Consider the following 109,272-nt stretch of genomic DNA (forward strand, 5'->3'; position numbering starts at 1 on the left):
GGCGAGCGGCTCGGTGCCCGGCGGCTGTTCGGCGATCAGCAGCCCTTCGCGGGCGACGCGCTCCTGGAGTTCCCCATTCTCGGGCGGGAAGACGATGTCGATCCCGCTGGCGATCACGCCCACCGTTCCGGCCTGGAGCGACCCGACATGCGCGGCGGTATCGATTCCGCGGGCTAGGCCCGAGACGATGGTCGCACCCGCCTCGCCCAGCCCGATTGCGAGCTGGCGCGCGAAACGGCAGGCTGCGGCCGAAGCGTTGCGGGCGCCGACCATGGCGACGCAGGTGCGATCGAGCAGGTCGAGTCTGCCGCGCAGGATCAGCGCGGGCGGCGCGCTCTCCAGCTCGGCGAGCAGTGCCGGATAGCCGGGATCGTCGAGGAACAGGTATCGCGCGCCGAGCTTCTCGACCGCGGCGACTTCGCGTCGGATCCATGCGAGGTCGGCGATCACCGGAGCCCTCCCGCCGCCGCGCGCGGCGAGCATCGGCAGCGCTTCGAGCGCCATCTCGGCGGTGCCGAAGCGCGCGATGAGCTGACGATAGGTAATGGGGCCGATATTCGCCGAGCGCAGCAGCCGCAGCCGCGCTTCTCGGCTGTCAGTCACGCTTCTTGCCGATGCGTGGCTCGGTGCCGCTCAGCAGCCGGTCGATATTGTCGCGATGCTTCCACAGCACGACCAGCGCCAGCGCGAGGAACAGCAAGACCAGATCGATGCGCGCCCAGAAGGCGGCGCTGACCGGTGCGCTGATCGCGGCGGTGATGCCCGCCAGCGAGGAGATGCGGAGCGCCGCGAGCAGTCCGAGCCATATTGCGGCATAGACGAGGCCGGAAGGCCAGTGGAGCGCGACGACGATTCCCATCAAGGTCGCGACCCCTTTGCCGCCCTTGAAGCGCAGCCAGATCGGATAGCAATGGCCAAAAAAGGCACCCAGCCCAGCGAGCACGCCGGTTCCGGGGAACAGCCGTTCGGCGAGCAAAACCGCCGCCGCGCCCTTGGCGAGATCGAGCAGCAAGGTCGCCGCCGCGAGGCCCTTGCGGCCGGTGCGCAGGACGTTTGTGGCGCCGATATTGCCCGAGCCGATCTGGCGCAGGTCACCGGCGCCAGCCAGGCGGGTGAGCAGCACGCCGAAGGGGGTTGAGCCAAGCAGATAGCCGAGCAGGAGCGCGGCAGCGGGAGGCATCCAGATTATTTCGGTCGGCAATGGCTTCCCCCTGATAAGGTCAACATAATCGCTGCCCGGCGTGGCGCAACCGCGGCGTGGTTGACGCGCGCCGGGTGGCGAGCCATTCGCGCTGCATGGCCGATCGCCGCCCCATTCTGTTCTTCGATTCCGGCATGGGCGGGCTTTCGGTGCTGGCGCCGACCGCGAAGCTGCTGCCCCGCGCGCCGTTGGTCTATGTCGCCGATTCGGCCGGATTTCCTTATGGCACCCGCAGCGAGGCGGAGATTGCCGCGCGCGTGCCGGCGCTGCTGGGGCGGCTGGCGGAGCGTTACGATCCGCGGCTGATCGTGATCGCGTGCAACACCGCCTCGACGATCGCGCTCCAGCATGTCCGCGCCGCGCTCGACGTGCCGATCGTGGGCACCGTTCCCGCGATCAAGCCGGCCGCCGAAATGAGCCGCACCCGCGTCATCGGGGTGCTCGGCACCGAGGCGACGGTGCGCCAGCCTTATGTCGACGATCTCGCCGCGCGCTTCGCGGCCGATTGTACCGTGCTTCGCCACGGCTCTGCCGACCTGGTCGAAATGGCTGAGGCGGCATTGGGCGGAGAGCGACCTTCGCCGGCTTCGGTGCGCGCCGCGCTCGATGGCCTGTTGGCGCAGGATCGCGGCGATGCGATCGATGTGATCGTCAACGCCTGCACCCATTTTCCGCTGCTGGAGGACGAACTCGTGTCCGCCACCGAAGGGAAGATCCGTTTCATCGACGGCGGGCCGGGGATCGCCCGGCGTGTCGCCTATCTGACCGCAGACCAGCAATGGCCGCAAGCGCCGGTTCCGGGCCGCATCGTATTCACTGCGAGGAATGCGCGTACCGAGAAGCTTGCGCCCGCGCTGGCCCATTTCGGGCTGACGGAAGTCGAGGGACTCTAGGCCTGTACCGCGCTCAGGATCGCCGGGCTTTGCAACAGGGTCGAATAGCGCTCCGCCAGCTCCAGATGGACCCGCCGCGCGGTCGTATCTTCGGCACGCGCAGCGCGCTCGCGCTCCTGTCGTTCGCGCCGCTGGTAATATTCAAGGTCCCGGCTGCTCATATTGCCGCTCCATTGTACAAGCGGGAGCACGAACCGTCTCTCAGCCGCGGGCCTGCTTGAAGCCCCGAGTCGCCCGCGATGTCGAGTTGATATCATTTCGCGGCAGGCAACATCCTGATCCGGATCAGGATTCGAGCGATGACTGATAATTTTTAAAACTTTTCTATCGCTTTAGGCTCGAATGCGACATTCCGACTGCGCATATGTCATGCGACATTCGCTTGCGCCGGGTGGCTGGAAATGTACGGATTTTGGGGGTAGGGAGCAGGCCCATGCACACGAAGGACAGCCCTGCGCCCGCCATCGACTATTCGCGGGTCTTCAACCAGGCGATCGATCGCCTGCATGCAGAGGGCCGCTACCGCGTGTTCATCGATGTCCTGCGCAACAAGGGCGCCTATCCCAATGCGCGCTGCTTCGCGGGGCATAACGGCCCCAAGCCGATCGTCGTGTGGTGCTCGAACGATTATCTGGCGATGGGCCAGCACCCCAAGGTGATCGCGGCGATGGAGGAAGCCCTCCACGATGTCGGCGCCGGATCGGGCGGCACGCGCAACATCGGCGGCAATACGCATTACCATATCGAGCTCGAGCATGAGCTGGCCGACCTGCACGGCAAGGAAGGCGCCTTGCTCTTCACGTCGGGCTATGTCTCGAACGAAGCGACGCTGTCGACGCTCGCCAGGCTGATGCCGGGCTGCATCGTCTATTCGGACGAGCTCAACCACGCATCGATGATCGCCGGCATCCGCAATTCGGGCTGCGAGAAGCGCGTGTTCCGCCACAACGATCTCGCGCATCTCGAGGAGCTGCTCGCCGCCGACGATCCCGGCGCGCCCAAGCTCATCGCATTCGAGAGCGTCTATTCGATGGACGCCGATATCGCGCCGATCGCCGAGATCTGCGACCTTGCCGACAAGTATAACGCGCTGACCTATCTCGACGAAGTCCATGCCGTGGGCATGTACGGCGCGCGCGGCGGCGGCATCTCCGAGCGCGACGGCGTGGCGGAGCGAATCACGATCATCGAAGGCACGCTGGGCAAGGCATTCGGCGTGATGGGGGGATATATCGCCGCCGATCAGGTGATCGTCGATGTGATCCGCTCTTACGCGCCGGGCTTCATCTTCACTACGTCGCTATCGCCGGTCCTCGTCGCGGGGGCGCTGGCGAGCGTGAAGCACCTCAAGGCATCCACCGTCGAGCGCGAAGGGCAGCAGGAATCGGCCGCGAAGCTCAAGGCGCTGATGACCGACGCCGGGCTGCCGGTGCTTCCCTCGACCACGCACATCGTGCCGCTGATGGTCGGCGATCCGGTCAAGGCGAAGAAGATCAGCGACGTGCTGCTCGCCGAATATGGCGTCTACGTCCAGCCGATCAATTACCCCACGGTGCCGCGCGGCACCGAGCGGTTGCGCTTCACCCCCGGCCCCGCGCATGACGAGGCGATGATGCGCGAGCTCGTGGCTGCGCTGGTCGAGATATGGGGCCGGCTGGAGCTGCGGCTGGCGGCCTGAAGCCTTGGCTGTGCATTCGCCCGGCCCCGAACTCACTCACGACCTCTACCTCCATATTCGCGTGATCATCAGCATCGTGCTGGGGATCGCGATCACGCGTGTGCTCTCCGGGCTGGCGAAGTTCGTGCAGCACCCCGGCAAGCTCAAGGTCTATCCGGTCCACCTGCTATGGGCGCTGATCGTCCTGATCGCGTCGATCCATTTCTGGTGGTGGGAGTTCGGGCTGACCGCGATCGCCAGCTGGCGGTTCGAATTGTTCCTGTTCGTGCTGTTCTACGCATTCCTGTTCGCGCTGATGGCGAACATCCTCTTCCCCGACGAACTCGAGGAATATGAAGGCTATCAGGATTATTTCCAGTCGCGACGGGGCTGGTTCTTCGGGCTGCTGATCGTGTCGATGCTCACCGACTGGTTCGACACCGCGATCAAGGGGCATGACTATCTGGCGAGCTTCGGCGCCGAATATCCGGCGCGGATCGTCGTCACCATCGCGCTCGCACTGGTGGCGATGCGCACGCGCAACGCGCGCTTTCACTTCATCTTTGCGCTGCTCTATCTCGCTTATTACGTCTCGTGGATCATCCGCGTGTACGATCCGGGGCGCGGCTAGGGCCGGCCGAGCACTGCGCTCCAGGTGTAGCCGCGATAGAGCGGGGTGAATTCGAGGCTGAGACCCTGCTCCTCTGCCACCCGCTTGAGCACCGCGGGCAATTCGCGGCGCGGGAAGACGTGGAAGTCGTTGAGCGACTTGAAGTGGAGCCGCTTCAGGAAACCGGGCAGCCGCTCATACTGGCCGAAATCGACGATGTGCAGGCTGCCGCCCGGGGCCAGGCTCGCCGCGCCGCGCTCGATCGCTTCCTGCCAAGGCGGGATCATCGACAGCGTGTAGCTCATGAAGATCCGGTCGACCTTTTCCAGCCCGAATAGCGCGCGCGTGTCGAAATTGCCTGCGTCGCCCTGTGCGAGGCTGATCTTCCCGGCCAGCCCCTGCCTCGCGACCGACTTGCGCGCGGTCTCGAGCATCGCCTCGCTGATGTCGAAGCCGTGAAAGCGCGCTTCGGGCCACATCTTCGCCGCCACGATCAGATTGCGCGCGGTGCCGCAGCCCACTTCCAGCACCGTCCCTCCCGGCGGCGGGGCGAGGTTCCGGACCAGCCGGTCGCGACCGAACAGATAGAACCGCCGGGTGAAGTCGTAGAAATGGCGATGGAACGCATAGACACCGTCCATCAGCGCCTTCTGGTCGTGCGCGGCCACGGTCATGCGTGCGGCTTCAGCGTCCAGAGATGCGTCGCGCCATAGACTGCGGACCGATCACGCCGCGTCCAGTCGTCGCGCTTCGCCGCATCGGCATATTCCCACTGGTCGAGGAGCGTCGCGGGAATATGGCCGGCGACCACGTCGGGCGCCGCGGCGGTGCGATAGAGTATGCGCGCTCCGGGCTTGGCGGTGCGGGTGATCTCGCTCCAGATCCGGGTGAGCTGCGCGTCGGTCATCCAGTCCTGCGCGTCGAGCAATATGTAGCGATCGAGCGACTGCGCCGGCATGCCCTCTAGATAATCGGCATAATTGGTGTGGCGGATCTCGACGCGATCGGCGCGCCGCCGGACCTGGTCGTAATTCGCCTTTTGCAGATAGGGCGGCAGCGGCGCGGCGTCATGCTTGCCATAGCCGCGGCCGAACGCCTGCCATGCGTAGAAATTGTCCTTGATGTCGAAATCGCACGCCAGCTTGCGCAGCCGGCTCTTGAGCGCGCCGGTGATACCCTGCGCGTCGTCGGCCTTGAGCAGATCATATTGTGCCGGCGGAATGCCGAAGCCGAACAGGGCGGCGGGCTGGTCGACCAGCCAGCGCAGGAACTTCTTCTCGAAGAAGGGGGCATAGCGCGTCTCGAAGATCGCGCGCTGCTCCTCGATGCTCCGCGCCTTCAGGATTTCGCGCGGATCGATCCGATAGAGTCGTCCGAGGAAATGGACGAAGCCGATCAGATTGCCGAGCAGCCCGCGGCGATAGAAGCCCGTCGCGAAACCCGAGATCCGGCGGCGGCCGCTAATGTCGCGGCCCTCCCAATAGCTCCGCGTCGCCGCGTCGAGATGCGGGCGCAGATGGCGCTCGTACGAAGCGATATTCTCGGCGCGGTCGGCATCGGCGAAGAAGGCGCGGAAGCTGGCATAGTCGGGCAGGTGCAGCGCCGCCGCCTGCTTGAGCCGGTTGAGCGCGATATGTGCGGGATTGAGGTCCACCGCAGTGATCCGCTTTGGATCGGCGATGAGGTAGGAGAAGACGTTGCAGCCACCCGAAGCGATCGTCACGACGTGGCAATCGGGCGTGATCTCCAGCGCCTCCATGTCGACCACCGGATCTTCCCAGATCTGGGCATAGACCAGCCCGCGAAAGGCGAAGGTGAAGGCGCGTTCGAGCAGGCCCTCCTTGCTCAGATGTTCGTGACGATGCACCGCACCGCGAACGGCGCCGTTCTTCGGCGCCTTGACGAGAGTTCCCATGGCCGGACTCCAGATGCGCGCCGCCCGGACTGCCGGGCGGTGTCGCGCCCTGCTAGCCCGGGCATGTGACAGCTGCCGGTCAGTCAGGTCACTGTTTCGTGACGCTGCCGGCCCCCGGCCAGTCGCTGTCGCCGACGCGGGTGAGCGTCATCGTGAAGAAGCGCCGGGGCGGCTGGCCGGGCGCGATATAGTCGCCCACTTCGGTCCAGCTGCCATTGGTCACGGTGGCGGTGTAGCGGATCGTCATCGCCCCGGCCGGAATCTCCCAGACATAGCCGGTGTCGGTCACCTGCATCGGAAACTTGCCGCCGCGGCCCAGCGCCCAGCTGGTCAGCCACCAGGATTTAGCCTGCGCGTCGTACGAGACCACGCCGAGCGCATTGAAGCCGACGCTGCCGTCCGAATTGTAGCTCTTGCCTTCCATCACCGTGAGCGTGCCGCCCAGAAATCCGCCGATCCGCTCGGTCTGAATCACACGGTGCTCGCCCTGGGGCGACTGGCTGACGGCGGGGCCGCGCCAGACGCCGTGCATCCAGTCGAGCTTCTTCATCGCCTCGCGCTGCGCGGCGATCGCTGCGGTGTCCGTCGGTTGCGCCTGCGCCGATGGCGCGAGCAATGCGGCGAACAATGCCGTCAGTCCGAAGAGCATCAACTTCCGCATCTGGAATCTCCAATTGTCGTGTCGTCCGGCGCATGGCAGCCTGTGCATATGGCTGTAGCGCGGACCGCACATCGAAGCCGCCGCGACACGGCGACCGGCAAGCCGCGTTTCGCGAACCGCGTTCGCGGCTTCGCGAAACGTGCATGGCGCGATTTCCCGCCCGGCTTTCCGATATTGTGGATCGCGTGTTTCGGCGCGGCCGCGCTGATGGTGGTGACCGGCGGCTTCGGCACCGGAAACCTGCCGCTGGGGTCGCGCATCGGCTTCTGGCTGCTGCTGATGGGCTGGAGCGCGCTCAAATGGCAGCTGTGGTTCGCCTGGCGCGTCCGCAAGCCGGCCGACTGGCCGCGCGCATCGCTGATCGGGGCGCCGCTGCTGAACTTGCCGCTTCCACTCGAGATTGCACTGTGCGCCAGTGCGGTTGGCGCGCCGTTCGTGCTCAATCCGTTCGAGACCTGGGTGAGCGCGCTGGCGATCTCCGCGCTGATCATCGTCGTCGCGTCGCTGGTCGCCTGGGTGGTGCTGAGCCGGAAGGCCGAGCCCGCGGTTCCGGCCGATGGCCTGCTCGGCCGCGCGCGGGTGGCGCCCGAGGCGCTCGCCGCTGTGGAGGCCGAGGATCATTATTGCCGGGTCCGGCGCCGCGACGGGCAGAGCGCGCTCATCCACTACCGCTTCGGCGACGCGCTCGCCGAGCTGGAGGGAGTCGATGGCGCGCAGGTGCATCGCGGCGCCTGGGTCGCGGCCGATGCAGTCGAAGGCGCCGAGCGCGACGGCCGGCGCTGGCGGCTGCGGCTCGCCGGCGGAACGGCGATACCGGTCAGCGCCACCTACGCGGCGGAAGCGCGGCGGCGGCAATGGCTCCGCCCGCCGCCGCGCGCGGGAGGCTAATGAGTCGTATTGTCGATCGCGTTGCCGGTGTCGCGAGTGCCCTGTGCGACCGTGTCGCCGACATCGTCCGCGGTGTTCTCGATGGCCCGCCCGGCGCGGTCGGCACCGTTCTCGATCATGTCGCCGGTCTTGTCGGCGGCGTTCTCCAGGCTGTCGCCGGTCTGATCGACGGCGCTGGTCAGATTGTCCTGCGCGCTTTCGGAGCAGGCGCCCAAGGCCAGGCCAAAAGCGAGCGCGGGCGCCAAAGCCAGAATTGATTTACGCATTTCGGTCTCCAAGGGTTGTCTCGGTCTAGCCAGCACAGGCCCGAGGGCGTAGGGAGCGCCGCATGCCGCGCCGTATCGCCATCGCCTCGGATCATGCCGCCTTCGTCATGAAATCGGAACTCGCCGAATGGTTGCGTGGCGAGGGCCACGAACTGCTCGATCTCGGCCCCGCCAATGCCGACAGCGTCGATTATCCCGATTATGGCTATGCGCTCGCCCGTGCGATCGAGCAGGGCGAAGCCGAGGTCGGGGTGGCGCTGTGCGGGTCGGGGATCGGCATCTCGATCGCAGTCAATCGCAATCCCGCCGCGCGTTGCGCCTTGGTCTCCGAGCCGCTCTCGGCGAGCCTTGCGCGCCAGCATAACGATGCCAATGTCGTGGCCCTGGGCGCCCGGCTGATCGGCCTTGAAATGGCCAAGGCCTGCGTCACTGCCTTCCTCGAAACCGAATTCCTCGGCGATCGCCACCAGCGCCGCGTCGACAAACTCAGCCATCCTGAAAGGAGCCCCGCATGAGCACCAACCCCCAGATGGCAGGGCTCCAGCCCGACGGTTTCTTCACCAAGAGCCTGTCCGAGGTCGATCCCGCGGTGTTCGCCGGCGTCCGCCACGAGCTCGACCGCGAGCAGCACCAGATCGAGCTGATCGCATCCGAGAACATCGTCTCCAAGGCGGTGCTCGAGGCGCAGGGATCGGTGTTCACCAACAAGTACGCCGAGGGTTATCCCGGCAAGCGTTACTATCAGGGCTGCCACCCTTCGGACGAAGTCGAGCAGCTTGCGATCGATCGGGCGAAGCAATTGTTCGGCTGCGATTTCGCCAACGTCCAGCCGCATTCGGGCGCGCAGGCGAACGGCGCGGTGATGCTGGCGCTGACCAAGCCGGGCGATACGATCATGGGCCTCAGCCTCGATTCGGGCGGGCACCTGACCCACGGCGCGCGCGCGGCGATGAGCGGCAAGTGGTTCAATGCGATCCAGTACGGCGTCGATCCGACCACGCATCTGATCGACTTCGACGAAGTCGAGGCGAAGGCCAAGGAGCACAAGCCCAGGCTGATCATCGCGGGCGGCTCGGCCTATCCGCGGATCATCGATTTCGCCAAATTCCGCGCGATTGCGGACGAAGTCGGCGCGATCTTCATGGTCGATATGGCGCACTTCGCGGGCCTGGTGGCAGGCGGCGTGCACCCGACGCCGTTCGGCCATGCGCATGTCGTGACCACAACCACGCACAAGACGCTGCGCGGTCCCCGCGGTGGCGCGGTGTTCACCAATGACGAGGCGATCGCCAAGAAGATCAACTCGGCAGTGTTCCCCGGCCTCCAGGGCGGCCCGCTGATGCACGTGATCGCCGCCAAGGCCGTTGCGTTCGGCGAGGCGCTGCGCCCCGATTTCAAGAGCTATGCCGCGGCGATCGTCGAGAACGCCAAGGTGCTCGCGGCAACGCTCAACGAACGCGGCGCCAACCTCGTCTCGGGCGGCACGGACACGCATCTCGCATTGGTCGACCTCACGCCGCTGGGCGTCACCGGCAAGGACGCCGACGAGGCGCTCGAGCGCGCCGGGATCACCTGCAACAAGAACGGCATCCCCAACGATCCGCTGCCGCCGGTCAAGACCAGCGGCATCCGCGTCGGATCGCCCGCCGGCACCACGCGCGGCTTCGGCCCGGCCGAGTTCCGCGAGATCGGCAACATGGTCGCCGATGTGCTCGAAGGGCTGCGCAAGAATGGCGAACAGGGCGACGCGCAGATCGAAGCGAATGTCCGCGAGCGCGTCCGCGCACTGTGCGAACGCTTCCCCATCTATCCGGAGCTGTAATTGCGCTGCCCGTTCTGCGGAAATGAAGATAGCCAGGTGAAGGACAGCCGCCCCACCGAAGACGGGGCGGCGATCCGGCGGCGGCGGCAGTGCGAGGCATGTGCCGCGCGCTTCACCACGTTCGAGCGGATCCAGCTGCGCGACCTCACGGTGGTGAAGAACCAGGACCGTCGCGAGCCGTTCGAGCGCGACAAATTGATCCGCTCGGTGACGCTCGCCGCGCGCAAGCGTCCGGTCACCTCAGCGCAGATCGAGCGGCTGGTGTCGGGCATCCAGCGCCAGCTCGAGACGCTGGGCGACAGCGAAATCCCCTCGCAGCGGATCGGCGAGATGGTGATGGACGGGCTGAAGGGCCTGGATTCGGTCGCCTATATCCGCTTTGCCAGCGTCTATAAGGACTTCCGCGAGGCGAAGGATTTCGAGGAATTCGCCGGCAATGTCAGCGAGGTGGGGAAGGGGTGAATCCCGTCATCGTTCTCGTGCGCCCGCAATTGGGCGAGAATATCGGCAAGGCGGCACGCGCGATGCTCAATTTCGGGCTGACCGAGATGCGCCTCGTTGCCCCGCGCGATGGCTGGCCCAACCCATCCGCTGGGCCGGCCGCCAGCGGTGCCGATGTGGTGCTGGAAAAGGCGCAGGTGTTCGACGGCGTTGCCGATGCGGTAGCCGATTGCGGACAGGTCTATGCCACCACGGTGCGCAAGCGCGGCGTCACCAAGCCGGTGGTCACGCCCGAAGTCGCGGCGAGCGAGATCCGTTCCGCTCCCGAGCGTTCGGCGATCCTGTTCGGACCCGAGCGCTCCGGCCTCGAAACCGACGATGTCGCGCTCGCCCGGACGATCATCACCGTGCCGATCAATCCCGAATTCGGTTCATTGAATCTCGCTCAGGCGGTGATCCTCGTCGCTTACGAATGGTCGAAGGGGGCAAATCTCGCCAGCCCACCAGCCACCGATCTCGATCCACCGGCGCCGCAGGACGAACTGGAAGGGATGATCAGCCAGCTCGAGGCCATGCTCGAGGGCTCGGGCTATTATTTCCCGCCCGCGCGCACGCCCACCACGCGACGGACGCTTCGCACGCTGCTGACCAAGCCGGGCTGGACCTCGCAGGAAGTTCGCACGATGCGCGGCGTGCTGTCGGCGCTCGCCGGGCGCAAGCTGTATCGCGACCGATGAGCCCTGCGGCTTTGCAGAATCGCGCCGGCGCCCCCTAGAAGTGGCGCATGCGCCGATTCTGAGGTGCTTCCGGAGAGTTATTGAATGTTCACGAGCTTTTTCGCGCTGACGCTCGCCGCCGCGCTTCAGAATGCCCCTGCGCCAGAAGCCGCCAAGCCGGCCGAAGAGAGGAAGATCTGCGTCGTCGAGCAATCCTCTTACTCGCGCCTCGCCCGCAAGCGCATCTGCCGCACCGAGCGCGAGATGAAAGAGCGGCAGGAACAGGTCGAGCGGGATTCGCGCCTCCGCTGAGCTGGCGTTTTGCCAGCTTCAGCGGCGGTCGAACGCCTCGAACTCATAAGCGATCGAGGCTTCGACCAGCCGTTCCCATAGTTCGCCGATCGGCGCTTCGGGAATGCCTGCCTCGCGTGCATGCGCGCGGACATTGGTGATGACCTGTGCCTTGCGCGCCTCGTCGCGGACCTGGCCGCGTTCGGGCTTGATGCGGGCGGCGGCGTCCATATAGCCGAAGCGGCGCGCGAGCAGGGCGACCAAGGCGCGATCGACCGCATCGACGCCGGCCCGGACCTCGGCCATCGTCGTGCAGGCTTCGGGATCGAGAATGTCTTGCATGGCAGCCCCTTGGCGGGTGCCCGCGCGCCTGTCCAGCTTGACTCGCCGGCACATGGCGGCTAACCGCGCGCCTTCGCAATGGCCCCGCACCCCGGTGAAGCGGTGGCCCTGCCCTCCCCACAAGGAACCAGCAGGCGGATACCGGGACCAACCCCGCGTTCCCGAAAGGGAGAGCGGATTACGTTGTTCTGTGATTGCAAAGGATTAGATATGTCGAAGCGCTCCAGCGCCAAGCACAAGCTCGACCGCCGGATGGGCGAGAACATCTGGGGTCGCCCGAAGAGCCCGGTCAACAAGCGTGAGTACGGCCCCGGCCAGCACGGCCAGCGCCGCAAGGGCAAGATGTCGGACTTCGGCATCCAGCTGCGCGCCAAGCAGAAGCTCAAGGGCTATTACGGCGACATCACCGAGAAGCAGTTCAAGAAGTCGTACGAGGACGCGTCGCGCATGAAGGGCGACACCGGTCAGAACCTGATCGGCCTGCTAGAGATGCGCCTTGACATGATCGTCTATCGCGCCAAGTTCGCGCCGACGATCTTCGCCGCGCGCCAGCTCGTCAACCACGGCCATGTCCGTGTCGACGGCGAGAAGTGCAACATCGGTTCGCGCCGCATCAAGCCGGGCCAGGTCGTGTCGCTTTCGTCCAAGGCGCAGGAAATGGCGCTGGTGATGGAGGCGCAGAGCCTCTCCGAGCGCGACATCCCCGATTACGTCGTTCCGGAAGGCGCCTCGAAGATCACCTTCACGCGCGTGCCCACGCTCGACGAAGTGCCCTATCCAGTGCGCATGGAGCCGAACCTGGTCGTCGAGTTCTACTCGCGCTGATCCGGCTTCCCGCTCGGGAACGAACAAGGGCGGTCCTTCGGGGCCGCCCTTTTCTTTTGAGATGCCGGCAGGTCCGGCGGCGGCTCCAGCTCAGGCTTGCAGCCGGGGGATCGCACTGTCAAACTCGGCTTTGGTCACGTTCGTCAGGATGCCGCATGCGCTTCGCTTCGACTGCAGCTATTTCGTCTGTCGGGGAAACCGCATGAGCGGTCCCCGGCTCTCCGACTTCGTGGCCGGTGCCGTTTATGAAGTGCGTGCGGCCGATGCGACGTATCCGTTCACGCTGGACAAGGGCCAGGGACTGTCGGATTCGGGACGCGAGGGTGGGTCATTCCGGCTCGAATTCCTCGGGCCTGCCGATCCGATCCTGCCACAGGCGACCTATCGCTTCGCCGGCGAGGGGGCGGATCACGACATCTTTATCGTGCCGATTGCCAAGGACGCTGGCGGCGTGCGCTACGAAGCGATCTTCTATTAGATTCAGACCGTCGCGCGCCATTCCCAGAGATCATAGGCGCCGCGGTCGTCGTCGAGGATCGTGAAGCCCAGACGCGCATAGAGCGTGCGCGCGGGATTGTTCTTCTCGACATGGATGGTGACCTTCCTGCCGCTCGGTGCTGCATCCGCGAGCACGTCGCGCAGCAACGCCGCGCCGATTCCCTGACGCCGGGCCCCGGGCATCAGCGATATGTCGACGATCCGGATCTCTGCCGGCATTTCATAGAGATAGAGCCGTCCTATCGCCGCGCCGCCACGCTCGATGATCATCGAGCGCATGCCCTGATAATGCTGCCGGTAATGGGCATGCTGCGCGGCATGCTGCTGCGCGAGGAATGCCTGTTTGACCTCGGTGGGCCAGGGCACCGGCGCCAGCTCTTCTGCACGCGTCGAGGCATAGAGTGCGGCGGTGAAGGCCAAGTCCGCGTCCGACATCGGGCGCAGCACGACCTCGAGCGCGGCGGCCTCGTGCAACGGCAACGGCACGCTCGGCATCAGGGGCGCGGCGGGAACACGCCCTGGAGTGCGATGCAGAAATAAAGGGTCAGATACGGCATCATGTTGTTGTGCGGCAGGCCGCCGCCAGCGAGCGCGAGCGCCTCGGGCGCCATCGGCGTGACGGTGGTGTTGTTCGAATAAATGTTCGATTTGGCCCGCGAGAGGGCATTGTTGGTCGGTATATTCGTCTCCGCCTCGTCGCTCGTCGATACCTGGAGGGCGTGCGTGTGCGACGGAATCTCGGATTGGAGCAAGGTCACGGTTTCCGAGCCGCCCACCTGACCGAGATCGTAGAGCGGGAGGCCGGGCCCCTGTCCCGGATGCATCGGTACCGAGCCCTGCAGATCGGGAAGCGCGAAATTACTCTTGCCATCGCCGCCATAGACTGTGCCCAGCAGCGAGAAGAGTGCGGTGTTCTGCGACAGCGGCAATAGCTGGCCGTCGCACCACGCCCATCCCTTGGGCGCGAAGTTGAACGGGAAGACCCGGATTTCGGCGACGAACGGATCGGCCACTGGAGGGGCTCCTCAGGTTGGGCTCGGGAAAATCCCGAACAGCGAGATGATGAAGTCGATGCAGAGATAGGGCTGCATGTTTTCGTGCGGCTGGCTCCCCCCGACCGAGGTTACCGAAAGCGAGTTCAGCGGGTCAGTCGGCTGCGCGTTGATGAACGCGTCGATCGAGCCGGACTTGCCGATCACCGTATTGGTCGGCGTGGCCGAGCTCGTCACGTTGAGGGACGCCATCAACGTGTGACTGTGTGCGGGAATCTGGTTGACGGTAAGCGTGATTTCCGGGGCTCCCCCGGTTTCAGCGAGGATGAAGCCGTTCCCCTGGTGCAGCGGAAGGCGGCCGCGCAGGTCGGGCAGCGCGAAGGTGGACTGGCCGTCCCCGCCATAAGTGGTGCCGATCAGCTGGAAGAGCGTCTCGTTCTCGGAGATGGCCAGGAGCGCTCCTTCACAGAACATCCAGCCGGCGGGCGGGAAATTGCCCGCGAACATCCGGATCTCACCGACATAAGGTTGTGCCATCGGCTCGTTTCCTCAGTTCTGCGAGGGGAAGATGCCCTGGAGCGCGATGCACCAGGACAAGGTCAGAAACGGCTGCATGTTGAGATGCGCCTGGCTCCCACCGACACTGGCGACCGAGCCCGGAGCGGTGGGGGTCAGCGCCGCCGGTCCGGTGTAAAAGTCGTTCGGAGCGGAAGAACCCAGAAGCATCGTATTGTTGGGGATGTTGGTGCTCGCCACCGTCGTGGTCGCCTGCAATACGTGCGTATGGGTGGGCAACTCGTTGAGCGTGAGCGTGTGCGCCTGCTCGCCGCCGTGCTCGCCGAGCGTGTGCCCGCTGCCGACATGCATCGGCACGCGGCCACGCATATCGGGCAGCGCGAAATTGGTTTGGCCGTTGCCGCCATAAGTGGTGCCCAGCAGCGCGAACAGCGGCTGGTTCTGATTGATCGGCAGCAGCTGCCCATTGCATAGCGCCCAGCCTTTTGGCGCGAAGACAAAGGAAAAAAGCCTCAGCTCCGATAAAAACGGCTCAGACATGCCTGCATCTCCCCCGATGAGCAATAATGTACTCACGAAACGGACTTGGGCAAGTCTTATTATTCTAGGCCCCGGAACCAGCGCGACGGGGATGCTGCAAGTCAATGTTCTTGCCCGAAAAGATGCTTCGATGCGAAGTCGATGAAGACTGGCCAATTGTCGCGATTGTTGTGTCCGTCATGATGTTGTCGAAAACCGACCCTACCTTCGATAACCGCCGTCAATACTGGCCGGAAATCGGGAGTCGACAGCCCGCGCCACCCCAGCAACGACCCGGCCGGCGAGGGCGCGGCGGCCGCGAGAAAGCTGCCTTTCAGATTGACCCATCTGTTCCCGTATCGATCGTGTCTGCGCCGACGAAGATCGGGCGTGGTGCAGCGAATGCGATCAGCATGTGCGAGTCGATCGGCAGTTCATGCTCGGTCAGCGGACCGGCATGTTTGAGCGCCCGCGCCGGCCGCAATGCTTGCCGGTGCCCCAGCGCGCTGCCACACTCGCGACAATCCCATCGCCAGGAGTTCTCCATGCGCCTTGCACTCTCCGCCATGCTCTTGCTCGCAGGCACGTCCGCGGCCGCGCAGACTGCGCCGCAGATCTCGATCGACACGCTCAGGCAAGTGACCGAACGGCTTTCGTCCGACGAATTCGAGGGCCGCGCCCCGGCCACCGCTGGCGAGGAAAAGACGCTCGCCTATCTCGTCGAGCGCTTCGAGAAAGCGGGGCTCAAGCCCGGCAACAAGGGCAGCTGGTTCCAGGACGTGCCGCTGGTCGAGATCACAGGGCAGAACGTCTCCGCGCTCAGCTTCACCGGGGGCAAGACGCCGGTCAGCCTCGAGTATCGCAAGGACATGGTGATCGCGACCTATCAGGTCACGCCGAAGACCGCGGTCAAGGATAGCGAGGCCGTCTTCGTCGGCTATGGCATCAACGCCCCCGAGCGCGGCTGGAACGACTATGCCGGCGTCGATGTGAAGGGGAAGACCGTGATCATCCTCGTCAACGACCCCGACTGGCAGACGCAGGGGCTGCAGGGCGAGTTCGGCGGCCGGGCGATGACCTATTATGGCCGCTGGACCTACAAGTTCGAGGAAGCTGCGCGGCAGGGCGCGGCCGCTGCGATCATCATCCACGATACCGAGCCCGCGGCCTATGGCTGGGGCGTGGTGCAATCCTCCTGGACCGGACCGCAGCTCGAGCAGGACACGCCGGGCGACCATATGGATCAGTCCAAGGCGATCGGCTGGATCCAGCAGGATGCCGCCAAGGCGCTCTTCGCCAGCGCGAGCAAGGATTACGCGGCGCTTCTCGAGGCGGCGAAGCACAAGGGCTTCAAGGCGGTGCCGCTGGGGCTGAAAGCGAACGTGTCATTCGACAACATTATCCGGCGACAGGCGTCGAAGAACGTCGTCGGCATCCTGCCCGGCAGCGAGCGGCCCGACGAAGTCGTGCTCTATTCGGCGCATTGGGACCATCTCGGCCGCTGCGACGCAGTGAACGGCGACGACATCTGCAACGGCGCGCTCGACAATGCCTCGGGCATCGCCTCGCTGGTCGCGCTCGCCGAGGCGCATGTGAAGGCCGGGCCGGCGAAGCGCAGCCTCGTCTTCCTGGCGGTGACTGCCGAGGAATCGGGGCTGCTCGGCTCCAAATTCTATGCCGAGAACCCGGTGTTTCCGCTCGCCCAGACGGTGGGCGGCGTGAACATGGACGGCGTCAACAATGTCGGCCGGGCGAAGGATTTCGTGCTGGTCGGTGTCGGCAAGTCCGAACTCGAGGATCTGGTGAAACCCTTCGTGGCCGCGCAGGACCGGGTGATCGTCCCGGAGCCCACGCCCGAGCGCGGCTATTATTACCGCTCGGACCATTTCAGCTTCGCCAAATTGGGCGTGCCGATGCTCTATGGCGAGAGCGGCGAGGATCTGCGCGTCGGCGGCAAGGAAGCGGGCAAGAAGGCTTCCGACGACTATACCGAGCACCGCTACCACAAGCCGCAGGACCAATATGATCCAAACTGGAACTGGGACGGCGCGATCGAGGATCTGACGATCTTCTACGGCCTCGGGCGCCAGCTCGCCCAAGGCTCGAACTGGCCCAATTGGTACACCACCGCCGAATTCCGCGCGATCCGAGACAAGAGCCGCGCGGGCAAGTAAGAGCGCGCCCATGATTCTGCCGCCCCCGCCCGAATGGGCATCGCACGACGCCGTCTGGATCGGCTTTCCCAGCCACCCCGAATTGTGGCTGGAGGACCTCGAGCCGGCGCGGAAGGAAGTCGCCGCTTTCGCCCGGGCGGTCCATGCCGACGGGCGCGGCGAGAAGGTGATCCTCGTCGCCGCCGACGAAGAAGCGGCCGCCGCGGCGACCAGCTATGCCGGCGGCAGCGCGCATATCGTGATCGAGCCGTTCGGCGACATCTGGCTGCGCGATACCGGACCGATCGTCGACGGCGCGGGCCGGGCGCATGATTTCCGCTTCAACGGCTGGGGCGGGAAATACGATCTCGAAGGCGATTCGGACATCGGCCTGCGGCTGGCCAAGCGCGCGCAGCTGGGCGTCGAGGAACATCCCTGGATCCTCGAGGGCGGCGCGATCGACGGCGATGGCACCGGGCTGTGCGTCACCACCGAGCAATGCCTGCTCAATCCCAATCGCAACCCGAGCCTGAGCAAAGCCGATGTCGAGCGGCTGCTCGCCGCGGATCTCGGCTACCACCGGGTGCTGTGGCTCGGCGACGGACTGGTCAACGACCATACCGACGGCCATGTCGACAATCTCGCGCGCTTCGTGGCCAAGAACCGGCTGCTGATCCCCGAGGCAACCGACAACGACCCCAATTGGCGCGTCTATCAGGATGCCGCGCAGCGCGCGCAGGGCTTCGGCGTCGAAGTCGTCCGCTTCCCCTCGCCGGGCCGGGTGCTCAGCCCCGAGGAGGAGATCATTCCGGCGAGCTATATGAACTTCTATATCGGCAATGCCGCGGTGGTCGTGCCGGTCTATGGCCAGGAGAATGACGAGGCGGCGATCGTCGCGCTCGCGGAGCTTTTCCCGGGCCGGCAGGTTGTCGGCCAGCGTGCCGATCATATCTTGACCGGCGGCGGGAGCTTCCACTGCATCAGCCAGCAGCTCCCGCGGCTCTGAGGAAACCCATGACCGAGATCACCGTCGCGGCGCTCCAGCTCGCTTTCACCAACGATATCCATGCCAATATCAAGGCAGTGTCCGAACTCGTCCGCGAGGCGGCGGGCAAGGGTGCGCAGGTCGTGCTGCCCCCCGAACTCTTCGAAGGCGAGTATTTCTGCCGGGTCGAGGACGAGAGCCTGTTCGCCAACGCCCGGCCGGCTAACGAGCACAAGGCGGTGCTGGCGATGCAGCATCTCGCCGCCGATCTCGGCATCCACATCCCGACCAGCTTCTTCGAGGCCGACGGACCGCATTTCTACAACAGCCTCGCGATGATCGGTCCCGACGGGCGGATCGAAGGCGTCTATCGCAAGAGCCACATCCCCGACGGCCCGGGATACGAGGAGAAATTCTATTTCCGCCCCGGCAATACCGGCTTCAAGGTGTGGAACGGCCCGGGCGCGAAGATCGGCGTCGGCGTGTGCTGGGACCAATGGTATCCCGAGACCGCACGGGCGATGATGCTGATGGGCGCGGAGGTGCTGTTCTACCCGACCGCGATCGGATCAGAGCCACATGACGACAGCCTCGATACCGCGCGGCTGTGGCGCCGGGCGATGGTGGGGCATGCCGTCTCCAACGTCGTTCCGGTGGTCGCCGCCAATCGGGTCGGCACCGAGCACGGCCAGACCTTCTACGGCACCAGCTTCATCACCGACGAGCGCGGCGACATCCTGGCGGAGCTCGACCGCGAGGAGACCGGCGTGATCGTGGCCAAGCTCGATCTCGAGCGAATCAAGCGCCACCGCGCCGCGTTCGGCTTTTTCCGCGATCGCCGGCCGGAGCTTTACGGGCGGCTCGTGGAAGACATCTAAATTGACTCACTTTGCGGAAGTTGCATCGTTTTCGAATGAAAATTGCGCGTTCGGGAAAGCATGTTGCGCGAAAAACCGCCGCTTAGCCTGACCGATTCAAAGAGCCGGCAGACCACAGCACAGCATTTCCTACATTGGAAGCCTTGGGTCGAGGACTCCTGTCCAAAACGCGTCATCCCCGCGAAAGCGGGGACCCATCTCCTGAGCGAGCGGCAAAATGCACCGGCGCGTTTGTGGAAACTGTTGGAGATGGGTCCCCGCTTTCGCGGGGATGACGAAGAGGGGAATCCGGTAGTCAAAGCCATAAAAGAAGCGCTTTATCGAGCCTCGCGGAGCGCCAGCGCGCGGGCGAACACCGCCTCGAACATCGCGGGGGTCAGCCGGCCGGTATTCTGGTTGTAGCGCGAGCAGTGATAGCTATCGATCAGCACGCGCCCGCCGGGCAGGCGATGCTCGGCGAGATGGCCGAAGCGCGCTTTGGGCAGCCGCCCGCCCAATGCTTTGACCGCCGACTGGTGCGCGATCTCGCCGAGCGCCACGAAGATCCGGGCGGCGGGCAGAGCGGCGATCTCGGCGGTGAGAAAGTCGCGGCAGGCGTGGATTTCGGCGGGGACGGGCTTGTTGTCGGGCGGCAGGCATTTGACGGCGTTGAGGATCAGCACGCCCTGCGGTTCGCTCTGGTCGGCCAGCCCGAACATCGCCAGCGTCGCGAACAGCAGGTCGCCCGAGGCGTCGCCGGTAAAGGCGCGGCCGGTGCGGTTGGCGCCGTGCTTGCCGGGGGCGAGGCCGATGATCACCAGCCACGGGTCCGGATCGCCGAGCGCCGGGACGGGGGCGTTCCACCAGTCGGGATGTTCGGCGCGGAGATCGGTGCGCAATGCCGCCAGCCGCGGGCAGAGCGGGCAATCGCGGTGTGGAACGGGGCTTGGCGCGGACATGGCGCCGCGATAGGCCCTGCGCCGTGCCGACAACAAGCCCGAGAACCAGCTATGTCATCGCTTTGGGCTCCAATCGCCGGGGGCGCCATGGCAGCCCCGAGGCCGAGATCGCCGCGGCGCTCGCGGCCCTGGGCGGCGTGGTCGCGGTGTCGCCGGTGCTACGCACGCCGCCGCTCGGCCCCTCAAAACGCCGCTTCGCCAATGCCGCCGCGCTGATCGAGAGCGACGAGGAACCGCCGGAATTGCTCGCGCGGCTGAAGGCGGTCGAGCGCGCGTTCGGACGGCGGCGCGGGCGGAGCTGGGCGGCGCGGGTGATCGATCTCGACATCATCCTGTGGTCCGAAGGCGCCTGGGGCGAGACGGGTCTGACCGTGCCGCATGCCGCATTCCGGGAACGCGATTTCGTGCTGCGGCCGCTATTGGCGGTGGCGGCCGCGTGGCGCGATCCGGTGAGCGGGCTGAGCGTGCGGCACTTGGCGGCGCGGCTGGGGCGGCGATGAGCGACGACGCGCCTCTGGTGCTCGAGACCGAGCTGTGGCGCTGGACGCCCGATCCGCCGGCCAAGGCAAGCTGGCATTTCGTGACGATCACCGGCGCGGTGGCCGACGCGATCCGCGCGCGGGCCTTCGAGCTGCGCGCGATGGGCGGGGCGCGGGGGTTCGGATCGGTGCGGCTCCGCGCGAGCGTGGACGGCGTGGCGTTCGACAGCTCGGTATTCCCGCACAAGGAGAGCGGCGGCTATCTGCTGCCGGTCAAGGCCGAGGTGCGGCGCAAGGCCGGGGTGGCCGAGGGGGATTTGGTGGAAGTGGCGGTGTGGGTCTAGCGCGTGAGCGTCGGACGCTCAGCCGCCGGTCCGCTTCTTGGTGAGATTGTCTCCTACGGTTCCCCCCGCGCCGCTATGCGGACCGCTGGTGTCGGGCCAGATCTGATCATGGAACGCGTAAACGCCCGCGCCGGCGATGAGCAGCACGGCCACTGCTATTCCCAGAATACGTCGCATCGTGATCCCCCCCATCCGTCGACTTGCCGAACTATGCGCGCGCGGGCGTTGCGCGGCAAGTGTGTCCGGATCGGCGCGATCTCCCTCTTCTGTCGTCACCCCGGCCTTGTGCCGGGATCCACCGGGCGGCAGATTTTGCGGCCGATGATCCTTGGCACGCCCTGCGTCTACATCCTCGCGAACCGCTACAATGGCGCGCTGTACGTCGGCGTGACTTCAAACCTGATCGCCCGCATCCTCCAGCACCGCGAAGGCAGTTTCGACGGGCACACGAAGAAGTACCGCATCTACCGGCTGGTTTATTTCGAGACCGGAGAGTCGATGGAAGGCGCGATCGCGCGCGAGAAACAGCTCAAGCGCTACCCGCGCGACTGGAAGCGCAACCTGATCGAGCGCGAGAACCCAGCGTGGAACGACCTTGCGGTGGGGCTGGGGCTTGAGCCGCTGGCGGCGTGACGTGCGGCACGGTGGACCCCGGCACAAGGCCGGGGTGACGGGTGTGGCTTGGGGTGGCGCTTGCCGCCCTTCTTATCGTCATCCCGGACTTGTTCCGGGATCCACGGTGCGGCGCAGTTCTTATGTAGTAAGATGGGCGCGCTGTGACCAAATTAGCCTGAGGCTACTGGTTCATTGCTGATCGAGCGGGGACCGTCTTCTGCTCGATCCAAATGGGAAGCGTAGCCATTCCCCTGCGGCCCCCAATCAAAATACAGCCCGCACATATGCGATGACAAACTCGCACCCTCGGCGTCGCTCACCTCTAGAGACTGTGACAGCAGCTTGCTCGGAGTTTGATCTCCGAGCAGCTTTGCATACAACTCCAAGGTGTACAGACCTCCTCGGAAACGAAATTCGGAATTATCGGTGGGCAGTAGGAAATGATGATTTGTGACGATGCCAACGTCGCTGACATGGAGTCCGCTGCCTCGTTTCAGTTTGTCATCGCCGTAGACCCAGACGTTAAAGTTCTGGCGTGTCTCTTGCCGGATCAATGTCGCATACAGATGCTCAATAACTCGGCCGCGTTTGGAGTTGGCAATCAATAGCGATCGGAGAAATATCTTGGGGCGATCTCTTGTCCCTCCCGTCCGTGAGCCGTCCGGGCCAAAGTAAATGACGGACGGCTTTGTCATCCGGATTGAGCCGCGCCGAAAGTAGCTCAGCCACAACGTGAGGCAGGAAACGAGAAGCGCGCAGACTGCGATCCCGATCGCAACGAATGGACTGGGCGCTACCATTAAAATGTCCCCCCAAAAGATCGACACGGGCAAAGCCCGTGCCTACGTCGGTCGGCGCTGCTGGCGCCGCCGGCCGGGCGCGCCGCCGAGGAGCGGGGATTAGCTTGCGCTAATCCCACGCGCGGCGCGCCTACTCCGCCGCAATCCCCGCCTTCGTGAACATATCCCCACCCTCGCCGCCGGCGTCCTCGTTCGCCGCGGGCACGGCCTTCGCCTTCTGCCGCTTGTCGAACGAGTCCCACACTTCGTTCCAGCTCCCCCGCGTCGCGCCCTTCGAATATTCCGTCGCGCGCTGTTCGAAGAAATTGGCGTGCTCGACGCCATTCAGGAGCGGCGCGAGCCAGGGGAGGGGGTGTTCGTCGATCATGTAGATCGGCTTGAGGCCGAGCTGGCCCAGCCGCCAGTCGGCGATGTAGCGGATGTACTTCTTGATCTCCTTGGGCGTCATGCCGGTCACCGGGCCGTGCTCGAAGGCGAGGTCGATGAACGCGTCCTCGAGGCGGACGGTCGTCTGGCACATGTCCATGATGTCGGACTTGACCGATTTGGTCAGGCAGTCGCGCTCGCGGGTGAAGGCGTGGAACAGGCGGATGATGCCCTCACAGTGCAGGCTCTCGTCGCGCACCGACCAGGAGACGATCTGGCCCATGCCCTTCATCTTGTTGAAGCGCGGGAAGTTCATCAGCATCGCGAAGCTGGCGAAGAGCTGGAGCCCCTCGGTGAAGCCGCCGAACATGGCGAGCGTCTTGGCGATGTCCTCGTCGTTATCGACGCCGAACTTCTGCAGATAGTCGTGCTTGTCCTTCATCTCGCTATATTCGAGGAACATGCCGTATTCGCTCTCGGGCATGCCGATCGTGTCGAGCAGATGGCTGTAGGCGGCGATGTGCACCGTCTCCATGTTGGAGAAGGCGGCGAGCATCATCTTGACCTCGACCGGCTTGAACACGCGGCCGTATTTCTCGTGGTAGCAATCCTGCACCTCGATGTCGGCCTGGGTGAAGAAGCGGAAGATCTGGGTGAGCAGGTTGCGCTCGTGATCGGTGAGCTTCTGCGCCCAGTCGCGGCAATCCTCGCCGAGCGGCACTTCCTCGGGCATCCAGTGGATCTGCTGCTGGCGCTTCCAGAACTCATAGGCCCACGGATATTCGAACGGCTTGTAGGTCTTGCGGGCTTCGAGAAGAGGCATGTCAGTACTTTCTTGAAAGATAGATATTTTGAACGATTAACGCCACCACGGGAACATAAACGAATAGAAAAAGCACCCAAGCTTCCGAAGGATTGCTAAAAAATGCCCACGCGGTTCCGATTAGAACAGCGACGCAGGTTATAACCAAAAGAATGACGGCAATTACTTTCAGCAACCACCCCGCCATCAGGACGATAGCGACCTGAAAACTGAGCTCCGCTCCGATTATAGGCATTCTCGCCCAATTCTTGATAGCTTCAATGTATAGTGCTTTAGCTAAGCTCATTTCAAAGCCCACCAATTGCCATCACCGCGACGGCCGCGAAGCCGCCGAGGAACAGGCCCAATGCGAACAGCATCATGCCGGCGATGCGCAGGGCATAGCCGGTCGCCTCTATGTCGGGCACGCGCAGCGCGCGGCGGGCGAGCGACGGACGGACGAGCGTCGTCAGTCCGACGGCGCCTGCCGCTCCGGCCAGTCCGGCCATCAAGGCGAGGCTGCGCGTCATTCGTGGTCGATCACGGTGGTGTGGCGCTCGCGGATCACGCGGTCGCGATAGACGATTTTCCGGCCGCGATTCGCGCCGACGCCGAACACGACGATGCCGAGGAAATAGCCGAAATCATACCAGCCGCCATTGTTGGGTACGGCATAGATGGCGACGTCGGGCATGATCAGCGACAGGAACCAGGCGACCGGGAAGATGAAGCCGTGCCACAGCCCGAGCAGGAAGCCGGGCGCCTGCGGGGACACGCCGGCGCTCACTTGTGTCGCGCATCCGGCGAGCAGCATCAGCGCGGCGAGGGCGGCACTGTTACGCAGACGGATCATTTCCTATCTCCTGCATCGTTCGCAGCGTTCATGCGTTGCCGAGCCGAACCAACCAGAGGAGCTTTTCCATGGCCGACGCGAGTGCAATCAGGGAACATATGGAAGTGATCGGCGCAGACGGCGTCCATGTCGGCACCGTCGATCATGTCGAGGGCGACCGGATCAAGCTGACCAAGAAGGACTCGGGCGCCGAGATCGAAGGTGCCGAGGGTTCGCACGCGGGACACCATCATTACATTTCGATCGGGCTGGTCGCCGATGTCGAGGGTGATCAGGTGCGGCTGAGCGCCACCGCGGCGAACGCAGTGCTGTTCGAGGAAGAGTCCGAGGGGTGAATTCATAGCGCGATTCCCCCTCACCCTTCCGCGGCTACGCCGCTCCCTCCCTCTCCCACAAGGGGAGAGGGAATTGGAGGTCACCATCTCCCTCTCTCCTTGTGGGAGAGGGAAGGGGCCCGCGCCGAAGGCGTGGGAAGGGTGAGGGGGCCGCATCACGCGAAACTTCCTCGCAATTCGGGCGGCAAATTCCGGGCGATCTCGGCAAGCACGCCTTCGATGTTCGTCATCACGTCGTTGTTCCAGAAGCGCAGTACGCGATAGCCCTCGGCATTGAGGAATGCCGTGCGGGCGGTGTCCCGGTCGCGGCGTTCGGCGTGCGTTGCATCGTCCACCTCGACGATGAGCTTCGCCGCGTGCGAACAGAAATCAGCGTGATAGGGGCCGAACGGGGCTTGATGGCGGAACTTCGCCTGCGGAAGCGCTTGGCGGAGTTCGGCCTTCAGCGCCTTCTCCACGGGTCCGGCTTCGCGACGTAAGTCGCGGGAGCGGAAGACGGTGATGGCCGGGAGCAGCTGGCGCTTGGTCAGGCCGTCCGCATTCCCCCTCACCCTTCCCACGCGCTTCGCGCGCGGGCCCCTTCCCTCTCCCACAAGGGGAGAGGGAGTTTGGGTGTCCTCCGGGCGGCTTACCCCTGCCACCTCACTGGCACGCCGTGCCTGGCTTGGCCAATGACCCCATCATTGGCACGCCAGGCACTCATCGTAATCCTTCGATTCGACCTGGATCTCGCGCAGGTCGATCGTGTTGTCGGCCTCGACGCCGCCCGCGAAGCCGGCGCGCTGGACCGATTTGGAGCGGAGATAGTAAAGCGACTTGATGCCGAGCTCCCACGCGCGGAAGTGGAGCATCAGCAGGTCCCATTTCTCGACATCGGCCGGGATGAACAGGTTCAGCGACGCCGACTGGTCGATATAGGGCGTGCGATCGGCGGCGAGCTCGAGCAGCCAGCGCTGGTCGATCTCGAAGCTGGTCTTGTAGCAGTCCTTCTCTTCCTGGCTCAGGAAGTCGAGGTGCTGGACGCTGCCGCCCTGCTCGAGGATCGAGCTCCACACGCCTTCGGAATTCTTGCTCTTCTCGCTGAGGAGCTTCTCCAGATACGGGTTCTTGACCGAGAAGGAGCCCGACAGCGTCTTGTGGGTGTAGATGTTCGCCGGGATCGGCTCGATGCACGCGCTGGTGCCGCCGCAGATGATCGAGATGCTCGCGGTCGGCGCGATCGCCATCTTGCAGCTGAAGCGCTCCATCACGCCCATCTCGGCGGCGTCGGGGCACGGCCCGCGCTCGACCGCGAGCTGCATCGAGGCTTCGTCGACCTGCGCCTTGATGTGCTTGAACATCTTGAGGTTCCACGACTTCGCCATCGCGCCTTCGAAAGCGAGGCCGCGCGCCTGGAGGAAGGAGTGGAAGCCCATTACGCCCAGGCCGACCGAACGCTCGCGGCTGGCCGAATAGGCGGCCTTTTCCATGCCCGGTTCGGCGCGGTCGATATAGTCCTGCAGGACATTGTCGAGGAAGCGCATCACGTCCTCGATGAAGCCCTTGGCGTCCTTCCACTCGTCCCAATTCTCGAGGTTGAGCGACGAGAGGCAGCAGACCGCGGTGCGCTCGTTGCCGAGATGGTCCTTGCCGGTGGGCAAAGTGATCTCGCTGCACAGGTTCGACGTTGACACCTTGAGGCCCAGATCGCGGTGATGCTTGGGCATGTTCGAATTCACGTGATCGGCGAACACGATGTACGGCTCGCCGGTGGCCAAGCGAGTCTCGACCAGCTTCTGGAACAGCGCGCGGGCATCGACCTTGCCGCGCTCCGACTGATCCTTCGGCGAACGCAGCGTCCATTCGGCACCGTCGCGCACGGCTTCCATGAACGCGTCGGGGATCAGCACGCCGTGGTGGAGGTTCAGCGCCTTGCGGTTGAAATCGCCCGAGGGTTTGCGGATCTCGAGGAACTCCTCGATCTCGGGATGCGAGATGTCGAGATAGCAGGCGGCCGAACCGCGGCGCAGCGACCCCTGCGAGATCGCGAGGGTGAGCGAATCCATCACGCGGACGAACGGGATGATGCCGCTGGTCTTGCCGTTGAGGCCGACCGGCTCGCCGATGCCGCGGACATTGCCCCAATAGGTGCCGATGCCGCCGCCGCGCGAGGCGAGCCAGACATTCTCGTTCCACGTATCGACGATGCCGCCGAGGCTGTCGGGCACCGAATTGAGGAAGCACGAGATCGGCAGGCCGCGCCCGGTGCCGCCGTTCGAGAGGACCGGCGTGGCGGGCATGAACCAGAGCTTCGAGATATAATCGTAGATGCGCTGGGCGTGCGCGGCGTCGTCCGAATAGGCCGAGGCGACGCGGACGAAGAGGTCCTGATAGGTCTCGCCGGGAAGGAGATAGCGGTCCTTCAGCGTCTCCTTGCCGAAATCGGTGAGGAGCGCGTCGCGCGAATGATCGACCTCGAGCGTGTAGAGCTGCGGCGCGACGGCGCGCGTGTCCTGGTCCTTGCCGGACTTGCGCGGCTTCGCCTTGGTCCCGGCGGCAATCGTGGCTTCGGCGACGGTGTCGTTCACGCTGTTTTCCGTGTCTCTGAATTCCATGTCATCCGACCCCTTATACCCTTGCACGCGCCTCCTTCCGGGAGGCCTCGGTGCGACTCGGGAGCGGCTTGGCGATGGTACCACCGCCACGGCTCCGCGCGAGAACAAAAAGTGACCTTCGCGCGGTCTGCCGGGCACGATAGAGCCTGTTCCGCATATGGGTATGCGGTTGCGGTTCTACCAGTAGTTGAGCCTGCCCCTCAGTCCTACCACTACAGATTGTGCCAAACCGACTCCCGGCACAAGGGGTTAAATCACCGGTTAACCACACGGTTCGTCGCTAAAATGACTCGACTCACGGACGGCAGGCGTACGCTACGGGCCGCGACGCATGGTCAATCCTCGGGTCCCGCAAAGGCAAGAGAACACAGCGCGAACCAAAAAAATATTCCGGGGGAGGAATCGGTGGACACAATGGGTAGTGGTGCGGCTGGAGACCGATCCAGCGCGTTCGACGCAGCACCAATTCCATAGGCCGTATCGACTTCAGCCGCGCAACGCCCCTCCCTCCAAGGGAGGGGCAGGGGGTGGGTGCGAGCGTCAGCGAGCCCACCGAGATGCTCGGGAGAAGAAGGAAAGGCCAGGCATCGAGCCCGGCCTTTCCTTACCCACCCCTAACCCCTCCCTTGCAGGGAAGGGAATCTGAATGCCTAATCGCACCCCGCCAGTTCGCGATACGCCGCCCCGAGCCGCTCGGCGACCGAAGGACCCGGCCGGGGCGCGGCCCCCAGATGCGTCGCGCGCAGCTCATCCATGAACTGCTCCCACATCGCCGGGCCGCCTTCCTCGAGCAACTGGCTGCGTATCGCGAGCTCGGGCGTGACGGGCAGATGCGCGCGGCCCCAGGCCCCCATCATCACCAGCACGGGCACGAGCTGGATCGCCTTTTCGGTGAGGCTGTAGAGCGTCTTCTGCTTGTGGCTGGGATCGTCGGCGCGGCTGACCAGCCCCGCCGCTTCGAGCCGTTTCAGCCGATCGGCGAGGATGTTCGACGCGATTCCCTCGATCGATCCGCGCAGCAGCACGCGGAAATGGCGGTGATTGCCGAACATCATGTCGCGGATGATCACGAGGCTCCAGCGATCGCCGAGCACCTCCAGCGCGAGATTGATCGGGCAGCCCGAACGCGGCTCTTCCATTACGGCCTCCAAAAAAACCGCTTGCAATATACAATCGGTTTGCGTAACTCGCAACCGGTTGCAAAATGCAAGCAGATGGAGAAAGGCAATGTCGAAGGTTCGCGTAAGTGCATTCAGCATCTCGATCGACGGATATGGCGCGGGGACGGATCAGAGCGTGGAGGATCCGCTCGGCCGGCGCGGCGAGGAGTTGCACGGCTGGGCGTTCGAGACCCGGACCTTCCAGACGATGTTCGGCAAGGAAGGCGGCTCGACCGGCGTCGACGAAGGCTATGCCGCGCGGAGCATGGCGGGGCTCGGCGCGTGGATCATGGGCCGCAACATGTTCGGCCCGGTGCGCGGCGAATGGCCCAACCATGACTGGAAGGGCTGGTGGGGCGACAATCCGCCCTATCACTGCCCGGTATTCGTGCTGACTCACCACGAAAGGCCGCCGCTCGAGATGGCGGGCGGCACGGTGTTCCACTTCGTCACCGACGGCATCGAGAGCGCGCTCGCGCAGGCGCGGGCCGCCGCGGGCGCGCGCGACATCCGGATCGGCGGCGGCGTGGCGACGATTCGCGAATATCTGGCCGCGCGGGCAATCGACGAGCTGCATATCGCCGTCTCACCGGTGCTGCTCGGCAAGGGCGAGGCGCTGTTCGCCGGGCTCGACCTCGATGCGCTCGGCTATCGCGTTGCCAAACAGGAGGCGGGCGAGAACGCCGTGCATTTGACGATCGTGCGCGGCGACTGAGTGGTCGCGCTCGGACCAGCTTCGGCTGGCGCTCGGTAGCACGTTCGCATAGCTTCGCCCCCGGAATCGGCGATTTGGGGGCGAAGATGCGGCACTGGCTAGCGGTTGCGGCTTTGGTTTCGGCAGTGCCGGCGGCGGCGCAGGGTGTCGTGCCCGCCAGAGTGTCGGCCGCGGGCGCGGCGGTCGCGGAGAAATCGATCGACGAGCTCCAGGCGATGTTGGCGTCGGGAAAATGGACCAGCGCACGGCTGACCCAGGCCTATCTCGACCGGATCGAGGCGATCGACCGCAAGGGGCCGACGCTGCGATCGGTGATCGCGGTTGCGCCCAATGCGCTCGAACAGGCGCGGGCGAGCGACGCGCGGCGCAAGGCGGGCAAGCTGCTGGGACCGCTCGACGGCATTCCGGTGCTGATCAAGGACAATATCGACATCAAGGAGCTGCCTACCACCGCGGGCAGCCTCGCGCTCGTCGACAACCATGTGGGCCGCGACGCGCCGATGGTAATGCTGCTGCGTGTGCAGGGCGCGGTGATCCTCGGTAAGACCAACTTGAGCGAATGGGCGAACATCCGCTCGAACAATTCGATGAGCGGGTGGAGCGCCGTCGGCGGGCTGGTGAAGAATCCCTATGCGCTCGATCGCACGGCCTGCGGTTCGTCGAGCGGATCGGGGGCGGCAGTGGCGGCGAGCCTCGCCGCGGTAGCGGTCGGGACCGAGACCGACGGTTCGGTAGTCTGTCCCTCGGCGATGAACGGGCTGGTCGGATTGAAGCCGACCCTCGGGATGGTCAGCCGCACCCATGTCGTGCCGATCAGCCATAGCCAGGACACGCCGGGGCCGATGGGGCGCAGCGTCAAGGATGTCGCGATCCTGTACTCGGCGATGATCGGCATGGATCCCGATGATCCGGCGACCATCGATGCGAACAATTATCGGTCCGATTATGCCGCCGAGCTGTCGGCGGATGCGCTCAAGGGTATTCGCGTCGGCTATTGGAAGCCCGAAATGAGCGCCGATCTCGCCGCCCGGTTCGACAAGGCGCTCGACGAGCTCCGCGCGGCGGGCGCGATCCCCGTCGAGGTCAAGATGCCCGAGCTCAAGGGCCTCGGCGATGCCGAGAGCGAAGTGCTCTACACCGAGCTCAGGGACGATCTCGCCGCCTATCTCGCCACCACGCCGGCTTCGGTGAAGGTGCGCACGCTCGCCGACGTCATCGCCTTCAACGAGGCGAACAAGGCGGCCGAGATGCCCTTTTTCGGGCAGGAGAGCTTCCTCAAGGCCGAGAAGACTCGCGGAACCCAGGATCCCGAATATCTCGGCGCCCGGGCCAAATCGGCGCGGCTGGCGGGCATCGAGGGAATCGGCGCGATGCTCGAGGCGGCGGACGCGCAGATTCTCGTGACGCCGACCTATGGCACGCCGTGGCTGAGCGATCCCGCGCATGGCGACCAGTTCAGCGGTCCGTCGGCGAGCGAGCTTCCCGCGGTGTCGGGCTATCCGCATCTGACCGTGCCGATGGGGCTCGTCGGTGGCCTGCCGGCGGGGCTGTCGTTCATCGGCACTGCCGATAGCGACGGGTTGCTGCTCAGGGCAGGCTATGCGTACGAGCAGGCGACGCATGCCCGGGTGGCGCCGCGTTATCTGCCGAGTGCGCCCGCCGATCTGGGGCCGCAGAAGCGCAGGTGAACCGCGTCTATTTGCCGTCGAGCTCGAGCAATTCCTCGCGAACGTGGATCGCGCCGAGCGACATGCGCACTTCGATCAGGAAATAGACAAGGCCCGTCATCAGCAGCAGCATCGAGACGACGAAGGCGACCGCGACCATCGCGCCCACGTGCAGGCCGAACAGCCGCGAGACGAACATCAGCGCCACCACGAAGCAGATTGCCAGCGCGCTCGACACGCACAGGAAGATCGCCATGTTGATCACCGCGATGCGCCGGTCGATCAGTCGCAGTTCCCAGACATGACGGTCATGCTCGGGGCCGGTCGAACGGGGGTGGAGCAGCTCGAGATCGCGTGCCCGATCGACGATGCGCGCGAGGCGACCCACCATCACGTTGAGGATGGCGCCGATGCCGGCGAGCAGGAACACCGGCGCGATCGCGCTCTGGATCGTGTCGGCGACGGTGGAGAGATAGGGGCCTGACATCATCGCGTGTGTTATTACCTGCTCCTGCCTGCGCGTGAAGACGCTAAGAACAGGCTCACCGGTTGGTAACCGATGTGCGGCTACTATCCTCGCGATGACCAAGCCGATGCCGCTCGATGAATTCACGCGCCTGCCGCCGGCGCTCGTGGCCGACTGTGTCGACGGGCTGGCCGCCGGGATCGACGCGGTCGCCGCGCGCGCCGCGCCCTCGCACCGTTTCCTGCGCTATGGCTGGTTCGCCGCGGCGCTGCGTGCCTATGGCGGCGCGGCGCGGACATTGACCGTCGTGCGCGAAGGCGAGCCGGCGGTGGCGCTGCCGATCGTCGGCGCCGGCCCCGCTTGGCTTGGATTGGCGAGCGTTCCCGGCTGCTATTGGCCGTTCCGCAGCTTCCCGGTGCGCGACGATGCCGGAGTCGAGGTCGGCGAGGCGCTGCTGGCGCGGCTCGGGCGCGAGGCCAATGCATTGCGGCTGGGGCCGGTCTATGACGGCGATCCCGGGCTGGAATTGCTGAAGGCGGCGGCGCAGGCACAAGGCTGGGCGGTGCTCGACCGCTTCGTCGCGGAGAGCTTCCTGCTCGACATCGCCGCATTGCAGGCCGAAGGCACCTGGCCGCGCAATTCGACGCTGCGCAAGAACCGCTTCCACGAAAAGCATCTCGGCAGCCATGGCGCGCTCGACTGGGACTTCGTGTCGGGGTCGGGCTGGGACGGAGCCGCCTTCGACGCCCTCGCCGAGGTCGAGACGAAGAGCTGGATCGCCGCGCGGACCGACGGATCGGACGCCAAATTCACTATGGAAGGGCATGGCGGCTTCTGGCGCGCGGCTTCGGCGGATCCGGTGATCGCGGAGATGATGTGGGCGGCGGTACTACGCGTCGACGGGGCGCCCGCGGCCTTTTCGTTCGATCTCAACGCCGGCGCGCTGAAATATGCGATCGCCAACAGCTATGACCCCGCCTACGCGAAACACTCGCCGGGCAAGCTGCTTTACTATCGCAATCTCGTCCGCGGGATCGAGGACGGCATCGCTTGCGTGGATTGGGGCGCCGGCGACAGCGGCTACAAGCGCGTGATCGGTGCCGAGCGCGGCCCGGCGATCCGCGACTGGCTGTTCGTGCGGCCGGGCTTTCCCGCGCTGGCGGGCAGGATGCTGCGGGGGTTGTGGCGGCGCAGCGGACATGCCCAACCCAAGGTTCAGGCTGCGAACGCCTCCGCGTCGATCGAATAGAGGACATCCGCCGGCGCCATCGCGGCAGCCTTGAGCCCCATCGCCTCGGGGATGATCTGCTCCACATAGAAGCGCGCGGCGGCAGCCTTCATCTTGAGGAAGGCAGGGTCGCCCTCGGATCGCGCGGCGATGCGGCCGCTTTCCTCCATCAGCCAGCCGCACACGGTGACCGAGAGCATCGTCAGGAACGGATAGCTTGCCGCGAGCCGGTCGTCGGTTTCGGCGCCGAGCAGATGGCGCGCGACTTCCTCGCAGGCATCGATCAGCCGGAGCAGCTCGGCATCCTCGGCATCGCCGCGCAGCTCGGCGAGCAGGCCGAACAGCGTGCCGCCATTGTCCATGCCTAGCTTGCGGCCGACGAGGTCGGCGGCCTGGATGCCGTTGGTGCCTTCGTAGATCGGCGTGATCCGCGCATCGCGGAAATGCTGGGCGGCACCGGTCTCCTCGATATAGCCCATGCCGCCATGGACTTGAATACCGAGGCTGGCGACTTCGTTGCCCAGATCGGTGCCATGCGCCTTGGCCAGCGGCGTGAGCAATTCGACGCGGGCCTGCGCGGCCGTGTCCCCGGCGCGGCCGCGGTCGAGCTGCCCGAAGGCGTAATAGACCAAAGCGCGCGCCGCCTGGGTCTGTGCCTTCATGCGCAGCAGCATGCGGCGGACATCGGGATGCTCGACGATCGCGGCGGGTGCGCCGGCGCGGACGCCCTGGATGCGCTCGCGGGCGTAGGTCACCGCGCGCTGGGTCGCGCGCTCGGCGACCTGCACGCCCTGCAGGCCGACATTGAGGCGGGCGTTGTTCATCATCGTGAACATCGCGCGGATGCCGCCCATCTCGCCGCCGATCAATTCGCCGATGCAATCGTCGTGATCGCCGAAGCTGAGCACGCAGGTAGGGGAGGCGTGGAGCCCCATCTTGTGCTCGATCGAGACGACGCGGACGTCGTTGAACGCGCCCGGATTGCCGTCGGCATCGAGCCGGTATTTGGGCACGAGGAACAGCGACAGGCCCTTGGTGCCGGCGGGCGCATCGGGCGTGCGGGCGAGGACGAGATGGACGATGTTGTCGGCCATGTCGTGGTCGCCGAACGAAATGAAGATCTTGGTGCCCTTGATCCGGAACGTCCCGTCGCCGACCGGTTCGGCCTTGGACTTGAGCGCGCCGACATCCGATCCCGCCTGCGGCTCGGTGAGGTTCATCGTGCCGGTCCATTCGCCGGTCGCGAGCTTCGGGAGGTAGAGCGCCTGCTGCTCGGGCGTGCCATGATGCATCAGCGCCTCGATCGCGCCGACGGTGAGGATCGGGGCAAGTGCGAAGCCCATGTTCGCGGTGCCGAGCGTCTCGAGCACGGCGATCGACAGGCTGACCGGCAGCCCCTGTCCGCCATATGCCTCGGGCGAGCCGATCGTGCCCCAGCCGCCCTCGACATAGGCCTTGTACGCTTCGGCGAAGCCTGCGGGCATCGTCACGCCGTTCTCGCTCCATTTCGGCCCGTCGGTATCGCCTAGCCGGTCGAGCGGCGCCCATTCGCCCGCGGCGAACTGGCCCGCGCCTTCGAGCACCGCATCGGCCATTTCAGCCGCCTCGGGACTGATCTCGGCGAGGCCGACGATATGCTCGAGGACGAAGCGCTGCTCGGCGATGGCGGGGGTGAAGCTCATGGTCTTCCGGGGGCCTCTCTTGTCGTCTTGTTTCCCGCGCTATAGCCCCGCCCGGGTGAGCCCGACAAATCCCCGCATCTTACCCTACGGCGCGGCCGCGATCGCCGAAGCCGCGGCGGTGATTCGCGCCGGCGGCTGCGTCGCAATGCCCACCGAGACGGTCTATGGCCTCGCCGCCGACGCGACCGATTCGCGCGCAGTGGCGGGGATCTACGAAGCCAAGGGGCGGCCGAGCTTCAATCCGCTGATCGTGCATGTGCCGGATCTGGCGGCGGCGGAGCGGATCGCAGTGTTCGACGAGGCTGCACACGATCTGGCGACGCGCTTCTGGCCCGGGCCGCTGACCTTGGTGCTCCCCCTCCGCGAGGATGCGGGAATCGCGGCCCTTGTCACTGCCGGACTCGATACGATCGCGATTCGTGTCCCCGATCACCGCGCGATGCAGGCGCTGCTCGCGGCAGCAGGCGTGCCGCTGGCGGCGCCTTCGGCCAATGCGAGTGGGTCGATATCCCCGACGCGTGCGGCGCATGTCGCGGCGAGCTTGGCGGGGCGGATCCCGCTGGTGATCGACGATGGGGCTACGCCGGCGGGGGTGGAGTCGACGATCGTGCGGGGGAACCGAGTTTTGCGGCCGGGGCCGTTGAGCCAGGCCGATCTGTTTCGCGGCGAAGGCCGGGGCCCGGTTACCATGCAGCCCGAAACTGGGCCCCGGCCTTCGCCGGGGAGCAGTGAGGGAGTTACGGCGCCGGGCCAGCTCGCCAGCCATTATGCGCCGGGCAAGCTTTTGCGCCTCGACGCCACCGAGCGGCGGGACGGCGAATGGCTGATCGGCTTCGGCGCCATCGCCGGCGATGATACGCTCTCCGCGAGCGGCGACCTTATCGAAGCCGCGGCGAACCTGTTCGACGCGCTCCACCGCGCCGATGCCGGGCCCGCCGCGGCGATTGCGGTGGCGCCGATCCCCGAGACCGGCATCGGCATCGCGATCAACGATCGGTTGCGCCGGGCCGCCCATCCGCGCTGAACGTTACTTGGCTTTACTTTACTTTCGCCTGCGCGGAGTTACACTTCAGTGCCAGTTCCCAAGTATTTGAAGCGGAAGCAAAAAACAGCGGGAGGAATTCATGAGTAACCTGCAACGCGGGCTTGCCGAGCTGATCGGCACCTTCTGGCTCGTCTTCGGCGGATGCGGCAGCGCCGTGCTTGCCGCGGCCTTTCCAGACGTCGGCATCGGGCTGTTGGGCGTGAGCCTCGCCTTCGGCCTCACGGTGCTCACCATGGCGTATTCGATCGGCCATATCTCGGGTTGCCACCTCAATCCGGCGGTCACCTTCGGCCTCTGGGCCGGCGGCCGTTTCCCGGCGAAGGACATTCCCCTCTACGTCATCGCGCAGGTGATCGGGGCGGTGATCGCCGCCGCTTTGCTCTGGTACATTGCCAGCGGTGCGCCGAATTATGCCGGCGGGCTCGCCTCGAACGGTTTCGGCGAGCATTCGCCGGGCCATTATGCCTTCCACGCCGGGCTGGCGATCGAAGTGGTGCTCACCTTCATGTTCCTGCTGATCATCATGGGATCGACCGACAGCCGCGCGCCCGCCGGCTTCGCGCCGATCGCGATTGGTCTCGGGCTCACGCTGATCCACCTGATCTCGATTCCAGTGACCAACACCTCGGTGAACCCGGCCCGCTCGACCGGTCCCGCTTTGCTCGAGGGCGGGATTGCGCTCCAGCAGCTCTGGCTGTTCTGGGTCGCGCCGATCGCCGGGGGGATACTCGGCGGGCTGGTTTACAAAGTGCTCGGCGCCGAAGCCGCAAAGCGCCCGCCGATCGAAGGCGAAGCGCTCCCGGCCGAGTAGAAAGTCAAAATCCTCCCTCGCTTCAGCAAGGGAGGATTTCGCTACGCCGTCGCGCCTTCCTTCAGCCGGTTGGCGAAGCTTTTCCGGAGCTTCCGCAGCTTGGGGGGGATCACTGCGAGGCAATAGGGGTTACTCTGGCCCTCGCCCTGCCAATATTCCTGGTGATAATCCTCGGCGGGGTACCAGTCGGTGAGGGGCTCGATCGTGGTGACGATCGGCTGGGGCCAATCGGGCCGGGCACGCTCGATCGCCGCATAGGCTTCGGCCTCCTGCTCCGCAGAATGCGGGAAGATCGCCGAGCGATATTGGGTGCCGATATCGTTGCCCTGGCGGTTGAGCTGGGTCGGGTCGTGCGTCCCGAGGAAGACGTCGAGCAGTTCGCCATAGCTGATCTGATCGGTGTCGAAGGTCACCCGGATCGCCTCGGCATGGCCCGTGTCGCCGCCGCACACCTGCTTGTAGGTGGGGTTGGGGACGGTGCCGCCGATATAGCCGCTCTCGACCTTGCTCACGCCGATCACGTCGTTGAACACCGCCTCGGTGCACCAGAAGCATCCGCCGGCGAGCGTCGCGGTTTCGACTGTCATTTCATTCTCCTTGTCGCGCCCAAGATAGGTGGGGCTTGGCGGAGCGCAATCGCGGCCCTAGGCGAGGCGCGACAAAGGGAGACGGGCATGCGCGACGGTACGGTGCTGGTGACGGGCGGTGCGGGCTATATCGGCAGCCACGCGGTGCTGGCGCTGCTCGATGCGGGGTGGAAGGTCGTCGTGGTCGACAACCTCGTCACCGGCTTCGACTGGGCGGTCGACAAACGCGCGAAGCTGGTCGTCGCGAATATCGAGGACGAAGCGACCATCCGTGCGACGATGCGCGATGAAGGCGTGGTCGCAGTGATGCATTTCGCCGGTTCGGTGGTGGTGCCGGAGTCGGTGTCCGATCCGCTCAAATATTACCGCAACAACACCGTCGCGAGCCGCTCGCTGATCGAGAGCGCAGTGGCGAGCGGCGTGAAGCATTTCATCTTCTCTTCGACCGCCGCGACCTATGGCATTCCGGAGAAGGTGCCGGTTTCAGAGGACAGCCCGAAGGTGCCGATCAATCCGTACGGCATGTCCAAGCTGATGACCGAGTTCATGCTGCGCGACGTCGCCGCGGCGCATCCGCTCAATTATTGCGCGCTGCGCTATTTCAACGTCGCCGGTGCCGATCCGCAGGGCCGTTCGGGCCAGTCGACCGCGGGAGCGACGCACCTGATCAAGATCGCTGCCGAAGCGGCGACCGGCAAGCGTGCGGCGGTGTCGGTGTTCGGCACCGATTTCGCCACCGAGGACGGCACGGGGGTGCGCGATTACATCCATGTCAGCGATCTCGCCGCCGCGCATGTCCACGCGCTCGATCTGCTGATCGCGCGGCCGGAGGAGAGCCATACCATGAACTGTGGCTATGGCCGCGGCTTCTCGGTGCTGCAGGTGCTCGACGCGGTCGATCGGGTGACCAACCGCAAGATCGACCGTAGGCTGGAAGGGCGTCGCGCCGGCGATCCCGACGCATTGGTCGCCGACAACAGGAAGATCCTGAGCACCTTGCCGTGGCGCCCGAAGCACGACGATCTCGAGGGGATCGTCAAGGACGCGCTCGCCTGGGAGCGCAAGCTGGGTGAGCGATCCTGACTCAATCCTCCCCCGCTAAAGCGAGGGAGGATTTTATGATTTGCGAAACATCCGGAGCTCCACACTCCACCAGAGCAGCGCCCAGCAGCTGCCGAACGCCCAGCCGGCGAGGACGTCGCTGGGCCAGTGGACGCCGAGATAGACGCGGCTGATGCCGATCAGGCCGACCAGCAGCATCGCGACGGCGAGTATGAACCCGCGCATCCGCCAGCCGCGCACCACCGGGAAGAGCAAAGTGGCGAGCGTCAGATAGACGATCGCGCTGTTGGCGGCGTGGCCGCTCGGAAAGCTGCTCGACGCTTCCTGCATCAGCTGCTGGACGAGATCGGGGCGCGCGCGGGCGATCAGCACCTTGACCAGGGTCACCGCAAGCGCCCCCAGTGTCGTCGCCGCGATCACGAGCACGGCCGAGCGGAACCGTCCTTTCAAAGCGAGGAAGGCGGCGGTGACCAGCACCACCATCGTCAGCACGGTCGAGCTGCCGAGTGCGGTCACGTCGCGTACCGCCGAGGGCAGCCAATGCGGTCCTAGCGGCTGTTGGGGATGCCCCGGCACCCGCATCGCGAGCATGATCGCGCGGTCGAGTTCCGCGACGTCGCCTTCCATCACTTCGCGGCCGAACCAGAACAATGCCAGCAGCAACAGCGCCACCGCGCCCAGCGCAAAGATCGGCCAGGGGATGCGGCGCGATGCCGCACTCTCGGGTTTCAGTTCAACGACCGGTTCGGGGGGCGGACCTTCCATCCGCCCCCTAATGCCGGATCAGGGTCAGAGTTGCACCCTTAGCGTCGCGCGCAGATCGCGCCCTGCGAGCGGGGCATAATCCTTGAGCACGCTGGTATGGCGGCGCGCCTCGACGTCGAAGATGTTGTTCGCCGAGAGCATCAGGCTGGTGTGCGAGCCCGCGCCGAACGGCTTCCACGAGACCGACGCGTTGACGAGGGTGAAGCCGCTGGTCGGGGTCTCGAAATCGGTGACGCGATCCTGCTCGAAGCTGTGCTCGATTTCGACCCGGCCGGTCAGCGCGTCCGACTGCGCCTCGAGCCCGCCCATCACGCGCAGCGGCGGAATGCGCGGCACCGGCCCCTGATCGACGATGTCGGCATGGACGTAATCGGCGAGCGCATCGGAATTGATCGCGAAATTGCCGAGCTGGGCGAGCCGCGCCGATCCCTCGACTTCGAAGCCGTAATAGCGGGCGTCGGCCTGATTGTACTGGAAAACCGGCAGGTCATCCTCGATCGCGCCGGTGGGCGCGTCATAGATATAGTCGCTGAACCAGTTGTAATAGGCCGCGGCCGACAGGCTCCAGCCGTCGCCCGAGCCCTTGAGCGTGCCTTCGACTCCCCAGGCCCTTTCGGTGGTGAAGTCGGGGTTGCCGATCTCGAACGCCTGAGTGCCGGCGTGCGGGCCGTTGGCGAACAATTCCTCCTGCGTCGGCGCGCGCTCGCTGCGCGAGACGTTGATGCCGAGGCGGAGATGATCGGCGAGCGCGTAGCTGGCGCCGAGCGAGGCGGAGAGGCTGTCGAAGCTGCGATCGTAGAGCGGATTGCCGATATCCTGATCGGCCTGCGCGCGCAGGCTGTTATGCTCGTAGCGCAGCGCCGCCTCGGCCTTGAGCGCACCGAAATCGAGCGACTGGAGCGTGAACAGGCCGAACTGGTTGCTCTCGGTGCGCGGCAGGAACTTCTCCTCGCCGACGATGCGGGTGTTGCGCGTCGAGAACTGGCCGCCGGTGACGCCTTCCCACTCGCCATGCGTCTCCTGGACCAGTTCGAGCCGGCCTTCGAAGCCCTGGCTGTAGAAAGTGGTGCCGACCTCGCCGGTGTCCTCGATCTCGCTGTGCTGATAGTCGGCGGCGGCGAGGCGCATGCGGATCTGGTGGATGCCCGCGGTCTCGGTGAGGATGTCGCCGCGCACGTCGAGGCGGGTCTGCTTCGCATGTAGCCGGACCGCTTCGGCGTCGACCGCCGGGTCGAGCGAATAGCGGATCGGTACGCCGTACAGGCTGTCGTAGCGCGACACCGAGAAGCCGAGGCTGCCGCGGTCGTCGACGATCGCTGCGCCGCCTGCGATGTCCCAGGTGCGTGCCGCGGTGTTGGGCACCTCGCCCTCGAGATCGGCCAGTTCCTGGATCGCGGGATCGGCGCTCGCTGCGGCCTGCGCGCGCAGTGCGGGAGTCAGCACATAGCCGCCGCCGCGCATGTCGCCGGTCTTGGTGTAGCTGCCATCGGCATGGACGACGAGCTTGCCCGCGACGGGCACGTCGACGGCGCCCGAGGCCGAGCGTTCGTCGGACGCGCTGCCATAGGTCGCGATTCCGTCGGCGTGGAACGGGCTCTCGGGCATGCGGCGCGGGATGCGACTGTCGATGACGTTGACCACGCCGCCGATCGACGAGGGACTGAACAGCAAGGCCGAGGGGCCGCGCAGGACCTCGATGCGATCGGCGGTGAGCGGATTGATGATCGCGGCGTGATCGGCAGAGGTGTTCGACACGTCGATGCTGCCGATCCCATCGATCAGCAGCCGTGCGCGATCGCCGGTGAAGCCGCGCAGCACCGGGCGCGAGGCATTGGGGCCGAACGAGGTCGCCGAGACGCCGGGCTGCTTTGCCAGCGTCTCGCCGATCGTCGGGCGCATCTCGCGGGTCAGTTCCTCCGCCGCGAGGATCGCAGTGCCGCCGAGCACGTCGGCAGTGGCGCGGGCGCGGGTGCCGGTGACGACGATCTCCTGATTGGGCTGATCATGGTCCTGCGCGTCGGGATCCGGGGCATCGGCGGGCGTGTCCGAAGTCACGGGGCTCGGCGGTTTCTCTTCGGCATGTGCCGGCAGCGCGATGAAGGTGGCGGTGGCAAGCAGAAGAATACGCAGCATGAAAGATCCCCGAACTCCAGGATGTGCTGCGCTGCGGTAACGGCGATGATATAAAGTATCAGTAGCCTTTGTCGCTTTTATGCGACGGTGGGCCGCGTGCCACGATGCTATTACTCGTCGCTACCCTCGAGGCGCGGATCGATCCTGATCGCGCGCTCCCAGTCTTCGCGTGCGCGCCGGGTTTCGCCTTGCCGGCCGAGAAACAGGCTGCGCTGATAATAGTTTCGCGCGGCGTTGGGGGCGAGGCGTACCGCCTTGTCGAGATCGGCCCGCGCCCCACCGGTGTCGCCTTTCTGCTCTCGGGCGAGGCCGCGGTTGAGCCACGCGAAAGCGAATCCCGGTGATTGAGCGATCGCACGGTCGAACGCGGCGATCGCGGCGTCACTGTCGCCGCGCCAGGCTGCCGACAAGCCGTCGGCGACCTGCGCCGCGGCGCGCCCCTTGCGGCCGCTGGCCGAGGGATCGACCAGCTTCTTGCAGGCGGCGAGGCTTTGCGCGGAATCGCGCACCGTGCAGGCATCCCACGCGCCATTCTCGGCTGCCCTGGCGACCGAGCGGACGCGCTTGGCTTCCGCACGTTGGGCGAAGCCGCTGGCGGCGATTCGCGAGCCGGTGACGACGACCTCGGCTTCGTCCCGTGCGTCTGCGCTGCGTGCCGCCATCTGGGCAGGCGAGGGTGCGGGTTCAGGCGCCGGTGGCGGAGGAGGTGGGGGCGCGACCGGGGCAAAGGCCGGCATGGGCTCAGCCGGTGGCGGTGGCAGGGACTCCGCCGCCAGCTCGGCGACCTGGCCCATGGCGCCCGGTTTCGCCGCCGGACTGCTGCCCTCTCTCGCGGGCGACGAAGGATTGGCGGTCGGCGTATTCGCTCGGGCGTTTTGCACGGTAGATGGCTGCGCAGCCGGTGACGCCACGGCCGGCGGGCCTGCCGGCACCGCCTTCTGCGCTGCCGGTTGGGTCGGCCGGCTTTTGGGTGTGAGCTGGTCGCCATTCGAGAGCCAGATCGGTACCGCGATCACGCCGACCAAAACGGCGGTGAGCAACGCGCCGAATTGCGGTCGGCCGAGCAGCGACCAGCGCGATGCGGGCCTAACCGGGCGTGGCGGCGCCGCGGCGGGAGCGGGTTCCCCACCGTCGAAGCGCAGCATCGCCGCCTCGATGGCGGCATCGCGCCGTGCGTTGCGGGGCAGCGGCGGCTCGGGCAGCAGCGCCGAGAGGTCTTCGTCGCCCGCCATTCAGAAGCCCCTGCCCGCGAAGTTGCGGGAATCGAACGATCGGCGGCAGGGAACGGAAAGCGGCATTTGCCGACCTTATAGCTGCAATTGCGGGCGGGTCGAATGCGGGCGCGTGCGGCGGCGTGGATCGCCGCACGCGCGCCTTCTACCGGCCGAGCCGCGCCAAAGACGCGGCGGTCTTGGCCTGGCGGACGAGCTGGACGAACTCCGAGCGATAGCCGAACCCGTCGTCGCCGCGCGCAGCCAGCGCGATCCGCAGCACGTCGTCATAGCTCATCGTGCCGCTATATTTGCCGCCGCGCAGCAGCTCGGCAAAGCCGGCCACGCCGGTGGCGAAGCGCGCGTCACGCGGCGCGTCCTCGAAGCGGGCGACTTCGACCGCGCGATTGATCGGAGTCGAGATCAGCCGGCTCGTATTCGCCTTGGGCGTCTTGTAGCGGATCTTCACGAAGCCGTATTCGCTGCCCAGTCCCGCCTGCCGTTGTGCGACTGGAGTCGAATAGCGCAGGTCGCCGATCGCACGCGGGCCGCCTACGGGCACGATCTCGTAGAGCGCGGTCACCGTCTGCCCGGATCCCACATCGCCGGCATCGACCTTGTCATTGTCGAAATCCTCGCGCGCCAACATCCGCGTCTCATATCCGATCAGGCGATATTCGGCGACGGTGGCGGGATTGAACTCGACCTGGATCTTCACGTCTTTGGCGATCGGAAACAGCGTGGAGGTTGCTTCATCGACCAAAGTCTTCCGCGCCTCGCTCACCGTGTCGATATAGGCCGCGGCGCCGTTGCCGTTCTGGGCGAGCGTCTGCATCAGCGCGTCGTTGTAATTGCCCATGCCGAAGCCGAGCACCGAGAGGAACACGCCCTTGCCGCGCTCGCGCTCGACAAAGCCCTTGAGTTCCTCCTGATTGGTGATCCCGACATTGAAGTCGCCATCGGTGGCGAGGATCACGCGGTTGACGCCCTGCGGATCGAGATTCTGCTCGGCCAGCGCATAGGCCTGGCGGATGCCCTCGGCGCCCGCGGTGCTGCCCCCGGCGCCGAGCCGGTCGAGCGCTGCGAGGATCTTGCCCTTCTGGCTCGCCGGGGTCGGCTCGAGCTCGGTGCCGGCGCTGCCCGCATAGGTGACGATCGCGACGCGGTCGTCGCCGCTCAGCTGGTCGAGCAGCATCGACAGCGACTGCTTGACCAGCGGCAGCTTGTTGGGCGCGTTCATCGATCCCGAAGTGTCGATCAGGAAGACGAGGTTCGCGCGCGGACGCGTCGCGCGCTGGATCTCGTAACCGCGGATGCCGATGCGGACGAGCTTGCGGCCTTCGGTCCAGGGACTCGGGAACACGGCGACATTGGTGCTGAACGGCTGATCGGCCGAGCGTGCGCCGGCATAATCATAGGGGAAATAGTTGATCATCTCTTCGGTCCGCACCGCCGCCGGCTGGGGCAGGACATTGCCGTTGAGCGAGGCGCGCACGAACGAATAGGACGCGGTGTCGACATCGATCGAGAAGGTCGAGACCGGCTCTTCGCGTGCGACCTTGAACGGGTTCTCGGCGACGCTAGTGAATTTGTCGCGGCCGACATCCTGGTAATAGCCCGGTAGCCGGCGCTGATCGGAGGGCGCAAGGGCGCGCGCCGCCATCTTGCCGGTGACCGCCATCGCCGGGGGCGGGGGCGGTGCTGGAGCGGATACCGGCTCCGGAGCCGGGGCGTATTGGGCCATGTCGGCGGTGCGGGCGCGTTGCTCGGACGCGATCCCTTCTGCCTTGTACCCCGTGACGACGATTTCCCCTACCGGCGCGGGCGCGGCGGCTTGCTCGACGGCGGACCCGGTGCACGAGGCGAGCAGCATGGCGGAGAGGCTGCCGGCGATCAGAAGATGATATCGGGGCATGAGATACTCCCTGACGAAAGCGGTGCGTGATTGCCCGCCTGTCACTGGGACGCCGCTCCGCCGGATTTCCTTGGAACCGCCTGCGAAAAATTTCTCAGGCGCCGCCGCCGTCCGAGCCGAGCATCCGCCGCACCTCGTGCATCCGCCACGATATCGTCGCCTCGGCGACGCCCAATATCTCCGCCGCTTCGGCGTGGCTGAGCTGCTGCCCCGCGACGAGTACCACCGCGTCGCGATAAGCGGGCTTCAGCCGCGCGATCGCGCTCCGCACCCAGATTGCGTCGTGCAGATCGCGCCCGTCAGGCCCGCGCGCGAGGCCGGCGATCACGGCAAGACGGTCGGTCAGCCCGCGAAACGATCGACGCCTGCGCTGCAGGTCGCGGCAGGCATTGAACACGATGCCGCACAGCCAGGTGCTGAATTTCGCCTCGCCGCGAAATGTCGCGAGCTTCTCGACGAGGATGCAGCACACATCCTGTGCGATGTCATCGGCATCGGCGCGCGAACCGGTGAGCTGCCAGGCGAGACCGTGGATGCGGTTATAGTGGCGCTGGAGCAACGCGCCGAATGCGTCCCGGTCGCCGCTTGCCGCCGCGGCGACCAGCCTGGCGTCCGAATCTTCTCCCCCCTCCGCCATCGGGGGCTGTGTGCCTCATTCGGGCCGGCGATGCCAATGGCTCAGAACCAGAGCCGAATGCCGGCGACGAAGCTGGTCGTGACGGGATCCTCGCCGTCAGCGCGCGCGAACTCGGCGGTCCGGCCGGTCTTCGCCTCTTGGGAAACGCCGAGATAGGGCGCGAATCGACGCGTCACTTCGTAGCGGAGCCGGAGCCCCAGCTCCGCCTCGCTCAGCCCGATGCCGACCGCAACCACATAGAACAACAGGAAGGGGAGGACGCGATGCCCGTCGCAGAACAAAGGTCGGCAAGGGTTGCTGACGCACGATTAGCAACTCCGCCATCAGCCGGCCGCTGAGAACGAAGAACATCTCTACGCCAAGCGGCGCGAAATGGCCGAGATACCGCGGCTCGAAATGGCTAAGTTTCGATTTCAATTGAGTCTCGACCAATTGGCCAAGCCTGGTGCTTCCTATTTGCAAGCCGGTATAGCCGCCCAATCGCCGAAGCCCTCGAAGAGGCAGCGAGACAGATGCCGTTCAAAAGTTTTGAGGTCTCGGCGGTTCCCCATTCCTCATGGTGTGCCGGCAGCGTGTCAGTTGCTCTCCAGCTCCGCTAGTATTGGACAGTCGGGCCGGGCATTGCCCTGGCAGCGGCGCGCAAGGTCGAGCAACGTCGCCCGCATCGCCTCGAGCGCCCTGGCCTTCCGGCCGAGCTCGGCGGCGCGTGCCTCGGCCAGCTGTTTGACCTCGCTGCTCGACCGGTTGCGATCGGACCAGAGGGCAAGCAGCGTTTCGATCTCGGCGATCGGGAAGCCGAGGTCGCGGGCGTTGGCGATGAACTGCAGGCGGTGGATGTCGGCGTCCGAATAGTCGCGATAGCCGCTGTCGCGGCGCGGCGGCGCCGGGATCAAACCGAGCTTCTCATAATGGCGGATCATCCGCTGCGAGACGCCGCTCGCCTTCGACGCTTGCCCGATATTCATAGCCTCACCGCATTCAATCGCAGCGCATTCAATACGATAGTGAAGCTCGAAAGCGCCATCGCGGCGCCGGCGAACATCGGCGACATGAGGATGCCCGCCACCGGATAGAGCAGCCCCGCCGCGACCGGAACGCCGATGCCGTTGAACAGGAACGAGAAGAACAAATTCTGGCGGATGTTGGCCATCGTCGCCTTCGCCAGCCGGCGCGCGCGCACCATCGCCGAGAGGTCGCCCTTGGTTAGCGTCATACCCGCGCTCTCGATCGCGACGTCGGTACCCGTTCCCATCGCCACGCCGACATCGGCCGCAGCGAGCGCGGGGGCGTCGTTGATGCCGTCGCCCGCCATCACAACCCGCGCGCCCTTGGCCTTGAGTTCGCCGACGATCCGCGCCTTGTCCTCGGGGCGAAGATCGGCATGGACCTCGTCGATGCCCCCGATCGTGCGGGCGATCGCCTCGGCCGTGCCGCGGCTGTCGCCGGTCAGCATGACGATGCGAAGGCCCTCCGCATGGAGCGCCGCTAGCGCATCGCGCGCCGACGGCTTGATCGGATCGGCGACGGCAAGCAGTCCCGCGACCTTGCCATCGATCGCAACCAGCATCACACCTGCTCCCGCGCCGCGGTGCCGTTCGGCGGCGGCTTCGAGCGGCGCGGGATCGGCATCGATCCGGCGCATCTGCACAGCGTTGCCGAGCACGACCATGCGTCCGCCGACGCGGCCACTGATGCCAAGCCCGGTCTGCGAATCGAAGGTCTCGACGCCTCCGAGCTTGAGGCCGCGCTCCTCGGCCGCCTCGACGATCGCATGGGCGAGCGGGTGCTCGGATCGGCTCTCGACGGCAGCCGCCGCGGCCAGCAGTTCGTCCTCGGCAAGGCCCGCGACCGGCTCGACTGCGATCAGCTTCGGCCGACCCTCGGTGAGCGTGCCGGTCTTGTCGATCACCAGCGTGTCGACCTTTTCCAACGCCTGGAGCGCCTCGGCATTCTTGATCAGCACGCCGGCATGCGCACCGCGTCCGGTGCCGACCATCACCGACATCGGCGTCGCGAGGCCGAGCGCACAGGGACAGGCGATGATCAGCACGGCGATGGCATTGAGCAGCGCGTGGCCGAACGCGGGTTCGGGGCCGACTAGATTCCAGACGACGAAGGTCAGAGCTGCGATCAGCACCACCAGCGGCACGAACCAGCCCGAGATGCGGTCGGCCACCGCCTGGATCGGCGCGCGGCTGCGCTGCGCCTCGGCGACCATCCGGACGACGCGTGCGAGCACCGTGTCCGATCCGACCGCGCGCGCCTCCATCACCAGGCTGCCGGTGCCGTTGACCGTGCCGCCGGTGACCTGCGCACCCGCCTCCTTGACCACGGGGGCGGGCTCGCCGGTGAGCATCGATTCATCGACCGACGAGCGTCCCTCGAGCACGATCCCGTCGACCGGCACCGCTTCACCCGGGTGAACACGCAGCCGGTCGCCTGCGACGACGTCGGCAAGGGTCACTTCGGCTTCACTGCCGTCCGCCTCGATCCGGCGCGCAAGCTTGGGCGCGAGATCCATCAGCGCGCGTATCGCACGACCGGTGGCAGCGCGCGCCCTGAGCTCGAGCACCTGCCCGAGCAGCACGAGCGTGACCACCACGCCCGCGGCTTCGTAATAGACCGGCACCATCATGCCGTGCTGGCGGAAGCTCGGCGGGAACAGCTGCGGCGCGAGCGTCGCGACCAGGCTATAGAGGAACGCCGCGCCGACCCCGATCGCGATCAGCGTGAACATGTTGTAGTGGCGCGACCTGAGCGATGCCCAGCCGCGCTCGAAAAAGGGCAGGCCGGCCCACAGCACGATCGGCGCCGTAAGAGCGAGCTGCACCCAGGGCGAGGCGGCGGGGCGCACCAGCTCTAGCCCGAGCATCTCCGCACCCATCGACACGGCGAGCAGCGGCGCCGCGAGGATCGCCGACGTCCACAATCGCCGCGTGAAATCGACCAGCTCGGGGTTGGGCCGGTCGTCGAGCGTCGGCTCTTCGGGCTCGAGCGCCATGCCGCAGATCGGGCAGGTGCCGGGACCTTCCTGCCGGATCTGCGGATGCATCGGACAGGTCCACATCGCGCTGGGCGTGGCTTCGGGCTCGGGAGGCGGGGCGTCGCTCAGATAGCGTTCGGGATCCGCCAGGAACTTCGTCCGGCATCCGGCGCTGCAGAAAGGATAGTCCTCGCCGTCATGCCAGGCACGATGCGGGGCCTTTGCCGGATCGACGGTCATCCCGCAGACCGGGTCCTCGACCTGTGCCGCGGCGTTGGTCGCCGGTTCGCCGTGATTCGAGCAACAGCCCTTGCCGTGGCCGTGATGCGCGTGATGGTCATGATTCATGCGTCGATTCCTCCAACGCAGCATCAGATAAGGTCTGACATGGTGTCAGGGTCAAGCGGAACCCGAAAGCTTTGTGGCGCATGGCCAGACGGGCATTTCATAGCGCCCGTGCGGCGTCTCCCATTGCCTACGCGCGGCGAGCGCAAAGCCCTCGCCACTCGCCCTCCGATCGGACCGCCCTGCCTCAGGTCGGCAACGGATCGAGCGTGCCGAGCCATGCCACCAGCGCGAGGATCAGCGCTGCGCAGAGGGTCTCGACGACCAAGCTTGTCCGCAGCACGCCGAGCGCCGCCCGGTGATCCTCGGCTGCGAGCGCCCGCTCGAACGCCGGTACGAGCCGGAAGCGGTGCGATGCGGCCAGACCGAGCATCACGGCGAACGCCAGGAGCTTGAAGAGCAGGAGTTGCCCATAGAGTGACCCCGGCAGCGCGCTGAGTTGATCGAAACCCAGCAGCAGGAGCAGGTTCGCCGCGCCCGTGACGATCAGCGTCCCGACGACGACCGTCCCGATCGTCGCGAAACCGTCCAGCGCCCGATGTGACAGCCAGAGATGATCGATGGTCACCCGCTCGCTCCGCCGGAAGACGAGCAGGAGAAGCGCGACCAGCGCGCCGATCCAGATCCCAGCTGCGAGCAGGTGAAGGATATCGGCGCCGAGCTGTACCGCGCCGGCCGCGTCCTCGCCCATGGCGGCATGGCCGCCCCACGCAAGGCTGGCCAATGCGACCCCGCCGCCCAGACCGGCGCCCGACAGCATGAGCACTGGTCGTTTGCCGCCCGCCAGCACCGAGACCAGAACGAGGACGAGAGCCGCCACCCGTACGATCCAGGCGGTCCCGACCGCGATCTCGGTGACGACCATCGCGATCGAGCCGGAATCGACTGCCATAAGCGGCATGCCGGCCATCGCGGCGGCGAGCGCAGCCAGCCCTGCTGCCGACAGCAGCAGGCCGAGCAGCGCCGTGCCGCCAAGCAGCAGGCGGAATGCAATCGCGGCGCCCGATCGGCGCTCGTCGCCGCGCAGGCCGTAAAAGCCGAACGCGGCGACGCCGAACAGCACCATCAGGTCGAGATAGAGCCCGAACCGAAGGGCGACCGCGACTGCGTCCACGTTTACTGGACTTTGAAGCTGTAGTTGCCCTGCACCCGGTGGGTGTCGGCCGACACCACGTGCCAGTCGACGCGGTAACTGCCCTTGGGCAGCGGCTTTGCCAGCGTCAGCACCAGCGTCTTGCCGTCCCCGGCAACGCTCGCTTTGACCGACATCTTCATCGGCCCGTGCATCTTCATGCCCGCCATCTCGGTCATCACGATTTCCGCGCTGGAGAACTGCCCGATCAGACGTTCGGAGAAGACGAGTTGCACGCGCGCGGTCGGTGCGGTTGCGGCATTGGCCGCGGGCGTTGCCAAGACGAGCTTGGGGTGAGCAAAAGCGGGCAGCGGCGCGACGAGCGCAGCGATGGTGAGAACAGGGGCAAAGCGCATTCGGGATTCACTCCAGGCGCCGGCGACATGCCGGTCTTCTGGACAATACGCATCGCCGAGCTGCAACCCTCATCAACCTTCATTCAAGCGGTTCGATGCGGGCCGGACAATAATGTGAGGGATCAGCTGTTCATCTGCGTAAAGGCAGAAAAGGGGCGAGCGGAGCGATGACATGAACATGGATCTGGATGAGGCGCTTGGCCGCCTATCGGCTACGCCGATGCCCGCTGGCTTGGCGGAGATCGAGGGCAAGGTGTTCGCACGGGTGCGCGAGGAAGCGGCGTTCGCCGCGCAGGCTACGCACCGGTTGCGGGTAGGTGCGGTCGCGGTGGTCGTAGCTCTTGGCCTGGGCTTCGCCGCCGGGAGCCCCGTAACGGCGACGGCGTCGCCGGACACGCTATCGCCCTTCGGCCCGTCGAGCCCGCTTGCCCCCTCCACGTTGCTGGCAGCCGGTTGATGAAGCCCTGGCGCTGGACGGTCGGCGTTGCGGTCGTCGCCTTCCTCGCTGGCATCGCAGGCGTTTTTGCCGGCCGGGTGTTGATGCCGGCGCGGGCACCGGCGTCCGAACTGCACGATGTCCTGCACCATCAACTCAAGCTCGATGCCGGTCAGGAGGCGCGGATCGAGGTGATCGAGCGGCAATTCGCGATGCGTCGCCGCGCGCTCGAGCTCGAACTGCGTGCCGCCAATGCGCGGCTCGCCGATGCCATCCAGGCCGAGCACGGCAATGGACCGAAGGTCGCGGCGGCGGTCGATTCGTCGCACGTCGCCATGGGCGAGCTTCAAAAGGCGACGCTCGCACACATCTTCGCAATGCGGCAGATCCTGCATCCCGACCAGGCGGACAAATTCGATCGGGCCGTGGTGAAGGCGCTGACCGTCGACGCGCGGTGAGCCTCAACCTGTCCGCGCTGAGTGACGGCGAACTCGCAATCCTGAGCCTCGACGGGCGCGATGCCGCTTATGCCGAGATCATGCGCCGGCACCGCGATGCGATCTTTCGCATCGTCGCCGGCAATATCGGCGATCCCGAGGAAGCGCTCGATCTCGTCCAGGAAACGTTCGTCGCGGCACATCGCGCGCTTGGCCGCTACGATGCGCTGCGTCCGATGCGGCGTTGGCTGGCGAGGATCGCGCTCAACAAATGCCGTGACTGGCGTCGGCGCCGCATGGTCCGGCGGCTGTTCGCCTTCGCGCTGCCGCTCGACTCGAGCAGCGCCGAAGTTCCGGAAGATCGGGCGCTACCGGATGCCGAAGCCGCGGATCGCGCCGAAGTTCGGCGCGTCGCCGCGGCGATCGCCGAACTTCCCGCCGCCTTGCGTGAACCGCTGGTGCTGCGCGCAGTCGAGGACATGAGCCAAGCGGAGACTGCGGCAATCCTCGGCATCACCGAAAAGGCCGTCGAAACCCGGTTGCGCCGCGCCCGTGCCAAACTTTCCGAGCGACTGAACCCTTCTTGACTCTGACACGGTGTCAAACCCCATCTGGGTCGAACGAAAAAGATACGGCGTGTGAGGGCACCGCCGAAGACGCGCGTATCGCAATCATAGGCTCAGGCCCGTCACGGGGACAGACATGAAGAACAGGATCGATCGCCGCCAGATGCTTCGCGGTGCCGCGCTCGCGGGGGGCGGGCTCGCAGTGTCGACCTGGTTCCCGGCATGGGCACAGACGGTTTCGGCGGGGATCGTGCGACCGCTGCCGACGCTCTCGGGCAACGATATCACGCTCAGGATCGCGCGGATGGCGCTGGTCCTCGACGGCCGCAAGTCCAATGCGATCGGCATCAACGGCACCGTACCCGCGCCACTGCTGCGTCTGCGCGAGGGCCAGACGGTGCGGCTGAACGTCGTCAACGATCTCGACGAGGACAGCTCGATCCACTGGCACGGCCTGCTCGTGCCGCCGCAGTTCGACGGCGTGCCGGGCGTGTCCTTTCCCGGCATCAAGCCTCGTTCGAGCTTCCTCTACGAGTTCCCGCTTCGGCAGAACGGCACCTACTGGTATCACAGCCATTCGGGGCTCCAGGAACAGCTTGGTCACTACGGCCCGATCGTGATCGATCCCGCCGGCCCCGATCCGGTCCAATATGATCGCGAGCATGTGCTCGTGCTCGCCGATCACAGCCGGATTTCCCCGCAGGAGATCTTCCGCCGGATGAAGGTCGATCCGGGGCATTTCAATCTCCAGCGCCAGACGCTTGCCGGCCTGCTTTCCGGCCGTGACCAGAAACTCAAGGACCGGCTCGACTGGGGCCGGATGCGCATGGACCCCACCGACGTGCTCGACGTCACCGGTGCCGCCTACACCTATGTCGTCAACGGCCATGGCCCGCGCGATAACTGGACCGGACTGTTCAAGCTCGGCGAACGCGTGCGGCTGCGCGTGATCAATGCCTCGGCGATGACCAACTTCAACGTGCGCATCCCCGGACTCCCGCTGACGATCGTCCAGGCCGACGGCCAGAATGTCCATCCGGTCGAAGTCGAAGAGTTCCAGATCGGTGTCGCGGAGACCTATGATGCGATCGTCACGCCGGCCGAGGACCAGGCCTATACGATCGTCGCCGAGGCGGTCGACCGCTCGGGGATGGCGCGCGCGACGCTGGCGCCGCGCCCCGGCATGGCCGGCGAAGTGCCGCCGCTGAGAAAACGCCCGATCGCGACGATGAAGGACATGGGCATGGACATGTCGAACATGTCCGGCATGGATCACGGATCGATGCAGGGCATGGACCATAAAGCGATGGCCGGCATGGGCCACGGCTCGATGAAGATGCGCGACTTCTCGAACGCCCCCCTGGTCAGGAAGGGCCCCGGCGTGCAGACGATCTCGCCGATGCCGATGGACCGCACCGGCGAGCCGGGCCAAGGCCTCGAGGACGCCGGGCACAAGGTGCTGGTCTACAAGGACCTGATGGCGCTCGATCGCAATCCGGACGTGCGCGCGCCGTCGCGCAGCATCGACATCCACCTGACCGGCAACATGGAACGGTTCATGTGGTCGTTCGACGGCGAGAAGATGTCGGACAAGCACGAGCCGATCCCGTTCGCCGAGGGCGAGCGGGTGCGGGTGAACCTCATCAACGACACCATGATGAGCCATCCGATCCACATCCACGGCCATTTCTTCGAGCTGGTCACCGGTCACGGCGATCATGCTCCGCGCAAACATACCGTGCTGGTCCAGCCGGGCGGAAAAGTGACGTGGGATTTCACCGCCGACGCGGTCGGCGACTGGGCGTTCCACTGCCACCTGCTCTACCACATGGAAGCGGGCATGATGCGGATCGTCAGCGTGCGGCCGAAGGGAGAGGCGGCATGAGCCGGGCCCTCACTGCGCTCGCGGCGTCCACGGCGCTCGCCTTTGCCCAGCCGGTGCTCGCGCAGGAGCATTCGCAGCATCAGGGCATGAACATGCCGGACATGCAGACGCCTGCCCCGGCGAAGAAGCCGGCGCCTAAAAAGCCTGCGCCCAAGAAGCGGGCAGCGAAGCCCGCCAAGCCTGCGGCGCCGCAAAGCGGCGGCATGGAGGGCATGGATCATTCGGGGCACGACATGAGCCAGGCGCCGCCCGCGTCCGATCCGGCCGAGCCGATGCCCGGCATGGACATGCAGGACCATAGCCGGCACGGCGCGGCTCCGCAGAGCCAGCACGGCGGGATGGAGATGACCGGGACGGCACTGCCCGCCGGCGATGCGGCCGCACCCCCACCGCCGATGGACCATTTTGCCGACCGTCAGTTCCCACAGGACGAAATGGCGCGCGCGCGGGAGCGCATGATGCGCGAGCAGGGCGGCCAGATCTTCCATCAAATCATGTTCAACCTCGCCGAATATCGCGCGCGGCAGGGCCGCGACGGCTATCACTGGGATGGCGAGGCGTTCGTCGGTGGCGATATCGATCGCCTCTGGCTCAAGTCGGAGGGCGAAGGCGCGTTCGGCGATCGGCTCGAAAGCGCCGAGGTGCAGGCGCTCTACAGCCATGCGATCGGCCCCTATTTCAATCTCCAGGCCGGTGTCCGCCAGGATTTCAGGCGCGGGCCGAACCGCACCTATGCGACGGTCGGCTTCGAGGGCCTCGCCCCCTACATGTTCGAGGTCGAGGGCGCGCTGTTCCTTTCGACCAAAGGCGATCTGCTCGGCCGCCTCGAAGGCTATTACGATCAGCGGATTACCCAACGGCTGATCCTGCAGCCGCGCGTCGAGCTCAACCTCGCCGCGCAGGACGTGCCGGAGAATCGGATCGGCTCCGGCCTCACCGATGCCGAACTGGGTCTCCGGCTCCGCTACGAGATCACGCGCCGGTTCGCGCCCTATGTCGGCGTCACCCATGAAGCGAAGACCGGCCGCACCGCCGATTTCGCGCGCGCCGACGGCGAGGATCCCACCACTACGAGCTTTGTCGCAGGGTTGCGCATCTGGTTCTGAATCCGCGTCAACGCGGGGCAGCCGAGGAGAAGACGACGGCAGGCAAAAGATATGACATCATCTGCCGATCCTCGCATTTGCCGGCGCGCTGGCAGTGCGTCTGCTCCTCGCTGCCGCGGCATCGTCTATTTGGGCGGATACAATGTCGCGGCCGATGCGCTGCACACTGCGCCGGTTGGGGCATTGCTCGATCGCGACGCAGGCGCGGGATCATCCCGCCTGCGGACCTCGCTTCGCCCGAACGGATCCCGGCGGGTGCGGAACTCTGTGGCGAGAAGTGTGCGAGCTGTCATCGCGGTCCCGGCGTCGTGCCTTCGGAACTTAGTGCCTTGACAGGATCGGGATCGAACTGCCGTCGGGCGCGCGGCTGACCGTCGACGCATCGGTCGATGCGGACTCGCTGTCGCGGGTGATCATCGACACGCTGCGGGTGCAGATCGCCCGGCTCAAGCGGATGCAGTTCGGCACCTCGTCCGAGAAGCTGACCGAAGAGATCGCTCACCGGACCGTGCCGACGCCTGGATGCGAGCACCGAACTCGGCGGCGGTCTTCGGTGGACGCAGCGCTCTGGAATGCATGATGCGCGATGAGCGTAACGCGATCTGGGTTACCCGGACGTATCTGCTTGGCGAAATCCATGGCTGGTAGCTTACGCCCCTGCACGCGGTTCGATGTGGCGGGCGACAGAGTCGAGGGAAATTGACTGACAAATCAGGAGATCGCCAGTGCGTTGGATCGATCCGCCGTCTGGCTGTAAGTATGATTTTCCGCAGCCCTTCGACCCGAGTCCCGAACAGGAAATCAACGGATGGCTGATCGAAAACGGATGTCCCCGAGAGTAAACTCGACAAGTGGAACGGAGGGCAAATTCCGCGCCGCGTCTGGGTCAGAGGAAATGATCGGTCGCCAACTCTCGGCGATGGAGATGCTTAAGAGAAGCGTTCGCGAAGCTCACGACAACGCGATCACATATCAAACCGGCAGAACGAAACCATATGTGTGGCGTGGGGCACCTCGGTTGCGGTGGCACCGGGTAAGGTTGTCCCCACAACCTCCCAGCAAAATGGTGGGTCCGCCGGGATTCGAACCCGGGACCTCTCGATTAAAAGTCGCTTGCTCTACCAACTGAGCTACGGACCCACGCAGCCGCCCCCTAGGCGCGGCGGCGGGGCGGGTCAACCAGCGGAATGGAACCCTTTGCCACTGCACGCCTTGTCGGGCGAGGAGGACGCGGCGTGCGGATAGCGACGTACAATGTGAACGGCGTCAACGGTCGGCTGCCGGTGCTGCTTCGCTGGCTTGCCGAGAGCGCGCCCGACGTGGTGTGCCTTCAGGAACTGAAGGCACCCGACGAGCGGTTCCCGGAGCAGGCGATCCGCGACGCGGGCTATGGTGCGATCTGGCATGGGCAGAAGAGCTGGAACGGCGTGGCGATCCTCGCCAAAGGCTGTGATCCGGTCGAGACGCGGCGCGGACTGCCGGGCGATCCCGACGACAGCCACAGCAGGTATATCGAGGCCGCGATCGGCGGAGTGCTGGTGGGCGGGCTCTATCTCCCCAACGGCAATCCGCGCCCGGGGCCCAAATTCGACTACAAGCTCCGCTGGTTCGACCGGCTGATCGCGCATGCCGCCACGCTGATCGACATGGACGTGCCAGTGGTGATCGCGGGCGACTACAACGTGATGCCCACCGACCGCGACGTCTACAAGCCCGAACGCTGGCTCGAGGATGCGCTGTTCGCGCCCGAGGTCAGGGCCGCCTGGTTCCGCATGCTCGACCAGGGCTGGACCGATGCGCTGCGCGCGCTCCATCCGGACGCGACCATCTACACCTTCTGGGACTATTTCCGGAACGCATATGCGCGCAATGCCGGGCTGCGGATCGACCATTTCCTGCTCAACGCGCCAGCCGCGAAGAAACTGAGCGCCGCGGACGTCGACGCGCATGTCCGCGGTTGGGAGAAGACCAGCGATCACGCGCCGGTATGGATCGAGCTGAGCTAGATTCGCACGTATCGAAAGTACCAGACCTCGTGCCCCTTGCGGCGCGCCTTGCGCTCGTAGCGGGTTTCGGGCCAGTCGGCCGGACGCGTGAGGAAGTCGGCGGCGCTCTCCGCCTGCCAGGCGAAATCGCGGCGCTGGTTCATCACCATCATCGCCCAGCGGCAATATGTGGGATCGTCGGTGCCGAGACGAAACTCGCAGCCGGGCTTGAGTTTGGCAGCAATCATGTCGAGCGGCCCGTTGTTGATCATGCGCCGCTTGGCGTGGCGCGCCTTGGGCCAGGGATCGGGATGGAGCAAATAGACGCGGCTCAGGCTGGCGTCGGGGAGCCGCTCGAGCACTTCCAGCGCATCGCCCATGTGGAGCCGGACATTGCCGAGCTCGTCGTCGCGGATGTGGTTGAGCGCGCTGACCACGCCGTTGAGGAAGGGCTCGCAGCCGATAAAGCCCTGATCGGGGCGCATCCTCGCCTGGCCGGCGAGATGCTCGCCGCCGCCGAAGCCGATCTCGAACTCGAGCGGACGGCTGTCGCCAAATAGCAGGGTGGAGTCGAGCGGACCGTTGTCTGGGACGCTGACCTTGGGCAGCATCTCCTCGACCAGTGCAGCCTGGCCTTCGCGGAGCTTGTGCCCCTTGGAACGTCCATAGAGGCGGCGAATGGTGACGGGATCGGGCATGCCGCCTGTTAGCGCGACGGCGGCGCTACGCAACCTGGAGCGCGAGCGCCATGGCCGGCTGCGCGGCAGTGCGGAGCGGAAAGGCGATGCGATTGTGATGCGCAAGCCGGCGGTGCGTCGGCGCGCTGAGCGGGTTGCGCGCTTCGCGGCGCGGCAGGTCGGCCCGGGGCAGCGACGCGGTCTCGACCTGGAAATGGCGCACGCCCATCGCCTCGAGCGCTTCGTGCTCGCCACGGCGCTCGGCGCCGCGGGCAATGACAGTGACGCCCATGTTGCGCGCCAGTCGCATCACGCCCTCGGCCATCAGTCGGCGCGAGAGGCTGGCATCGATGCCGCGGACCAGCGACGGATCGAGCTTGACGAAGCGCGGCGTGAAGCGGGCGAGCAGCTTGAGGGCGACCGGGCCTGCGGCGAAACCGTCGAGTGTGACCGAGAGGCCGCGGCGGGTGCACGCGTCGGCGAGCGCGATGGCGTGGTTCAGATCGCCGCGTTCGTCGGCGTTGATCTCGATCACCAGCCGGTTGGTGGCGATGCCCTGCGCCAGCGCGGCGCGGAAGAGATGCGAGAGTAGCGGCTCGGCAGGTCCGGCGGCGGCGCCGAGAGGAACTGCGATCAGGGTTTCGCCGCCGTGGACACCGAGCGCGGCGGCGCGTTCGAGAGTGAGGGTGATGCGGCGCGCCTCCAGGGCGGGGCGCTGTTCGGGAAGGAGCGACGCCGAGATGGCGGCGAAGCTGCGGCCGTCCACACCGGTGGCGACGGCCTGCCAGGCGAAGGGATTGCTGGTTCCCTTGGCGATCATCGGCTGGAAGCCGATGCGGAGATCGAGACGCGGATCGGCGCGGTTGACCTTGACGGTGGACAGCGTGGCGTGGGTGTCGATCATGCAAGCTCCTCTTCGTGAGCTGAAATATTGGTTAACGCGGCCGCCGCCCACTCCGTGCGTCGCCGCATTGGGTTCGCACCCATAGGGATTCTCCGGGCTTCCGCGCGAATGCTTCGGAAACGCCGCGAGTCGCGGTTCGGATCGTCGCTCTGGGCAGCCCGACGCTGGTTCGAATCAGGCGGCGCGGCGGAGCGAGGGATTCGGGAGGGCGCGAATCGCCGGGCTGGCAATCTCGTCGCCCTGGACGAGATGGATACCAAAGCTGCGCAGGCGCTGGAGCACGGGCTCGCTGTCGACGCCGGTGGCGATCACCTTGAGGCCGAGGCTGCGGATGCGCGGCGTGAGATCCTCGAGGACGAGGCGGCGCGACCAGCTGCTGGCGATGGCGCTGACGAGGTCCGATTCGAGCTTGACCAGCTCGGGAAGGTAGCGGCCGCACAGCGCGAGCCCGGAATGGCCCGGGCCAAGTCCGACGAACGCCGTCAGCGGCCCCATTTTGCGGTGCACGTCGATGATCTCGGCGAGCGCACTGCCCTTGAGCTGCTGATAGCCTTCGAGGCCGAAGATCAGGCGTTCGGGGATGAGTCCGGTCATGCGCGCGACGCGCAGGATCGGTTCGAGATGCTCGGCCGGCGCGCCGATCCCGGCGGCCTGGAGGGGAATGAGAAGGCGGGCGCCGCTGGTGCCCAGCCCTGCCGCCATCGACAGGCGGATGGCGGCCGCCGCGCAGCGCTGGCCGAACGTGGCGCGAGCCTCGCCGTCGAGCGACCCGTAGATCTCCGCCGAGGTCTCGCCGTTGCGGCCGCGCACGATCGCCTCATAGGCGTACACCCGGTTGCCCGAGAGATCGGCGATCGGCTGAAAGGCGATCGTCAGACCCGAGTCGGACACGGGTTTGTGCTCCAATTCGGATGTCACTGATTGCGAATCCACCATTCGGTTCCTGTACCTCCCACATCTAGTGAAGAAATGCGGTTACCCCTGCCTTTAGAAGGGCCTCCGTACTTATCCCTAGACGAGGTGAGCGGACACGGTTCGCTGCTATCGACGAGGCGAAGGGGCCGATGCGATGCCTGCAACGAAAAGGGCCGGGGAATTGCTCCCCCGGCCCTTGCTTGTCCGTCGCCGGCGCGGATCAGGCCAGGGCGGCCTTCAGATCCTCGACAAGGTCGGTCTTCTCCCAGGGAAAGAAGTCGCCCTCTGCCTTGCGGCCGAAATGGCCATAGGCCGCGGTTTTCTGATAGATCGGCTTGTTGAGGCCGAGATGCGTGCGGATGCCGCGCGGGGTGAGCCCGCCGAGCTTGGCCAGGCCTAGGATCGCTTCCTCGATCTTGTCGTCACCGACGGTGCCGGTGCCGTGCGTGTCGACATAGAGCGACAGCGGCTTGGACACGCCGATCGCGTAGGCGAGCTGGATCGTGCAGCGCTGCGCCAGGCCCGCTGCGACGATGTTCTTCGCCAGATAGCGCGTGATGTACGCCGCCGAGCGATCGACCTTGGTCGGGTCCTTGCCCGAGAAGGCGCCGCCGCCGTGCGGGGCCGCGCCGCCATAGGTGTCGACGATGATCTTGCGCCCGGTCAGGCCGGCGTCGCCGTCGGGACCGCCGATCTCGAAGCTGCCGGTCGGGTTGATGTGATAGACGGTCTCGTCCGAAAGCAGCTCGGCCGGAAGAATGTCGGCGACGACCTTCTTCACATAAGCGTGGAGCTCGGCTTCCTTGTCGCCTTCGTCATAGCCCTTGCCATGCTGGGTCGACACGACGATCGCGGTGGCTGCGACGGGCTTGCTGCCTTCGTAACGGAGCGTGACCTGGCTTTTGGCGTCCGGCTCGAGGAACGGCGCCGCGCCCGAATGGCGATCGGCGGCCATCTGCTCGAGGATCTTGTGGCTGTAATAGAGCGTCGCCGGCATCAGGTCGGGCGTGTCGTCGGCGGCATAGCCGAACATGATGCCCTGATCGCCGGCGCCTTCGTCCTTGTTGCCCGAAGCGTCTACGCCCTGCGCGATGTGCGCGGACTGCGGATGCAGGTTGTTCTCGAAACGCAGCGTCTCCCAGTGGAAGCCGTCCTGCTCGTAACCGATGCGCTTGACCGTATCGCGGACGGTCTTCTCGACCTCTTCCTTCACGCCCGGCGCCCAATTGCCGGCCTCGTCCATGATCCCCTTGCCGCGGATCTCGCCGGCAAGGACCACCAGCTGGGTGGTGGTCAGCGTCTCGCAGGCGATGCGGGCTTCGGGGTCCTTCGAGAGGAACAGATCGACGATGGCGTCGGAAATCTGGTCGGAGACCTTGTCGGGATGGCCTTCCGAAACCGATTCGGACGTGAAGAGATAATTGGAACGCATGGTTTTCCTCAAATCGTGGGAAGGAAGCCGGGCCGTTGCCATGCCCATATAAAGCTTTCCTTATATCCTGCCCCTAGCGGCCCAGGCGACGGAACGCAATCGCGAACAGATGGAATGCGCCGGCGACGAGGAAGGCGAGCCAGTTGCCGAGGCGCGCGAACAATGTCGGCGGCAGCGGGCGGGGCAGAGCGAGTTCGATCGCGCCTTCCTGGCGATGCGGAATCGATTCGAGCACGCGACCGTGCGCGTCGATCACCGCCGAGATACCCGTGGGGGTCGAGCGCAGGATCGGCAGGCCTTCCTCGATCGCGCGCAGCCGCGCCTGCGCCAGATGCTGCGGCGGGCCCCATTTGCCGAACCATGCGTCGTTCGAAGGGTTGAAGATGAAATCCGGTCGATTGCGGCGATCGACCACCTGCCCTGAAAAGATGATCTCGTAGCAGATCTGGATGCCGGCCTTGCCGAACCCGGGCACTTCGATCGCGCGCGGGCCCGGACCGGGGACGAAATCGACTTCGCCCATCACGAGGCGGGCGAGGCCGAGCGGCGCCAGCAATGTGCGCATCGGCAGATATTCGCCGTAAGGGACGAGATGCGCCTTGTCGTAGCGCGGGCCCAGCGTGCCCTTGGAATCGAGCGACCAAACCGAATTGCCCGCGCCGTTGATCTTGCCGTCCTTGCCGAAGAACAGGGCGGTTCCGCCGATCAGTGCGACGTCCTTCGGTCCGAGCCTGGTGGCGATCCGAATGCGTACCCAGCGCGGATCGGCGCGACCATAAAAGCGCGTGTCGGGATAGCCGTCCTCGACATAATAATTGACCGTGCCTTCGGGCCACACCAGCAGCCGCGGCGCTTCTCCGGGTCGGCCGCTATATTCGAGCAATTTGACCAGCACGCGCTCGGGATAATCGGGCTCGCCGACGCCCTCCTGCCCGATATTGGGCTGCACGACGCGCACGCGTGGGGCGGCCGGATCGGGCGAAGGCGAGGTCCCCGCAAAGCCCAAGTTGAGCAGGGCCAGCACGAACAATAGCGGGGCGCCGATCAGCAGCGGGCGATATTGGCGCTGCGATGCGAGGAAGAGCAGGCCCGCGGCGAAGACCGCGACTCCCGACAAGGCATAGGTGCCGATCCATGCCGCGATCTGGGCCAGCGGCGTCGGCAGCCAGACCACGCCCAGCGGGTTCCACGGATAGCCGGTGAACAGCACGCCGCGCAGATATTCGGTAATGATCCACGAGGCCGCGGCGGCGAGCACGAAGGCGAGGTCGGGCGCGGTCCCGCCGTCGCGTCGCTTGACCGTGCGGCTGAAGCGCCACGCCAGCCCCATCGCGAATGCCGGATAGACCGCGAGGTACAAGGCCAGCAGCAGCACGGCGAAATAGCCGAGCGCGGGCGGCATCTTGTCCTGATAATCGAAGGCGTGCTGGATCCAGTTGTTGCCGACGGTGAAGTGGCCGACACCGAATACCCAGCCGCGCAGCAGCACTGCCTTGAGCGTGGGCGCGGACCAGGTCAGCCAGAGCAGGACCGCGAAGGCGAGGAGCGCGATCGGCCACAGGTTCAGCGGCGCGAAACCCGTGGCGGAGACGAGGCCGGCGATGAGGGCGGTGAGCAGGGGGCGGGAGAGCATCGGCGTGGGGCTTAGCGCATCCTCCCCCGGAGGGGGAGGGGGACCGCGAAGCGGTGGAGGGGTAGTTGCCCCAAGCGACATCGCCCCGTGGAGACTACCCCTCCACCAAGCTGCGCTTGGTCCCCCTCCCCCTCCGGGGGAGGATCGGCTAGAGGCAATTAGATGACCCTGCGTCCCTTCCACCTCGCCTTCCCGGTCCATGATCTCGCGGCGGCACGCGCCTTCTACGGCGGCGTGCTCGGCTGCCCGGAGGGGCGTTCCTCCGAACAATGGATCGACTTCGACCTGTTCGGCCACCAGATCGTCGCGCATCTGGATCCCGCCGCGAAGCCGGTGGCGGTCGCCAACGAAGTCGACGGGCACCATGTGCCGGTGCCGCATTTCGGCGTGGTGCTGGCGATGCCCGACTGGGAAGCGCTCGCGGCGCGCGTCGAGGCGGCGGGGATTCCGTTCGGGATCGCGCCGCATGTCCGGTTCCCGGGTCAGGTCGGCGAGCAGGCGACGATGTTCTTTCGCGATCCGAGCGGCAACGCACTCGAATTCAAGGCGTTTGGTGATGATGCCAATCTGTTTGCACGCTGATGGCTGACCCGGTCGTCGTCGATATCCCGCACAAGCTCGGCCGCGACGCTGCCCGCGCGCGGATCGCGGGCGGGGTGAGCAAGATTGCCGAGATCGTGCCTGGAGGCGGGCATGTCGAGCAGCGTTGGGAAGGCGACACGCTCCACTTCACCGTCAGCGCGATGGGGCAGCAGGTGGCGAGCAGGCTTCAGGTGTTCGACAACCGCGTCCATGCCGAAGTCGACTTGCCGCCGATGCTCGCGCTCTTTGCGTCGAAGGTGCGCGAGAAGCTCGCCGAAAAGGGCGCCAAGCTGCTCAAATGAGCTTCACTTCGCGCTCACCCGCCAGATCACGTTGCCCACATCGTCGGCGACCAGCAGGCCGCCGCTGGCGTCGGTGATCACGCCGACCGGGCGGCCGCGGGTGGTCTTGCCGTCGGCGCCAAGGAAGCCGGTGAGCAGGTCGACGGGCTTGGCGTCCTTTGCCGGGAAGCCATCGTCGCCGAACGGGACATAGACGACCTTGTAGCCGGACTTGGGCTCGCGGTTCCACGATCCGTGCAGGCCGACGAAGGCGCCCTTCGCCCAATTGCTGCCGAGCTTCGCGTCGCCGGCGAAGGCCAGGCCGAGCGGGGCGACGTGCGCGCCGAGCGCGAAATCGGGGCGCTTGCTATATTCGCGCAAATCGGGCCGCTCGGGCGTGACGCGCTTGTCGACATAGCCGCCCCAGTAATTCCACGGCCAGCCGTAAAAGGCGCCGAAATCGACCTGGGTCAGATAATCGGGCGGCATGTCCGATCCGAGCATGTCGCGCTCGTTGACGACGGTCCACAGCGCGCCGCTGCTCGGCTCGAACGCCATGCCGTTGGGATTGCGCAGCCCCCAGGCATAGACCCGGGCCTCCTTCGTGTTGGGGAACACCTGCAGGATCAGTGCGCGCCCGTCCTTGGCGAAATCGGCGCGCGATCCGCCCGAATAAATCGCGCCTTCGGCCTCGAGGCCGTTCTCGGCGATGTTGGAGGAGGAGCCGACGCTGACGAACAGGGTCTTGCCGTCGGGCGCGGCGACGACGTTGCGGGCCCAGTGGTTTCCGCCGCCCGGCAGTGCGATGACCTTCTCCGGCTTCGCCGTGATCCGCGTCTGGCCGGGCGTGAAGGGAAAGCGGACCAGCGCGTCGGTGTTGGCCACGTAGAGCCAGTTGCCGACCAGGGCCATGCCGGTGGGCGAATTGAGACCGGTGAGCAGAACCGAGCGCTGATCGGCGACGCCGTCTGCGTTGGTGTCGCGCAGCAGCGTGATCCGGTTGGGCGATGGCACGTCGGCGCCCGCCTGGCCGAGCAGCAGACCCATCACCCAGCCGGTAACCCCGCCACCCTCGCGCGGCGGCGAATTGGTCTCGGCGACGAGGACGTCGCCATTGGGGAGGCGATAGAGCCAGCGCGGATGCTCGAGCTTGTCGGCGAAGGCGGCGACCTGAAGGCCGGCGGCCGGGACCGGCTTCGCGCCGCCGGCCCAGCCAACGGGCTTGGCGATGCCGACCGTGGGGAAGCTCTCCGAACGCGTGTCGGTGAGCTGCGGCGCCTTGCCGGTGACGGCCTGCTCGCTGAGCCGCGCCTTGTCGGGCTGGCTGATCCAGAACCAGCCGCCGATCGCCAGCACGATCAGCAATGCGAGCACGATGAGGATGCGCTTCAGCATGAGTCTAGTCCTCGATCTCGGCATGCTTCTTGGGCGGATGGAGGCGAAGCCGCGTCACCTTGCGCGAATCGGCCTCGACCACTTCGAGCTTCCAGCCGCTGTCATGGATCAGGCATTCGCCCGGCTGGGGAACGTGCCCCGCCAGCACGAAGGCGAGGCCGCCCAGCGTATCGATATCCTCGTCGACTTCGCCGAGCCGCGGATCGATCGTCTCGGCGACGTCCTCCAGCTCGGCGCGGGCATCGGCGTCCCATCCGCCGCCCTCGATCGGCACGAGCAAGGCGGTCGGCGCCTCGTCATGCTCGTCCTCGATCTCGCCGACGATCTCCTCGATCAGGTCCTCGATGGTGATCAGGCCCTCGGTCCCCGAATATTCGTCGACGACGATGGCGAGATGCGTGCGGTTGGCGCGCATCTGGGCGAGCAGGTCGAGCACGCCCATCGATTGCGGAACATAGACCGGCTGGCGGATCAGCCCGGCGATGCTCGGCGGATGCGGCGCGCCCGTCGCGAGGATCGCGAACACGTCCTTGATATGGACCATGCCGATGATCGTATCGAGCTCTTCGCGATAGACCGGCAGGCGGCTGTGCCCGGCTTCCGCGAACAACTGCACGAGATCGGCGAAGCTGGTGGCTTCCTCCACGGCGATGATGTCGGCGCGCGGCACGCCGACATCGCCCGCGTCGCGCTCGCCGAAATGGAGCAGGTTCTTGAGCATCTGGCGCTCGATCGGCGCGAGGTCGCCGGCAGGCGTCTTGCCGCCTTCGTCCTCATGCTCGTCGATCGCATCCTCGATGCGGTCGCGCAGCGTCTCTTCCTGCTCGTCGCCGAACAGCAAATTGCGGATTCCCCGCCATATGCCGCCGCTCTCATGGGTGGACTCGTTGGTGCCGGTACTGTGTCCGGTACTGGGGCCCTCGGGCATGTTCGTGTTCAGTCCTCGCGTACGGGGTACGGATCGTGCAGGCCGAGATTGGCGAGCGCGGCGCGCTCCATCTCCTCCATCGCCTCGGCCTCGGCGTCTCCCATATGGTCATAGCCTAGCAGATGCAGCACCCCGTGGACAATCAGGTGGCTGGCATGATCCTCGACCGATATGCCGCGCTCCTCCGCCTCGGCGGCGCAGATGCCGTGGGCGAGGATGATGTCGCCCAGGATCACCTCGCCGTCGTCGCTGTTCTGCGTGACCGTCTCGAGCAGATCGGGCTGGACCATCGGGAAGGACAGAACGTTGGTCGGCTTGTCCTTCTGGCGATATTGGCGGTTGAGCGTGCGGACCTCGTCGTCGCTCGCCAGCCGGACGGCGATCTCGATCGTCACCGGCCAGTCGAGCCACTCGCCGAACGGGGTTTCGGCGAGCGCAGCCTCGGCAGAGCGGGCGGCGAGGGCTTCCCAATCGCCCTCCGGCCAGGGGGCTTCGCGCAGGGCAGCGATGTCAAGCATCCGGCCCCTCATAGGCCTGGACGATGCGGCCGACGATCGGATGGCGGACCACGTCCGCCGCGGTGAACCACGAAAAGGCGATGCCGTCGACGCCGTCGAGCCGGCCGATCGCATCGGTCAGGCCCGATGCGGGCGGACCGCCGGGCAAGTCGACCTGCTTGGGATCGCCGCAGATCACCATTCGGCTGTTCGCGCCGAAGCGGGTGAGGAACATCTTCATCTGCGCCGGCGTGGTGTTCTGCGCCTCGTCGAGGATCACGAACGCGTCGGCAAGCGTGCGGCCGCGCATGAAGGCGATCGGCGCGATCTCGATCTCGCCCGATGCGATCCGCCGCTCGACCTGCTCGGCGGGCAGGCAATCGTAGAGCGCGTCGTAGATCGGGCGGAGATAGGGATCGACCTTCTCCTTCATGTCGCCGGGCAGGAAGCCCAGCCGCTCGCCGGCCTCGACCGCCGGGCGCGACAGGATCAGCCGCTGGACGCTGCCGGTGATCAGCTGCGCCACGGCCTGCGCCACGGCGAGATAGGTCTTGCCCGTACCCGCCGGCCCCAATGCGAAGATCATGTCGTTCGAAATGAGCTCGCGCATGTAATGCGTCTGCGCGACCGAGCGCGGGACGATCGTCTTCTTGCGCGTGCGGATCATGATCGACGGGGGCGGGCCGCCGCCCGGCGCGTCGGCCTTGACGATGCCGGTGAACATCGGCTCGCTCGACATCGCGATCACGGCGTCGATCAGCCCGGTGTCGATATCCTCGCCGCGGATCACGCGCGCCTGGAGCTCCTGGAGCACTTCGCGGGCATGCGCGACTGCCTCGGCCGAACCCTCGATCACGACGCGCTGGCCGCGGGCGTGGATATAGACGCCCAGCCGCTCCTCGAGCGCGAGGATGTTCGAATCATATTCGCCGAAGAGCTGCGGCAGGAGCTGGGGCTTGTCGAACGTGACCTCGACCCGCGAGCGTTCACCGGATTGGGCGGGGACGGGCTTACGGCTCATGCGGTCCTTTCGGGTGTAAAGCAAAGTTGCGGGAGTCGCGGTGCATTCGTCAACTTTGAAACGCGGGGCATGCGGGGCCTCGATAGGCCAACTGGGAGCGGAGCAGGTGGTTCCGTGCGCATGAGTCGCTGCGACGATGGCAGAGGAAATCCTACAAAGACAGGGGCGGGCGAGACACGGGACGAATAAAGTGCGTGTGTGACCTCGCGACGACAGATGCGGGCGGTGTCAGCCTGCGTCTGCTATTGGTGGAAAGCAGTCGTTTAGTCCCGCGGACCAACTGCCTCTCGACGCTGGTATAAGGCGCGCGTTGGCCATGCAGTCAGAGGCAGCGGTCCGGGCTCCACGACAGTGCGGACCTCGCGTGGCTCTGGCCCGCTTTGCAACGCATCCCATTCGGTTTCGAAATCTTCAATCTCCTCCCGATCCTCAGCATCTTCGCGCTCAAGCACGAAACCTATCAGCCACTGAGTTCCGTCATGGCCAAGCGTGACCAGACGAAAATTCGGCGACAGCATACCAAGCATGGCTTGCATGACGGCGACGGATTGAAAGTTCCATTCGTGAAGGTTCGGACCGGTAGACATGGGATTGTTTAGCCCGCTTCCGAATGTCCGCAAATGGGCGTTAGCGGACATCCGGCTTTTGGCCTCAGGCCGCGGCTCGCACCCGCTCCACGCCGGCCAGCGAATTTGGGTCGGCGCGGACGATCTCGACTTCGATCAGGTCGCCGATCTGCGCGTCGGTCATCAGATGGACCGATTGCAGCCAGGGCGATTTGCCGAGCATCTGGCCGGGCAGCTTGCCCTTGCGTTCGATCAGCACCGTGCAGCTCTTGCCGAGTGTCGTGGCGTTGAACGCCGCCTGATCGCGGGCGATCGCGGACTGGAGGCGCTGGAGGCGTTCGTCCATCACCGGCTCCGGCACGAAGCCGTCGGTCATCTCGGCGGCGGGCGTGCCGGGGCGGGGGCTGTATTTGAAGCTGAAGCTCGCGGCATAGCCGACTTCGTCGATCAGGCTGAGCGTATCGGCGAAGTCCGCATCGGTCTCGCCCGGGAAGCCGACGATGAAGTCGCCCGACAATGCGATGTCGGGCCGCGCCGCGCGCACGCGCTCGAGCAAGGCGAGATAGGATGCGCGGCTGTGCGACCGGTTCATCGCCTTGAGGATGCGGTCGCTGCCGGCCTGCACGGGCAAGTGCAGATAGGGCATCAGTTTCTCGACCTCGGCATGCGCGCGGATCAGCCCTTCGCGCATGTCGTTGGGATGGCTGGTGGTGTAGCGGATGCGGTGCAGCCCCTCGATCCGGTCGAGCGCGCGGATCAGGCCGTGCAGGCCGTTGCCCGCCGAATCGTCCCACGCATTGACGTTCTGGCCGAGCAAGGTGATCTCGCGCGCGCCGGCATCGACCAGCGCCTTTGCCTCGTCGACGATCGCGTCGAACGGGCGGCTGATTTCGGCGCCGCGGGTATAGGGCACCACGCAATAGGTGCAGAACTTGTCGCAGCCCTCCTGCACGGTGAGGAACGCCGAGGGGCCGACTTTCCGGCGCGAGGGCAGCGCGCCGAACTTGCTCATCGCCGGCATGTCGGTGTCGAGCGCCGACTTGCCCGCGGCGGCATCGGCGACGAGCTGCGGCAAGTTGTGATAGGCTTGCGGGCCGACTACGACATCGACCTTGGCGCGGCTGACGATCTCGGCGCCCTCAGCCTGCGCGACGCAGCCCGCGACCGCGATCATCGGATCCTTGCCGTGCTTTCTGAGGCGGCCGATGTCCGAATAGACCTTTTCGGTCGCCTTTTCGCGGATATGACACGTGTTGAGCACGACGAGGTCGGCGGCATTGGCGTCGTCGGTCGCGGTCATGCCCTGGGCGGCCATCAGCTCGCCCATGCGCTCGCCGTCATAGACGTTCATCTGGCAGCCGAACGACTTGACGTGGAAGGTTTTCGGGGTCGGTTTCATTTGGGGCGGGCTATAGCTTCTAACTCCCCTCCCTGAAAGGGAGGGATGATCGGGTGAACAGCGCGGGGCGCTGTTCACCCGATCATGGGTGGGTGCGAGCGCAGCGAGCCCATCGAGACGCGGGGAAATAAAGAAAAGGTCGGGCATCGAGCCCGACCTTTTCTTACCCACCCCTAACCCCTCCCTAAGAGGGAGGGGAAGCAGGTGCCTTATACCCGATCGCTTCCTCGGCGTAGCGGAACGGGCGCAGCGGGTGGCCGAGCGCGACGACCAGCGCTTCCTCGATCCGCCGGCGGCTTTCCGCGGCGATCGCCTTGCGCCCGGGATAGTCGCGGGGATCGAAGGGTTCGAGGAAGTGGACCTTGAGTTCGAAGCTTCCCTTGCGCGCGAGGATGCGGCGGGCGTTGTTGAGGCCGCGCTCCTGGCCGATCCAGCCGATCTCCTCGCTGAAATCGCCATAATCGAGCAGCACCGGCTGGACCATCACGCCGGGCGGCGGGGGCTCGAGCACGCGCAGCATCGGGGTCTTGAACGGCAATAGCGACTTGCCGTCGGTGGTGGTGCCTTCGGGGAAGATCGTGATCGCCCAATTGTCGGCCAGCGCCTCGCGAAGCTGGTTGATCTGCTCGGCGACACCCAGCCGGTTCTCGCGCTTGACATAAACGGTGCGGTTCATCCCCGCGAGCCAGCCGACCACCGGCGCGGCACCGATCTCGGCCTTGGCGACGAACGCAGTGCCGCTCGCGCCGCCGAGCGCGAGAATGTCGATCCAGCTCAGATGGTTAGAGACATAGAAGACGTCGCGGCGCAGCGGGGTGCCGATCTTGACGACGCGGGCGCCGGCGATGCGCGCGGCGCGGCCGAGGAACCAGCGCGGCCACGGCATCGGCAGGCGCAGCAGCCGCCAGAGATAGTACATCGGCACATGGGTGAGGACCGCGAGCAGCAGCAGCGCCACCCGGCCCCACATGCGGGCCTGCTCCGACACGGTCAGTTGGGTCGGAGTGCCGGCGGCGGCTTCGGCGCGACGGTCGCTGGTCATACCCCGTCCGTTCGCCCTGAGCCTGTCGAAGGGCGGTCATCCACGAGCGACGCACTCCCTGGATAGTGGCGCTTCGACAAGCTCAGCGCGAACGGTGAAGGGTTTGCGCTCAGCTCTTCCGGTCGAGCGCTACGCCGTAGAGTTCCATACGGTGATCGACCAAGCGGAAGCCCAGGCGCTCGGCGATCTGCTTCTGGAGCAGTTCGAGCTCGGGATCGACGAACTCAAACACCTTGCCCGATTCGACGTCGATCAGATGATCGTGATGCGCTTCGGGCGCGGGTTCGTAGCGGGCGCGGCCGTCGCCGAAATCGTGACGGTCGAGAATGCCGGCCTCTTCGAACAGGCGCACGGTGCGATAGACCGTGGCGATCGAGATGCCCGGATCGATCGCCGAGGCGCGCTCATAGACCTTCTCGACATCGGGATGGTCTTCGGCATCGGAGAGGACGCGCGCGATCACCTTTCGCTGTTCGGTGATGCGCAGGCCCTTTTCGTGGCACAGGGCTTCGAGATCGATTTTCCGCGGCATGGCGCCGATGTAGCCTGTAGACTCCCCTCCCTGCAAGGGAGGGGTTGGGGGTGGGTGCGAGCGAAGCGAGCCCATCGATGCCGGTGGTGACAAAGAAAAGGCCGGGGCATCGAGCCCCAGCCTTTTCTACCCACCCCTTGCCCCTCCCTAGAAGGGAGGGGGGAGAAAGAAGGCTCAGCGCTTGCGGCGCTTGGTGCCCAGACCGATCTTCTTGGCAAGCGTGCGGCGCTGCTCGGCATAATTGGGCGCGACCATCGGATAGTCAGCAGGAAGATTCCACTTCGCGCGATACTGTTCCGGAGTCATCTGATAGTGCGTCATCAAGTGGCGCTTGAGCATCTTGAGCTTCTTGCCGTCTTCGAGGCAGACGATGAAGTCGGGCTTCACCGAAGAACGGATCGAAACCGCCGGCTCCTGCTTTACTTCAGGTTCTGCGGCAACGCGGCCGAGGCCGGTCAACGCGCCGTGAACATTCTGAATAAGCACCGGAAGATCGGAAACTGCAACACTATTGTTGCTCACATGCGCCGCAACAATATCCGCGGTGAGCGTGATGAGCGTTTCCTGAATGTCAGCTGAATTGTCCATGGTGTTCCCTTCGACCCAAAATTATCGACGACTATAAATGTCGTCTGCGAGGGCCCTATCGGGCCATTACAAACCAAAGGCAAGTCATTAACCTTCAGTTACACAAAAAATCACGGAAGCTTGCGCGCATAGGTATGCGCATCAAACGCTTGCCCAGTCTTTCCCCTATAATAGTTCTTGCGTTCGCCGACCTTCTCGAAACCTTCGCGACGGTATAGCCGGACGGCATCGTTTCCCGCGCGTACCTCCAGATGAAGTTGAAGGACTCCGCGATTCTGTGCTTCGGCGATGATGGCGCGGAGCAATGCTCCGGCCACGCCGCGGCGGCGCACGGCGGGGCGCGTCGCCAGCAACAGCAATTCGGCCTCGTCGCCGGTCGAGCGCGCCAACGCGAAGCCGACGTCGCTGCCGCCGATGCTGGCGATCACCAGCCATACTCCGGGAAGCGAGAGCATCCCCAGGCATTGCGCGCTGGTCCATGCCTCGCCGAAGCGCGGATCGAACGCATCCTGCATGATGCGGATGACTTCGGTCAGGTCCTGCGATCCGCCTTCGCGTAATTCGGTGATGTTGAGCGTGCTGCTCATGCCAGGCCCCGCTCCGCGAGAGTCTTGGCGTCGGGCGCGCGACCGTAGATCGGGCGCGCGGGCAGGCTTGTGAATTCGGGGGGAAGCAGCCGCGCATCCCCGGCGCGGGGGAGCGCCTCTATTGCATCGAGCTTCGCGTCCAGCGCCAGTAGATGGCGGACGCCGCTGCCGATCGCGCGACGCCCTTCGAGTGCCGCAAGCGCCGCGGAGGGTATCAGCGACTTGAGCGGACCTTCGGAGGCGAGCGGCGATCCCGTGAACGACTGCATGAAGACTTCACCGTGCCCCCCTTCGAGGATCACGGCAAGCGCGGGCCATTCCGGATGCGCCTCGAAACCGGCCGCGGCGATCGATGCGAGCGACGAATAGCCGGAGACCTCCGCCTTCCAGCCGATCGCGAGCCCCAGTGCGGCGGCAAGGCCCACGCGAACGCCGGTGAAGCTGCCCGGACCGACATCGACGAGGATCCGGGCTGCGCGGCCCTGCCCGGGCAGCGCCGCGATCATCGGCACCAGCCGCTCGGCATGCCCGCGCCCGACGACTTCATGCGCGCTCGCCACCACTTCGCCCCCGCGCAGCAGCGCCACCGAACAGGCGGCGGTCGCGGTTTCGATCACGAGCGTCGTCAACGCGTCAGACGACGCGGTTGAACTGGTCGAACTCGGGACGGGGAAGTCGTTCGAAGATGGTGGAAGGGTCGCCATGGCCCAGCGTGGAAATGAAGTTGGACTTCAGATTGGGCTGGTCGCTGAAAAAGGCTGCGTCAACCTTGGTGTTGTCGAATCCCGACATCGGACCCGTATCGAAGCCCAGTGCGCGCGCCGCGATGATGAAATAGGCGCCCTGGAGCGAGGAGTTGCGGAACGCCTGGGTGTAGCGTGCCGCGTCGTCGGGGAACCAGTCCTTCGCGGTCGGCGCGTGCGGGAAGAGCCAGGGGAGATGCTCGTTGAACGCAAGGTCCATCGCAATGATCACCGCGGCGGGCGCCTTGCGGATCTTGGCGGCATTGGTGTTGCTCGACAAATCGGCGAGCTTGTCCTTGCTCTCCTGGCTCGTCAGCCAGACGAAGCGCGCCGACTGCTGGTTGGCCGAGGTCGGCCCCATCTTCACCAGGTCGTAGATGCGGCGGATGTCCGCCTCGGTGACCGGCGTGTCGTCATAGCCGTTATAGGTGCGCGCGGTACGAAAGATCGTATCCAGCCCCGCATCATCGAGGGGACGGCCCATGTGCAAATCCTTTCTTTGCTCGGCTCACGCCGAGGGCGGCACCGGCCCGCTCCCCCATCCGGCCACCCAACGGCAGTATCATATGGGTGGCCGGGTGGGGGAGCGGGCCGGTGCCGAAATTCTAGATCGCGCGGACTTCGGTGACTTCAGGAACGTAATATTTGAGCAATTGCTCGATGCCGTTCTTGAGCGTCGCGGTCGAGGAGGGACAGCCCGAGCAGGCGCCCTGCATCTGGAGATAGACCTTGCCCGCGTCGAACCCGCGATAGACGATGTCGCCGCCGTCATTGGCGACGGCGGGGCGGATGCGCGTCTCGATCAGCTCGCGGATCTGCGCGACGATCTCGGCATCCTCGGGATTGTCGCCGAAATCGGCGGATTCGGCCGGCACCGAGAAGCCCGCTGCCGTGCCGGCGCGGAACAGCGGCATGTTGGCCGAGAAGTGATCGAGCAGGATCGAGAGTATGTCGGGCTTCAGGTCGCGCCATTCGACGCCGGGCGCTGCGGTCACCGAAATGAAGTCGCGGCCGAAGAACACGCCGGTCACGTCGCCCAGCCCGAACAGGGCCTCGGCGAGCGGCGAGGCCTCGGCGTCCTCGGGTGCGGCGAAGTCGCGGGTGCCTGCGTCCATCACCGTGCGGCCGGGGAGGAACTTGAGCGTCGCCGGGTTGGGCGTGGCTTCGGTCTCGATCAGCATGAATGTCATGTGGCGCCTGGGCGTCCGCGGATCAAGCGGTGGACGGGAAACGAAAGGTTTCGCGGGGACAATCAGTCCGCGTCGTGGCTGGTGGCGCCGCCCACGTCCGCGTCGTGCCCGCTCTTGTCGCTGAAGAAGGCGGCGGCGAACAGCCCGCAGCCGAGCAGGGTCGAGAGGAACACCCCGCCGATCGTCGCGAGGATCGCCGACAGATACAGCGCATCGTTGATCGCAAGATACCAGAGCGCGCCGGCGACCATCAGCACGCCGGCCAATGCGATCCACAGCATCATCCGCCGGAACTCGCTCCAGGCCCTTGCATGATCGGTACGCATGTCGATTTCCTTTGACGCCGAGATGGTGCCGTAGCGACTCCGGTTCAACGGTCGATTGGACGAATCGTCCACCCTCACACGGGGAATTGAGTCCGGAATCCCGGCCCTCCGGCAAAGCCGTACACCTGGGCGAAAGGTCCAAGGTGGCATGCGCGGCAGTTCGCCATTAGATGGGGATCCATGCTTCGTTTCCTGCGGTCGCCGCTCCTCGCCTCCCTTGCCCTCGTCACGCTCTCGCCGGCCCTGCCGGTGCTGGCGCAGACTGCGCCGCGGCCGGTCCAGACCGCGGACGATCCGTGGCTCTACAAGAACAGCGACCTCGTCCATGACGACGCCTGGAAATTCGGGCGGCTTCCGAACGGCCTGCGCTATGCCGTGCGCAAGAACGGCGTGCCGCCGGGCCAGGTCTCGGTGCGCGTGCGGATCGACGCCGGCTCGCTGAACGAGCAGGAGAGCGAACGCGGCTTCGCGCATCTCCTCGAGCATCTCTCCTTCCGCGGCTCGACCTTCGTGCCGGACGGCGAATCGAAGCGGATCTGGCAGCGGCTCGGCGTGACCTTCGGCTCGGATTCGAACGCGAGCACTACCTTCACCCAGACGGTGTACAAGCTCGATCTGCCGACCGCGACGCCGCAGGGGCTGGATGAGAGCTTCAAGATCCTCGCGGGCATGATGTCGGCGCCGGCGATCACTCAGGTCTCGCTCAACGCCGAGCGGCCGGTGGTGCTGGCCGAGGCGCGCGAGCAGCCGGGCGCGCAGGAGCGGCTTCAGGACGCGATGCTCGGCCTGATGTTCGCCGGCCAGCCGGTCGCCAATCGCAAGCCGATCGGCACCACTGCGGCGCTGGCTGCGGCGACCGCCGCTTCGGTCAAGGCGTTCCACGATCGCTGGTATCGCCCCGAAAAGGCCGTGGTGATCGTCATCGGCGACATGGATCCCGCCGTGCTCGAAGCCATGGTGCAAAAGCATTTCGCCGACTGGAAGGGCGAGGGCCCCACGCCGCAGGCCCCGGATTTCGGCAAGCCGGTCGAGGGCCAGCCGCTCGCCGCGAGCATCGTCGAGCCGGCGGTGCCGCCGCTGGCGATGATGGCGGTCGTGCGGCCATGGACGGTGTTCTCGGACACGGTGATCTTCAACCAGAAGCGCATGATCGATCTGGTCGCGATCCGGATCATCAACCGGCGGCTCGAAACCAAGGCGCGCTCGGGCGGCAGCTTCGTCGCCGCGGGTGCCGATCTGAGTGACGTCGCGCGCTCGGCCAACGTCACCACCGTCAACGTCATGCCGGTCGGCGCCGATTGGGAGAAGGCGCTGCGCGACGTGCGCGAGGTGATCGCCGACGCGCAGACCATTGCGCCCACCCAGGCCGAGATCGACCGTGAAGTCGCCGAGATCGAATCGTCGATGAAGCAGCGCATCTCCACTGCGCCGGTCGAATCGGGGATGAAGCTCGCCGACGACCTGGTCGAGGCAGTCGACATCAACGAGACGGTGACCACGCCCGAGGCATCGTACGACATCTTCAAGTCGGCGGTGACTGCGAAGATGTTCACGCCCGAAACGGTGCAGGCGGCATCGAAGCGCGTGTTCCAGGGCACGGCGGTGCGCGCATTGGTCAACACCCACACGCCCGATCCGCAGCTGGTGACCAAGGTGACCTCCGCGCTCGCGGCCGACGTCGTCGCCAATGGCGCGAAGCGCAAGACGCTCGGCAACGTCACTTTCGCGCAGCTTCCGAAGCTGGGCGCCCCGGGCAAGATCGTGAGCCGCACGCCGGCGCTGGCCGAGCTCCAGATCGAGAGGGTCATCTTCGCCAACGGCGTCAATCTGCTGATGCGCAAGGATTCGTCCGAAGTCGGCAAGGTCTATGTCAATGTCCGCTTCGGGCGCGGCCTCAACGGGCTGCCCGCCGACCGGCCGAGCCCGGCCTGGGCGGGGGACATGGCGCTGGTCGCGAGCGGCCTCGGTAAGTTCGGGCAGGAAGAGCTCGATGCGCTGATCGGCCGGCGTCAGATGGGCTTCGATTTCGACGTGGATTCGGATGCATTCCGCTTCGCCGGCCAGACCAACAAGGAAGACCTTCCCGATCAGCTGCGGCTGTTCGCGACGAAGCTCGCCGCGCCCATATGGGATCCGAACCCGGTGATCCGCGCGAAGACGGCAGTGCTGTCGGGCTATGCCGGCCTTTCCTCTTCGCCCGACGCAGTGCTCGGCCGCGATCTCGAGCGGCTGCTCCATTCGAACGATCCGCGCTGGGGCATCCCCACGCGCGAAGTGATCGAGGCGACCACGCCGGCGAGCTTCCGCAAGCTCTGGGAGCCGCTGCTCGCCAGCGGTCCGATCGAAGTCGAAGTGTTCGGCGACATGGATTCCGAAGCGACGATCAAGGCAGTCGGCGAGACGTTCGGCGCGATGAAGCCGCGGCCCGCCAGCGCCGCGCCCGTGCCGCCCGTCACTTTCCCCGCCCATGTCGACAAGCCGGTCGTGCGCACCCACACCGGCAAGCCCGAACAGGCGGCCGCGGTGATCGCCTGGCCGACCGGCGGGGGCAGCGCAGGGATTACCGAGAGCCGCAAGCTCGACGTGCTCGCCGCGGTTTTCCGCGACCGGCTGATCGACCAGCTCCGCAGCCAGGCGGGGGTGAGCTATTCGCCCAATGTCGCCAGCCAATGGCCGCTCGGCCTCGCATCGGGCGGCAAGCTGCTCGCATTGGGCATGGTTCCGCCCGACAAGACCGACTTCTTCTTCCAACTCGCCCGCGGAATCGCCGCCGATCTGATCGCCAAGCCGATCGACGCCGACGAACTCGATCGCGCGCTGACTCCGATCAAGCAGCAGCTCATCCGCCAGTCGAGCGGCAACATGTTCTGGATGCGGCTGGTCGAGGGCGGATCCTATGATCCCGCGCGGATCGCGGCGGTCAGCACGCTGGCGCGCGACATCGCGACGACTTCGCCCGCCGAGGTCCAGGCGCTGGCGGCCAAATATCTCCGCCCGGACAAGGACTGGTCGATGATCGTCGTGCCGGAAGCTGGGGCGAAGTAGGGCCTTCTAAGCCCCTCCCCTTCAGGGGAGGGGTTGGGGTGGGGCAGTGCCTCATGCCCAAGTCTCGGTGAGACGGACAAGCCCCACCCCCAACCCCTCCCCTGAAGGGGAGGGGCTTATTTGACCCTCAATACAGCGCGTCGAGCCGCGCGCCGTACACTTGCCGCAGCACGTGGCGGCGGATCTTCAGGCTGGGCGTGAGTTGCTCATTCTCGATCGTGAACGGTTCGTCGGCGACGATGAATTTCCGCACGCGCTCGATCACGGAAAGATCCTTGTTCACGCGCTCGACCGCGTGCCCCAGCGCCGCCTTGAAGTCGGGGTCGTGCGCCAGATTCTTGAAGTCGCATCGGGTGGCGGTGCGCGCGCACCATTCCTGGACCCATTCGGGATCGGGGACGATCACTGCGGTCATATAGGGCTTCTTGTCGCCGGCGATCATCGCCTGGACGATCTCGGGCTGGAGCGTGAGCATCCCCTCGACCTTTTGCGGCGCGACATTGTCGCCCTTGTCGTTGACGATGATGTCCTTCTTGCGGTCGGTGATCTGGATCCGGCCCTTCTCGTCGATCAGGCCGATGTCGCCGGTGTGGAGCCAGCCGTCCTTCAGGACGCGCTTGCTCTCCTCCTCGTTGCGCCAATAGCCGTGCATGACGAGCTCGCCGCGGACGAGGATTTCGCCGTCCTCGGCGATCTTCACTTCGACGCCCTTCAGCGGCGGGCCGACCGTGTCCATCTTGAGGCCCGCGCTCGGCCGGTTGCACGAGATCACCGGCGCCGCCTCGGTCTGGCCATAGCCCTGGAGGAAGGTCAGGCCGAGCGACTGGAAGAAGATGCCGACCTCCGGATTGAGCGGCGCGCCGCCCGATACCATCGCCTTCATCCGCCCGCCGAAGCGCTTCGAGATCTTGGGAAGCAAGGTGGCCTTGAGGATCAGGTTCATCGGCTGGTCCTGGATCGGCACGCCGCCGGCCGCGCGCTTGCCGCCGATCGCGACGGCGCGGTCGAGCAGATATGCGGAAAGCCTGCCCTGCTTCTCCACCGCCTTGCTGATCCGCGTGCGCAGCACTTCGAACAGCCGCGGCACGACGACCATGATCGTCGGGCGCACTTCCTCGATGTTCGAGGCGAGCTTCTCGAGCCCTTCGGAATAATAGATCTCGGCGCCCAGCCCGATCGGGAAATGCTGCCCGCCGGTATGCTCATAGGCATGGGAGAGCGGCAGGAAGGAGAGGAACACTTCGTCCTCCCAGCCGAAATCCTCCGAGATGATCGTGCAGCAGCCGTCGACATTGTGCAGGATCGCGCCGTGATGCTGCATCACGCCGCGTGGGCTTCCGCCGGTACCGCTGGTGTAGATCAGGCAGGCCAGATCTTCGCGCTTGAAGTTCACCGTGGCAGCGAAGGCGTCGGCGTCGGCCGGGTGGCGGGCGATCAGGTCCTGCCAGTCGTGAAAGTCCATCGTCCCCGATTGTCCGACGCGGACCTCGTCGATCCCGATCACCATCCGGGCGGAGGACGATCGGATCGCGGCGGGAAGCAGGGTCTTCGCCAGCTTGGTGTTCGAGACGACGATCGCGCAGGCGCCCGAATTCTCGATGATGTGCTGGTGATCGCGCTCGGTGTTGGTGGTGTAGGTCGGCACCGTCACGCAGCCGGCGGCCATGATCGCCAGATCGGTGATGCAGAATTCCGGCCGGTTCTCGGAGACCAGCATCACCCGGTCGCCGTTCTTCAGCCCCAGCGCCTGAAGGGCGGTGGCAAGGCTGGCGACCTGGCGCGCCGCCTCGGCCCAGCTCGTCGGCTGCCATGCGCCCTCCGCCTTGTGCCAGAGGAACGGCTTGTCGCCCTTCTCCCGTGCCCGGGTGAAGAACATCTGGACCAGATTGTCGAACCGTTCGAGCTGTCGCATCATTCTCCCCTTGGGCGCCGCTTGTTGCGGCTTCCCGTTTATTCGGACGGTCGGTTCGGCACTGCGCCGAAACGCTTGATCTCCGGCACGCGGCCATCCTGATGCATCGCCACGCCTTCGCTGCGCGGATCGGCGGCGCCGGCCCAGCGGCCGTGGATCTGCTCGATCGCATTGGCCTTGAGCCCGAGCGGCGCGGCCTGGACCTTTTCGCCCAATGCCTGCAGCGCCGGGATCATCGCCTCGCGCTCGGTGCCCTTCTCGATCATCGCGACCTGCCCCGGAGCATATACCAGTCCGAGCGCGATCGCATCCTGCGCGCTCAGCTTCCAGTCGACCACCCCGATGATCGCCTTGGCGACCTGCGCGATGATCGTCGATCCGCCCGCGGCGCCCACCGCGAGACGAACCGTGCCGTCGGGGGCATAAACGATCGAAGGTGCCATTGAGCTGCGTGGGCGCTTGCCGCCCTCGACTCGGTTGGCGACCAGATACCCGTCTTTCTCCGGAACGATGTCGAAATCGGTGAGCTCGTTGTTGAGCATCGTCCCGTCGACCGACAGCCCCGATCCGAACGGGCTTTCGATCGTCGTGGTTACCTGCGCCACATTGCCCGCGCCGTCGGCGACCGAGAGCGAAGTGGTGCCGGGTACTTCGCTGTTCGGCGCGCGGACGCGCGGCGGCGCGCCCGGCGGGGTGCCGGCGGCGACGTCCTGCATGCTGCCGGTCGGGCTGATCAGCGCCGAGCGGCGGGCGATGTATTTCGGGTCGAGCAGGCCCTTGAGCGGAATCCGGACATAATCGGGATCGCCGAGATACATGTCGCGATCGGCGTAAGCGAGGCGCGAGCTTTCGGCGAAGAGGTGCCAGGCGACGGGCGAATCCTTGCCCAGCTTCGCCATGTCGAAGCGCTCGAGCTGCTTGAGGATCATCAGCACCGCCACGCCCCCCGATGAGGGCGGGCCCATCGAGCAGATCCTGTGCCGGCGATAGCTGCCGCACAGCACCGGGCGCTCCTTGGCCGCATATGCGGCGAGATCGCCGACGGTCATCTTCGAAGGGTTGCGCGCGGCATTGTTGACCGTGGCGACCAGCTTCGCCGCCTGCGGGCCGACATAGAAGCTGTCGGCCCCGAATTTGGCGATGCGCTCGAGCAACGCCGCCTGCTCGGGATTCCGCGTGGTGGTGCCCGGTGCGAGCGGCCTGCCCTCGGCATCGTAGAAGACCGCCCGGATGCTCGCGTCGGCGCGGCTGGCGAAGCGGCCGAGTGCGCTGCTGAAGCGCGGCGACACCGCGAAGCCGTCGCGGGCCAGCCGGATCGCGGGCTCGAACAGGCTTGCCCAGGGCAGCTTGCCGCCGCGCTGGTGCGCCAGCGCCATCGCGCGCAGGGTGCCCGGAACGCCGACGCTGCGTCCGCCGGGGATCGCGTCGCGGATGCCGAGCGGCTTGCCGTCGGCGTAGAACCAGCGCGGATCCGCGGCCATCGGCGCCGCTTCGCGGCCGTCGACCGTGGTGGTCGCCTTTTTCTTCGCGTCATATTGGACGAAGAAGGCGCCACCGCCGATGCCCGCGCTTTGCGGCTCGACCACGTTCAAGGCCAGCATCGTCGCGATCGCCGCATCGGTGGCGCTCCCGCCCTTGCGGAGGATCTCGACGCCTGCCGCCGCGGCGCGCGGATCGGCGGCACTCACAACTCCCTGCGCCATGGCGGCGAAGGGCACGAACAGGGCTATCAGCAGCGCGACCAGCTTTTTCATTGTGCCAGCCGTAGCGGGCTTTGGCCGGACGGCAAAGACGCTACGTCAGCGCATTCCGGAGAGGATGTCGCGGATCAGGCCGGGGCCCTTGTAGACCAAAGCGCTATAGACCTGGACCAGCACAGCGCCGGCATCGAGGCGGCGCTTCGCCTCGTCGGCGCTGTCAATCCCGCCGGCGGAGATCAAGGGCAGCGCGCCGCCGCTCGCCTCGCGTGCCTCGACAAGCTTGGCGCGTGCCAGATCGCGCAAGGGCGCGCCGGAAAGGCCGCCGCTCTCGCCCGCAAAGCCGGAGCGCAGGCCCTCGGGACGCGAGATCGTCGTATTCGAGACGATCAGCGCGTCCACGCGGTTGTCGATTGCCGCACGGATCGCGCCTTCGATCCCCGTACGATCGAGATCGGGCGCGATCTTGAGGAACAACGGAGTCGCGCCGCGCGCCGCATCGCAGGCCGCCAGCAGCTCATCGAGCGCCGGGCGCGACTGGAGATCGCGCAGGCCCGGCGTGTTGGGCGAGCTGACGTTGATCGTGATGTAATCCGCATGCGCCGCGGCTTTCCGGACGCCCTCGGCATAATCGGCGACGCGATCGGCTGAATCCTTGTTGGCGCCGACGTTGATGCCGAGCACCCCCGCGCGCCGCTTCAGCGTGGCAATCCGCGCGAGCGCGGCGTCGATGCCCTGATTGTTGAATCCCATGCGGTTGATCACCGCTTCATCCTCGACGAGCCGGAACAGCCGCGGCTTCGGATTGCCCGGCTGGGGACGCGGGGTCAGCGTCCCCACCTCGACCGCGCCGAAGCCCAGTCCGAACAGCCCCGCCACGGCCTCGGCATTCTTATCGAGCCCGGCCGCGAGCCCCACCGGATTGGGGAAGTCGATCCCGGCGAGCCGCACCCGCAGCGATTCATCCGATACGGAGCTCCCCGCGAAGGGCGCGCCGACGCTCCCCCACAGCCGCAATGCGACGATCGTGGCGCGGTGCGCGGTTTCGGGGTCGAGCGCGAACAATGCGGATCGGAGCGGATAGGCCATGCCGTCGCCCTTCGCATCGAGGGGGCCGCGCGTCAAAAATTTCGCCGAGCGTCAAAAATCTCGGATGTGTCGAATCCGTCCAATACGTAGTCTTACGGGTGGGCTAATCAGGCTTTGCGACCCGAGGGGTTTCCGCTTCAACGGGGGGAACCCTTTCCACTGGCCCGGCCGGGCAACCGGTCGGGCCACTTTTATCCGGGGCCCGTACCCGCTATAGACAACCCGCAGACACAGATTCTCGGGATGGGGGCTCGAGTCGTAGATGCGGGGCGCAACCATAAGAAAACCCATCGTTACCGACGCGGGCGCGGAAAGCGCGCCGGCGGTGACGATCGAGCTCAAGCCGGCCAAGGGCCGGCTGCTTCCGCACGTCGAATCCTATTATCTGTTCCGCGCCGGCGAGGGCGAGCTCGAAAGGCCGGAACGCGTCGATATCGGCCAAATCCGCTTCCTGATCCGCGGCGAGGGCGAGATGACCTTCCCGGACGGCCATGTCGAAGCGCTCAAGCCGATCATGGTCGCCGGCCCGGGCACCGCCGCCGCCAGCTATCGGATGCGCGGTCCGGTGCTCTGCTTCGGCGTCGTGCTGCGCGCGATCGGCTGGAAGGCACTGATCGGCATTCCCGCGCACAAGGTCACCGATCACATCATCGACGGCGAGAAACTGTTCTGCGAGCGCGCGCCGCGGCTGCTCGAGCAGCTTCGCGGCATGACCGAGCTCGACGACATGATCGGGGCGATCGCGCCGCAGCTGATCATGCGGCAGGAGGAAGTGAAGCCCGTACCCGAGCCGCATTTCCCCTTCCTCAGCCGGGTGCGCGAATGGGCGGCGAGCGAGGATCCCACGATCGACGCGCTCTACGCCACGATCGAGGAGACCAGCGGGCTCGGCGAGCGCCAGGTCCAGCGGCTGTGCCTCGAATATTTCGGCGGGCCGCCGACCAAGCTCAAGCGCAAGTTCCGCGCGATCCGCGCGGCGATGCAGATCTTCCAGGGCGCGCCGCTTTCCGACGTGCTCGGGCCGTTTTCCGATCAGTCGCACATGATCAACGAGATCAAGCACTTCACCGGCTATACGCCGACCAGCCTGCGCGGGAGCAGCGATCCGACGCTGGCGCTCACCCTGAAGAACGAAGAACTGCACTTCTTGCCCGACGTCATCCCCGAGCCGGTTGACCTTCGGGGCAACTAGCCCCATCTGCAATCGGATAGAATCATTCCGATTATGGCCCGTCGCGCTGTTGCGCAGAGGGCGAGCAGGAGCAGATGCGTCTTTCGAGCCTTGCCGATTATGCCGTGGTGATGATGGCCGCAGCCGCGCGCCATTGCGGTGCGTCGTGCCGATTGAACGCGACGTTGCTCGCCGAGGAGACGGGACTGCCGCTCCCCACCGTGCAGAAACTGGTGAGCAAGCTCTCCGCCGCTGGGCTGATCGAGAGCGCGCGCGGTACCGGCGGCGGCTTCCGTCTCGCGCGGCCCCCCGCGGCGATCACCGTCGCCGACATCGTCGAGGCGATCGAGGGCCCGATCGCGCTCACGACGTGCGTCGACAGCGGCAAGCATGATTGCGTGGTCGAGGGCACGTGCCGCGTCAAACCGCATTGGAATGCCGTCAACGGCGCCGTAAAGGGCGCGCTCGCGGGTATCTCCCTATCCCAGCTCTCCGCTGCTCCGGCTCCGGCCGGGGCACAGCATCCCGAGTCCGCTGACCGGGTCCCGGCGCTTGCCGGGGAACAGGTGTAACATGGCCACGAAGAATGCCGAGGCGCTCGCCGCCGCGAACAAGAAGTACGAATGGGGGTTCTCCTCCGATATCGAGCAGGAGTTCGCGCCCAAGGGGCTGAGCGAGGACACCGTCCGCTATATCAGTGCCAAGAAGAACGAGCCCGAATGGATGCTCGACTGGCGCCTGAAGGCGTTCCGCATGTGGCAGGAGATGGAGCTTCCCTTATGGGCGAAGCTGCAGATCCCGCACATCGATTATCAGGACGCGTACTACTACGCCGAGCCGAAGCAGAAGAAGACCATCGGCAGCCTCGACGAGCTCGATCCCGAGATCCTGCGCGTCTACGAGAAGCTCGGCATTCCGATCGAGGAGCAGAAGGTGCTCGCCGGCGTCGAGGGCGCGCGGAAGGTCGCAGTCGACGCGGTGTTCGACAGCGTCTCGGTCGCGACCACTTTCCGCGAGGAGCTGAAGGCCGCCGGCGTCATCTTCCTGTCGATCAGCGAGGCGATCCGCGAATATCCCGAGCTGGTGAAGAAGTGGCTCGGCAAGGTCGTGCCGGTGCGCGACAATTTCTTCTCCGCGCTGAACTCGGCGGTCTTCTCGGACGGCACCTTCGTCTACATCCCGGAGGGCGTGCGCTGCCCGATGGAGCTGAGCACCTATTTCCGCATCAATGCCGAGAATACCGGCCAGTTCGAACGCACGCTGATCGTCGCCGACAAGGGGAGCTATGTCTCCTATCTCGAAGGCTGCACCGCGCCGATGCGCGACGAGAACCAGCTGCACGCCGCCGTGGTGGAGCTGGTCGCATTGGACGATGCCGAGATCAAATATTCGACCGTCCAGAACTGGTATCCCGGCGACGAGAACGGCGTCGGGGGCATCTTCAACTTCGTCACCAAGCGCGCCTTGTGCGCGGGCACGAACTCGAAGGTCAGCTGGACCCAGGTCGAGACCGGCAGCGCGATCACCTGGAAATACCCGTCGTGCATCCTGCAGGGCGACGGCTCGGTCGGCGAATTCTATTCGGTCGCAGTGACCAACGGCCGCCAGCAGGCCGATACCGGCACCAAGATGCTCCATATCGGCAAGAACACGCGATCGACGATCGTGTCGAAGGGCATCAGCGCCGGCCGCAGCGACAACACCTATCGCGGCAAGGTGCTGGTCAATGCCGGCGCCGAGAATGTCCGCAACTTCACGCAGTGCGACAGCCTGTTGCTCGGCGACCAGTGCGGCGCGCACACCGTGCCGTACATCGAGGTGAAGAACCCGACCGCGCAGATCGAGCACGAGGCGACCACCTCGAAGATCAGCGAGGACCAGATGTTCTACGCGATGCAGCGCGGACTCGACCAGGAGGCTGCAGTCGCGCTGATCGTCAACGGCTTCGCCCGCGAAGTGCTCAAGCAGCTGCCGATGGAATTCGCCGTCGAGGCGCAGAAGCTGCTGGGGATCTCCCTGGAGGGGTCCGTCGGGTGACCTGTCTTTCCCCAACGCGTCATGCCGGACTTGTTCCGGCATCCACCATGCGGCCGGGCGATGCGCAAGAGGCGCCAGCTTCTCGCGCAGCCGCCCGGTGGGCCCCGGAACAAGTCCGGGGTGACGATAGGGTGATCGAGGCCCGATGATCCCCTTCGCCCTCCTCCTTCTCGCGCAGGACGTGCCTGCCGCGCCTCCCGCTGCCGAGGGGCAGGACGAAGAGATCGTCGTGCGCGCGCAGTTCGGGCTCACGACGATGCTGTTCGACAAGGGCGCCGACGGCAAGCTGCGCAATTGCCGGATCATGGTCTCCAGCGGCAGCCAGCGGCGCGACACCAATGCGTGCCAAGCGACGCCGGTCTGCTATGCCAAGACCGCCGACGAGGTCACCGATTGCCGCGAGATGACGTTCCTCGAACTGGCATCGGCCGCGACGCCAGGCGAGACGCGGCCAGCGGGTGCCGGGGTGTCGCAGGCCTTCACGCTGCCGAAGCTCACCGATCCGAAGCCGACGCTCGCGCCGGGCCAGGCCGGCCCGCTCGGTCTCTCCGAGCCGAGCCGCGAGACCGAGCGGCAGCGCGTCAAGCTGCCGCCCTTGCCCAAGCCGCCCTCGGATGGCCCGGTAATCCGCGTCGGGCCGGCGAAGGAGCTCGGCGAATGATCCGTAGTCAGCGGCGCGCAAGCAGGGTTCGGGCAAGCATGGGGATGGGGCCGGTGTTCGGGCTCCCGGGAGTATCGCAATGATGTTCGGAATGTTGTTCGCGCTTGCCGCTGCCCAGAATGCGGGCGGCGTCGTCGTCGAGGATACGCCGCAGATCGGCATCGCCACGCGCCATGCCCGCTGCATTGTCCGTCAGGTCGGCGTCGCGCCCGCCGCCGCATCGGCACGCGCGGCCAAGGTGGCGGAAGCGACCAGGGGTTGCCGCGAATTCACCGAGGGCGATTTCACGCAGGGCCGCGTGATGCTGGGCGACCGCCCGGTCAATGCGCGCTGGTGGAGCCGGATGCGCGTGACGCTCGATGCGATCGAGGCGGATATCGCGGCCGCGATCGTCCAGCCCAAGCAATACAAGATCATCTGGGAACTCCCCGACGGCGGTCGGGTCGATGCCTATAACGCGCCCGAGCCGCTGAAGTCGGTGCGCCTGCTGACGGTGCCTCTGTAACATGCTCAAGATCGACAATCTCCGCGCCGAAATCGACGGCAAGGAAATCCTCAAGGGGCTCAGCCTCGAAGTGAATGCGGGCGAGGTCCACGCGATCATGGGCCCCAACGGTGCCGGTAAGTCGACGCTCGGCTATGTGCTGGGCGGGCGCCCGGGCTACGAACCGACCGGCGGCAGCGTGACCTTCGGCGGCGAGGACCTGCTCGAAATGGCCGCCCACGAACGCGCCGCGGCCGGTCTGTTCCTCGGCTTCCAATATCCGGTCGAAATCCCGGGCATCTCCAACGTCCAGTTCCTCCGCGAGGCGCTCAATTCGCAGCGCCGCGCGCGCGGCGAGGCCCCGCTTTCGGGCGGCGAGTTCTTGAAGCTCGCCCGCGCGCAGGCCGATGCGCTCGGCATGGATCAGGAAATGCTCAAGCGCCCGGTCAATGTCGGTTTTTCGGGCGGCGAAAAGAAGCGCAACGAGATGGTCCAGATGGGCATCATCGGGCCGAAGCTGGCGATCCTCGACGAGACCGATAGCGGACTCGACATCGATGCGCTCAAGGCGGTTGGCGAGGGGATCAACCGGATCATGCGCGCGCCCGACAAGGCGGTGCTGCTGATCACCCATTATCAGCGCCTGCTCGATTATGTGCAGCCGGATTTCGTCCATGTCCTCGAAGCGGGCCGCATCACCCGCACCGGCGGTCCTGAGTTGGCCCACGAGCTCGAAGCGCGGGGCTATGGAGCGGTGGCGGCATGAGGAGTCTCATCCAGATCCTCCCCGTTCCGGGGAGGATCGCGTGACCACGCTCGAACTTCCTTCTCCGCGCCTGGAAGAGTGGCGCTGGGCGGACATGCAGGCGCTGCGCGCCGCGGCGGATGCCGAGCCGCGCAATGCCGGCGTCAAGCCCGCCGACCTGTTCCTCGACGCGGAAGGCCCGCGCCTACTGTTCGTCGACGGCGTCTTCGAGCCCGCGCATAGCCGCCCCGGCCCGGTCAAGGTCGCGCGCTTCGCGCCCGAGACCGCGCATCCGCTCGGCGGCATGGCCGAGGGCGAGGGCTGGGTGCTGTCGCTCGATCCGCAAGCGGTGGTGACCGGCATTCAGATCGTCCATCTCGGCTCGGGCGGCGAGAATCACGTTCCCGCGCGCATCACGCTCGCCGACGATGCGGTCGCCTCGATCGTCGAGACCTATGCCGGCAGCGGCTGGGCCAATCGGCTGACCCAGATCGCGCTCGGCAAGGGCGCCCGGCTGATGCGCTCGGTGCGGCTGCTCCAGGCCGATGGCTTCGTATCGTTGCGCGACGAGGCCGAGATCGGCGAGGCGGCGAGCTTAGTCTCGATCTTCCTCGGTGCCGGCGGGATGGGCAGCCGGATCGACGGCGCGCTGACGCTCACCGGCAAGGGCGCTTTTGCGGAGATGGGCGGCGCGCTGCTGACCTCGGGCACGCAGAAGCAGGAAGCCGCAGTCGCGGTGCGTCACGAGGCGGTCGAAGGCACCTCGCGGCAAGTGTGGCGCGCGGTGGCGGCCAACCGCTCGACCGTGAGCCTCGCGGCCCGCGTCGAAGTCGCCCGCGGCGCGCAGCAGACCGACGGCGAGCAGTCGCTGCGCGGGCTGCTGCTCGAACGCGCCGCGACCGTGAACCTCAAGCCCGAGCTCGAGATCTTCGCCGACGACGTGAAGTGCGCGCACGGCGCGACGGTGGGCGAGCTCGACCAGCGCGCGCTCTTCTACCTCCAGAGCCGCGGCATCCCCGCGCCGCGTGCCAAGGCATTGCTCACCCGCGCCTTCGTCGCCGACGCGATGTCTCGGATCGGCGAGGAAAAGGTGCGCGAGGCTTTCGTGGCAGACGCCGACAAGTGGCTGGAGAGTGCGCTGTGAGCGTGACCACTGACACCCGCCCGCTCGACCTGCTCGCCGATTTCCCGGCGATCCCGGCGGGCTGGGCGTATCTCGATACCGCGGCCACCTCGCAGAAGCCGAAGCCCGTGCTCGACGCGATCGCCCGCGGCTATGGCGAGACCTACGCCACCGTGCATCGCGGCGTGTACCAGCGCTCGGCCGACATGACGCTGGCGTTCGAGGCCGCGCGCGAACGGGTCGCACGTTTCATCGGTGGCAAGCCGCAGGAGACGATCTTCGTCCGCGGCGCGACCGAGGGGATCAACCTCGTCGCCCAGTGCTGGGCCGGCACGCAGCTGAAAGCCGGCGACCGCATCCTGCTCTCGACGCTCGAGCATCATTCGAACATCGTGCCCTGGCAGATGGTCGCCGAGAAGATCGGCGCCGCGATCGACGTGATCCCGCTCACCGCCGACCAGCGCATCGACCCCGACGCGATGGCGGCGATGATCACGCCGGCGCACAAATTGGTCGCGCTCGCGCATGTCTCCAATGTGCTCGGATCGGTGCTCGACGCGAAGCGGGCGACAGAGATCGCGCATTCGGTGGGTGCGAAGATCCTGCTCGACGGCTGTCAGGCCGTGCCGCGCATGGCGGTCGACGTCGCTGCGATCGGCTGCGACTTCTATGTCTTCTCCGGCCACAAGCTCTACGGCCCCACCGGGATCGGCGTGCTGTGGGGCCGTTATGAACTGCTCGACGCGATGCCCCCCTATCAGGGCGGCGGATCGATGATCGACCGCGTCACCTTCGCGCGCACCACCTATGCCCCGCCGCCGGGCCGCTTCGAGGCGGGGACGCCGCACATCGTCGGCGTGGTCGGGCTGCACGCCGCGGTCGATTATGTCGACGCGATCGGGCTGGATCGCATCCACGCCCACGAGACCACCCTGGTCCGTCAGGCCCGTGACGCGCTGTCGCAGATCAACAGCGTCCGCCTGTTCGGCCCCGACGACAGCGCCGGCATCGTCAGTTTCGCAGTCGAGGGGGTGCATCCGCACGATGTCGCCACCATCTTGGACGAAGGCAATGTCGCGATCCGCGCCGGCCACCATTGCGCCCAGCCACTGATGGACGCGCTGGGAGTGCCGGCGACGGCGCGGGCGAGCTTCGGGGTTTACAATAATGCGGCCGATATCGCCGCGCTGGTGAAGGGTATCGAACGCGTGACGAGGATTTTCGGGTGAACGAGGAACGCAAGATCGCAGTCGAGGAGGTCGACGCCGTCGATGCGCCGCCCAAGGCGCGCGTCGAAGAGGTGCACGAGACTTTCGAGCGCAAGCGCGATTACCTGACCGGCTTCCTGCAGCAGAAGCCCGAGGCCCATCCCGCGGGCGAGCCCGGCGGTGAGCTCTACGAGTCGGTGATCCAGGCGCTCAAGGAGATCTACGATCCCGAGATCCCGGTGAACATCTACGATCTCGGGCTGATCTACGGCGTCGACATCACCAGCGACGGCCACGCCTCGGTGCAGATGACGCTCACCACGCCGCACTGCCCGGTGGCCGAATCCATGCCCGGCGAAGTCGAACTGCGTGTCGGCTCGGTGCCGGGGATCGGCCATGCCGAGGTCAATCTCGTCTGGGATCCGCCCTGGGACCCGCAGAAGATGACCGACGACGCCAAGCTCGAACTGGGGATGCTGTGATGACCACGCTCCGCCAACGCCCCGCCGCGCTCAACCTCACCGAACGTGCCGAGGCGCGCATCGCCGAGCTGATGGCCAAGGCGCCCGAAGGCACGATCGGCGTCAAGCTCTCGACGCCGCGTCGCGGCTGTTCGGGGCTGGCGTATTCGGTCGACTATGTCAGCGAGGCGGCGCCCTTCGACGAGAAGATCGAGACGCCGGGCGGCACCTTCTATGTCGACGGCGCCTCGGTGCTCTATCTCGTCGGCTCGACGATGGACTGGGTCGAGGACGATTTCGCCGCGGGCTTCACCTTCGAAAATCCCAACGCCAAGGGCGCCTGCGGCTGCGGCGAGAGCTTCACGGTCTAGGCCGCCAGCCGCCCGCGCATTTCCGCCGCCATCGCCGCATAGGATGCGGCGTCGTCGTCGATGCCCAGGGTCTCGTAGAACATCGCGAGGTTGTGCGCCGCGAGATGGCTGCCGCAGCCCTCGGTCGATCCGTCGAGGTCGGGCCGCTCGCCGATCTCGAGGCAGCGCTTCCAGCTCCCCTCGACCACGGGGAGCAGCTCCTCCATCGCGATCTCGGGCCGGTGGCTCGCATATTCGAGATAGAGGTCGGCGACCGCGAAATAGAAATCGGGCGAGCGCTGCCAGTGCACATGCTCGGCGTCGATGAACGCGCGCCCCTCCTCGAACCGGACGGCGCGCTTGAACGCCTGCACCGCCGCAACGACGATCCCGTGGCGATAGGCGGTGTCCGGCGCGCTCGTGCGGTGCGCGGTCAGCAGTGCATCGGCCGCTTCGCCCGGCTGCCCGCGCACCAGATGCTCGCGACCGAGCTGGTACCAGAGGTACGAATCGCCCGGATTGGCATCGAGTTCGGCGCGCAGCAGCGCTTCGTTGCGCCCGGCCTTGCGCGCGAGCTGGGCTTCCTCGAACCCGTCGTGGCGCAGCGTCAGCGGCAGCAGCACCATCGGCAGCGGCGACACCGGCTGCTCGTGGATCCGCCCTTCGTAGCGCACCCCGCGCGGCAGGATCCGGGGAATGAATTTGCGCGTCACCGGCTGGTCGGCGCTCGCCTGGTTGACGATCCGGACGCAGCCGACGAACCGGGCCGGCGCGGGGGCGGGCGGTAGCGTCTGCGGCCCGAGCGCACCGGCGTCGCCCTCGAGCCAGTCATCGGCGTCGAGGATCAGGTTCCAGTCGGCATCCGAATAAGCCAGCGCGGCATTGCGCGCCGCCGAGAAATCGTCGCACCAGCCGAAGCGATGCACCATCGCGCCGCATGCCTCGGCGATCGCCACTGTGTCGTCGGTCGATCCGGTATCGACGACGATCATCGCGTCGACATGCGGCCGCGCGCTCGTCAGGCAGCGCGCGATGCAGCGCGCCTCGTTCCGGGCGATCACGACGAGCGCCAATCGGGGCATTTCCAATCCTTCAATGACACGGGCGGACCGGTATCATTATAGAACGCGCGACAGCCGAACCGCGTCGCCGCGGCATCGGCCTTTTCACGCGTCGGAGACCTGAGACCATGCCCTATCCCCAGCCCTGGACCCCGGACCCGGCGCGCTACGACGGCCGCATGCCCTATCGCCGCTGCGGGCGCTCGGGACTCGACCTGCCGGCGATCAGCCTCGGCCTGTGGCAGAATTTCGGCGGCGCCGACATATTCGAGACCGGCCGCGCGATGCTCCGCCGAGCATTCGATCGGGGCGTCACCCATTTCGACCTCGCGAACAATTACGGCCCGCCTTACGGCTCGGCCGAGGAGAATTTCGGGCGCGTCATGGTGGCCGACTTCGCCGCGCACCGCGACGAGCTGATCGTCTCAACCAAGGCGGGCTGGGACATGTGGCCGGGGCCCTATGGCGACGTCGGCGGCAGCCGGAAATACCTGATCGCCTCGTGCGACCAGAGCCTCAAGCGGATGGGGCTCGACTATGTCGACATCTTCTATTCGCATCGCGTCGATCCCAAGACGCCGCTCGAGGAGACGATGGGCGCGCTCGCGCACATCCATCGCCAGGGCAAGGCGCTCTATGTCGGCATCTCGTCCTATTCGCCCGAGCTGACGCGCCAGGCCGCGGCGATCCTCGCCGAATACAAGGTGCCGTTGCTCATTCACCAGCCGAGCTATTCGATGCTCAATCGCTGGATCGAAGAGGACCTGCTCGACACGCTGGACGATCTCGGCACTGGTTGCATCGCTTTCTCGCCGCTGGCGCAAGGGATGCTCTCGTCCAAATATCTGAACGGCGTTCCCGCCGATGCACGCGCCGCAAAGGGCGGTTCGCTCGGGCAGGGGCTGTTGTCGGACGCGAACCTCGCCCGCATCCGTGCGCTCAACGCCATCGCCGAACGCCGCGGCCAGACGCTTGCGCAGATGGCGATCGCCTGGGTGCTGCGCGATCCGCGGGTGACCTCGGCGCTGATCGGCGCGCGCAATGTCCAGCAGCTCGACGATTCGCTCGATGCCGTGAAGAATCTCGGATTCAGTGCCGATGAGCTCGCCGAAATCGACGTGCATGCAACCGAAGGCGCCGTGGATCTTTGGAAGACATCATCCACGCTAGAGGAATTGCCGCAGCGATGAGCGTCGCCTTCCGTCGCGAGAGCGACGAGGAACATAAGGAACCGAAGTTCGAGATTCCGCTCCCTGCGGGCCCGAACCTCCTCACTGCGCGTGGGCTCGCATTGATCGAGGCGAAGGTGGCCGCACTCGAAGCGGCGATCGCCATGGAAGCCGTCGAGGAACCGCGCGAAATCCTCAAGCGCGAGTTGCGCTACTGGAACACGCGGCGCACCACCGCCGAGATCGCGCCGCCGCCCGAAGACGGCGTGGTCGGCATCGGATCGCGGGTGCGCATCCGGTTGGCAGGCAAGGAGCGGGTGATCGATCTGGTCGGCCACGATGAGGCCGATCCGCGCGCCGATCGCCTCGCTTTCTCGGCGCCGCTCGCGCACGCGCTGCTCGGCGCGGAAGAAGGCGAGCGCGTCGATTTCAACGGCCGGCCCGAGGCGATCGAGATTTTGGAGGTCTCCACGATCCCGGGCTAGGTCGAAAACCATTTAGGTCGTCGGTTTGGTTAACCAGACCGCCTCTTCATCGTCATCCCCGCGAAAGCGGGGACCAATCTCCAGCCGTATGCGCGAGCGGGCCGGTGCATTCTGCCGCTCGCTCAGGAGATGGGTCCCCGCTTTCGCGGGGATGACGGATTGGGATGTGAGCCTGCACTCCACGTTGCGAGTGCGCTGCCCGCGCTGCACCCCGACAATTGCACAAAGAAAAACCGCCGCTCCATCGCTGGAGCGGCGGCCTTTTCGTTCCCGGATCGGGAGCCGGGCTTTTTAGAAGCCCACCACCAGCGAACCCATGAAGGTGCGCGGATAGCCGATCTGCGAGTTCGGCGCGTTGCCGTACCCGGTGATCGCGCCGGTGCCGCTGAAGGTCGGGCCCTGGTTCAGTGCGCCATTGCCGCTGTTGAGTGAGCTCACCCACAATTCGTCGAACGCGTTGAGCACGTTCAGCTGGAAATAGGTCTTGTCGTTGAGACCGGCCCAGCCGAGCGGGATGCGCGCATTGAAGTCGACGAGCGTGTAGGCCGGGACCTTGGCGCCGAAGACCTGAATCACGTTGCCGCTGACGATCTGCCGCACCGGCTCGTTGGTGTCGTAGATGTAGCGCGGGCCGGTACGCTTCACGTTGAAGCCGAAGTCGGCGAAGCCCAGATCCGCCTGCGCGCCACCGCCGAAGGTGTAGACCGGTGCGTTCGATTCACGCTTGCCCTTGGTGGGAGCGTAGATCGCCGCGCCCGCCGCCGTGCGGCCGGCGACCACATCGTCCTGGATCTCCGAGTCGAGGTACGAACCGAAGGCATAGACGCTCAGCTCATTGATCGGGCGATAGGCGATCGTGCCGTCGAAGCCGAAGCGCTTCACCTTGCCGAGGTTGCGGTACACCGTCTTGTCCAGCTCGGCATCGTAGGACGAAGCGAGCCGGTTCTTGTAGTTGGTGTACCATGCCGCGACCTGCGCCTGGACCTTCGAGGAGCGGTAACGAAGACCGGTCTCGAGATTGTCGGTGGTCTCGGGCTTCGGGTTCGCCTGATCGGCGGTCACCGGATAATAGAACGAGTTGTACAGATTGTCCGTACCCGGCACCTGGATGCTCTGCGAGAAGTTGCCGTAGAGCGAGAGCTTGTCGGTGATGTCGGCGACATAACCGATGTTCGGCAGCGCGCGCTTGTAATCGACGATGCGCTGCTGCGGTCCCTGGGTCGGGAAGGTGCAGTTGGTCGACGGCGTCGGATTGGCGGGGCAGGTCGCGCCCTCGACGCCCGCGGCGTAGGGCACGGTCTGCGTCGGGTTCGCCGCAAGCCACGCAGCCTGCGCCGCGCTGTCCGAGCCGAAGCATTCGATGAAGCCCGCCGCGCTCGACGTGGCGCAATAGTTGTTCAGGTTCCGGCGCAGGAACTTGACGCTGATGCCCGCATCGACGCGGAAGGTGCCATCGAAGAACTCGCCATTATACTGCGCAGCGAACTGATGCAGGATGGCAAAGGACAGGCGATCGCGCTTCTGCAGGGCGCGGCCGTTCACGTCGAGGACCGGATCGTTGACCGGGAAGACGTCGAAGGGCTGGCCGTTATACTGCAGGAAGCCGGTCTCGCCGGTCTGGCGATGGCGCGCGCGATCATAGGTATAGGCGACGCGCACGGTCTGGCCCGGCGAGACCGTGTAACGCAGCGACGAAATCACGCCGATGCGATGGGTCTGCGTCTGGCTCGGCGTAAGCAGACGTACGGTGTCGAGCAGGTCGCCGTCGCCGTTGAGGTCGCGGCCGAAATAGGGCGTGCCGCCGATATAGCCGACCTGGCAGCTCACCGTCGCGCTGTTCGCGGCGGTGTTGCAGTTCGCGGCCCCGCCGGCCGGATTGACGTCACGACGGACTTCCTGGCCGACCGTGGTGCCGCCGCCATTGGCCTTGGTGTACTGATAATAGGGATCGGCCGCGAAGACGAGGCCTTCGGCCAGCGTGAAGCGCGAATTGATGCGGACGTTGCCGGTGTTCGACGGGTTGAAGCGTTCGTCGAAGACCGAGCCGCAGCTGTTCGCGGTGTCGGCGACGCCGGGACGGGCGGTATTGGTGATCTGGCAGAGCGGCACCGAATATTCGCGCTCGTCGTTCGTGATCGGGAAGCGATTGTTCGTGTTCGGACCAACGACGCGGCTGCCGGTCAACACACCGGTGTCCGTGCGCAGCGGCACCGAGCCCTGGAAGTTGTTGCGGTTCTCATTCCAGTGGCCGGCGATCGCGATGAAGTCGCCACCGTCGCCCAGCGGCTGGTAGATCTTGGCGTTATACTGCTGCTTCTCGACCTGCGCGCGGTCGTTGAACGGCGAATGGTTGCGCGCCGAGCTCGCCGAGAGCCAGGCGCGGGTGCCGAACGAAGTGAAGGTGCCGGTGTCGACCAGGCCGAAGATGCGGAAGAAGTCGAAGTCGCCGACCGAGCCGATCAGCCTGACGCCGAAATCCTCGCTAGGATTGCGCGTGCGATAGTTCACCGTCGAGCCGGTGGCGCCGGCGGTGGGGCTGTCCACGTCGGTGGTGCCCATGTTGACGTTGACCTGCTCGATCAGCTCGGGATCCAGCTGCTGGTTGCCATAGATGGCATAGTTGCCCGAATCGTTGAGCGGAATGCCGTCGAAGGTCTGGCTGATGCGGCTGCCTTCGAAGCCGCGGATATTGAGCGAGCCACCCGACGAACCGAAGGGATCGTTGTTGGTGTAGCTGACGCCCGGAAGCTGGTTGATCAGGTCGTTGACCGACTGGCCCGGCGCCTGGCGCTGGATGAATTCCTGGTTCAGCACGCCGCGGGTCTTCGTGGTATCGGGAACCACGATGCCGTTCACGCCGTTCTGCGTCCGGGTGCCGGTGACGACGATCTCTTCGCTGCCTTCTTCGAAGTCGATCGTGCCGGTCGACTGCGCGTAGGCGCTCGCCGGAATCAGGAGCGCGGCAAAAGCCACGCCAGCAAAAAGCTTGGTGCGCATTTCTGGAAAGTCCCTTTCGGTGTGCCCTGTGGTGCACTGATCACGCGGTGCGGTTCACCGTCGTCGCCGCCCATGGAATTCATTTATGTCCAACCGATGACAGTCAATCCGGGTGGGCATTACAAGCTGTTGGTAACAGTTGATTCCTTTGCTGCGTTGCAAAAAAGTCACTCGGCTTGGGCGACGATTTTGGCCCAATCCTCCTCTGAGATCACCCGGATTCCGAGCTCCGCGGCTTTTTTGAGCTTCGATCCCGCGCCCGGCCCCGCAATCACCAGATTCGTCTTCGTCGACACCGATCCGGCGACTCGCGCACCCAGCGATTCGGCCTGGGCCTTGGCTTCGTCGCGACTCAGCGACTCGAGGCTGCCGGTGAATACCAGGGTCATGCCCGAGACTTCGGAAGCGCGTGTCTCGACGATGAAATCGGGCGGCGAGACCTCCGCCAGCAGATCCTCCCACAAAGCCACATTGTGCGGCTCGTGGAAGAAATCGGCCAAAGCGTGCCCGACGGCGCCGCCGACATTCTCGACGCCGATATGCTCGGTGATCGCCTTGTCGAGGCGCGCGCGGTGCTTCTGCTCGCTCTCGCCGATCGCGGGAGGCATAGCATCCCGGAGCGCGATGATCTCTTCGGCGAGCGTCCGGATCGCGGGGAGCGTCGTGTAGCGCTTGAGCAGATCGCGCGCAGTGATCGCGCCGATGTGGCGGATGCCGAGCCCGAACAGCAGCCGCGCGGCATCGGGCGTGCGCTTGGCCTCGATCGCGGCGAGCAGCGCATCGACCGACTTTTCCTGCCAGCCTTCGCGCCCCAGCAAGTCCTCGCGGTGCGGTGCCAGCCGGAAGATGTCCGCTGGTTCGGTGATCCAGCCGAGGTCGAGCAATTCGACCAGGGTCTTCTCGCCCAGTCCCTCGATATCGAGCGCGCCGCGGCTGACGAAATGCTTGAGCCGCTCGAGCCGCTGCGCCGGGCAGATCAATCCGCCGGTGCAGCGGACATCGACTTCGCCTTCCTCCGCCACCGCTTCGGAGCCGCAGCGCGGGCAATGGTCGGGGAACGTAAAGACCGGGCGATCTTCGTCGCGCGTCAGATTCTCGACGATCTGCGGGATCACGTCGCCCGCGCGCTGGAGCATTACCCGGTCGCCGGGGCGCACGCCCAGCCGCGCGATCTCATCGACATTGTGCAGCGTCGCGTTGCGCACCACCACGCCGCCCACCGTCACCGGCTCGAGCTTGGCGACCGGAGTCAGCTTGCCGGTGCGGCCCACCTGGATCTCGATGTCGTTGAGCGTCGTCTGCGCGCGCTCGGCGGGGAATTTGTGCGCGAGGCCCCAGCGCGGCGCGCGCCCGACGAAACCGAGCCGGGTCTGCCAGTCGAGCCGGTCGATCTTGTAGACGACGCCGTCGATATCGAAGGGCAGATCGGCGCGCTGCGCCTCGATCCGCTTATATTGCGCCAGCGCCGCATCGAGATCGACCGGGCCCGCGAACAGGTCGGATACCGGGAAGCGCATCGCCTTGATCGCCGCGATCACCTCCGCTTGCGTTTCGCCGGGCAGCGACGTGACTTCGCCCCAGCCCCAGGCAAGGAAACGCAACGGCCGCGACGCCGTGACCGACGCATCCTTCTGGCGCAGCGATCCCGCGGCGGCGTTGCGCGGATTGGCGAACTGGCGCGCTTCCTTGGCCGTGGCTTCCGCCTCGGCGAGCAATCGGGCGTTGAGCTCGGCGAAGTCGCGCTTCGCCATATAGACCTCGCCGCGCACTTCGAAGATGTCGGGCGCGCCGGGTATCTCCTGGGGCACGTCGTCGATCGTCCGCACATTGGCGGTGACGTCCTCACCGATTCGGCCGTCGCCGCGGGTGAGCGCCTGGACCAGCCGGCCCTGTTCGTAGCGCAACGAGCACGAAAGCCCGTCGATCTTGGGCTCGGCGGTGAGCGCGACGGGCGTGTCCGGCGGCAGGTTCAGAAAGCGCCGCACCCGCCCCAGGAAATCGCTGACATCGGCGTCCGAAAACCCGTTGTCGAGGCTGAACATCGGCCGCGCATGCGCCACCTTGGCGAGGTGCCCCGCAGGCGCTGCCCCCACCTTTCGCGATGGCGAATCGCTGCGGACGAGATCGGGGAATTCCGCCTCGATCGCATTGTTCCGCCGCATCAGCGCGTCGAATTCGGCGTCGCTGATCTCGGGTGCATCGTCGGCGTGATAGAGCCGGTTGTGGTGCGCGATCACGTCGGCGAGCCGTTCGAGCTCGGCGGCGGCTTCTTCCTCGGTCCGGGGCAGATCGGATGTCATGGCTATCGGTTAGGGGAGGGCGGCATCGCCGATCAAGCTTGATCGCGCGCGCGGCCCCCGCAAGAAGGGCGCATGCGCCTGCTCAAGCTTGCCCTTGCCGGGCTGTTATGGACCGTCGTCGTCCTGTGTCTCGCACTCACCGTGCTCCCGCACTTCCTCGACCGCATCTACTATCGCGGCCCCGTGAGCGCGCATTTCGACGGCGCGCATTTCTTCAATCCCGACGGCGATGACGATCGCCTTTCCGCCGACCCCGGCCGCACCCGTCTGATCGCGCGGCGGATCTTCGGCGACTCGAGCCAGCCCGCCTGGCCGGACCATGTCGCGGTGCATCCTTCGAAACCCGCGGCGCGCGTCGAGGGCGCGGCGATGCGCGTCACCTGGATCGGCCACGCGACCGCCCTCGTCCAGGCCGATGGCATCAACATCCTCACCGACCCCGTCTGGAGCGAACGCGCAGGGCCCTTCGGCTTCGGCCCGCAGCGCGTGGCGGAACCCGGCGTCCGCTTCGAGGATCTGCCGAAGATCGATCTCGTTCTCGTCAGCCACAATCATTACGACCATATGGACCTCGCGACGCTCAGGCGGCTCTGGGATCGCGACAAGCCGGCCATCGTCACCAGCCTCGGCAATGACAGCGTCATCGGCCAGACGGGCATCGCCGCGACGGCGCTCGACTGGGGGCAGGGGCGCGCGATCCGACCCGATGTCCGGGTAACCGTTACGCGCAGCCACCATTGGGACAGCCGCTGGTTCAGCGATCGCAACCGCGCGCTCTGGTCGAGCTTCGTGGTCCAGCTCCCGCGCGGCAATTTCTTCTTCGCGGGCGATACCGGCCTCGGCGACGGCAAATGGCCCGCCGAGGCCGCCGCGCTCGGCCCGATCCGACTCGCGCTGATCCCGATCGGCGCCTTCCGCTTCGAGGAGGGACAGATGGCAAGCGGCAGCCATATCGGCCCGCTGGATGCGCTGCGTGTGTGGGACGGGCTCGGACGCCCGTTCGCGCTGCCGATCCATTGGGGCACGTTCCGGCTTTCGCGTGAGGGCTACGACACGCCGCCGCGCATGCTCGCCGCGATGCAGGCCTGTGCCGGCAGCGATCCCGCGCGCTTCGCGCCCGCTGCGATCGGCGTGCCGGTGGAGGTGCCCGCGCTCGGCGCGCCGCCGCCGCATTCCGACATGGCCCGCGTCGAAAAATGCGTGCGCGAAGGCCGGTTCGACGCTTTGCGCTGAACCGTCGCGTCGCCGCTTGAGGCGGCGTCCCCGCAGGAGTATCGTCGGCGCTCGGGAGAGGGGCCCTGGAACAGATCAATCGACGCACGATCCGCGTGCCGCGCCGCTACGACACCAGCATCGACCGGGCGGGACTGGCGCTCGGCGCGGGCAGTGCGCTGGCCGGCATGGTCGTGCTCATATTGCTGTTGCTCGGCGGCCAGCGCGAACCGCTCAACCTGCTCGGCGGCTGGCTGATCGGCGGAATCTTCTCGGGGCTGGCGATCACCGCGGTGGGCGGGCCAGTCTGGCTGGTGATGCACGTCGCCGGGCTGCGCCGGGCCTGGCACGCGGCTTTGGTCGGCGCGGTGACTGCGATGGTGATCTTCGTCGGCGCGCAGACCTATGGCTTCGGGATGCTCGACATGCCCGAGATGGATGGCCGCACCCTGTGGTTCCGCTGGCTGAGCGCGGCGGCATCCAGCCTGCTCCTGGCGGGGCTCGCCGCCGGTATCGCCGCGATCATGTGGCGGATCGCCTATCGCCGCAACGAAGGCTGAGCCGCGCGACCCGGCCGGCCGCGTTCAGCCCTTCGCCTGCGCCGCGCACTCGCCGACGCGCGTGCCGGTGGAGCGCATCCGGAGCAGCGAATAGCCCCGCTGGCCCTTGGTGCCGGTGCGGTTCTCGGTCACCACATCGAAGCCGGTCGCCGAATTGGTGCCGTTGATCAGCAGCGTCGTGCCCGGTTCGCTGGCCTTCTTGCTGCACTGGATCTCGGCGTCGACCTTGCCGCCCTTGGAGACATAGCGGACGAACGTGCACGCGCCCGCCGCCTTTTCCAGCTTGGAAATGTCGAACGGCTTCAATTGCTCGGCGGTCTTGCACTCGGTCGCTTCGCGCTCGAGCGATTTGGCGAGCTGGAGCTGCCGCGCGCCGTCGCCGCCCGGCCCGACATCCACCGCCTCGATGCGCAGCTCGGCCTTCCACAGCCCGGGCTTGACGGCGGTCTTCGGCGCGGCGGCCTTGATCAGCTTCGCGACCTGCTCGGTCTTTGCGTTGGTGACCTCGATCTCGCCGGTCTCGGCGGCGTGCTTCTCCTCGGCGGACTGGCAGCCGGCCAGCGCAAGGGCGACGGTTCCGAGGACGATGGTGGCGCGCATGTGAGGTTCCCTGTCGGTTCTGCGCTCTCCAAAAGCCGAATTGGCGGCGCTTGGCAATGCGGCTGTGTCGGGAGGCGAGTGTCTCAGGCGGCTATCGAGCGGTAGCGGACGCAGCCGCCATTTCCATTACTCGTCACCCCGGCCCTGTGTCGGGGTCGACTGTGCGACTCGCGAGCAGCTAGAGGATCTTGCTGCTCTCTCGCGGCTTGGTGGACCCCGGCACAAGGCCGGGGTGACGAAGAAGTAAGAGTCGCCGAAGACGAAAGGCCGCTCTTCATCAATCCAGGCTTTCCTGGCCGCGAAAGTAGACGCCAGAAGCGGCCAGGCAGCTTCCGCCCCAATTGCGGACAATATTCCCTCTCCCCTTCAGGGGAGAGGGAGAACTGGCTCAAAGCTCTGGTAAAATAGGATTCGATCTGCTTTTGTTCCAACCATGAGCAAGCAGCGGAATCCCCGCATACTGTACAGCGTCGCTTCAGCGTCGCCTCCCCGGCGCAAACCTGCCGCTTCCGGCGAAAAACCCGCTATCGTGTCAAGCGTGTCAACCAGACAGGCTGATTGCGTCCCCCGATAAAGGTCCCATATCCACGCCATGCCGATCCAGATCCGCACGTCGCTCGAAGAGCCCGATACCGGGCAGAACTTCGTCCCCCATCGCCCGAACCGCCCCGAGAAGAGCGAGGGCGGCAAGGCGTTCAAGCTGGTCAGCGACTATCAGCCCTCGGGCGATCAGCGTTATGCGATCCCCGAACTGGTCGAGCAGGCGCGCGCCGGCGAGCGCGATCAGGTGCTGCTCGGCGTCACCGGCTCGGGTAAGACCTATACCATGGCCAAGGTGATCGAGGAGCTCCAGCGCCCGGCGCTGATCCTCGCGCCCAACAAGATCCTCGCCGCGCAGCTTTATGGCGAGTTCAAGAGCTTCTTCCCCGACAACGCCGTCGAGTATTTCGTCAGCTATTACGATTACTATCAGCCCGAGGCCTACGTGCCCCGCTCGGACACGTATATCGAGAAGGAAAGCTCGGTGAACGAGGCGATCGACCGGATGCGCCACTCGGCGACGCGTTCGTTGCTCGAACGCGACGACGTGATCATCGTCGCCTCGGTCTCGTGCCTCTACGGCATCGGCTCGGTCGAGACCTACAGCGCCATGATCTTCGACCTGAAGAAGGGCCAAGTCCAGGATCAGCGCGAGATCATCCGCAAGCTCGTCGCGCTCCAGTACAAGCGCAACGACCAGGCGTTCGCGCGCGGCAATTTCCGGGTGCGCGGCGACAGCCTGGAGATCTTCCCGTCGCACTATGAGGACACCGCGTGGCGCGTGTCCTTCTTCGGCGACGATATCGAGGAGATCACCGAGTTCGATCCGCTGACCGGCAGCAAGGTGGCGAGCCTCGATTATGTCCGCGTCTTCGCCAATTCGCACTATGTGACGCCCGGGCCGACGCTCAAGCAGGCGATGGAAGGCATCCGTCACGAGCTGACCGAGCGGCTCAAGGAGCTCGAAGCCGAGGGCAAGTTGCTCGAGCATCAGCGGCTCGAGCAGCGCACCAATTTCGATCTCGAGATGATCGCCGCGACGGGCTCTTGCGCGGGCATCGAGAATTACAGTCGCTTCCTCACCGGGCGCCTTCCCGGCGAGCCCCCGCCCACCTTGTTCGAATATCTGCCCGAGAACGCGCTTCTGTTCGTCGACGAGAGCCACCAGACGATCGGCCAGATCAACGGCATGTCGCGCGGCGATCACAAGCGCAAGATCACGCTGGCGGAGTACGGCTTCCGTCTGCCCTCGGCGATCGACAATCGCCCCTTACGCTTCAACGAATGGGACGCGATGCGCCCGCAGACGACCTATGTCTCGGCGACCCCGGGCAATTGGGAGATGGAGCAGGCGGGCGGGGTGTTCGTCGAGCAGGTGATCCGCCCGACCGGGCTGATCGACCCCCCGGTCGAGATCAAGCCGGTCGAGGAGCAGGTCCAGGACCTGATCCAGGAGTGCAAGGCGACCGCGGCCAAGGGCTATCGCACCCTGGTAACCACGCTCACCAAACGCATGGCAGAGGATCTGACCGAATATATGCACGAGGCGGGACTGAAGGTCCGCTACATGCATTCGGATACCGAGACGCTGGAGCGCATCGAGCTGATCCGCGACCTGCGGATGGGCGTGTACGACGTGCTCGTCGGTATCAACCTGCTGCGCGAGGGGCTCGACATTCCGGAGTGCGGCCTCGTCGCGATCCTCGATGCCGACAAGGAGGGGTTCCTGCGCTCCGAGACTTCGCTGATCCAGACGATCGGCCGCGCCGCGCGCAACGTCGACGGCCGGGTGATCCTCTATGCCGATCGCATGACCGGATCGATGGAGCGCGCGCTCGCCGAGACCGGGCGCCGCCGCGAGAAGCAGCACGCCTATAATATCGAGCACGGCATCACGCCCGAGACGATCAAGCGCAACATCGGCGACATCATCGCGCATGTCGCGTCGAAGGACGGCGTCACGGTCGAGATCGACGCCGATCGCCCGCACATGGTCGGCCACAATCTGCGCGGCTATATCGAGGAGCTCGAGAAGAAGATGCGCGATGCCGCCGCCAATCTCGAATTTGAGGAGGCCGGACGGCTGCGCGACGAGATCCGCGCGCTCGAAGCCGAGGAGCTCGGCCTGCCGGCAAGCGAGCACAAGGCGCCGATCATGGGCCGCTCGAACGAAGGAAAGCCCGGCACCCGCAAGACGAGATACGGCAAGCAGACCAAGATGCGGATGGGCGGGGGGCGTTCGCGCTGATCGGCTCGAGCGTGCCGACTTGCGGAGCGCAAGTATCTCCGTAAGGACCCGTAATGGGAACTTTACCGACTAACTGCTGTTCACAACCTGTGCTCTTGATCCTGAGCATGGGAGACGAGCGAGTGATTGAGGGACTTTGCGCAGAACACCGGGCCCTCGAGGCTCAGGCTGCGCAATTGCTCTCGATCGTGTCTGCCCCGGTACCCGATGCCGCCGCCGTCGCCGCGATGCGCTGGCGGATGGCGCAGGCGCTGTTCGATCATTGCAATCGCGAGGATTGGCTGATCTACGACCGGCTGCTCTTCTCGGGTGATGCGGTCGCGACGCGGATCGCATGGCTGTATCGCCAGGAGCATGGCCTGCTCGGGCCGTCCTTCGCCAATTATGTCGCTACCTGGCCCGTCGATCGCATCACAAAGGAATGGGAGCGTTTCCGCGCCGAAACCCGAATCCTGATGGCCGGCCTTGCCGAGCGGATCAAGCGCGAGGAGGAAGTGCTCTACCCCCATGCCGAGCGAGTCATCGCGCGCCGGCAGGCGGCGGCCTGATCGGAGCCTGATCAGCGGTTGAGGCGGCGGGGGACTTCCCGCATAAGGCGCGGCATGCGTCGCTCCTCCGTGTTCGCCAGCGTATCCGCCGGGGCCTTGTCGCTCACGGGCTGCGTTGCCCCCAGCCAGCCCGCGCCCCGGCCCGCGCCGCCGGTCGCCGCTCCCAGGCCCGCGCCCGTGCCGACTCCCACCCCCACACCACCCCCGCCGCCGGCCAGCGCGGATTGGCGCGATTGGCCGCTGACGCCGGGCACCTGGAGCTATCGTGCCGACACGCAGGGTAGCATCGCGTCGTTCGGCCTGTCGGGCGCACCCGCCGAACTCACGCTTCGCTGCGATCGTGCCCGCAGCCGCATCGTCCTGACCCGTACCGGTCTGGTCTCGGCGGCGGCGCTCATCGTCCGCACTACCAGCATTGCCCGGACGCTCCCCGTCAGCCCCGTCACGACGGGCGCGGCCGCCGATCTCGCCGCGCGCGACATGCTGATCGACGCAATGGGCTATAGCCGCGGGCGTTTCGTGGTGCAGGGCGGTGGGGCGCCGACGCTGGTCGTGCCCGCCTGGGCCGAAATCCTGCGCGTGGCGGAGGATTGTCGCGGTTGAGTCGCATCGCGACGCGCGTGCGGCGAACCACAGACCTTTGAGAATCGCACCATCTGCAATGCATTACAAGACTTGTTCTGCGACTCGCGATGATTCAAGATTCGTCCGTGGCGGCAAGCCACGCTCGTTCTTCAACTTGCGAAAGGAGGTGATCCGATGTCTCATGGTTCAGCAATGGGGTCGGTTCAGTTCGTTCGGGAGACGCGCCGCTGAGCTGAAGGCGCGGACGGAAGTCCTCCGTCCGTAGGGCAAGCGGGAGGTATTCTCCTCCAAACAACGCTCGCCAGCCCTCGGCATAGCGGCCCGCATGGTCTCCCGGGTTGGAACGCTCCGACCGCTGACCATGTCGGAGGTCGCCGGGTCCCTGATGGGGCCCGGCGGCCTCTCTCATTTCTGGAGGTATCGAGCGGCCCAACGCTGCTGGTCGGCGGTTGCAGAAACGCAGGCCCGCGCTTGACTCGTTCGGCGCCAATGGCATGTTGCTTCTACAATAGCCGATGAAGAGCGAAGCAGCGGCCATGCAATGCAGGAGAACCGACATGCTTCCGGGCAAGGTGATGCGGATTGCAATTCTGTGCGCGGCGGCATTTGTTTCGGCGCCCTGTGTGGCCCAGGAGCCAAGCCGGCACCTAGCCACGGTATCGGATCTTCGGACCTTCGCCATTGTCGGAGCGGACGATGCGCGCAGTGGAGGGGCATTCGATCAGATCGCGGAGCTCTCCACCGCGGAGCTGGAGAAAAAAGGATATCGTCTGGCCGTACCTGGGCAGACGCCCGATATAGTGGTCAAGTTGAGCCACCGGGTGAGGAGCCTGCGGAGCGGAGCGTCCGGCACGAGCTTCATGCCGGAGCCCAGTGCGGTCAACAGTACGAGCGCGTCAGAGCCTTATCCCTATCCTTCGGGAGCGATCGGCGGTCGGGCTGGCCGTGGGCGGATCGTCTGGAGCGCTCCGGAGGTGGAATCTTCCCTTGCGGTCGAGGTTTCGAGTGCGGGGGGCTTGTCGCTGTTTGCGGACGGCGTGCGTAAGCGACAGCTTCCGCGAAGCGTGAAGCTTGCCTGGAAATCATTGGTGGAAGCTGCCTTCGAGAGATTGCCTTCCGCCGGAAGCTGAGAATCGTCCTGCGCGAAAGCCGCTCGCGCGGGGCCGGCCCTCCTGGTTTCAGCGCTGGATCAAGACTGCGCCGCCATCGCCGTCGCCGCGGCCCGTTCGCCAAACCAGGGATCGGCCAAGGCCGCCTGCGCCTGCGCCCGCGCCTCCGGGTTGCGCCCGAGATCGGCATAGACCTGCGCCAGATGCCAGCGCAGGCCCGCATGATGCGGCGCCAACACCACGGCCTTTTGCAGCAATTCGACTGCGGCGTGCGCGTCGCCACCCCGATACAGCGCCCAGCCATAGGCATCGGCCGCCACCGGGTTCGACGGCGCCAGCGCGTACGCCGCCTCGCCGAAATCCGCGGCTGCCTCGACTTCGTCGGCACCCGCATATGCCATCGCCAGATCGGCATTGAGCGCGGCGTCGCCGTCGCCGATCCGGGCGCGCAGCAGTTCGAAGGTGTCGATCGCCGTCTCAGTGTCGCCCGCCGCGAGCTGCCAGCGCCCCGAGAGGCGCAAGGCGGCGACGTTCACCGGGTTCTGCGACAGGAACAGCGCCAGCACCTTGGCGGCGTCGGCGCGCTGGTCGGCGCGGTCGAGCGACTCTATCAACCGCAGCATTACCGGCTCGTCGAAGCGAAGGTCGGCGGCCCGCCGATAGGCCGTGGCCGCATCGGCGGGGCGATTCATCAGCATCAACGTGTCGCCGACGAGCAGATGCGCGGCAGGCACGCCGGGGTTGTGCGCGGCGATGTCCTGCGCCTTGGCGAGCGCCCCCGCTTTGTCGCTCTGGCCGATCAGCGCGCGGATCAGCGGCACCAATGCAGCGGGATCGCCCGGCCGCTGTGCCGCGTCGGCGGCAAGCACCGCGATGCTGTCGTCGGCGCTGAACGCGTTCGCATTGCCCTGCTCCGGCCATGCGGCGCGATCGAGCAATTTCGCCGCAGCCGCGCGGTCGCCGATCCGCTCGAAGCCGCGCGCCGCCAGGGTCAGCGAATAGCTGTCGGCATCGCCGCGCACGATTACCGGGCGCAGCAAGTCGATCGCATTGCGCGCGCTGTCGGTGCGCAGCAGTGCGACGGCGAGCAGTTTCCGGGCCGCGATGTTCATCGGCTGGTTGGCGACCAGCGGCTTCAACTTCTCCATCGCCTGCTCGTAATCGGCCGCTTCGATGTCGAGCGCGCCGCCGAGCAGCAGAGCCGCGGGGACCTGGGCAAGCCCGCCCCCCGCATGCTCGATCAGCCCGCGCGCCAGGTCGCCATTTCCGGCCCGTGCGGCGATCACCGCTTGCAGATATAGCGCCTGGGCACTGCCGGGCCGTACCGCCAATGCGCGCCGGGTTGCGGCGAGCGAATCCAGCGTCCGACCGGCATCGCCCAGGGTCGCCGCATATTCGATCAATGCGTCATGGTCGTTCGGATCGCGCTTCAGCGCCGCCTCGAACCAGGGCAGCGCCGCGACCAGCCCGAACTGGCTGCGCACCATTTCGCCGCGCAGCATCAGCGCGTCGAGATTGCCGCCGTCGAGCTTCACCGCCTGCTCGGAAGCCTGGATTGCGCCCAGCACGTCGCCGGCGGTGAGCTCGAGCCGGCCCATATCGACCCAGACATCGGCATCGCGCGGAGTGATCCGGGCCGCTTCTTCCATCGCCGCAAAGGCGGCGGCCAGCTTGCCCGACAAAGCCAGTGCCCGCGCCCGGATACGCAATGCATAAGCGCGATCTTCCGGGGCGGCCTTGCTCGCTTCGGCGAGCGCCTTTTCTTCCTGGCCCTGAAGCAGCAGCGCGTGCGCACGCAGGTGCGCGACCTGCCGGGGCTTGTAGCCGGCGTCGATCGCGCGCTGCAATTCGGCTTCGGCGCCTACGCCGTCGTCGAGCGCGAGCATCGCCTTGGCGAGCGTGAGATGCGCCTGGGCATTGCCGGGGTCGGCGCGGACGGCGGCGAGTGCCGCTTCGCGCGCCGCAGTGGCATTATGCGCCGCGAGCAGCTTGCCGCTGCGCTCCACGGCTTCCTGCGCGGCCGCGGGGTTCAACCGCGTCGACGCCGTCATGAACCATGCCGCGAGCACCAATGCGAATGCGCCAAGCGCGCCGCCGATCACGATCAGGCGGCGGAGCATAGGCTTGCGCCGGGCGGAGCGGGAGCGCTTACGGCTGGAGGTCATAGGCCTTCATCAGGTCATAGAGGGTCGGGCGGCTGATCCCGAGCAGCCGCGCGGTGCCCGAGATATTGCCTTCGGCGCGGGCCAGCGCGTGGCGGATCGCCTTGCGGTCGGCCAGCTCGCGTGCGGCCTTGAGGTTGATCGGGATCGGATCGGCCTTGTCCTCGAGGTCGAGATCGGCGGCGGTGACGATCTTTCCCTCGGCCATGATCGTCGCGCGCTTCACTCGGTTCTCGAGTTCGCGGACATTGCCCGGCCAGTTCCAGGCATCGATCGCAGCCAATGCGTCGGGCGCGAAGCTGCGTACTCCCGTCTGCATCGCAGTCGCATATTTGGTGAGGAAATGCCGCGCGAGCAGCCCTGCGTCGCCTGGGCGCTCGGCGAGCGATGGGATGCGGATGACGATTTCGGCGAGGCGGTAGTAGAGATCTTCGCGGAAGCGCCCTTCGGCGACCATCGCGTCGAGATCCTGATGTGTCGCGCATACGACGCGGGTGTCGACCGGGATCGGCTTGCGGCTGCCGATCCGCTCGATCACGCGCTCCTGCAGGAAGCGCAGCAGCTTCACCTGCAAGGGCAGGGGCACGTCGCCGATCTCGTCGAGGAACAGCGTGCCGCCCTGCGCTAGCTCAATCTTGCCTTCGGTGGTCTTCACGGCCCCGGTGAAGGCGCCCTTTTCGTGCCCGAACAGCTCGCTTTCGAGCAGGGTCTCAGGGATCGCCGCACAGTTGATCGCGACGAACGCACCCTTCTTGCGGGGGCTCGCATCATGGAGTCCGCGCGCAAGCAGTTCCTTGCCGGTCCCGCTCGCCCCGAGCAGCATCACCGATACGTCGGCGCCGGCGACGCGTTCGATCGTGCGCGTCACCTTGAGCATCTCGGGCGCGCCGGTGATCATGCCTCCCAGCACCGCGCCGGCCTCGGCACGGTCGGCGAGGCGGCGATTCTCGGCTTCCAGTGCATGGACATGGAAGGCGCGCGCGACGATCAGCCCCAGTGCGTCGATATCGATCGGCTTCTGGTAGAAATCCCATGCGCCGAGCGAGATCGCCCTGAGCATGGATTCATGCGCGCCATGCCCGGACGCGACGATCACCTTGGTGTCGGGGCGGAGCTGGAGGATCGTCTCCAGCGTCGCGAAGCCTTCGGTCGTCCCGTCCGAATCGGGCGGCAGGCCGAGATCGAGCGTCACCACCTGCGGCTCCTCGGCGCGGATGACGGTGATCGCCTCCTCGCGATTGGCGGCGGTGTGGATCTCATAGCCTTCATAGGCCCAGCGCAATTGGCGCTGGAGACCGGCATCGTCCTCGACGATCAGCAGCTTCTTGAGCTCGGTCATGCGGCGCGCTCCTGGCGGAGATCGGCGGCGTGTGCGGCCTTGAGCACCACGCGGAAGCGGGTACCGTGCCCCTCGCGCGACATGACTTCGATCCGCCCGCCCATCGCCGCGGCGATCTGGCGCGCCTCGAACGCGCCGATGCCGAAGCCGCCGGACTTGGAGGAGACGAAGGGCTTGAACAATTTGTCGCGCACGAAGGCCGGAGACATGCCGCAGCCCTGATCGATCACGTCGATGGTAACATTGAGTCCATCGGCGCCGACCAGGATCGTCACCGGCGCATCGGCTGCGCTCGCCTCGATTGCGTTCTGGACGAGATGGTTCAGCAGCTGCTCCAGACCCATGGGGTCGGCGTGCGCTATCGCATTTGAAACGCCTGAAATATGCACCGGATGCTGCCGCGCGCGCGCAGTCGCCGCGCGACGGACCACAGGCTGAACCTCGATCGCGTGCGGCGCCTCGCTTCGCCCGCGATGATGCTGCGAGAGCCGGGCCAGCAATGCGTTCATCCGCTCCGCCGAGTCCTTGAGCGTCGCCACCATGTCCGCCCGGAATTCGGGCTTGTCGGCATGCCGCTCTGCGTTGCGCGCGGTGAGGGTGAGCTGGCTCACCAGATTCTTGATGTCGTGGAGGATGAATGCGAAACGTCGGTTGAATTCGTCGAAGCGCTGCGCGTCGGCGAGCGCCTCCTGCGCACGTGCCTCGGCGAGATAGCTCGCCACCTGTCGGCCTGCGACCTTGAGCAGATCGAAGTCCTCCCAGTCCAGCGCGCGGTCGAGCGGCGGGCGGGCGAGCAGGATCGCGCCGGCGAGATTGCCCAGATGGGGCAGCGGCACCAGCACCCAGGCATCGGCCATGTCGAGCATCCATCGCGGTATCGGTGCGGCGTCGGGAGGGGACGAGTCGCCGCGGATGCCGTCGAGTTCGATGATCCGCCCCGTGGCGGCGAGATGGTCGGCGAGCGGCGCATCGCTGGCGACGGGGAACGATCCGCGATCCCAGTTCCAGCTGGCGCCGGGGCCGAGCCCGACGCCGTCGGGCACGAGCAAAAGGCCGGCCGGGGATTCGGTCAGGTCGGCGATCGCCTTGACGATCCGTTCGTCGAGTGGCGCGGCGCCGTCGGGCGCGCCCAACGTCTCGGTAAAGCGCATCCATTCGGCGCGATAATCATAGCGATGGCGGAAGAGATGCTTCGCCAGCTTGACCTTGGTCCAGGCGCGGAGCCACCCATTCGAGACGAGAGTGAGGATCGCGGCGGTCGAGCCGAGCACGAACGCCGTCTGGAATATCCGCGCATTCTCGCCGCCGATCGTGGCGATCGCGCTGGTCGCGAGCGCGAGCAATGCGAAATAGGCGCCGATCGCGACCAACGACAGCGATTGATAGGCAACCGTGCGCGAAACCTGGACATCCAGATCGCCCTTGCGCTGGAGCGCAGTGACCATTGCGAGCGCCACCGCGATCATCGCCACGCCGCGCGCCGCGATCGATTGCGCGTGCGGCTCGGCACCGACATATTCGGTACAGCACAATGCGAATTCGGCGATCCACATGCCGGCCAGTGCAATCACGATCCAACGCAGCCCGCCTCCCGCCGAAGGATTGAGTGCCGAATAAAGCGCCTGC

118 protein-coding genes and 1 tRNA gene (2 of these 119 only partly in view) are annotated in these 109,272 nt (G+C 66.2%); 53 read left to right on the forward strand and 66 right to left on the reverse strand.

Features of this window, described 5'->3' with window-relative positions:
* Together dprA and plsY are read right to left on the reverse strand one after the other, a co-directional pair.
* Positions 1–603, reverse strand: partial view of a DNA-processing protein DprA gene (gene dprA / locus ASE13_RS01115; RefSeq protein WP_056610342.1) — the 5' portion only. It extends 480 nt beyond the left edge of the window; only the first 603 of its 1,083 coding nucleotides appear in the window; its start codon is at positions 601–603; its stop codon lies beyond the left edge, outside the window.
* Positions 596–1,180, reverse strand: coding sequence for a glycerol-3-phosphate 1-O-acyltransferase PlsY (gene plsY, locus ASE13_RS01120; RefSeq protein WP_056610344.1), 585 nt, complete (start codon positions 1,178–1,180; stop codon positions 596–598). The genes dprA and plsY overlap by 8 nt, the downstream gene beginning before the upstream one ends.
* 116 nt (positions 1,181–1,296) lie before the next feature.
* Here plsY and murI point away from each other — a divergent pair, with 116 nt between their 5' ends.
* The gene (gene murI, locus ASE13_RS01125; RefSeq protein ID WP_056610346.1) at positions 1,297–2,094 is read left to right on the forward strand and encodes a glutamate racemase; all 798 of its coding nucleotides are present in this window, start codon (positions 1,297–1,299) and stop codon (positions 2,092–2,094) included.
* Here murI and ASE13_RS19600 read toward each other — a convergent pair.
* On the reverse strand, positions 2,091–2,255 hold the full coding sequence (locus ASE13_RS19600; protein ID WP_156404675.1) for a hypothetical protein: 165 nt from the start codon (positions 2,253–2,255) through the stop codon (positions 2,091–2,093). The two genes, murI and ASE13_RS19600, sit on opposite strands and share 4 nt — an antisense overlap.
* A 272-nt stretch (positions 2,256–2,527) precedes the next feature.
* Here ASE13_RS19600 and hemA point away from each other — a divergent pair, with 272 nt between their 5' ends.
* A complete protein-coding gene (gene hemA / locus ASE13_RS01130) occupies positions 2,528–3,772 on the forward strand; it encodes a 5-aminolevulinate synthase (protein WP_056610349.1) in 1,245 nt (414 codons plus the stop codon).
* Positions 3,773–3,782: 10 nt separating this feature from the next.
* Positions 3,783–4,382 carry a hypothetical protein gene (locus ASE13_RS01135; protein ID WP_235536924.1) on the forward strand — a complete coding sequence of 200 codons (600 nt, stop codon included), beginning with the start codon at positions 3,783–3,785 and terminating at the stop codon, positions 4,380–4,382.
* On the opposite strand, the gene ASE13_RS01140 is transcribed toward ASE13_RS01135, so the two are convergent.
* From ASE13_RS01140 to ASE13_RS01150, 3 genes are all read right to left on the reverse strand, one after another.
* Positions 4,379–5,035 (reverse strand): class I SAM-dependent methyltransferase, encoded by a 657-nt coding sequence (locus tag ASE13_RS01140; protein ID WP_056610352.1) that lies wholly within the window; start codon positions 5,033–5,035, stop codon positions 4,379–4,381. The genes ASE13_RS01135 and ASE13_RS01140 overlap by 4 nt on opposite strands.
* The gene (locus tag ASE13_RS01145) at positions 5,032–6,276 is read right to left on the reverse strand and encodes a DUF3419 family protein (RefSeq protein WP_056610354.1); all 1,245 of its coding nucleotides are present in this window, start codon (positions 6,274–6,276) and stop codon (positions 5,032–5,034) included. Before ASE13_RS01145 ends, ASE13_RS01140 begins: the two co-directional genes overlap by 4 nt.
* Positions 6,277–6,364: 88 nt before the next feature.
* Positions 6,365–6,937, reverse strand: a complete 573-nt coding sequence (locus ASE13_RS01150; RefSeq protein WP_056610356.1) for a hypothetical protein — start codon at positions 6,935–6,937, stop codon at positions 6,365–6,367.
* Positions 6,938–6,985: 48 nt separating this feature from the next.
* Here ASE13_RS01150 and ASE13_RS01155 point away from each other — a divergent pair, with 48 nt between their 5' ends.
* Complete coding sequence (locus ASE13_RS01155) at positions 6,986–7,825, forward strand: LytTR family DNA-binding domain-containing protein (protein WP_056610358.1); 840 nt, start codon at positions 6,986–6,988, stop codon at positions 7,823–7,825.
* Here ASE13_RS01155 and ASE13_RS01160 read toward each other — a convergent pair.
* Positions 7,822–8,091 carry a hypothetical protein gene (locus ASE13_RS01160; protein ID WP_056614487.1) on the reverse strand — a complete coding sequence of 90 codons (270 nt, stop codon included), beginning with the start codon at positions 8,089–8,091 and terminating at the stop codon, positions 7,822–7,824. The genes ASE13_RS01155 and ASE13_RS01160 overlap by 4 nt on opposite strands.
* A 62-nt stretch (positions 8,092–8,153) precedes the next feature.
* Between ASE13_RS01160 and rpiB the strand changes: the two genes are divergently transcribed.
* From rpiB to ASE13_RS01185, 5 genes are all read left to right on the forward strand, one after another.
* Complete coding sequence (gene rpiB / locus ASE13_RS01165; RefSeq protein ID WP_056610360.1) at positions 8,154–8,606, forward strand: ribose 5-phosphate isomerase B; 453 nt, start codon at positions 8,154–8,156, stop codon at positions 8,604–8,606.
* A complete protein-coding gene (gene glyA, locus ASE13_RS01170) occupies positions 8,603–9,913 on the forward strand; it encodes a serine hydroxymethyltransferase (protein ID WP_056610362.1) in 1,311 nt (436 codons plus the stop codon). Before rpiB ends, glyA begins: the two co-directional genes overlap by 4 nt.
* Complete coding sequence (gene nrdR / locus ASE13_RS01175; RefSeq protein WP_056610364.1) at positions 9,914–10,375, forward strand: transcriptional regulator NrdR; 462 nt, start codon at positions 9,914–9,916, stop codon at positions 10,373–10,375. It abuts the gene before it with no gap.
* The gene (locus ASE13_RS01180) at positions 10,372–11,091 is read left to right on the forward strand and encodes an RNA methyltransferase (protein ID WP_156404676.1); all 720 of its coding nucleotides are present in this window, start codon (positions 10,372–10,374) and stop codon (positions 11,089–11,091) included. Before nrdR ends, ASE13_RS01180 begins: the two co-directional genes overlap by 4 nt.
* Positions 11,092–11,175: 84 nt before the next feature.
* A complete protein-coding gene (locus tag ASE13_RS01185; protein WP_056610368.1) occupies positions 11,176–11,382 on the forward strand; it encodes a hypothetical protein in 207 nt (68 codons plus the stop codon).
* 18 nt (positions 11,383–11,400) lie between these two features.
* Here the strand turns inward: ASE13_RS01185 and ASE13_RS01190 are convergent, their stop codons facing one another.
* On the reverse strand, positions 11,401–11,703 hold the full coding sequence (locus tag ASE13_RS01190; protein ID WP_056614490.1) for a chorismate mutase: 303 nt from the start codon (positions 11,701–11,703) through the stop codon (positions 11,401–11,403).
* A 210-nt stretch (positions 11,704–11,913) separates the two neighbouring features.
* On the opposite strand from ASE13_RS01190, the gene rpsD reads away from it, so the two are divergent.
* Both rpsD and ASE13_RS01200 read left to right on the forward strand, forming a co-directional pair.
* Positions 11,914–12,528: a 30S ribosomal protein S4 gene (gene rpsD / locus ASE13_RS01195; protein WP_025587043.1), complete on the forward strand. Its 615-nt coding sequence runs from the start codon at positions 11,914–11,916 to the stop codon at positions 12,526–12,528.
* Between the two features lie 202 nt (positions 12,529–12,730).
* Positions 12,731–13,006, forward strand: coding sequence for a DUF6916 family protein (locus ASE13_RS01200; protein ID WP_156404677.1), 276 nt, complete (start codon positions 12,731–12,733; stop codon positions 13,004–13,006).
* 2 nt (positions 13,007–13,008) lie between these two features.
* Here the strand turns inward: ASE13_RS01200 and ASE13_RS01205 are convergent, their stop codons facing one another.
* The 5 genes from ASE13_RS01205 to ASE13_RS19605 all read right to left on the reverse strand — a co-directional run bounded on the left by ASE13_RS01205 (position 13,009) and on the right by ASE13_RS19605 (position 15,600).
* Complete coding sequence (locus ASE13_RS01205) at positions 13,009–13,521, reverse strand: GNAT family N-acetyltransferase (protein WP_056610372.1); 513 nt, start codon at positions 13,519–13,521, stop codon at positions 13,009–13,011.
* Positions 13,521–14,039 carry a phage tail protein gene (locus tag ASE13_RS01210; RefSeq protein ID WP_056610374.1) on the reverse strand — a complete coding sequence of 173 codons (519 nt, stop codon included), beginning with the start codon at positions 14,037–14,039 and terminating at the stop codon, positions 13,521–13,523. The genes ASE13_RS01205 and ASE13_RS01210 overlap by 1 nt, the downstream gene beginning before the upstream one ends.
* Before the next feature lie 12 nt (positions 14,040–14,051).
* The gene (locus ASE13_RS01215) at positions 14,052–14,525 is read right to left on the reverse strand and encodes a phage tail protein (RefSeq protein ID WP_235536798.1); all 474 of its coding nucleotides are present in this window, start codon (positions 14,523–14,525) and stop codon (positions 14,052–14,054) included.
* 42 nt (positions 14,526–14,567) lie between these two features.
* Entirely contained in the window at positions 14,568–15,074 is a 507-nt protein-coding gene (locus ASE13_RS01220) for a phage tail protein (RefSeq protein WP_056610377.1), read from the reverse strand.
* A 313-nt stretch (positions 15,075–15,387) separates the two neighbouring features.
* Positions 15,388–15,600, reverse strand: a complete 213-nt coding sequence (locus tag ASE13_RS19605; RefSeq protein ID WP_156404678.1) for a hypothetical protein — start codon at positions 15,598–15,600, stop codon at positions 15,388–15,390.
* On the opposite strand from ASE13_RS19605, the gene ASE13_RS01225 reads away from it, so the two are divergent.
* The 3 genes from ASE13_RS01225 to aguB are packed head-to-tail and all read left to right on the forward strand — an operon-like array spanning position 15,599 to position 19,069.
* Positions 15,599–17,227, forward strand: a complete 1,629-nt coding sequence (locus ASE13_RS01225; RefSeq protein ID WP_056610378.1) for a M28 family metallopeptidase — start codon at positions 15,599–15,601, stop codon at positions 17,225–17,227. The genes ASE13_RS19605 and ASE13_RS01225 overlap by 2 nt on opposite strands.
* 10 nt (positions 17,228–17,237) lie before the next feature.
* Positions 17,238–18,212, forward strand: coding sequence for an agmatine deiminase family protein (locus ASE13_RS01230; RefSeq protein WP_056610380.1), 975 nt, complete (start codon positions 17,238–17,240; stop codon positions 18,210–18,212).
* A gap of 8 nt (positions 18,213–18,220) precedes the next feature.
* The gene (aguB, locus tag ASE13_RS01235; RefSeq protein ID WP_056610382.1) at positions 18,221–19,069 is read left to right on the forward strand and encodes an N-carbamoylputrescine amidase; all 849 of its coding nucleotides are present in this window, start codon (positions 18,221–18,223) and stop codon (positions 19,067–19,069) included.
* Positions 19,070–19,386: 317 nt separating this feature from the next.
* Here aguB and ASE13_RS01240 read toward each other — a convergent pair whose 3' ends face one another.
* Positions 19,387–20,007 carry a uracil-DNA glycosylase gene (locus tag ASE13_RS01240; RefSeq protein ID WP_056610384.1) on the reverse strand — a complete coding sequence of 207 codons (621 nt, stop codon included), beginning with the start codon at positions 20,005–20,007 and terminating at the stop codon, positions 19,387–19,389.
* 23 nt (positions 20,008–20,030) lie between these two features.
* Here ASE13_RS01240 and folK point away from each other — a divergent pair, with 23 nt between their 5' ends.
* Together folK and ASE13_RS01250 are read left to right on the forward strand one after the other, a co-directional pair.
* Positions 20,031–20,507: a 2-amino-4-hydroxy-6-hydroxymethyldihydropteridine diphosphokinase gene (gene folK, locus ASE13_RS01245; RefSeq protein WP_056610386.1), complete on the forward strand. Its 477-nt coding sequence runs from the start codon at positions 20,031–20,033 to the stop codon at positions 20,505–20,507.
* Positions 20,504–20,830 (forward strand): DUF1905 domain-containing protein, encoded by a 327-nt coding sequence (locus ASE13_RS01250; protein ID WP_082596311.1) that lies wholly within the window; start codon positions 20,504–20,506, stop codon positions 20,828–20,830. The genes folK and ASE13_RS01250 overlap by 4 nt, the downstream gene beginning before the upstream one ends.
* Positions 20,831–20,848: 18 nt before the next feature.
* On the opposite strand, the gene ASE13_RS19610 is transcribed toward ASE13_RS01250, so the two are convergent.
* On the reverse strand, positions 20,849–21,007 hold the full coding sequence (locus ASE13_RS19610; RefSeq protein ID WP_156404679.1) for a hypothetical protein: 159 nt from the start codon (positions 21,005–21,007) through the stop codon (positions 20,849–20,851).
* 144 nt (positions 21,008–21,151) lie between these two features.
* Here ASE13_RS19610 and ASE13_RS01255 point away from each other — a divergent pair, with 144 nt between their 5' ends.
* On the forward strand, positions 21,152–21,463 hold the full coding sequence (locus tag ASE13_RS01255) for a GIY-YIG nuclease family protein (RefSeq protein WP_056610389.1): 312 nt from the start codon (positions 21,152–21,154) through the stop codon (positions 21,461–21,463).
* A gap of 152 nt (positions 21,464–21,615) precedes the next feature.
* Here ASE13_RS01255 and ASE13_RS19615 read toward each other — a convergent pair whose 3' ends face one another.
* From ASE13_RS19615 to ASE13_RS01275, 5 genes are all read right to left on the reverse strand, one after another.
* Entirely contained in the window at positions 21,616–22,140 is a 525-nt protein-coding gene (locus ASE13_RS19615) for a hypothetical protein (protein ID WP_156404680.1), read from the reverse strand.
* 235 nt (positions 22,141–22,375) lie between these two features.
* Positions 22,376–23,434 (reverse strand): ribonucleotide-diphosphate reductase subunit beta, encoded by a 1,059-nt coding sequence (locus ASE13_RS01260; RefSeq protein ID WP_056610391.1) that lies wholly within the window; start codon positions 23,432–23,434, stop codon positions 22,376–22,378.
* 1 nt (position 23,435) lies between these two features.
* On the reverse strand, positions 23,436–23,732 hold the full coding sequence (locus tag ASE13_RS01265) for a hypothetical protein (protein ID WP_156404681.1): 297 nt from the start codon (positions 23,730–23,732) through the stop codon (positions 23,436–23,438).
* Positions 23,722–23,943 (reverse strand): hypothetical protein, encoded by a 222-nt coding sequence (locus ASE13_RS01270; protein ID WP_056610395.1) that lies wholly within the window; start codon positions 23,941–23,943, stop codon positions 23,722–23,724. Before ASE13_RS01270 ends, ASE13_RS01265 begins: the two co-directional genes overlap by 11 nt.
* Entirely contained in the window at positions 23,940–24,266 is a 327-nt protein-coding gene (locus tag ASE13_RS01275) for a hypothetical protein (RefSeq protein WP_056610397.1), read from the reverse strand. Before ASE13_RS01275 ends, ASE13_RS01270 begins: the two co-directional genes overlap by 4 nt.
* Positions 24,267–24,334: 68 nt before the next feature.
* Here ASE13_RS01275 and ASE13_RS01280 point away from each other — a divergent pair, with 68 nt between their 5' ends.
* The gene (locus ASE13_RS01280) at positions 24,335–24,601 is read left to right on the forward strand and encodes a DUF2171 domain-containing protein (protein ID WP_056610399.1); all 267 of its coding nucleotides are present in this window, start codon (positions 24,335–24,337) and stop codon (positions 24,599–24,601) included.
* Positions 24,602–24,756: 155 nt separating this feature from the next.
* On the opposite strand, the gene ASE13_RS01285 is transcribed toward ASE13_RS01280, so the two are convergent.
* The 3 genes from ASE13_RS01285 to ASE13_RS01295 all read right to left on the reverse strand — a co-directional run bounded on the left by ASE13_RS01285 (position 24,757) and on the right by ASE13_RS01295 (position 28,334).
* Entirely contained in the window at positions 24,757–25,161 is a 405-nt protein-coding gene (locus tag ASE13_RS01285) for an endonuclease domain-containing protein (RefSeq protein ID WP_321164342.1), read from the reverse strand.
* A 120-nt stretch (positions 25,162–25,281) separates the two neighbouring features.
* Entirely contained in the window at positions 25,282–27,195 is a 1,914-nt protein-coding gene (locus ASE13_RS01290; protein WP_056610401.1) for a ribonucleoside-diphosphate reductase subunit alpha, read from the reverse strand.
* A gap of 650 nt (positions 27,196–27,845) precedes the next feature.
* A complete protein-coding gene (locus ASE13_RS01295) occupies positions 27,846–28,334 on the reverse strand; it encodes a winged helix-turn-helix transcriptional regulator (RefSeq protein ID WP_056610403.1) in 489 nt (162 codons plus the stop codon).
* Positions 28,335–28,422: 88 nt separating this feature from the next.
* On the opposite strand from ASE13_RS01295, the gene ASE13_RS01300 reads away from it, so the two are divergent.
* Both ASE13_RS01300 and ASE13_RS01305 read left to right on the forward strand, forming a co-directional pair.
* Positions 28,423–29,070 (forward strand): dihydrofolate reductase family protein, encoded by a 648-nt coding sequence (locus ASE13_RS01300; protein ID WP_056610405.1) that lies wholly within the window; start codon positions 28,423–28,425, stop codon positions 29,068–29,070.
* Positions 29,071–29,156: 86 nt separating this feature from the next.
* On the forward strand, positions 29,157–30,758 hold the full coding sequence (locus ASE13_RS01305) for an amidase (protein WP_056614502.1): 1,602 nt from the start codon (positions 29,157–29,159) through the stop codon (positions 30,756–30,758).
* 7 nt (positions 30,759–30,765) lie between these two features.
* On the opposite strand, the gene ASE13_RS01310 is transcribed toward ASE13_RS01305, so the two are convergent.
* Positions 30,766–31,224, reverse strand: coding sequence for a DUF2721 domain-containing protein (locus ASE13_RS01310; RefSeq protein WP_056614505.1), 459 nt, complete (start codon positions 31,222–31,224; stop codon positions 30,766–30,768).
* 94 nt (positions 31,225–31,318) lie between these two features.
* Here ASE13_RS01310 and ASE13_RS01315 point away from each other — a divergent pair, with 94 nt between their 5' ends.
* Complete coding sequence (locus ASE13_RS01315; RefSeq protein ID WP_056610407.1) at positions 31,319–32,452, forward strand: GNAT family N-acetyltransferase; 1,134 nt, start codon at positions 31,319–31,321, stop codon at positions 32,450–32,452.
* Here ASE13_RS01315 and ASE13_RS01320 read toward each other — a convergent pair.
* The gene (locus tag ASE13_RS01320; protein WP_056610409.1) at positions 32,419–34,113 is read right to left on the reverse strand and encodes an acyl-CoA dehydrogenase; all 1,695 of its coding nucleotides are present in this window, start codon (positions 34,111–34,113) and stop codon (positions 32,419–32,421) included. The genes ASE13_RS01315 and ASE13_RS01320 overlap by 34 nt on opposite strands.
* Positions 34,114–34,168: 55 nt before the next feature.
* On the opposite strand from ASE13_RS01320, the gene ASE13_RS01325 reads away from it, so the two are divergent.
* On the forward strand, positions 34,169–35,137 hold the full coding sequence (locus ASE13_RS01325) for an L-threonylcarbamoyladenylate synthase (protein ID WP_056610411.1): 969 nt from the start codon (positions 34,169–34,171) through the stop codon (positions 35,135–35,137).
* A 100-nt stretch (positions 35,138–35,237) separates the two neighbouring features.
* A complete protein-coding gene (gene aqpZ, locus ASE13_RS01330) occupies positions 35,238–35,969 on the forward strand; it encodes an aquaporin Z (protein WP_056610413.1) in 732 nt (243 codons plus the stop codon).
* A gap of 41 nt (positions 35,970–36,010) precedes the next feature.
* Here the strand turns inward: aqpZ and msrA are convergent, their stop codons facing one another.
* The gene (gene msrA / locus ASE13_RS01335) at positions 36,011–36,556 is read right to left on the reverse strand and encodes a peptide-methionine (S)-S-oxide reductase MsrA (protein ID WP_056610415.1); all 546 of its coding nucleotides are present in this window, start codon (positions 36,554–36,556) and stop codon (positions 36,011–36,013) included.
* Between the two features lie 87 nt (positions 36,557–36,643).
* On the opposite strand from msrA, the gene galE reads away from it, so the two are divergent.
* Positions 36,644–37,639: a UDP-glucose 4-epimerase GalE gene (gene galE, locus ASE13_RS01340; protein ID WP_056610416.1), complete on the forward strand. Its 996-nt coding sequence runs from the start codon at positions 36,644–36,646 to the stop codon at positions 37,637–37,639.
* 33 nt (positions 37,640–37,672) lie between these two features.
* Here galE and ASE13_RS01345 read toward each other — a convergent pair whose 3' ends face one another.
* From ASE13_RS01345 to copC, 10 genes are all read right to left on the reverse strand, one after another.
* Positions 37,673–38,383 carry a phosphatase PAP2 family protein gene (locus ASE13_RS01345; protein WP_082596313.1) on the reverse strand — a complete coding sequence of 237 codons (711 nt, stop codon included), beginning with the start codon at positions 38,381–38,383 and terminating at the stop codon, positions 37,673–37,675.
* Positions 38,384–38,407: 24 nt separating this feature from the next.
* A complete protein-coding gene (locus ASE13_RS01350; RefSeq protein ID WP_056610418.1) occupies positions 38,408–40,516 on the reverse strand; it encodes a TonB-dependent receptor in 2,109 nt (702 codons plus the stop codon).
* A gap of 110 nt (positions 40,517–40,626) precedes the next feature.
* A complete protein-coding gene (locus ASE13_RS01355; protein ID WP_056610419.1) occupies positions 40,627–41,748 on the reverse strand; it encodes a tetratricopeptide repeat protein in 1,122 nt (373 codons plus the stop codon).
* 145 nt (positions 41,749–41,893) lie between these two features.
* On the reverse strand, positions 41,894–43,642 hold the full coding sequence (locus ASE13_RS01360; protein ID WP_156404682.1) for a vWA domain-containing protein: 1,749 nt from the start codon (positions 43,640–43,642) through the stop codon (positions 41,894–41,896).
* A gap of 94 nt (positions 43,643–43,736) precedes the next feature.
* Positions 43,737–44,279, reverse strand: a complete 543-nt coding sequence (locus tag ASE13_RS01370; protein ID WP_056610425.1) for an RNA polymerase sigma factor — start codon at positions 44,277–44,279, stop codon at positions 43,737–43,739.
* A 41-nt stretch (positions 44,280–44,320) separates the two neighbouring features.
* Positions 44,321–44,515, reverse strand: a complete 195-nt coding sequence (locus tag ASE13_RS01375) for a copper resistance protein B (protein WP_321164343.1) — start codon at positions 44,513–44,515, stop codon at positions 44,321–44,323.
* A gap of 339 nt (positions 44,516–44,854) precedes the next feature.
* Positions 44,855–45,244 carry a Cu(I)-responsive transcriptional regulator gene (cueR, locus tag ASE13_RS01380; RefSeq protein WP_056610428.1) on the reverse strand — a complete coding sequence of 130 codons (390 nt, stop codon included), beginning with the start codon at positions 45,242–45,244 and terminating at the stop codon, positions 44,855–44,857.
* Positions 45,241–47,610 carry a heavy metal translocating P-type ATPase gene (locus ASE13_RS01385; protein WP_082596314.1) on the reverse strand — a complete coding sequence of 790 codons (2,370 nt, stop codon included), beginning with the start codon at positions 47,608–47,610 and terminating at the stop codon, positions 45,241–45,243. Before ASE13_RS01385 ends, cueR begins: the two co-directional genes overlap by 4 nt.
* A 184-nt stretch (positions 47,611–47,794) precedes the next feature.
* Positions 47,795–48,721: a copper homeostasis membrane protein CopD gene (copD, locus tag ASE13_RS01390; protein ID WP_235536801.1), complete on the reverse strand. Its 927-nt coding sequence runs from the start codon at positions 48,719–48,721 to the stop codon at positions 47,795–47,797.
* A gap of 2 nt (positions 48,722–48,723) precedes the next feature.
* Positions 48,724–49,095 (reverse strand): copper homeostasis periplasmic binding protein CopC, encoded by a 372-nt coding sequence (gene copC / locus ASE13_RS01395; RefSeq protein ID WP_056610430.1) that lies wholly within the window; start codon positions 49,093–49,095, stop codon positions 48,724–48,726.
* A 220-nt stretch (positions 49,096–49,315) separates the two neighbouring features.
* On the opposite strand from copC, the gene ASE13_RS01400 reads away from it, so the two are divergent.
* The 7 genes from ASE13_RS01400 (at position 49,316) to ASE13_RS20450 (ending at position 54,173) form a co-directional block, all read left to right on the forward strand.
* On the forward strand, positions 49,316–49,552 hold the full coding sequence (locus tag ASE13_RS01400) for a hypothetical protein (protein WP_235536802.1): 237 nt from the start codon (positions 49,316–49,318) through the stop codon (positions 49,550–49,552).
* A complete protein-coding gene (locus ASE13_RS01405) occupies positions 49,552–49,989 on the forward strand; it encodes a periplasmic heavy metal sensor (RefSeq protein WP_056610432.1) in 438 nt (145 codons plus the stop codon). The genes ASE13_RS01400 and ASE13_RS01405 overlap by 1 nt, the downstream gene beginning before the upstream one ends.
* Positions 49,986–50,555, forward strand: coding sequence for an RNA polymerase sigma factor (locus ASE13_RS01410; RefSeq protein ID WP_056610435.1), 570 nt, complete (start codon positions 49,986–49,988; stop codon positions 50,553–50,555). The genes ASE13_RS01405 and ASE13_RS01410 overlap by 4 nt, the downstream gene beginning before the upstream one ends.
* 115 nt (positions 50,556–50,670) lie before the next feature.
* Positions 50,671–52,419 (forward strand): copper resistance system multicopper oxidase, encoded by a 1,749-nt coding sequence (locus ASE13_RS01415; RefSeq protein WP_056610437.1) that lies wholly within the window; start codon positions 50,671–50,673, stop codon positions 52,417–52,419.
* The gene (locus tag ASE13_RS01420) at positions 52,416–53,525 is read left to right on the forward strand and encodes a copper resistance protein B (RefSeq protein ID WP_056610439.1); all 1,110 of its coding nucleotides are present in this window, start codon (positions 52,416–52,418) and stop codon (positions 53,523–53,525) included. The genes ASE13_RS01415 and ASE13_RS01420 overlap by 4 nt, the downstream gene beginning before the upstream one ends.
* A 409-nt stretch (positions 53,526–53,934) precedes the next feature.
* Positions 53,935–54,105: a transposase gene (locus tag ASE13_RS20200; RefSeq protein ID WP_235536803.1), complete on the forward strand. Its 171-nt coding sequence runs from the start codon at positions 53,935–53,937 to the stop codon at positions 54,103–54,105.
* Complete coding sequence (locus ASE13_RS20450) at positions 54,048–54,173, forward strand: hypothetical protein (RefSeq protein ID WP_082596315.1); 126 nt, start codon at positions 54,048–54,050, stop codon at positions 54,171–54,173. Before ASE13_RS20200 ends, ASE13_RS20450 begins: the two co-directional genes overlap by 58 nt.
* 416 nt (positions 54,174–54,589) lie before the next feature.
* Here the strand turns inward: ASE13_RS20450 and ASE13_RS01425 are convergent.
* Positions 54,590–54,665, reverse strand: a tRNA-Lys gene (locus ASE13_RS01425).
* Between the two features lie 95 nt (positions 54,666–54,760).
* Between ASE13_RS01425 and xth the strand changes: the two genes are divergently transcribed.
* Positions 54,761–55,531 carry an exodeoxyribonuclease III gene (xth, locus tag ASE13_RS01430; protein WP_056610441.1) on the forward strand — a complete coding sequence of 257 codons (771 nt, stop codon included), beginning with the start codon at positions 54,761–54,763 and terminating at the stop codon, positions 55,529–55,531.
* On the opposite strand, the gene trmB is transcribed toward xth, so the two are convergent.
* From trmB to lnt, 5 genes are all read right to left on the reverse strand, one after another.
* Positions 55,528–56,208 carry a tRNA (guanosine(46)-N7)-methyltransferase TrmB gene (gene trmB / locus ASE13_RS01435; RefSeq protein WP_056610443.1) on the reverse strand — a complete coding sequence of 227 codons (681 nt, stop codon included), beginning with the start codon at positions 56,206–56,208 and terminating at the stop codon, positions 55,528–55,530. The two genes, xth and trmB, sit on opposite strands and share 4 nt — an antisense overlap.
* A 25-nt stretch (positions 56,209–56,233) precedes the next feature.
* Positions 56,234–57,091: an EAL domain-containing protein gene (locus tag ASE13_RS01440; RefSeq protein WP_056610445.1), complete on the reverse strand. Its 858-nt coding sequence runs from the start codon at positions 57,089–57,091 to the stop codon at positions 56,234–56,236.
* A 174-nt stretch (positions 57,092–57,265) separates the two neighbouring features.
* Positions 57,266–57,982 carry an EAL domain-containing protein gene (locus tag ASE13_RS01445; RefSeq protein ID WP_162254658.1) on the reverse strand — a complete coding sequence of 239 codons (717 nt, stop codon included), beginning with the start codon at positions 57,980–57,982 and terminating at the stop codon, positions 57,266–57,268.
* Between the two features lie 244 nt (positions 57,983–58,226).
* On the reverse strand, positions 58,227–59,438 hold the full coding sequence (gene metK / locus ASE13_RS01450; RefSeq protein WP_056610449.1) for a methionine adenosyltransferase: 1,212 nt from the start codon (positions 59,436–59,438) through the stop codon (positions 58,227–58,229).
* A 73-nt stretch (positions 59,439–59,511) separates the two neighbouring features.
* Complete coding sequence (lnt, locus tag ASE13_RS01455) at positions 59,512–61,071, reverse strand: apolipoprotein N-acyltransferase (RefSeq protein WP_056610451.1); 1,560 nt, start codon at positions 61,069–61,071, stop codon at positions 59,512–59,514.
* A 162-nt stretch (positions 61,072–61,233) separates the two neighbouring features.
* Here lnt and ASE13_RS01460 point away from each other — a divergent pair, with 162 nt between their 5' ends.
* Complete coding sequence (locus ASE13_RS01460; protein ID WP_056610454.1) at positions 61,234–61,653, forward strand: VOC family protein; 420 nt, start codon at positions 61,234–61,236, stop codon at positions 61,651–61,653.
* Complete coding sequence (locus ASE13_RS01465) at positions 61,653–61,955, forward strand: polyhydroxyalkanoic acid system family protein (RefSeq protein WP_056610456.1); 303 nt, start codon at positions 61,653–61,655, stop codon at positions 61,953–61,955. The genes ASE13_RS01460 and ASE13_RS01465 overlap by 1 nt, the downstream gene beginning before the upstream one ends.
* A 3-nt stretch (positions 61,956–61,958) precedes the next feature.
* Here the strand turns inward: ASE13_RS01465 and ASE13_RS01470 are convergent, their stop codons facing one another.
* The 14 genes from ASE13_RS01470 to ASE13_RS01535 form a co-directional block, all read right to left on the reverse strand.
* On the reverse strand, positions 61,959–63,329 hold the full coding sequence (locus ASE13_RS01470) for a PQQ-dependent sugar dehydrogenase (RefSeq protein WP_056610459.1): 1,371 nt from the start codon (positions 63,327–63,329) through the stop codon (positions 61,959–61,961).
* 4 nt (positions 63,330–63,333) lie between these two features.
* The gene (locus ASE13_RS01475) at positions 63,334–64,257 is read right to left on the reverse strand and encodes a hemolysin family protein (protein WP_056610461.1); all 924 of its coding nucleotides are present in this window, start codon (positions 64,255–64,257) and stop codon (positions 63,334–63,336) included.
* 8 nt (positions 64,258–64,265) lie between these two features.
* The gene (gene ybeY, locus ASE13_RS01480) at positions 64,266–64,775 is read right to left on the reverse strand and encodes an rRNA maturation RNase YbeY (RefSeq protein ID WP_056610463.1); all 510 of its coding nucleotides are present in this window, start codon (positions 64,773–64,775) and stop codon (positions 64,266–64,268) included.
* Positions 64,768–65,775 carry a PhoH family protein gene (locus tag ASE13_RS01485; protein WP_056610465.1) on the reverse strand — a complete coding sequence of 336 codons (1,008 nt, stop codon included), beginning with the start codon at positions 65,773–65,775 and terminating at the stop codon, positions 64,768–64,770. Before ASE13_RS01485 ends, ybeY begins: the two co-directional genes overlap by 8 nt.
* 263 nt (positions 65,776–66,038) lie before the next feature.
* Positions 66,039–66,362: a hypothetical protein gene (locus ASE13_RS01490; protein WP_056610467.1), complete on the reverse strand. Its 324-nt coding sequence runs from the start codon at positions 66,360–66,362 to the stop codon at positions 66,039–66,041.
* A 64-nt stretch (positions 66,363–66,426) separates the two neighbouring features.
* The gene (gene miaB, locus ASE13_RS01495) at positions 66,427–67,740 is read right to left on the reverse strand and encodes a tRNA (N6-isopentenyl adenosine(37)-C2)-methylthiotransferase MiaB (protein WP_082596316.1); all 1,314 of its coding nucleotides are present in this window, start codon (positions 67,738–67,740) and stop codon (positions 66,427–66,429) included.
* 184 nt (positions 67,741–67,924) lie between these two features.
* A complete protein-coding gene (locus ASE13_RS01500) occupies positions 67,925–68,782 on the reverse strand; it encodes a lysophospholipid acyltransferase family protein (protein ID WP_056610468.1) in 858 nt (285 codons plus the stop codon).
* A gap of 109 nt (positions 68,783–68,891) precedes the next feature.
* The gene (locus tag ASE13_RS01505; protein ID WP_056610471.1) at positions 68,892–69,314 is read right to left on the reverse strand and encodes a Fur family transcriptional regulator; all 423 of its coding nucleotides are present in this window, start codon (positions 69,312–69,314) and stop codon (positions 68,892–68,894) included.
* Between the two features lie 174 nt (positions 69,315–69,488).
* Positions 69,489–69,902, reverse strand: coding sequence for a MucR family transcriptional regulator (locus ASE13_RS01510; protein ID WP_056610473.1), 414 nt, complete (start codon positions 69,900–69,902; stop codon positions 69,489–69,491).
* A gap of 110 nt (positions 69,903–70,012) precedes the next feature.
* Positions 70,013–70,489, reverse strand: a complete 477-nt coding sequence (gene rimI / locus ASE13_RS01515) for a ribosomal protein S18-alanine N-acetyltransferase (protein WP_056610476.1) — start codon at positions 70,487–70,489, stop codon at positions 70,013–70,015.
* Positions 70,486–71,118, reverse strand: coding sequence for a tRNA (adenosine(37)-N6)-threonylcarbamoyltransferase complex dimerization subunit type 1 TsaB (tsaB, locus tag ASE13_RS01520; RefSeq protein ID WP_056610478.1), 633 nt, complete (start codon positions 71,116–71,118; stop codon positions 70,486–70,488). The genes rimI and tsaB overlap by 4 nt, the downstream gene beginning before the upstream one ends.
* Before the next feature lie 4 nt (positions 71,119–71,122).
* Positions 71,123–71,716, reverse strand: a complete 594-nt coding sequence (locus ASE13_RS01525) for a malonic semialdehyde reductase (protein WP_056610480.1) — start codon at positions 71,714–71,716, stop codon at positions 71,123–71,125.
* A gap of 121 nt (positions 71,717–71,837) precedes the next feature.
* Positions 71,838–72,413, reverse strand: coding sequence for a NifU family protein (locus ASE13_RS01530; RefSeq protein WP_056614520.1), 576 nt, complete (start codon positions 72,411–72,413; stop codon positions 71,838–71,840).
* 71 nt (positions 72,414–72,484) lie between these two features.
* The gene (locus ASE13_RS01535; RefSeq protein ID WP_235536804.1) at positions 72,485–72,748 is read right to left on the reverse strand and encodes a hypothetical protein; all 264 of its coding nucleotides are present in this window, start codon (positions 72,746–72,748) and stop codon (positions 72,485–72,487) included.
* Positions 72,749–72,928: 180 nt separating this feature from the next.
* Here ASE13_RS01535 and ASE13_RS01540 point away from each other — a divergent pair, with 180 nt between their 5' ends.
* Positions 72,929–75,793 (forward strand): M16 family metallopeptidase, encoded by a 2,865-nt coding sequence (locus tag ASE13_RS01540; protein WP_056610484.1) that lies wholly within the window; start codon positions 72,929–72,931, stop codon positions 75,791–75,793.
* A 127-nt stretch (positions 75,794–75,920) separates the two neighbouring features.
* On the opposite strand, the gene ASE13_RS01545 is transcribed toward ASE13_RS01540, so the two are convergent.
* The 3 genes from ASE13_RS01545 to ASE13_RS01555 are packed head-to-tail and all read right to left on the reverse strand — an operon-like array spanning position 75,921 to position 80,491.
* A complete protein-coding gene (locus ASE13_RS01545) occupies positions 75,921–77,705 on the reverse strand; it encodes an AMP-dependent synthetase/ligase (RefSeq protein ID WP_056614527.1) in 1,785 nt (594 codons plus the stop codon).
* A gap of 38 nt (positions 77,706–77,743) precedes the next feature.
* Positions 77,744–79,459: a gamma-glutamyltransferase gene (gene ggt / locus ASE13_RS01550; RefSeq protein ID WP_082596317.1), complete on the reverse strand. Its 1,716-nt coding sequence runs from the start codon at positions 79,457–79,459 to the stop codon at positions 77,744–77,746.
* A 45-nt stretch (positions 79,460–79,504) separates the two neighbouring features.
* Positions 79,505–80,491, reverse strand: coding sequence for a quinone-dependent dihydroorotate dehydrogenase (locus tag ASE13_RS01555; RefSeq protein ID WP_056614533.1), 987 nt, complete (start codon positions 80,489–80,491; stop codon positions 79,505–79,507).
* A gap of 262 nt (positions 80,492–80,753) precedes the next feature.
* Here ASE13_RS01555 and ASE13_RS01560 point away from each other — a divergent pair, with 262 nt between their 5' ends.
* From ASE13_RS01560 to ASE13_RS01605, 10 genes are all read left to right on the forward strand, one after another.
* Positions 80,754–81,683 (forward strand): helix-turn-helix domain-containing protein, encoded by a 930-nt coding sequence (locus ASE13_RS01560; protein WP_056610486.1) that lies wholly within the window; start codon positions 80,754–80,756, stop codon positions 81,681–81,683.
* A 74-nt stretch (positions 81,684–81,757) separates the two neighbouring features.
* Positions 81,758–82,234, forward strand: a complete 477-nt coding sequence (locus ASE13_RS01565; RefSeq protein ID WP_056610488.1) for an SUF system Fe-S cluster assembly regulator — start codon at positions 81,758–81,760, stop codon at positions 82,232–82,234.
* A gap of 1 nt (position 82,235) precedes the next feature.
* Positions 82,236–83,699, forward strand: a complete 1,464-nt coding sequence (sufB, locus tag ASE13_RS01570) for a Fe-S cluster assembly protein SufB (protein WP_056610490.1) — start codon at positions 82,236–82,238, stop codon at positions 83,697–83,699.
* Between the two features lie 145 nt (positions 83,700–83,844).
* Positions 83,845–84,360: a hypothetical protein gene (locus ASE13_RS01575; RefSeq protein ID WP_056610492.1), complete on the forward strand. Its 516-nt coding sequence runs from the start codon at positions 83,845–83,847 to the stop codon at positions 84,358–84,360.
* 79 nt (positions 84,361–84,439) lie between these two features.
* On the forward strand, positions 84,440–84,865 hold the full coding sequence (locus ASE13_RS01580; RefSeq protein WP_235536805.1) for a hypothetical protein: 426 nt from the start codon (positions 84,440–84,442) through the stop codon (positions 84,863–84,865).
* 1 nt (position 84,866) lies between these two features.
* Complete coding sequence (gene sufC, locus ASE13_RS01585; RefSeq protein WP_056610494.1) at positions 84,867–85,610, forward strand: Fe-S cluster assembly ATPase SufC; 744 nt, start codon at positions 84,867–84,869, stop codon at positions 85,608–85,610.
* Positions 85,611–85,650: 40 nt separating this feature from the next.
* Positions 85,651–86,733: a SufD family Fe-S cluster assembly protein gene (locus ASE13_RS01590; protein ID WP_200955543.1), complete on the forward strand. Its 1,083-nt coding sequence runs from the start codon at positions 85,651–85,653 to the stop codon at positions 86,731–86,733.
* The gene (locus tag ASE13_RS01595) at positions 86,730–87,941 is read left to right on the forward strand and encodes a cysteine desulfurase (protein WP_056610496.1); all 1,212 of its coding nucleotides are present in this window, start codon (positions 86,730–86,732) and stop codon (positions 87,939–87,941) included. Before ASE13_RS01590 ends, ASE13_RS01595 begins: the two co-directional genes overlap by 4 nt.
* The gene (locus ASE13_RS01600; RefSeq protein WP_056610499.1) at positions 87,938–88,402 is read left to right on the forward strand and encodes an SUF system Fe-S cluster assembly protein; all 465 of its coding nucleotides are present in this window, start codon (positions 87,938–87,940) and stop codon (positions 88,400–88,402) included. The genes ASE13_RS01595 and ASE13_RS01600 overlap by 4 nt, the downstream gene beginning before the upstream one ends.
* Positions 88,402–88,752 carry a HesB/IscA family protein gene (locus tag ASE13_RS01605; protein ID WP_056610502.1) on the forward strand — a complete coding sequence of 117 codons (351 nt, stop codon included), beginning with the start codon at positions 88,402–88,404 and terminating at the stop codon, positions 88,750–88,752. The genes ASE13_RS01600 and ASE13_RS01605 overlap by 1 nt, the downstream gene beginning before the upstream one ends.
* Here ASE13_RS01605 and ASE13_RS01610 read toward each other — a convergent pair.
* A complete protein-coding gene (locus ASE13_RS01610) occupies positions 88,749–89,813 on the reverse strand; it encodes a glycosyltransferase (protein ID WP_056610505.1) in 1,065 nt (354 codons plus the stop codon). The genes ASE13_RS01605 and ASE13_RS01610 overlap by 4 nt on opposite strands.
* A gap of 107 nt (positions 89,814–89,920) precedes the next feature.
* Here ASE13_RS01610 and mgrA point away from each other — a divergent pair, with 107 nt between their 5' ends.
* Both mgrA and ASE13_RS01620 read left to right on the forward strand, forming a co-directional pair.
* Positions 89,921–90,982: an L-glyceraldehyde 3-phosphate reductase gene (mgrA, locus tag ASE13_RS01615; protein WP_056610508.1), complete on the forward strand. Its 1,062-nt coding sequence runs from the start codon at positions 89,921–89,923 to the stop codon at positions 90,980–90,982.
* Positions 90,979–91,446 carry a GreA/GreB family elongation factor gene (locus ASE13_RS01620; RefSeq protein WP_056610511.1) on the forward strand — a complete coding sequence of 156 codons (468 nt, stop codon included), beginning with the start codon at positions 90,979–90,981 and terminating at the stop codon, positions 91,444–91,446. The genes mgrA and ASE13_RS01620 overlap by 4 nt, the downstream gene beginning before the upstream one ends.
* A gap of 291 nt (positions 91,447–91,737) precedes the next feature.
* On the opposite strand, the gene ASE13_RS01625 is transcribed toward ASE13_RS01620, so the two are convergent.
* Both ASE13_RS01625 and ligA read right to left on the reverse strand, forming a co-directional pair.
* Positions 91,738–94,443, reverse strand: coding sequence for a TonB-dependent receptor (locus tag ASE13_RS01625; RefSeq protein WP_056610514.1), 2,706 nt, complete (start codon positions 94,441–94,443; stop codon positions 91,738–91,740).
* A 167-nt stretch (positions 94,444–94,610) separates the two neighbouring features.
* The gene (gene ligA, locus ASE13_RS01630; RefSeq protein WP_056610517.1) at positions 94,611–96,743 is read right to left on the reverse strand and encodes an NAD-dependent DNA ligase LigA; all 2,133 of its coding nucleotides are present in this window, start codon (positions 96,741–96,743) and stop codon (positions 94,611–94,613) included.
* Between the two features lie 72 nt (positions 96,744–96,815).
* On the opposite strand from ligA, the gene ASE13_RS01635 reads away from it, so the two are divergent.
* Both ASE13_RS01635 and ASE13_RS01640 read left to right on the forward strand, forming a co-directional pair.
* Positions 96,816–97,976: an MBL fold metallo-hydrolase gene (locus ASE13_RS01635; protein WP_056610520.1), complete on the forward strand. Its 1,161-nt coding sequence runs from the start codon at positions 96,816–96,818 to the stop codon at positions 97,974–97,976.
* A 95-nt stretch (positions 97,977–98,071) separates the two neighbouring features.
* Positions 98,072–98,515, forward strand: coding sequence for a hypothetical protein (locus ASE13_RS01640; protein ID WP_235536806.1), 444 nt, complete (start codon positions 98,072–98,074; stop codon positions 98,513–98,515).
* 24 nt (positions 98,516–98,539) lie between these two features.
* Here the strand turns inward: ASE13_RS01640 and ASE13_RS01645 are convergent, their stop codons facing one another.
* A complete protein-coding gene (locus ASE13_RS01645) occupies positions 98,540–99,115 on the reverse strand; it encodes a DUF3617 domain-containing protein (protein ID WP_056610526.1) in 576 nt (191 codons plus the stop codon).
* Positions 99,116–99,707: 592 nt separating this feature from the next.
* Here ASE13_RS01645 and uvrB point away from each other — a divergent pair.
* The 4 genes from uvrB to ASE13_RS01665 all read left to right on the forward strand — a co-directional run bounded on the left by uvrB (position 99,708) and on the right by ASE13_RS01665 (position 104,166).
* Entirely contained in the window at positions 99,708–101,903 is a 2,196-nt protein-coding gene (gene uvrB, locus ASE13_RS01650; protein ID WP_056610528.1) for an excinuclease ABC subunit UvrB, read from the forward strand.
* Positions 101,904–102,010: 107 nt separating this feature from the next.
* Positions 102,011–102,451: a hemerythrin domain-containing protein gene (locus ASE13_RS01655; RefSeq protein WP_268801268.1), complete on the forward strand. Its 441-nt coding sequence runs from the start codon at positions 102,011–102,013 to the stop codon at positions 102,449–102,451.
* Positions 102,452–102,505: 54 nt separating this feature from the next.
* Entirely contained in the window at positions 102,506–103,054 is a 549-nt protein-coding gene (locus ASE13_RS01660; RefSeq protein ID WP_056610534.1) for a hypothetical protein, read from the forward strand.
* A 497-nt stretch (positions 103,055–103,551) separates the two neighbouring features.
* Positions 103,552–104,166, forward strand: coding sequence for a hypothetical protein (locus ASE13_RS01665; RefSeq protein ID WP_056610537.1), 615 nt, complete (start codon positions 103,552–103,554; stop codon positions 104,164–104,166).
* A 59-nt stretch (positions 104,167–104,225) separates the two neighbouring features.
* Here ASE13_RS01665 and ASE13_RS01670 read toward each other — a convergent pair whose 3' ends face one another.
* The 3 genes in view from ASE13_RS01670 to prsK are tightly spaced (at most 28 nt apart) and all read right to left on the reverse strand, a layout consistent with a single transcriptional unit that may run on beyond the window.
* The gene (locus ASE13_RS01670; RefSeq protein ID WP_056610541.1) at positions 104,226–106,265 is read right to left on the reverse strand and encodes a tetratricopeptide repeat protein; all 2,040 of its coding nucleotides are present in this window, start codon (positions 106,263–106,265) and stop codon (positions 104,226–104,228) included.
* 28 nt (positions 106,266–106,293) lie between these two features.
* On the reverse strand, positions 106,294–107,646 hold the full coding sequence (gene prsR, locus ASE13_RS01675) for a PEP-CTERM-box response regulator transcription factor (protein ID WP_056610543.1): 1,353 nt from the start codon (positions 107,644–107,646) through the stop codon (positions 106,294–106,296).
* Positions 107,643–109,272, reverse strand: partial view of an XrtA/PEP-CTERM system histidine kinase PrsK gene (prsK, locus tag ASE13_RS01680; protein ID WP_056610546.1) — the 3' portion only. It continues 428 nt past the right edge of the window; only the last 1,630 of its 2,058 coding nucleotides appear in the window; its start codon lies off the right edge, out of view; the stop codon is at positions 107,643–107,645. Before prsK ends, prsR begins: the two co-directional genes overlap by 4 nt.

Origin of the sequence: Sphingomonas sp. Root241 (genome assembly GCF_001428865.1) — a bacterium.
Classification (GTDB): domain Bacteria; phylum Pseudomonadota; class Alphaproteobacteria; order Sphingomonadales; family Sphingomonadaceae; genus Sphingomonas.

Bases quoted from the DNA above. Each gene is read 5' to 3' on its own strand.
- ASE13_RS01295 (WP_056610403.1), bottom strand. From the start codon at position 28,334: ATGGAAGAGCCGCGTTCGGGCTGCCCGATCAATCTCGCGCTGGAGGTG.
- ASE13_RS01665 (WP_056610537.1), top strand. From the start codon at position 103,552: ATGAAGAGCGAAGCAGCGGCCATGCAATGCAGGAGAACCGACATGCTT.
- plsY (WP_056610344.1), bottom strand. From the start codon at position 1,180: ATGCCTCCCGCTGCCGCGCTCCTGCTCGGCTATCTGCTTGGCTCAACC.
- ASE13_RS01260 (WP_056610391.1), bottom strand. From the start codon at position 23,434: ATGCCTCTTCTCGAAGCCCGCAAGACCTACAAGCCGTTCGAATATCCG.
- ASE13_RS01215 (WP_235536798.1), bottom strand. From the start codon at position 14,525: ATGTTCGCGGGCAATTTCCCGCCCGCCGGCTGGATGTTCTGTGAAGGA.
- lnt (WP_056610451.1), bottom strand. From the start codon at position 61,071: ATGCTCTCCCGCCCCCTGCTCACCGCCCTCATCGCCGGCCTCGTCTCC.
- ASE13_RS19600 (WP_156404675.1), bottom strand. From the start codon at position 2,255: ATGAGCAGCCGGGACCTTGAATATTACCAGCGGCGCGAACGACAGGAG.
- miaB (WP_082596316.1), bottom strand. From the start codon at position 67,740: ATGAAACCGACCCCGAAAACCTTCCACGTCAAGTCGTTCGGCTGCCAG.
- ASE13_RS01670 (WP_056610541.1), bottom strand. From the start codon at position 106,265: ATGCTCCGCCGCCTGATCGTGATCGGCGGCGCGCTTGGCGCATTCGCA.
- ASE13_RS01555 (WP_056614533.1), bottom strand. From the start codon at position 80,491: ATGGCCTATCCGCTCCGATCCGCATTGTTCGCGCTCGACCCCGAAACC.
- ASE13_RS01155 (WP_056610358.1), top strand. From the start codon at position 6,986: ATGGCTGTAGCGCGGACCGCACATCGAAGCCGCCGCGACACGGCGACC.
- ggt (WP_082596317.1), bottom strand. From the start codon at position 79,459: ATGAAAAAGCTGGTCGCGCTGCTGATAGCCCTGTTCGTGCCCTTCGCC.
- ASE13_RS01660 (WP_056610534.1), top strand. From the start codon at position 102,506: ATGCGTCGCTCCTCCGTGTTCGCCAGCGTATCCGCCGGGGCCTTGTCG.
- cueR (WP_056610428.1), bottom strand. From the start codon at position 45,244: ATGAATATCGGGCAAGCGTCGAAGGCGAGCGGCGTCTCGCAGCGGATG.
- msrA (WP_056610415.1), bottom strand. From the start codon at position 36,556: ATGACAGTCGAAACCGCGACGCTCGCCGGCGGATGCTTCTGGTGCACC.
- copC (WP_056610430.1), bottom strand. From the start codon at position 49,095: ATGCGCTTTGCCCCTGTTCTCACCATCGCTGCGCTCGTCGCGCCGCTG.
- ASE13_RS19615 (WP_156404680.1), bottom strand. From the start codon at position 22,140: ATGACAAAGCCGTCCGTCATTTACTTTGGCCCGGACGGCTCACGGACG.
- ASE13_RS01205 (WP_056610372.1), bottom strand. From the start codon at position 13,521: ATGCCGAGCGTGCCGTTGCCGTTGCACGAGGCCGCCGCGCTCGAGGTC.
- ASE13_RS01230 (WP_056610380.1), top strand. From the start codon at position 17,238: ATGATTCTGCCGCCCCCGCCCGAATGGGCATCGCACGACGCCGTCTGG.
- sufC (WP_056610494.1), top strand. From the start codon at position 84,867: ATGCTCAAGATCGACAATCTCCGCGCCGAAATCGACGGCAAGGAAATC.
- ASE13_RS01185 (WP_056610368.1), top strand. From the start codon at position 11,176: ATGTTCACGAGCTTTTTCGCGCTGACGCTCGCCGCCGCGCTTCAGAAT.
- metK (WP_056610449.1), bottom strand. From the start codon at position 59,438: ATGCGTTCCAATTATCTCTTCACGTCCGAATCGGTTTCGGAAGGCCAT.
- ASE13_RS01645 (WP_056610526.1), bottom strand. From the start codon at position 99,115: ATGCGCGCCACCATCGTCCTCGGAACCGTCGCCCTTGCGCTGGCCGGC.
- ASE13_RS01560 (WP_056610486.1), top strand. From the start codon at position 80,754: ATGCGGGGCGCAACCATAAGAAAACCCATCGTTACCGACGCGGGCGCG.
- prsR (WP_056610543.1), bottom strand. From the start codon at position 107,646: ATGACCGAGCTCAAGAAGCTGCTGATCGTCGAGGACGATGCCGGTCTC.
- ASE13_RS01405 (WP_056610432.1), top strand. From the start codon at position 49,552: ATGAAGCCCTGGCGCTGGACGGTCGGCGTTGCGGTCGTCGCCTTCCTC.
- aguB (WP_056610382.1), top strand. From the start codon at position 18,221: ATGACCGAGATCACCGTCGCGGCGCTCCAGCTCGCTTTCACCAACGAT.
- ASE13_RS01400 (WP_235536802.1), top strand. From the start codon at position 49,316: ATGCCCGCTGGCTTGGCGGAGATCGAGGGCAAGGTGTTCGCACGGGTG.
- ASE13_RS01580 (WP_235536805.1), top strand. From the start codon at position 84,440: ATGATGTTCGGAATGTTGTTCGCGCTTGCCGCTGCCCAGAATGCGGGC.
- ASE13_RS01345 (WP_082596313.1), bottom strand. From the start codon at position 38,383: ATGGAAGGTCCGCCCCCCGAACCGGTCGTTGAACTGAAACCCGAGAGT.
- ASE13_RS01320 (WP_056610409.1), bottom strand. From the start codon at position 34,113: ATGAGCTTCACCCCCGCCATCGCCGAGCAGCGCTTCGTCCTCGAGCAT.
- ASE13_RS20450 (WP_082596315.1), top strand. From the start codon at position 54,048: ATGCGAGCACCGAACTCGGCGGCGGTCTTCGGTGGACGCAGCGCTCTG.
- ASE13_RS01240 (WP_056610384.1), bottom strand. From the start codon at position 20,007: ATGTCCGCGCCAAGCCCCGTTCCACACCGCGATTGCCCGCTCTGCCCG.
- ASE13_RS01275 (WP_056610397.1), bottom strand. From the start codon at position 24,266: ATGATCCGTCTGCGTAACAGTGCCGCCCTCGCCGCGCTGATGCTGCTC.
- rpiB (WP_056610360.1), top strand. From the start codon at position 8,154: ATGCCGCGCCGTATCGCCATCGCCTCGGATCATGCCGCCTTCGTCATG.
- hemA (WP_056610349.1), top strand. From the start codon at position 2,528: ATGCACACGAAGGACAGCCCTGCGCCCGCCATCGACTATTCGCGGGTC.
- rimI (WP_056610476.1), bottom strand. From the start codon at position 70,489: ATGAGCAGCACGCTCAACATCACCGAATTACGCGAAGGCGGATCGCAG.
- ASE13_RS19605 (WP_156404678.1), bottom strand. From the start codon at position 15,600: ATGGAGAACTCCTGGCGATGGGATTGTCGCGAGTGTGGCAGCGCGCTG.
- ASE13_RS01300 (WP_056610405.1), top strand. From the start codon at position 28,423: ATGTCGAAGGTTCGCGTAAGTGCATTCAGCATCTCGATCGACGGATAT.
- ASE13_RS01150 (WP_056610356.1), bottom strand. From the start codon at position 6,937: ATGCGGAAGTTGATGCTCTTCGGACTGACGGCATTGTTCGCCGCATTG.
- ASE13_RS01620 (WP_056610511.1), top strand. From the start codon at position 90,979: ATGAGCGTCGCCTTCCGTCGCGAGAGCGACGAGGAACATAAGGAACCG.
- ASE13_RS01310 (WP_056614505.1), bottom strand. From the start codon at position 31,224: ATGTCAGGCCCCTATCTCTCCACCGTCGCCGACACGATCCAGAGCGCG.
- ASE13_RS01545 (WP_056614527.1), bottom strand. From the start codon at position 77,705: ATGCGACAGCTCGAACGGTTCGACAATCTGGTCCAGATGTTCTTCACC.
- sufB (WP_056610490.1), top strand. From the start codon at position 82,236: ATGGCCACGAAGAATGCCGAGGCGCTCGCCGCCGCGAACAAGAAGTAC.
- ASE13_RS01655 (WP_268801268.1), top strand. From the start codon at position 102,011: ATGGGAGACGAGCGAGTGATTGAGGGACTTTGCGCAGAACACCGGGCC.
- ASE13_RS01145 (WP_056610354.1), bottom strand. From the start codon at position 6,276: ATGGGAACTCTCGTCAAGGCGCCGAAGAACGGCGCCGTTCGCGGTGCG.
- ASE13_RS01305 (WP_056614502.1), top strand. From the start codon at position 29,157: ATGCGGCACTGGCTAGCGGTTGCGGCTTTGGTTTCGGCAGTGCCGGCG.
- aqpZ (WP_056610413.1), top strand. From the start codon at position 35,238: ATGAGTAACCTGCAACGCGGGCTTGCCGAGCTGATCGGCACCTTCTGG.
- ASE13_RS01190 (WP_056614490.1), bottom strand. From the start codon at position 11,703: ATGCAAGACATTCTCGATCCCGAAGCCTGCACGACGATGGCCGAGGTC.
- ASE13_RS01350 (WP_056610418.1), bottom strand. From the start codon at position 40,516: ATGCTGCGTATTCTTCTGCTTGCCACCGCCACCTTCATCGCGCTGCCG.
- ASE13_RS01505 (WP_056610471.1), bottom strand. From the start codon at position 69,314: ATGCCGCGGAAAATCGATCTCGAAGCCCTGTGCCACGAAAAGGGCCTG.
- ligA (WP_056610517.1), bottom strand. From the start codon at position 96,743: ATGACATCCGATCTGCCCCGGACCGAGGAAGAAGCCGCCGCCGAGCTC.
- trmB (WP_056610443.1), bottom strand. From the start codon at position 56,208: ATGCCCGATCCCGTCACCATTCGCCGCCTCTATGGACGTTCCAAGGGG.
- ASE13_RS01625 (WP_056610514.1), bottom strand. From the start codon at position 94,443: ATGCGCACCAAGCTTTTTGCTGGCGTGGCTTTTGCCGCGCTCCTGATT.
- ASE13_RS01225 (WP_056610378.1), top strand. From the start codon at position 15,599: ATGCGCCTTGCACTCTCCGCCATGCTCTTGCTCGCAGGCACGTCCGCG.
- ASE13_RS01575 (WP_056610492.1), top strand. From the start codon at position 83,845: ATGATCCCCTTCGCCCTCCTCCTTCTCGCGCAGGACGTGCCTGCCGCG.
- ASE13_RS01535 (WP_235536804.1), bottom strand. From the start codon at position 72,748: ATGCGTACCGATCATGCAAGGGCCTGGAGCGAGTTCCGGCGGATGATG.
- ASE13_RS01525 (WP_056610480.1), bottom strand. From the start codon at position 71,716: ATGGGCCGTCCCCTCGATGATGCGGGGCTGGATACGATCTTTCGTACC.
- ASE13_RS01355 (WP_056610419.1), bottom strand. From the start codon at position 41,748: ATGGCGGGCGACGAAGACCTCTCGGCGCTGCTGCCCGAGCCGCCGCTG.
- ASE13_RS01540 (WP_056610484.1), top strand. From the start codon at position 72,929: ATGCTTCGTTTCCTGCGGTCGCCGCTCCTCGCCTCCCTTGCCCTCGTC.
- ybeY (WP_056610463.1), bottom strand. From the start codon at position 64,775: ATGCTTGACATCGCTGCCCTGCGCGAAGCCCCCTGGCCGGAGGGCGAT.
- ASE13_RS01485 (WP_056610465.1), bottom strand. From the start codon at position 65,775: ATGAGCCGTAAGCCCGTCCCCGCCCAATCCGGTGAACGCTCGCGGGTC.
- ASE13_RS01440 (WP_056610445.1), bottom strand. From the start codon at position 57,091: ATGATCGACACCCACGCCACGCTGTCCACCGTCAAGGTCAACCGCGCC.
- ASE13_RS01385 (WP_082596314.1), bottom strand. From the start codon at position 47,610: ATGAATCATGACCATCACGCGCATCACGGCCACGGCAAGGGCTGTTGC.
- ASE13_RS01360 (WP_156404682.1), bottom strand. From the start codon at position 43,642: ATGCCCCGATATCATCTTCTGATCGCCGGCAGCCTCTCCGCCATGCTG.
- uvrB (WP_056610528.1), top strand. From the start codon at position 99,708: ATGCCGATCCAGATCCGCACGTCGCTCGAAGAGCCCGATACCGGGCAG.
- ASE13_RS01465 (WP_056610456.1), top strand. From the start codon at position 61,653: ATGGCTGACCCGGTCGTCGTCGATATCCCGCACAAGCTCGGCCGCGAC.
- ASE13_RS01635 (WP_056610520.1), top strand. From the start codon at position 96,816: ATGCGCCTGCTCAAGCTTGCCCTTGCCGGGCTGTTATGGACCGTCGTC.
- ASE13_RS01200 (WP_156404677.1), top strand. From the start codon at position 12,731: ATGAGCGGTCCCCGGCTCTCCGACTTCGTGGCCGGTGCCGTTTATGAA.
- ASE13_RS01250 (WP_082596311.1), top strand. From the start codon at position 20,504: ATGAGCGACGACGCGCCTCTGGTGCTCGAGACCGAGCTGTGGCGCTGG.
- ASE13_RS01565 (WP_056610488.1), top strand. From the start codon at position 81,758: ATGCGTCTTTCGAGCCTTGCCGATTATGCCGTGGTGATGATGGCCGCA.
- ASE13_RS01255 (WP_056610389.1), top strand. From the start codon at position 21,152: ATGATCCTTGGCACGCCCTGCGTCTACATCCTCGCGAACCGCTACAAT.
- ASE13_RS01370 (WP_056610425.1), bottom strand. From the start codon at position 44,279: ATGGCGGAGGGGGGAGAAGATTCGGACGCCAGGCTGGTCGCCGCGGCG.
- ASE13_RS19610 (WP_156404679.1), bottom strand. From the start codon at position 21,007: ATGCGACGTATTCTGGGAATAGCAGTGGCCGTGCTGCTCATCGCCGGC.
- ASE13_RS01270 (WP_056610395.1), bottom strand. From the start codon at position 23,943: ATGACGCGCAGCCTCGCCTTGATGGCCGGACTGGCCGGAGCGGCAGGC.
- ASE13_RS01460 (WP_056610454.1), top strand. From the start codon at position 61,234: ATGACCCTGCGTCCCTTCCACCTCGCCTTCCCGGTCCATGATCTCGCG.
- mgrA (WP_056610508.1), top strand. From the start codon at position 89,921: ATGCCCTATCCCCAGCCCTGGACCCCGGACCCGGCGCGCTACGACGGC.
- glyA (WP_056610362.1), top strand. From the start codon at position 8,603: ATGAGCACCAACCCCCAGATGGCAGGGCTCCAGCCCGACGGTTTCTTC.
- ASE13_RS01500 (WP_056610468.1), bottom strand. From the start codon at position 68,782: ATGACCAGCGACCGTCGCGCCGAAGCCGCCGCCGGCACTCCGACCCAA.
- ASE13_RS01470 (WP_056610459.1), bottom strand. From the start codon at position 63,329: ATGCTGAAGCGCATCCTCATCGTGCTCGCATTGCTGATCGTGCTGGCG.
- galE (WP_056610416.1), top strand. From the start codon at position 36,644: ATGCGCGACGGTACGGTGCTGGTGACGGGCGGTGCGGGCTATATCGGC.
- ASE13_RS01290 (WP_056610401.1), bottom strand. From the start codon at position 27,195: ATGGAATTCAGAGACACGGAAAACAGCGTGAACGACACCGTCGCCGAA.
- ASE13_RS01220 (WP_056610377.1), bottom strand. From the start codon at position 15,074: ATGTCTGAGCCGTTTTTATCGGAGCTGAGGCTTTTTTCCTTTGTCTTC.
- ASE13_RS01280 (WP_056610399.1), top strand. From the start codon at position 24,335: ATGGCCGACGCGAGTGCAATCAGGGAACATATGGAAGTGATCGGCGCA.
- ASE13_RS01475 (WP_056610461.1), bottom strand. From the start codon at position 64,257: ATGCCCGAGGGCCCCAGTACCGGACACAGTACCGGCACCAACGAGTCC.
- ASE13_RS01605 (WP_056610502.1), top strand. From the start codon at position 88,402: ATGACCACGCTCCGCCAACGCCCCGCCGCGCTCAACCTCACCGAACGT.
- ASE13_RS01530 (WP_056614520.1), bottom strand. From the start codon at position 72,413: ATGCTGATCGAGACCGAAGCCACGCCCAACCCGGCGACGCTCAAGTTC.
- ASE13_RS01315 (WP_056610407.1), top strand. From the start codon at position 31,319: ATGACCAAGCCGATGCCGCTCGATGAATTCACGCGCCTGCCGCCGGCG.
- ASE13_RS01510 (WP_056610473.1), bottom strand. From the start codon at position 69,902: ATGGACAATTCAGCTGACATTCAGGAAACGCTCATCACGCTCACCGCG.
- ASE13_RS01140 (WP_056610352.1), bottom strand. From the start codon at position 5,035: ATGACCGTGGCCGCGCACGACCAGAAGGCGCTGATGGACGGTGTCTAT.
- rpsD (WP_025587043.1), top strand. From the start codon at position 11,914: ATGTCGAAGCGCTCCAGCGCCAAGCACAAGCTCGACCGCCGGATGGGC.
- murI (WP_056610346.1), top strand. From the start codon at position 1,297: ATGGCCGATCGCCGCCCCATTCTGTTCTTCGATTCCGGCATGGGCGGG.
- ASE13_RS01420 (WP_056610439.1), top strand. From the start codon at position 52,416: ATGAGCCGGGCCCTCACTGCGCTCGCGGCGTCCACGGCGCTCGCCTTT.
- ASE13_RS01490 (WP_056610467.1), bottom strand. From the start codon at position 66,362: ATGTCTACCGGTCCGAACCTTCACGAATGGAACTTTCAATCCGTCGCC.
- ASE13_RS01610 (WP_056610505.1), bottom strand. From the start codon at position 89,813: ATGCCCCGATTGGCGCTCGTCGTGATCGCCCGGAACGAGGCGCGCTGC.
- ASE13_RS01415 (WP_056610437.1), top strand. From the start codon at position 50,671: ATGAAGAACAGGATCGATCGCCGCCAGATGCTTCGCGGTGCCGCGCTC.
- ASE13_RS01160 (WP_056614487.1), bottom strand. From the start codon at position 8,091: ATGCGTAAATCAATTCTGGCTTTGGCGCCCGCGCTCGCTTTTGGCCTG.